Source organism: Mangrovimonas xylaniphaga (assembly GCF_001280435.1).
Classification (GTDB): Bacteria; Bacteroidota; Bacteroidia; order Flavobacteriales; family Flavobacteriaceae; genus Mangrovimonas_A; species Mangrovimonas_A xylaniphaga.
Map to the genome: position 1 here is coordinate 1,787,814 of NZ_LBIP01000013.1, position 115,343 is coordinate 1,903,156.

Here is a 115,343-nt window from a genome sequence, read left to right on the forward strand (position 1 = left end):
TAAGCAACACCCAAAATGGTTAATTGGTTATAGTGACATCACGGCCTTGCACAGCCAAATCCATAATTTGGGCTATGAAACCCTACATGCCTTGATGTGTGTGAGTTTGACTAAAGATTTAGCCGAGATACAGGACACCGTAGAGACTTTTAAAAAAGCCTTGTTTGGTGAGTCGTTATCTTATTCGCTAAATGGTTCTTCATACAATAGAACTGGAAGCGTTACAGCACCATTGGTAGGTGGCAACCTTACCATGCTGCATACCATGCTGGGTTCTGAGACTAGCCTTGATACTTCTGGGGATATCCTCTTTATTGAAGAAATAGGAGAGTATAAGTATCATATCGACCGCATGCTGCAAAGTTTAAAGCGTGCCGGCTATTTTGAAAACTGTAAAGGTGTGTTGGTAGGCGATATGAGCAACCTTAGAAAAAACACCACCCCTTGGGGCACTTCCATTGAGCAATTGATTTTGGATGCCCTGTCCGACTATGATTTTCCTATTGCCTTTAACATGCCTGCCGGCCATGAAAAGGACAACCGTGCCATGATATTGGGTAGAACTATTGAAATGACCGTTACTAAAGAGGGAACTACGGTGGTATTCATGGAATAATTATGGTTTTTTGTCGCCTTTGAAACAATTCAACTTCGGGACTTCTCGATACAATTGTTCTTCGTTGGCACTCAGAACAATTACTCGAAGTGACGTTTGGTACGGTGTCATTCCGACGAAGGAGGAATCGCTGTGGGAAGTATTAGATTCTTCATTACATTACACTTCATTCTGAAATCGAAGATTCGATGCGGTGAATGGCAAGGAGACTATGAAACACAAAATATTAACAGCATTGAATCTTAGATTTCGTTATCCAGAGGTGTAAATGCTCTTTTTGTCATTTTGTAGCTTTCTTTTTGTGTTTTTAACGGAGTAAAGATGGTTAAATAGAAAGAGCTTTTATGGTTGGATTCAATCGGTTTTATTTTTGGCTATAAACAAAAATGTAGTAACTGAAAAGTTGTTATTCTACAATCTATAGCCAATTCCATTTTAAAAATGCTATTATCTGAATCAAACGTCTTGGGTTTGGGTAAACCTTCATCATAGTAAAATCCAGAAACATATTCACTCGTCCTGAATTTGCAAAAAAATGTTTTTGATTATATCGTAGCTTAGGCCTAAGTTGAGGTTTATTCCACTAACTACACGTCCTGATTTCCTATAAGTCATTAAGGTGTAGCCTAGCCCTGTTTGTGGTCTAATTTTTTTTAGACTGTTTAATTCAGTGTATATTTTAGGTTGAATTACATAAAGTGTTTTAAAGCTAGATTCTCTAACGTTTCCATTAAATTTAAATATACTTGCATTGGTATGAAAGCCGATGTTTAAGTGGTTTGTTTTTATAAACCTGACTCTAAATCCAAAGTCCGCTATTCCAGAGTAATTGTCCTTTATAAAACTATTTTCCGTTAGTACTGGGAAATTTAATTCAAGGCTGTACTTTGATTCTTGGGAGTATAATTTAATCGAAATGAGTGTCAGTAGAGTAAATAATATCTTTTTCAAAGCAGGATATAAAATGGTTAAATCAAGTTGGGAATAAATACTTACAGTCCTTAAGAGACTTAAGGAGAATAGATTGATTTTGGGTCAAATATAATAGATTAATATTACAAATACGGATTGGTTTGGATGTTTTGTCATTCCGACGAAGGAGGAATCTTTTTGGCTTCATAAAGATTATTTATTGTGCTTCCCTCTATGCTGAAATCGAAGAGTTGACGGGGTGAATGACGAAGTTTGCTGCACTTAATACAAACTCGCACCAGAAAGGGTAAAAGGATTAGTAACTTCTTGCTTCAAATTATTCCGTGCGTCTTCTCGATACAATTGCTCTTCGTTAACACTCATAACAATTACTCGAAGTGACGATGGTGTTCTTGTTGGGGCTTTGTGTGAAATATAACCCTGAGGTCGGTTCGAGTGGAATGCTTGCAAAGCATCTTGTATCGAGAATAACCTCGTGTTGCAATCGTATTTTATTTTAATCCAAAAAAAACATCCCAAAAGCTAATGCTGCCTTTGGGATGTTTCGGAATATAGATATTGGGGCTTTTCTTATTCTGAAATGGTTTCAGAGGATTCGTTCATTAAGGTGTCATCTAACCACTTAAAGAACTCATGTTGCCAAACCATCGCGTTTTGTGGGTTCAATACCCAGTGGTTTTCTTCTGGCAAGTATAATAGTTTACTCTTCAATCCTAATATTTTAGCAGCTTGGAAAGCGCTTAAACCTTGCTCAATTGGCACACGGTAATCTTTTCCTCCTTGAATGATAAAGATAGGCGCATTCCATTTGGATACATGGTTGATAGGGTTGAATTCGTTATAGGCTTTTTGGGCCACTTTGTTGTCTAAGTCCCAGTAGTTGCCACCAAAGTCGTGGTTTACAAAAAACAACTCTTCGGTAGTACCAAACATGGTTCTAGTGTCAAATACACCATCGTGGGCAATAAAGGTTTTAAAACGGTTGTTGTGGATTCCTGCCAAGTAGAACACAGAATACCCACCGTAGCTGGCACCAATGGCACCCAAACGGTCGTTGTCTACATAAGGCTCTTCAGCAATGGCGTCGATTGCCGATAGGTAATCTCTCATTACCTGACCTCCCCAATCCTTACTGATGGCTTCGTTCCATTCTACACCGTGACCGGGCATTCCTCTTCTGTTAGGAGCTACCACAATATAGCCTTGAGAGGCCATTAATTGGAAATTCCAACGGTAAGAATAAAACTGCGATAATGGCGATTGTGGGCCACCTTGTGCATATAATAAGGTTGGGTATTTTTTAGAGGCGTCAAAATTTGGAGGCAAAATTACCCAAACCAACATTTGCTTGTTGTCTGTAGTGGTTACATAACGCTTTTCAACTTTTGGCAAATCGATGTTGCTGTAAAGCTCGTCGTTTACGTTGGTAAGTTGTTTGAAGGTTTGCTTTTTTAGGTTGTAGGCAAACACTTCGGTAGCGTGGTTCATGTCGCCACGGGTAACGATAAGGGTGTTGTCCAATTCAGCAACGATACCTCTAACGTCAAACTGCCCTTCGGAAATTTGGGTTACCACAGGGGCAATTCTTTTCTTTCCAGGATAGTTTACCTCAAATAATTGAATGGTACCATCTACAGGCGCTGTAAAGAATACTTTTTTACCGTCGTTGCTCCATTTAAAGCTGTTTACGGTACCGTCCCACTGTTGGGTTAGGTTTTGTTTTACACCGTTTTCAAGAACAATAATGTCGTTTTTGTCACTTTCGTAACCGTCGGTTTTCATTTGCAACCAAGACAAAGCACCTTTTGGGCTAAAGGTAGGATTGGTATCGTAACCCATGTTCCCTTCGGTGATGTTGGTCGTGGTTTTAGTATCTAGGTCGTACTTGTAAATATCGGTGTTGGTGCTGGTAGCATAGGCTTTACCTTTCAGCTTCTTGCTTACGTAGTAAATGCTCTTGCTGTCTGGAGACCACACGTAATCCTCGTCGCCACCAAATGGCATTTGTGGAGCGTAGTAAGGCTCGTTTGGCATGATGTCAATTGCTGTATCATCTTCAGCATTGATATCTTTATAGAATACATGATTGAAACTTCCATCTTGCCAAGTGTCCCAATGGCGGTTGTCCAAATCGGTAAACACGTAGGCATCTGCCTTGTCCAGGTTTTTATAAATGTCGGTCGCTTTGATATCTTCAATATGCACCGCTTTGTGGAATACTTTATAAGCTCCGTTTGGGGCAATATTTTTATCGGCTACGGTAATGGCTTCCTTTTCAATGGCTATTGCAGCTCCTCCTTCCACAGGAATTTGAAAGTAAGCGGTGTCAAAACCATTTTCGGCAATATTTGGGGTTTTTACACTGTAGATAATGTGGGAATTATCATTAGATAATCCTATAACGCTAATGCGCTTTACGGTCCACAACATTTCAGGATCCATAACTTGTTGAGCTTGGATGGTGTTGGCAGTAATCACTAAACTTAAGATTAAGATTAATTTCTTCATGTAGTTAATTTTTAAACAGCGCCAAATATATCAATTACTTCACGGTTACGGTATTAAAGTTTTTATAAAGTATCCCCATTTTTTTGAACAGGAAATGTTAAATTCCCCTAAGCTTCTAAATTTTTCAATGGCACAGCACAATACTTTAGGAAATAAGGGAGAGCAATTGGCAGTGGATTTTCTGCTGAACAAAGGCTATGCCATCATGGAGCGCAACTACAGGTTCGATAAGGCCGAAGTGGATATTATTGCCCAAAAGAATGGTGTTTTGGCCATTGTTGAAGTGAAAACACGCTCCACCGCCGATTTTGGAAACCCTGAAGAGTTTGTAAAACCAAAGCAGATTCAACGGTTGGTAAAGGCTGTAGACGTCTATGTCACAGAAAATGCATTGGACGTAGAAGTGCGTTTTGACATTGTGGCCATTGTTAAAAACGGCAAGGACTTTTCCATAGAACACTTGGAAGATGCCTTTTATTATTTCTAGGAAGGTCGTTCATCGAAACTTGTAGGAAAAATTCTTTTCATTAGTATTAATTTGCGTCATACATCGATTAAATTGTGATTTTGGTCATACGTTCCGTAATTTCATCATTGATTTAACCCCAAATCTATTTTATCGATGAAAAAAATTACATACACGCTTTCTGCGTTGCTATTACTGTTAAGTATGAGCTGCCAAGTGGAAAGTGTCAATGCCGATGATTTTGAAAGTGCCAGTAAAAAGCCTCAAACTTCAAGTGCTCCGGAGGCCGTTGTAAATCCCGAAGAAGTTTCCTTGGGTGATTTAGATACCGATAATCCTTGCGTAAGTGTTAATTTGATTGCAGGACAACATCATGTTGCCGGAGACGTTTCGGTTTACAATGACGGGGAGCATTTATTTGTTATTTTCAGTTCTAATGGTGAGTGGACGCTTGGAACTACGCATTTAAGCTTAGGAAATTGCGAGGATGATTGGGTGCCTTTAAACGGTGCCGGAAATCCCCAAATAGGGCAGTTTCCATTTACCGAGCCTATTTCCGCTACTGAGTACGAAGTGGTGTATGCCATTAGCTTGGAAAGTTTAGGAGATAACTATTGTTTTGCGGCACATGCGGAGGTTGAAGGACCTACTGGAGGTGAAACGGCTTGGGCAGAAGGAGCCCAGTTTGATGGCAATAGTTGGGCTATGTTTGTAGAGGCTTCTCTATTGGATTGCCCAGATACTGCTACAGAAGATCCTACCGATGGTGGTGAGGATGATGGAGAAGAAGAGGCTCCACTTCCGACCTAGGAAATGGTACTATTTGAATACTAAAAAACCTGCAGATGCAGGTTTTTTTATTTATAGAAATTCATCTCATCTATGTACTTCCAGACAGGGGCAGGCAGCATTGGCCTTACATTTTGACCTTCTTTGATCGCTTTTCTTATAAAAGTTGAGGAGAGTTCCATAATGGGAGCATTCACGCGATGGATTTTTGGGTGTCCATCAAACTGCGTGTGTAATTCTCCTTCAGACAATCGCGGGTACACGTAAAGGTTGTATTGTTCCAAGATGGTCTCGTAATTCTTCCACTTATGGAAACTCTTTAGGTTGTCCTCTCCCATAATCAAGGAAAAGTTGTGTTTTGGGTACTTTTCCTGAAGGTAGGTTAAGGTATTGACTGTGTAATTGGGTTGAGGCAGTCCAAATTCAATATCGCTGGGCTCCAGTTTAATGTAGTCTTCGGTAGCTTGGTACACCATTTCCAATCGCTGGTGGTTATCCAACAGGGTACTTTTCTTCTTAAAAGGATTATGTGGCGTGACCACAAACCATATTTTATCCAAATTGCTATTCTCAGCAAGATGGTTGGCAATTATAAGGTGCCCTATGTGGATAGGATTAAAGGTCCCAAAATAGAGTCCGATGTTCATGGCTTACTCCTTTATAAAATTGGACACCAAGTTGTAGGCTTCTTCCAAGGCAACGTCAAGGTCTTTGTTCACGACAATTTTATCGAAAAGCGGCGCGGTGGCCAATTCGGCAGAAGCTTTGGAAACTCGCATGTTGATTTTGTCCTCACTTTCAGTTTTACGTTTTTTAAGGCGAATTTTCAACTCGTCGATGCTTGGTGGCTTTACAAAAATGGCCAAGGTCTGTTCTGGGAATTTACGCTTGATACGCAAACCTCCAGACACGTCGATATCAAAAATAACGTGCTTGCCTTTGGCCCAAATGCGTTCTACTTCGCTCTTTAAAGTGCCATAGAAATTATCTCTGTAGACTTCTTCCCATTCCAGGAATTCGTCGTTTTTAATTTTTTGTTTGAAATCCTCGAAGGATAAAAAGTAGTAGTCTTTGCCGTCTACTTCTTCGCCTCTTGGAGCACGGGAAGTGGCCGAAATGGAAAATTCCAGACCTAATTCTTCTTGTTTTAGTAAATGTTTGACAATGGTGGTTTTACCTGAGCCGGAAGGCGCAGAAAATACAATTAATTTACCTTTGTTCATTACGGTATTATAATACGTTTAATAGTTGTTCTTTGATCTTTTCCAGTTCATCCTTCATTTGAACTACCAGTTTTTGCATTGGGGCATAGTTGGATTTGGAACCTATGGTATTGATTTCACGGCCCATTTCCTGACTGATGAACCCAAGTTTCTTACCGTTGGAATCGGCGGACTTTAGGGCTTTCAAAAAGTAGTCCAAATGATTTTGCAAGCGTACTTTTTCTTCGGTAATGTCAAACTTTTCAATATAATAAACCAATTCCTGCTCAAAGCGGTTTTCGTCTACTTTTTCTTTAATGTCGGCAATGCCTTTTTCCAATCTGGCACGCACCCCTTCAATACGCTCTGGATCCATTTCAATCACGGCTTCCAAAAGTCTGTGGATGTTTTCAACACGGTCTTCAAACTCTGTTTCCAAAGCCTTCCCCTCATCCAAGCGGTATTTCTGGATTTTCTCAATGCTCTCGTTGATGGTGGCTGCAATGCTTGCCCACTCATCTTCATCAATCTCATCGCGTTCTGTGGTTACCGAGTCTGGAAGGCGGATGGCCATTTTAAGTAGTTCGGTTTCATCTCCATCAACTACATCCTTAAGTTGCTTGATGTATTCCTTAACGACAGTTTTATTGATTTGTGACGAGGTTTCTTCCCCAGTGATTTCCATATACAATGAAAAATCGATCTTGCCACGCTCCAGTTGGGAAGCAATGAGCTTCCTAATATCCAGCTCCTTTTCCCTGTACACAGAAGGCATGCGGGTGTTGAGATCTAAATTTTTACTGTTTAGAGATTTTATTTCAATGGAAATCTTTTTGCTAGGAAGCTGTAGTACAGATTTTCCATAGCCTGTCATTGACTGTATCATGAACTTAGTTTATAAAGTTGTGCAAAGGTAAACAAAAAGCTAAAGTTAAGGATATTATAAAATAGCGCTATTTGTTATGCTTGCATAGTAAAATTAGCATAAATTTGTTTGAAACAAAAAAACAGCTATGTACAAGAAAGTTTTTGAGATAAGATGGAGCGATGTAGATGCCAATAGGCATTTGGCCAATTCGGCGTATGTGAATTTTATGAGCCATACCCGGGTGTCTTTTTTTGACGACCATGATTTTTCGTTGGCCGATCTCGCCAAATTCGATATCAGCCCGGTTATTTTTTATGAACATATCTACTATTTTAAGGAGGCTTTTATGGGAACACCTATTACCGTGTCCTTAGAAATAAAAGGGTTTAGTAATGATGGGATGTTCTTTAAGTTTGAACATGACCTTTACGACCATAAAGGGAATCACTTGGCCAATTGTGAATTGATGGGCGCTTGGATCAACTTAAAAACCAGAAAGCTTACCGGTTTGCCGGAAAATCTACTAGAGGAAATTATGTCACTCCCCAAAGCCGAGGACTTTAAAATATTGACCAAAGAAGATACCCGTAAACACGGGAAAATGCCAAAAAACCTTAGTTAGTTCTTAGGTTTTTTGGTTACCAAAAATACCCCTGTCATAATCAAGGCTGCGGCACTTAGTTTGATAACATTTAAGGTGTCGCTGCCCATGGCTACGGCAAATATGCCTGCTACCACGGGCTGCATGTACAAAAAGGTGCCTACGGTGGATGCTCTTAATTTGCTTAGGGAGAAAAGATTTAACAAATAGGTGCCAAAGGTTGCACCAATAACCACAAAGCCCACGGCAAAATAGGTGTAAGGAGTAAAGGAGTTAAGGTTGACACTTTTTAGTTCGCTAAACCCAAAGGGCACCACCCAAATAAGTCCAAACGTGAACAACCATTTAATAAAGGTGAGCGGATGGTATTTGTCTACCACTTTTTTTATGATGATGAGGTAGAAGCTATAGGATACGGCATTGATAAACACCAAAAAATTCCCGAGTAAGATATGGTCTCCCACTTGGGTAGACTTTCCATAAACCGAAAGTACAATGGCGCCCGTAAATCCAAGCAGTACCCCCAGGATTTTTAGGTTGGTAATCTTTTCTTTTAGCAACACCGCCGAAAAGATCAACACTACAATGGGCACCACGGTCATGATTACCGAGGCGTGTATGGGCGTGGTAAACTGTAATCCTTTAAAAAAGGTGAGCATGTTGAGGCCTATTCCAAAAATGGAAGCAAGGAAAAATGTTCTAAAATCTTTGGGAGCTATTTTTTCTTTAGGAGCAAAAATGCCAATGATCCAAAAAAGCCCTGTTGCTCCTAATACCCTTAGTAGAATGAACGCAAAAGGCTGAACGTGCCCATCGTCAATAACATCGTTGGCAAATGTAAAGTTAACTCCATAAAGCACCTGTACCACGCATGCCGCGATAAGTGCCCATACCCTACCGTTCATATGTAATTTGCTGAGTAAGTTTAGTTGCTGTGGATAGCTTGTTTGGCAGCTTCCACCACTTTTTTGCTATTGCCGATAAAGATGGCATCGTTGTAAATAATTACAGGACGGCTCAAAAAAGTATAATGCTCCAAAATGTAGTGTTTGAAATCCTTTTCAGTTAGGTTTTGGTCCTTGAGGCCCATTTCCTTGTACAATTGGGCACGCTTACTAAACAAGGCTTCAAAACTACCGGCCAAAGTCCCCATTTCATCCAATTGCGCCACCGTAATGGGTTCGGTCTTGATGTCCTGGAATATAAAGTCGGAGGGAAGGTCCAACTCTTTAATGATTCTTACGCAGGTGCTACAGGTTTTTAGATAGTAAATTTTTTTCATGGCCAAGCATTATAAAACCGAAAAGGAATCTTTTCATTTGGAGTGCAAAGTAAAATCATTTCAAAAGAAATTTACTTACTTTTAGTGAAAATTTAAGACATGGATTGGATTTTTGATGTCACTTACAAAAACAGAATTTTATTAAAAGGAATCTTGGAACAGTTGAGTTTGAAAGAACTTAATACCATTCCTTCAGGATTTAAGAACAATGTTATTTGGAACATAGCCCACACCATTGCTACCCAACAAATTTTGGTGTACCGCTTGTCTGGTTTGCCAACCTTGGTTCCGGATGAATTTATAGAGCAGTTTAAAAAAGGCACAAAACCAGAGCGTGAAGTGACACAAGAGGAAGTAGACAACATTAAGGATTTGTTATTTGCTACATTGGAACAAACAAAAACCGACTACGCCAACCAGATTTTTAATTTTTATAACGAATATACTACCAGTACAAACAGTACTTTAACCTGTGTGGAAGACGCCATTGGGTTTAATTGTTTTCACGAAGGCATACATTTAGGCTACATTTTAGCCCTTAAAAAATCAATTTAATTTATGGATTACTACGGTATTGCCACTATTTTAATAGTGCTTGCGGCCATTTTTGGCTATATCAATGTTAGGTTTTTAAAATTGCCAATTACTATTGGCTTGATGGTGATTACCATCGTGTTTACTTTGGTTGTTTTGGGAGTGTCGCATTTTGACGATACTTTGTTGGCACATGAAAAGGAGTTCATTTCGCAGATTGATTTTAAAACAGTGCTACTGGATGTTATGCTAAGTTTTCTGTTGTTTGCGGGAGCTTTGCATACCAATTTTTCCCAACTTAAAGTGCAACGAGGACCTGTATTATTGTTTGCAACTTTAGGGGTCTTGGTGTCTACATTTTTGGTGGGAACCTTAATGTACTTTCTATTGTTATTGATTGGTTTGGATGTGGCCTATATATACTGTTTGTTGTTTGGAGCCTTGATATCGCCTACGGATCCCATTGCTGTTTTAGGGATTTTGAAAAAGGCCAATGCGCCTAAAATATTGGAAACAAAGATTGTGGGAGAATCCTTGTTTAACGACGGTGTTGGAGTAGTCGTGTTCCTGACGATTTTTTCGGTGGCAGCTTTTCCAAATTCTGAGCTGGTAGCAACGGATATATTGAAACTATTTGCACAAGAAGTGCTTGGGGGAATCGCCTTGGGTTTGTTGTTGGGATGGGTGACTTATCGTTTGATGAAATCCATAGACAACTACGAAATAGAAGTCATCATCACCATTGCGGCCGTGATGGGAGGGACTTTATTGTCGCACAAACTTCATGTGTCGGCACCATTGGCTATTGTAGTGGCAGGTTTGATTGTTGGAAATGATACCGTACGAAATTCGGCCATGTCTGACGTTGTGGAACTTTACGTAGACAAGTTTTGGGAACTTATAGATGTCTTATTGAATACCATCCTTTTTGTGATGATAGGTATGGAAATGTTGGTTTTGAGTTTTGAAACTAGTTATGTTTTGGCCGGGTTGATTGCTGTTCCAATTGTTTTATTATGCCGTTACATCTCACTTTGGGTGCCTATAAAAGTTTATGCCCAAAGGTTAGGATTTGTGCCCTTTACCAATTTAATCATGACTTGGGGTGGTTTGCGCGGTGGTATTTCCATTGCCTTGGCTCTTAGCTTGAAACCAGAAATGCACCGAGATTTATTTTTGGTAATTACCTATATTATTGTGGTGTTTTCCATTATCGGGCAAGGCTTGACGGTAGAACCCATCATTAAAAGGTTTAGCCAAAAAATTAGTTGATACTTAGGTAGGCATTTGCTTCACTATAAGGAATTAAAAACTCGGTAATGCCCTGTGCGTAGGAGGCAATTTCATAGGTGTTGTAAAGGATAATAACACCATCTTCATTAAACCCAATGGATTCCGGAAGTTGGAAATCCTTTCCGAAGAAAAGGTCTTCCATGGCCTTATCCTTTGCCTTTTTGGCCTGCTCTTTTTTTAGGTTGGTTTCTACAAGTTTGCTAAACCCTGCCATATCTGAAATGAGATCTTGAGTAGTATATTGTTGTCCAGTATTGGGATTAAAATTTAAAAAATCGATACGGTCGTTACCATGAGCTCCCCCAGTATATAAATAGGTGTTTATGGAAATACATAAAATCTCTGGTGATTGGTATTGGATTTCTCCTTCAACCAAAGCTTCCCATCTGGCTTCGGTATCCTTAAACTCATCTTTAAAACCAGTATATTCCGAATTGAATTTTTCTATGGCATCTTTGACATCGCTAGGAGGGATACTATCATTAAAAGATAGTTGATTGGCGATATACGAATCGATGGTGGTGTTGATGTTTTTGGCTGCTTCGGAAGAACCTTTTGCTTTTGGATACAATACCTCGATTTTTGCTCCGGAAGGAAGTGAAAGAAATGAATCTTCAAATTTTAAAGACGCATCTTCGGCACAGTTGAAAAGAAATAGACTTAGGGCAAACAGGAACAGATATTTTTTCATAGGAAGGTTCAATTTTGGAAGTTAAAGGTATAACATCCATTTGAATACAGCGAATTATAGCCTAAATTTGTTTAAAACCATTTTATATGAAATTTAATACCAAAACCATACATGGTGGGCAGGAACATGACAAGGCTTATGGAGCTGTGATGCCCCCAATTTATCAAACATCCACTTACGCGCAATCCACTCCAGGTGGTCATAAAGGCTATGAATATTCGAGAAGCCAAAACCCAACACGCCATGCCTTGGAAAAAGCTTTGGCAAGTATTGAAAATGGGAACTATGGATTGGCGTTTGGTTCTGGTTTGGCAGCTATTGATGCAGTAATTAAACTATTGAATCCCGGAGATGAGGTGATTTCAACCAATGATTTGTACGGAGGCAGTTACCGTTTGTTTACCCAGATTTTTGAGCGTTTTGGGATTGTATTTCATTTTGTGGAAATGGAAAATGCAAAGAATATTGAGAGCTATATTAATACCAATACCAAGCTTATTTGGGTTGAAACACCAACTAACCCAATGATGAATATTATTGACGTTAAAGCGGTGGCTGAAATGGCTCAAAAGCATCAAATTTTATTGGCGGTGGACAATACGTTCGCGACGCCTTACTTGCAACAGCCTTTAGATATAGGAGCTGATATTGTAATGCATTCAGCAACTAAATATTTGGGAGGTCATAGTGATGTTGTGATGGGAGCCTTGATTGTAAAGGACAAAGACTTGGCAGAGAAACTTTATTTTATTCAGAATGCCAGTGGGGCTGTATGTGGCCCTCAGGATAGCTTTTTGGTGTTGAGAGGAATTAAAACCTTGCATATACGGATGCAAAGGCATTGTGAAAATGGACGAGCCGTAGCCGAATACTTGAAAGCACACCCTAAAATTGAAAATGTTTATTGGCCTGGCTTTGAATCGCATCCAAACCATGACATTGCTAAGGCGCAGATGAAAGATTTTGGGGGAATGGTATCCTTTACCACAAAGGGGAATAATTATAAGGAAGCGATTAAGATTGTTGAAAATTTAAAAATATTCACCTTAGCAGAATCTTTAGGAGGCGTAGAGTCTTTGGCTGGTCATCCTGCGAGTATGACACACGCCAGTATTCCAAAGGAAAAAAGAGAGCAAACAGGTATTGTAGATTCCTTGATTCGATTAAGCGTGGGGATTGAAGATATTGAGGATTTGATTGCTGATTTGAAGCAAGCCATAGGATAGTGGGAACATAAAATAAAAAAGCAGGTTTTCGGCCTGCTTTTTTATTAGCTGTATATCGTTTAATCGAGATAATAAATGTATCCAAAATTCAACCAGATCAACCAATCGTTATATTTGTTATAGCTCAATTTATGGTTAAAGCCATCAATCCAATCACTGAAATAGTATTGCCAACGTAGGTCTAGCATCAAATCGGATAGGATTCCTAGTTTGTATCGCACTCCCACACTAGTAACAACTGACCAAGTGTTGATATGGTCTGTGTTGATTGGGTATTCTCTCGCTAAAGGTGAAGCTCCAGGAGGTAGTGGTGGTAAGTAAACAGGATTTTCAAACCAATATGAATAGATGTTGCTAGGATCATTAATATTGCCATTGCCATGTGTAGTACTAGCTTGAGGTGACGCCGAAGTATAGTGGGCCCCCAAACTTACGAAAGGCGCAAATCTGTAACTAAATGCTTGAAACGAACGGATACTTCTTGGAAAATATTCCAGCTGCATTCCCACATCAAAATTTTCAGCAACACCATGATGATCTCTCAGACGTTGTGCGTTTTCACTTGTTTTACTAGGTCTTACCCATTGGCCATGGTGATCCAAAATGGTTTTGTTCCATGAAATTTCCGATCTTAGCTTGAAATGATCATTGAAATAGGTATCCGTGGAATAACAGTTACAGTCGGCTCTATACGCAAAATTGATATAGTGGATAAGCCCTATACCAATCCCGGAGTTACCGTAGTTGGTCTCCTCATCATTTCGACTTCCAAAATCTGAACGGAATTGTACCGGACCTATAATTGCCCCGATTTCGTGTGAAAAACCCAATTGAGAGAATCCATTATATGCGGTTGAAAAGAGAAATATAATGGATAATAGTTTGAAATTAAGCTTCATATGGTTTGGTTTGTCCTAGGGCAAATGTTGTTAACAAATATAGAAAAAGTGCATTAACAAACAAATAAAAGCATTTTAACAAGTAATTAAGTACAATTTTGAGGTTTAATTATGAGATTAACATTGAGTTAAATTTATTTTGAGAATATCAAATAAATAAGTTTAATTTTTTAAAGATTCCCTATCTTTGCGCCTCGAAAAGAACCTTTGATTTTTAATATTTAATATAATGAGAGAAAAAATAGATGCTTTTTTAGACCTGGTAAAAGAAAGAAACGGGCATGAACCTGAGTTTTTACAGGCGGTTGAGGAAGTTGCAGAGACTGTAATTCCTTACATTGCAGAGCAAGATATTTATCACGGGAAGAACATCCTGTTAAGAATGGTTGAGCCAGAACGTGTCATTACTTTTAGAGTTTGTTGGGTTGACGATGAAGGTGAAATCCAAGTGAACAGAGGGTATAGAATTCAGATGAATTCGGCCATCGGACCATATAAAGGAGGTTTGCGTTTCCACCCTTCGGTAAACATGAGCATCTTGAAGTTCTTGGCCTTTGAGCAAGTCTTCAAAAACAGTTTAACCACATTGCCTATGGGTGGTGGTAAAGGAGGAAGTGATTTTGATCCTAAAGGAAAAAGTGATAATGAAATCATGAGATTCTGTCATTCCTTTATGAGTGAGATGTTCCGTCATATTGGTCCTCAAACGGATGTTCCTGCAGGGGATATTGGTGTAGGAGCTAGAGAAATTGGTTTTCTATTCGGAATGTATAAAAAGCTAAGAAATGAATTTACCGGAGTATTGACTGGTAAAGGATTGTCATGGGGTGGATCTTTGATTCGTCCGGAAGCAACAGGTTACGGTAACGTATATTTTGCACAAAGTATGTTGCAAACAAAAGGAGACAGTTTTGAAGGAAAAACAGTCGTGGTTTCTGGATCTGGAAACGTGGCGCAATATGCTGCTGAAAAAGCAACTCAGTTAGGAGGTAAAGTGGTAACATTATCCGATTCTTCTGGATATATCTTGGATGAAGAAGGTATCGATGCCGATAAATTGGCTTACGTAATGGAGTTGAAAAATGTAAAAAGAGGGCGTATTAGTGAATATGTAAAAGCATATCCAAATGCTAAATTCTTTGAGGGCAAAACTCCTTGGGAAGTGGCCTGTGATATCGCTCTACCATGTGCGACTCAAAATGAGCTTAACGGAGACGATGCAAAAATCCTTTTGAAAAATGGTTGTATCTGTGTGAGTGAAGGAGCTAATATGCCATCTACCAAAGAAGCGATTACTGAGTTTCACAAAGCTAAAATCCTATTCGCTCCAGGTAAAGCTTCTAATGCTGGTGGTGTAGCGACTTCAGGTTTGGAAATGACTCAAAACTCTTTACGTTATAACTGGACAAGAGATGAGGTTGACAACAAACTAAAAGAGATCATGGCCAATATCCACGAGGCATGTATTGAATATGGAAAAGATGAAAATGGCTATATTGATTATGTAAAAGGTGCAAACATTGCCGGGTTTGTTAAGGTAGCAGATGCTATGTTGGCTCAAGGAGTGGTGTAACACATACTATCATCAGATAAATTTTAAAAAGCTTCCATTGAAAAATGGGGGCTTTTTATTTTTCTAATAGGGATAGTGCTTGTACAAGATTACGTTCCACAATTTCAAAAATCACAACATTTGGCTGTTCTTTTTCAATTAAATCTTTGTCTAAAGTATAACCTCTTGTATAAATGGTTTCTCCAAAACTTTCATTGAAAAAGGGAATCAATCCTACGGCAAAAGAATCGCGATGCATTAATAGTATATAAGGTACGTCAGGGTTTAAATAGCGTTGGAATGAAAATGATAATGAATCTGCTACCACCGAAGAATTTTGTTTTGTGAAAAATTGGGAGGTTTCGTTGGTGTGGATATTAATCATTTTTGTAATGTCTTCCTCATTTAAGGGATACGTTTTAGAAGAAAAATTTGATAATTGAGTTTTAGGGATTGGGAATGATTGATTAATCTTATCTGTAGCATAAGAATATCCAATATAAGCACCAAAATCATTCCAGTGTGTATTGGATTTGTAATATAGCTGTCTTTGGTTTTTACTTTGAAGAAGACTTTCGGAGGGGTCTATAATTTCAAAATCAATTTTTTTCTTCAAATATTCTTTAAGTTGCTCCAGTTTATTTGGGTTTTTATTGAGTTGAAATGGAAGGTGTTCAGGGTAAATATGACTTTTGTTTGGAGCGACAACCAAATAAAACTTTATGTTTTTTGAGTTTAAATAGGTGTTGATGTTATATATGTTGGCTGTAATGCTCTCCAATTCTTCCTTAGAAATCTTGTCATTTCCGAAGGTGTCATTTAATATGTTGTTGTGGTAATTTCCTAAGAAATACCATCCGTTATTGCCTTTTATCACACGATTGGGAATCGGGTTTTCATTTAGTAGATCAGATTTAAATGAAAGATATTTATTGGTTAGCCCAGTCTTTAATCCAAAACTATCTGAATAAAATTCTTTGAAGTCTTTAAGAGAGGATTTAATCGCTGGGAAATCTGTAGGATTTGTTATTACATAGCTCAAACCAGTAAACATTATTGCATTGGGAAGTATGAGCATTGCAATAAATACACAGTTAAAAATAAATGTTTTATTGGATTTTAGTTGTGCCATCAAAATCTAAAATAAATAAAGGGGTTGTAAGAGTCCGTAGCCACATAAAAACAACTGATAATGAACAAGGCTATTAGGCAAACAAATTTAACTGTATGAATGGATTCGTTTGATTTTGGAAAGATTCCAAGCGTTTTTAATCCTTTTTTGGTTGAATCAAAAAGCGGTGTTGAGAAAATAACGGCTAGTACTAATACAAATAAAACTTCTTTGGTCAGGTAGAAATTTAAAAAGTCAATGTTTGTTTCGTTTTTTAAACTAAATAGATTGCCTAAATAATTGATACTGTCTTGTATGGTATCACTTCTAAAGAAAACCCAGGAAAGGCCTACAACCAATAAAGTATAGAGATGAGAAATTACATTTGGGAGCTTTTGTAGCCTGTCTTTAAAGCCTATTCGTTCAATAATCATGAAGCCTCCGTGAATCAATCCCCAAACTATAAAAGTCCAATTGGCTCCATGCCATAATCCTGTCAGCAAAAAAACAATAAATAGGTTTAAATAGGTGAACATTTTCCCTTTTCTGTTACCGCCCAGTGAAATGTAGAGGTAATCCTTGAACCAACTTGAGAGGGTGATGTGCCATCTGCGCCAAAATTCCTGAATGGATTTTGAAATATAGGGGAAATTGAAGTTTTCTGGGAAATTAAAACCAAACATTTTTCCTAATCCTATAGCCATATCCGAGTATCCTGAAAAATCAAAATAGATTTGGAAACTATATGCCAAAATTCCTAACCAAGCAATAAGTGCTGACCTTTCATCGCTTGGCAAGTTAAATACACCATCGGCCAAAAATGCACAGTTGTTGGCAATAATCATTTTTTTAGCCAAACCAATAATAAAACGTTCCACTCCTGAAGCAAATAAATTTGAAGTGGTTTTTCTGTTGGTAAGTTCAGCCTGAATGTCCTTGTATCTCACAATTGGCCCCGCAATTAATTGGGGAAAAAAGCAGACATAGGTAGCGAAATTTATAAGATTTCTTTGAGCTTTTACCTGTCCTCTATAGACATCTATGGTATAGGACATTGTTTGAAAGGTGTAAAAGCTAATGCCTAAGGGTAGCGCAATATTTGAAAATGTGGAACCAAAATTAACTGGAACTTGCAGTGTGTTTAAGAGGTCGGCTAAATTTGAAAAAACAAAATTAGCATACTTGAAATATAGTAGTAATCCTAAATTAAAAACAAGGGACAGGAAAAGACCTGTTTTTCTCTGTCCATTATCAATAATTTGTCCGCTAATAAAATCTATTAGAGTAGATGCCAAAATTATGACAATAAGTTCCTTTTCACCCCATGTGTAAAAGAATAAGCTGGCGAGAAGAAGCAATAGGTTTTTTAACTTTTTTGGTACTAAGCGGTAAATAATAATTGTTAGCGGAAGAAAAAGGAATAAAAATATAGGGCTACTAAAAAGCATAGTGCTTGTTAAACAATTGAAAAGCCAAAATACAATAAATATTGCTATTTTTGGTTACTCTTTAGACTTCTAAATTTTTTTAATGAAACCTTATTTTTACGTATATATACTAGCCTGTTTGTTTTGTTTTAAAACTTCACTAGCCCAGGATTTTTCCACCTTGTGGCAGGGACATTTTTCTTATTTGGATATTAAGGATTTTTCTAAAGGTGAAGACCATATATATGTGGCTTCTGATAATGCCATATTTATATATGATATTAATTTCGGGACCATTGAAGAAATTACAACGGTAAATGGTTTGTCTGGAGAGTCGATTTCAACTATTCATTATAGTGAAGCCTTTGATGAGTTATTAATTGGTTATGAAAACGGATTGGTTGAAGTACTTTCAAACAATTTTACAGAGGTAACCACGGTTATTGACATTCTTAACAAGCCAACCATCCCAACTAATATAAAAAGGATTAATCATTTTAATGAGCATGATGGATATGTGTATATAGCAACTGATTTTGGTATTTCAGAATACGATTTAGAGAACTTAGAATTTGGAGACACTTTTTATGTGGGGATAGGTAGTTCTCACATAAAGGTTTATCAAACTACCATTAGTAATGGATTTATTTATGCCGCCTGTGGGGATAATAATGCAATAAAAATAGGTGATTTGTCAAATCCAAACCTAATTGATTATACACAGTGGGAGACATTGGGAACTGGGAGTTTTGTTGGGATTGAACAATTGGGTAATAACTTATATGCATTCAAATCTAACAAAATCGCTTATGAAATTTTAAATGGCAATTTGAACAGTATTTTTACATATCCACAAGTGCCTTTGGATATGAGAAGTGATGAAGACAATTTGGTGGTAACAACAAATTCTCAGGTATATCTTTATAGTGATGGCTTTGTGCAAACAGGGGTGGTAGACGCTCCTGCAGAATTGACGACCTCCTTTACTTCAGGTATTGTTGATTACCAAAATAATGTGTATGCTGGGACAAAAGGGATTTTATCAAGTGGAAAACCTGGCCATGGAGTTTTAAAAATGGCTGTTTCTGCTCCAGAAATCTATGATGAAATTCATCCTCAAGGGCCTTTGTTAAATAATATATTTTCAATTCAGACTCCAAGTAATGAAATTTGGACCGTTTTTGGAGGGTACTCATCCACCTATAACTTTAATGGAGGAAAGGCAAGAACAGGGGTTAGCCATTTTAAAAATGAACAATGGATCAATACGCCTTATGACACTATAGCCGCTGTTGTGAGTAATCCAAATTATCTTTCACATATAGCCGTTAATCCTATAAATCGTAAACAAGTTTATATATCATCTTATAGTGCTGGATTAATTGAAATAAACAATGACCAGGTAATACAGGTCTATAATCAAGATAATAGTACCATCACTCCTTTTGCGGGGAATTCGCATTTAACTCTTTCGGGTGCTTTTGAAAATGATGGTACCTTATGGTTGACAAATGGAAGGGTAGAGAGTCCTTTAAATAAATTTTCTGATGACCAGTGGACTTCCTTTGATTTTACTTCTATAATTGATGCTCCTCTGGAAAATATAGGATTTTCATCAACTATTGTGGATTCTCAGGGAAATGTTTTCTTCGGAAGTTATTATTATGGCGTGTTGGGATTCAATGAAAATGGAGGTAATAATTTTATGAATTTTGTGGCTTCTGAGGAAGAAAATATGCCTTCTACAATTGTACGATCCCTTGCCTTAGATAATAATAATCAGCTGTGGATAGGTACCGAAAGAGGTTTGCGGGTCATGTATAATCCGGGAAGTTTTGTTGCAGGCTCACAGGCCAATGTACATGAAATTGTAATTTTGCAGGATGGTTTGGCAGAAGAGCTTTTAGTAGAGCAAACAATAACTTCTATCCAAGTAGACGGCTCCAATAACAAATGGATTGGCACCTTGAATTCGGGGGTTTTTTACTTCTCTCCAGACGGCCAGGAAACTATTTATCATTTTACCAAAAGCAATTCTCCTCTACCTTCCAATGCCATTAATGACATTTCCATTGACAGTGAAAATGGTAGAGTTTATTTTGCAACAAGCAACGGTTTGGTTTCCTTTTTAGCGGGAGGTTCCAAAAGCGAGGAGGAGTTGGATGATGCTTTTGTTTATCCAAACCCAGTGAGACCGGAATATAACATTTTAGGGTTTGATGATCTTAACAATATTACTAAGGGTGTCAAAATAAAAGGGCTTACCGAAAATGTCAATATTAAAATTACCGATATAGAAGGGAATTTGGTAGCTGAAGCCCAATCAAGAGTAAACCAACGTACCTCAAGAGCGGGTTATAATTTTGCCATCGATGGGGGCACCGCGATTTGGAATGGTAAAAACCTTGCCAATAATGTGGTGGCTACTGGGGTGTATCTTATCATGATTTCCGATTTGGATTCTTTTGAAACTAAAGTGTTGAAGTTGCTTATTGTTAGATAAAATCTCTCAGTCATGCTCTCGAAAAACAATATAATTGTATTATCCAAGCTTAAATACCGGGACCACGATTTAATTGTGAAATGTTACACCTATAATCGAGGGACGGTGAGCTATATTTTAAGGGGTGTTCTTAAAAGTAAAAAGGGAAATTCTAAGGTAGCCTATTTTCAAATGTTGTCACAGTTGCAAATAGATGAAGATTACAAGCCAAATCATTCGCTTCAAATTATCAAAGATATTAAGGTAGAGCATCCATATGAGTCTTTGCATACAAATGTGTTGAAGGGTTCTATCGTAATGTTTCTGGCAGAAGTCCTGTCTACTGCCTTGAGAGAAGAGGAACCCAACGAGGCTCTATACGACTATTTGGAAAATTCCCTGTTGCTGTTGGATCATGAAACCCAATTTTCCAATTTCCATTTGTTGTTTTTGCTTCAGCTTACGAGGCATTTGGGCTTTTATCCGGACGTTTCAAATAGTTCCAAACCTTATTTTAATCTAAGTAACGGTCTGTTCGAAAGTCACAATGATGGTGTTTATTCTATATCTGATGAAAACTTGAGCATTTTAAAACAGTTATTGAATACAAATTTTGAAGGCCTTTCCAATGTAAAACTGAATTCAAAACAGCGTCAATCCTTCCTTAATATGCTGTTGTTATATTATGAGTTGCATTTGGGGGATTTCAGAAAACCGAAATCATTATCGGTGTTTAACCAAGTGTTCAGCTAATAAGTGTTTAAGGATTAGGTGAAAACAATTCATTGTTTGATAAATTTTTTGTTCAGAATCTGTCCGTTGGATAAGCTGATTTTGGCAATATAGGATGCTGTACTTAAACGAGATAAACTATAGGTCTCAGTATTACTGTTTCCTCTCAAATTATACATTTTCCTCCCCAACATATCCAAAATGTCAATTTGAATGATTTGTAATTGGTCATCGTTTAGTTTGAATTGAACTTCGTCATTTTGAAGCTCGAAAACTGATAATTGGCTAGGGTTTGCAAAGTAATCGTTTGTTGATAACGTATTAGCGGTGAATACAATTTCAAACCGACTATTAAAAGTACCGACTTCCGAAGTGAACGAATAATTGGCCTCAGAAAGATTATGCGTAATGTTGAGTAAATTATCCTTCAAATAAATAGTAGTTGACTCCATAAATGTGCCTTCCGTTTGAGCTATATTTATTGTGTATTGGGTTGATGATGGCGCCAGAGTTTGAAATCCTAAAGGAATCACTTCTTCTAAATTTAAACTTGTTGGGGATTTCCCTTGAATTGCAAAATTTTTATCCATCCCCTCAATTATGGAATACAAGGAGGTATATACATTGTGGGTTTGTCTGGGCGCATCATAGGACATGCCATCAAAACTGTCAGTTGCACCTTCAAGGTAACTAATCAAAATTTGACCAAAACTATTGTTGCTTGAGGTCAAATTCAACCAAAGTCTTTCATTTGGAGTGTTATTGGCGACTTTAAAAAACTGACTGTTGCCATTCGTGTCCTTAACCCTCATATCGTTGTTAAATATGATTTGAGTGCTATAAATTGGGCTAGTACCAGTTGTGGTAGCATCATTTTCCATGGTTACAAAAAATCCTTGGCATGAAGGAATGTATCTATCGTTATTTGTTCCAACTATTGGAGAAACACCGTCTCCGCCAGCTGTTTCCCCAGACAAATTAATGATGGCATAATCTGCCTGCGAAAAATTTTCATTTTCGTTACCATTTGCGCTGCTAGAAGGCGCTGTGTTTTGCGACCATAAATATATCGCGCCAGCTATTTTTCCTGTAAGGTGGTTTTCTTCAAAGAACTTTTCCACGCTAATGGCAGAAGGGTACGGATTGCCTATAAGATTCCAATTGTCATCGTTAAGTTCTGTGTCATTTCTATAAATATCTACTTCAATACTGCCATTGTTAAATGGGCCTTCAAAGGTATATTTGAATTGAAAGGGAGGAGTTCCTAGTGTGCTGTTGAATAGTCCGGCATTATGGGTGGAAGCATAACCTTTGCCAATTTCCATTAACTCTGAACCTGGAACCCATGTCCAATCGTTGCCATCGTCGTCAATACCATCTTGACCAGGCGAGGCGGTATTGTCATTGTTGGATTCCATAGTAGCATCCAAATAATTCTCGGCGGTAAATTTGTAACGTCTATTCACTGAAGATTCGGCTAGACCTGTTTGGATTTGTTCATTGGTAACAGGAGAGCTCCAATAGGTGTATTCATACCAATGGTTCATTGGGGCAGTAAATTTCTCCACGGTAATTTTTGAAGGGACATTCAAAACGTCTCCCTCAATAATTCCATCGTCATTGAGTTGGACAAAAGCACCTTGAGAAGCTACAATGATATTGCCATTTACCGTTAAATCATTTGTCACCTCTACATAGGTGTTGTTGGCAATGGTAAGCGTATATTCTGAATTTACAATTAGGCTACAGGCTTCGAAACTGGTTTGTCCGTTCAGATTAGTTCCTGTGTCATAATCTGCATTTATAATAACCGCTTTGTCTGAAGTAGGAGGAGAGGACCACAAGCTGCCGTCCCAAATAGCGGTAGTGGAAGGGATAGCAATGGCACTAGAGTTTTGGTAACAGGAAGTGCCGTTTTCCATGACTTGACAATAGTATTGGGCATCTTCAATTTCGGTAGTATCTAAAATGACAAGTGTATGAGAGGAAGTTCCAGAATAAATAGAATTATTAGAGAGTGGTGTCCAATTCGACTGGGATGAAGAATTGTAATACCATTGATAAGTCAGGTTATTAGTATCATCGATTTCGTTGTAGCCCTCGTTTGCTTCTACGGTTAGAGAAGTAGAAGTGCATCCTAAACTCGTGGCGTAAATGGTGTTCACGGTAGGAGGTATGCCAGTAGAAAAATCATAGTTTCCAATACCGGAATAATCTACATCGTTACAATCTTCCCAATTTGAAATGTTCCAATCTGAAGTACTAAAAGTGGTGTTGGGCAAGGATAATGAAGCAATGCGTTCAAAAGTAGCGCCACTTTCTCCAAGCCACAATCCGTAGGCCCAAGTTTGGTCCCCAAAAACACCAAAAGCATCTATTAAAGAACTGTCTTCATAAAGCCCAATAAAATCATGGCCAATATTGGTATTGTAGTCTTTATGGAAATTAATGCTCACCCCAACGGTAGTAATTTCCAATTCGGCCTAAGATCCATCGGCGCCATCGGCAGCACATTGGGTGTCCGTGGTTCCCATAACAATAGCAAAAGCGCTGTTTTGAAGGATTGTCCCAGTGTTTAAAGTAATAATATTGTAGCTGGAGGTGTTCCCATTGTTATAGACTCGTAAACTGTAATTTGTAGTTGAAAAATCAATGTTAGCATTGGTAGCATTGTATAATTCCACATAAGATAAACTTCCGGTTGGTGAATCCGTTACTTGACTAATGAACAGGTTATCCAAATTTGCCGAATTACTGGTGTCACATCCAGAGATTGATTGGTCAATAAGCGTAAATGTATTGCTGAAGATACAACCACTGGCCAATTCTACACTGATAGGACCACCTATGGTGACGTTCGACGGGATGCTAACCGTTAGTTCTTCAGAGGAGTTTGAAACTATGGAAAGAGATGTGCCATTAAGTGATGCAGTTGCTCCCAAAAGATTATTTGTGGAACTTATAGAGACCTCTGTTCCAATAGGACCTTCGGTAGGGGTAATTGTGCCACTTGTAGAAGGACAGGTTGCCGTGCCTTCAATCGTAAATGTATAAGGGTTTTTGTTGGGATCGGAATTTGTAATGGAAACAACGCAGCTTCTGGTCCCAGAATCTGTTGTGGGTTGAAAGGTAATGCTGAAGTCTGCATAGCTGCCAATGGAAATGGCGTAGGGCGTGGAGGCCGTTACATAGAAATCTGCCGTATCTCCAGAAAGGGAAATTGTGGAAACTTCAAGAACGTCACTGCCAGTTTCGTTTGCAATGCGAAAACTCTTGGTTTGACTCCCGGAATTGATGGTTTGTGATGCGAAAAGGGTATTGTTTAATCCAGAAGTTGTGGTGCTACCATTAGCAATGGTGGGATTGGCTCCAATCACGCCTCTCACAATAATATTTGGAGCGGGCGTATATCCTTCTCCTAATAAATTGATAACGCAATCTCCTTCGTTATTATCGTTGTTAATTATTTCCAAAGTACCATTTAAGAGGCCATCACTAAGAGGAGAAAACCTTATTGTAACAATCGTGCTTGAACTGGGATTGACCACAAGAGGCGTTGTAAAACTTGGAAGGGTTAAGGGATCAATAATTGAAAAATCCCCAGTGAGGTTTAAATTGGTTATTTCAAGATCGGCATTGCCAATATTTTCAATGGTGAAGTCAATATCAATATAGTCATTGTTACTTTCCGTACTTCCAAAGTTTATAGTGTAGCCGCAATTTTGCGGATTGGCATCGGCGTCCAAAAGTTTTAATTCAGGGCTAGGACTTCCACTAAAGGCTGTAATTGAAATGTTGTCTATGGCAAATTCATCTCTAGATTCTGAGCCCGAAATGTCATCACCACTCCATCGCAAATAATAAAAGGAACCATCTGCAACGGCCAAACCTGTAAGGGTGATGCTTTTTGGGGAAGTTATTAAAACATCGGTTGCTACTTGTGGAGAATTGTAATCTAGTGTTGTTTCATGGATATATGTTGTGTTATCATCGGAATGTGAGAAATTGAAGCTATTGCTTCGCTCTTGGTCATTAAAACAGAGAATGTCGTAAGTCAATTCCAAAGAATTAATAAGGTTCCCTGTGTTGTTTTGAATGCGCAGTGTTAGGTCTCCCGGAGTCCAATCGCTACCACCAGGTTGGATTCCTAATGCGATATCTCCATTATTACTAAAGGCATACCAACCTCCTGTTGATTCGCCATAAGTAGAAGTCCCTCCAGCATAATCTCCTGAATCTCCAGTATCTCCAAAGTTTAGATTTCCATCACTGTTTCCAGTATGGGACCAGGCATCGGAATCTAATTGTCCACTGTTGGGGTTTGGAGACCAGCCACTACCAGTAAAGGCATTGTTGTTTACATTGGTTAAAGTGTTGTCAAAATCAATAGTGTAAGGGACACCTGTTGAGTCGATTTCTAATTGTCCAAAACTATATGTTGCCACAAAGGCGATAGCAACAAAACTGAGGGTTGGTTGTTTTGTCATTACGGATTAATTATTGGTTGGTTAAAAAAGAAGACTTAAATATAAGTAAAATATCTAATATTCAGATAGTTAGTTTGTTTTCGCCAAATTGTTTAATTGTTGTTATTTTTGAAACATGCAAACACACAAAACGTATACGGTAGAGGAAGCTGTTAAAAAGTTGGAACATTACTGTGCCTATCAGGAGCGTTGCCATAAGGAAGTGGTTCAAAAATTACGAACAATGCATATGATTCCAGAGGCTATTGACCATATCGTCGTGCACTTGCTTGCGCATAAGTTTTTAAACGAAGAGCGCTTTGCCAAGAGTTTTGTGAGGGGAAAGTTCAGAATTAAGAAATGGGGAAGGAATCGGCTAAAGAATGAACTCAAGGCCAAGGAAATTTCTGCTTATAACATCAATGCTGCCTTAAAGGAAATTGACGATCAGGAATATTTGGAAGTGTTTTATAGCTTGGCAGAAAAGCAATGTGAAACTATCAGGGAAACCAATCCTTTTAAGAAAAAGAAAAAGCTAGCAGATTACCTATTGTATCGTGGATGGGAATCGCATTTGGTTTATGAAAAGGTGAATGAATTGATCCGATAAAAAAAGGCTGTTTATTAAACAGCCTTTTTTTATATATGATTTGTTACTTTAATTTACAGATTGAAGGAAGCTCCAAAGCTAATGGTAAATTGATTGTGTAATTTCTCTGCTGGTGATAAATGGCCAGTATCGTAAAAAGCGATAGGATAAGTAGCTTCGGTAAACACACCAAAACCTGATGTAAAGAAATAACGCGCTCCCAAATGTCCTCCAAAATTCTTGATGCTAAAATCCAATCCAGGGTATAAATCGAAATCTTCATGGATGTTGATGACATTCCCCAAATGTGCATTAAAACGTGCTTTAACATCAAAACGGTCAATAAAATCGGCATCAAGGAACTCTGGTACATCCAAAGCGTAAGTGGATGCAAATCCTAAAGAGATGTTTTCCCCAAGCCCGAAGTCGTAAGTGGCGTTGATTCCCGTAGCACGGTCTTGAAAATTGGCTCCAATCTGGAATTTTTTGTCGCCTTTTCCTTGAAAGGCTTGCGAGTAGGTTAAGGTGGCACATAACAAAAATGCCACAAATAGAATATTCTTCATGTTATTTGGTTTTTTGAGTGGACAAATATAGCACAACCAAAGTAGTTATGCGTTAAGATTTATTCTATTATGGGTCCTTGTAATGGCTTGTTCATTTTTCCAGTCTATCCATTTTTGTCCTTGTAAACGCCTCATGAAATTGTCCAAATATCGTAATACGAAGACATTATAAATGGCGATTCCCAAATTTTTTGGATGTCTCGGAATAGCTCTCAAACTCATGGAAAATCCAGGTGTTAGATATTTCATATAGTGCCAATAGCCTTCGGGCATATAGAGTACTTCACCATGTTCCAATTTAGTAGTGTAGCCTTCTACATTTTTTAGGGCAGGCCACTGATTGAAATCTGGATTCGAAAAATCGATGTCTTCCCTGGTAATTAAGGAATAGGGAATTTTATAGAGATGCTTGTTTTGGTTTTGGTCGAACAAAATGATTTGTTTGGTCCCTTCAAAATGGAAATGAAAAATATTGGCCAAATCAATATCATAGTGCATAAACGTATGCGAATTCTCACCTCCAAAAAATAACATTGGTAGCTTTTTCATAAGCTTAATACCAAAATCTGGAAAGGAAAAATCGCTTTGTAGTTCGGGTACTTCCTTGAGGATATTCCAAAGGAAAATGCGGTATTTGGTGGGTTCGCTTCTTAAAAGGTCGATGTATTCGGCCATTTTCATGGTGGCGTGAGGTTGGTTGAAACCATCTTCGTGATGTACTGGTCGATCATCATAAAGGGGAACCGTTTTGTCTCCCGAAACAGATTTCATATACTCCAACGACCATTTGGAATAAGCAGGCCAATCTTCAGTTAAAGATTCAATAACCACAGGTTTTTGCGGCTTGAAGTAGTTTGCAATAAAGTCCTCTTTGGTAATTGTTTTTACGCGAGGAATGTTATGAAGCTTCAATAGAAAAGTATGAATAGTTAACGTCTAAAGTTAAGAAAACGTTAGGACATGATATTCATACTTTTGCTATTGTTGAAAACTTGCTTTGATCCTTAATTGAAATGATAAGTTGCCCCGAACAGTACATTACCTTTAGGCATTGGTACTAAGTTAGTTTCGTAATATTCTTCATTGAAAATGTTGTTGGCGTAAAAAGACAAGTCCAATTGTTGAATACTCACCGTAAGTCCTACATCAAAGACAGTATAGGCTTGTCCAGAGGTGCGCTCGGCATATTTATAGGTCAAACTTGGTTGTACAATTTTAAAGAAATGACCACGGTAGGTTGCTGTTGCCTGATGCTTTAAAGAGTTGATAGAATATCTTGAATAGTCGATATCCAAATCTTTAATTTCATCTTCTATAAAGGTATAGCCAAGATCGATGTGTTGTGTGAGTCCAGACAGTTTAAAATGATAATTGAGGTTAGCTTCAAAACCTTTGGTGTTCAAATCTCTTATGTTTTCTGCTTGCCAAAGGTCGTCCTCATTTACTTTTACATAATCAATAAGTTTTTGGGAATCTCTGTTGAAGAATGCCACAGAAGCATTGATGGATTTTCCTAGGAATTTTACCCCTATTTCCTCTGCAATGGCCTCTTCAGGATCCAATTGGTCATTTCCTAAAGTTGTTGGGTCGCTGTAGTACAAATCGGTGTAGGTTGGGATGCGGTATGTATAACCAATATTTCCGTAAAGTTTTAATTGATCGGAAACCGAATATCCTACATCTACTCCGGGGAATGCATGGAATTTAAAATCTGAAAAATAGGTCACTGCCACTCCAGGAGTCACGTCGAATTTGTTGTTGAAAAATTTGAAACGGTGCTCCAAGAAGAAGTTGGTCATAAAACGGTCGCGTTTTCCTAAATTATTACTGGAAAGATAGGTTTGCGCCAAATCCATTCCAAATCCGGTTGTTCCAATATTGGAGTTGTAAGAACCGTGAAGTTCTGCTCCAATCTTGTTGGTTTGGTGTAGGTTTCTGTAACCTTCAGGATTGGTTCTTGTGTACAAATACATATCCTGATTTCTGCGCCAGTACAAACGAGGTTTCAGTGTTATGTTGTTATGGTTGTAAACAGACGACAATCCTACCAAACTTGCTTGGGTTTCTTCATATTGATTAACTGCTGAAGGAGAGGCATAAAATCCATTGGCTCCAAAATCGCGCTCTTGGAATGTAGCAATCAAATCGATGGGCATGTGGTTTTTATTAAAACTACTTTTCAAAAAGTAATTCTGATTGTCATAATCGGTGTTGTAGCGATAGCCTTCAGACGTATTTCTGGAATAGTGAATGATGTGTGAGGTATTGCTAAGCTCGCTACCCACAGTTACTGAGGCATTTTTCTGCCCGAAAGAACCAGCTTGTACCCCTAAATCTACTCGGTTGTCCATAGATTTTTTGGTAATGATATTGACTGCTCCCGTAAAGGCATTTTGGCCAAATACTCTTGCCGCAGGCCCTTTTATGATTTCAATACGTTCAATTACTTCTAGGGGCAAGGCCAAGTTCATACTATGGTGCCCCGTTTGGGCATCTTCCAATTTAATGCCATCAATTAACAATAGGGTCTGGTCAAAACTTCCTCCTCGAATGTAAAGATCGGCTTGTGAACCATAAGTTCCACGACGGCGAACATCCACCCCAGTTACTTGCTGTAATAAATCGGCCAGATTGGTGGCTGGGCTTTCTTTGATGTCCTTTGCGGTAATTACAGTAATGGTTCTTGAGTTTTCCTTAAAGGGAAGGTCAATACGCGTGGAGGTAATGATGACTTCGTCCAGGGAGTCCATTTTAACTGGTTCCACTTGGGCAATCCCCATTAAGGTTGATAATATAACTGCTGATGACAATAATTTGGTTTTCATGAATTGATGTAATTTAACTCTGCAAAAGTCGTAACTTTCCGGACGAGTAAACTAGTCCAGTTTTAAAACTATGAATAGTCCGGTTAATGACCTCTTAAAACAGCTGATTTTTTTTGAAAAATCAAGTTCAACAGCAGTTTATATTCAAATCGCACAACAAATTATCAATGCCATTCAACGGGGGTATCTTTCCAAAGGTACGGCATTGCCAGGAACGCGAAGTTTTAGCCAGCTTTTCAGTATCCATAGAAATACGGCAGTGGCAGTTTATGAGGAATTAGCCTCGCAGGGTTGGGTTGAGATTCTTCCCAATAAAGGAACTTTTGTATTGTTGCCAGAACAACGAACGGCTCCCATTAAGGCCTCGGTCCAGCAAATTGACCAGGTTTATAACTATTCAAAAACAACTGGGTTTCCATTTCAACAGTCGTTTCATTTGGCATCCACGGCTCAGGAAACCAATGCGAAATATACCATTAATGATGGACAACCTGATTTGAGACTGCATCCTGTGCATCAATTTTCAAGATGGTACAGTGCGGCCATGAAGCGAAAGTCTTTAATCTCGAAATGGAACCATACAAGTGAATTGTCTGCTTCGGTTTTTGAAACCCAATTGTGTAACTATTTAAATGCAACCAGGGGATTTCATATTCAACCAAACAATTTGTTGAGTACCCGAAGTACAGAAATGAGCCTGTACATTGTTTCTCAGTTGTTGATCAAGCAGAATGATGTGGTATTGGTTGGGCAGTTGAGTAATTATGCCTCGAACATGATTTTTCAGCAGGCCGGTGCTGCTATAAGGACTATTCCTGTGGACGAATATGGTTTGGATGTAGATTATATTAGAACCCATTTTATAAAACGAAATATTCGTTGTGTGTATGTGTGCGCTCATCGACACTATCCAACCACTAAAACTTTGAGTGCAGAGCGTCGTTTAAAGCTTTTGGAATTAGCCAAAGAATATCAGTTTGCTATTATCGAGGATGATTATGATTACGATTTCCAATTTGAAGGCTCTGCCATGTTACCTATGGCGAGCGCCGATGCCAATGGCTTGGTGATTTATTTGGGGAAATTGGGACAGTCATTGTTCCCTAGTTTTCAAACAGGGTTTGTTGTGGCTCCTGAGAACTTAATTTTAGAGGCAAAAAACTATTTGCAATTGTTGGATCGTCAAGGTGATTTAATTCAGGAGCAAATGCTTTCGGAATTGATTAGTGAAGGGGAAATGTACAGATTGATTAAAAAGAATGTCATTGTTTATAAACAACGGCGTGATTGTTTGTGTAGTCTGCTGAAGACTTATTTTAAGGATATCATTTCTTATGAAATTCCGGCTGGAGGGTTAGCGATTTGGTTACAGTTCAATTCCAAAATTTCTTTGGTAAAATTAGCCGAACAAGCTGAAAAGCATGATTTGTTTTTGCCAAAAACCATTTTGTATCAAGATGCGGAAACTTGTGCCATTAGGTTTGGCTTTGGGCATTTAAATGAGGAGGAAATTCAATTTGTTGTTGAACGTTTGAAAAGGGCGTTTGTTGAGGTGGCTTAATTATTTTTATTTTTTTACGGTTAAAAATTATTGAAAAACGATAAATTTTAATAAGTTTGTTTAAAAGAAGTTGTCCTATGAAGAAATTAATCCTTTTAAAATGGTTAGTGAGATACCTGTGGATTACAGGAGTTCTTGCTATGGGCGTAATGCTATTTTCCTATCTTCATTTCTTATTTACCGGTACACTTAATGCCGTTGTTAAGATTAATGGTGTTGAAGTGCAGGGAATGACAATTGAAAAGCACATTTTATTATTGTTAATCTATTTTTCTTTGGGCTTGGGGCTTAGAGCGGTTTTTCTGTTGGATGATGTACTTGACTATTTTAAAAACTTAAAACCGTTTAGTCACTCTGTGATCAAAAATTTCAATGAAATAGGAGTTCTCTTTGTTGTAAGTGCATTGATTACGGGTATACCCTGTTTTTTATTGTCGGGATATTTCGGAAATGGTATTGAACGGACTTTTTCAGTAACTCCAGGACCAATTATAATGCTTATATGTCTAGGGTTGTTTTTTATGGTTTTAAGTGAGTTGTTTAAAATAGCCAAAGCTGCTAAAGAGGAGAATGAATTAACAGTTTAGGGATGGGGATTATTGTGAATGTGGATGTGATGTTGGCCAAGCGTAAAATGAAAAGTAATGAGCTTGCAGAGGCTATTGGGATTACCACGGCTAATCTTTCTATTTTAAAAACAGGCAAAGCCAAAGCAATTCGGTTTTCGACTTTGGAAGCCATTTGCAGGGAACTCGATTGTCAACCAGGCGATATTTTGGAGTATGTGGAGGATTAAGTTTTTTAAGCAGAAACTTTTTCTAATTGTTTCCGTAATTCCTCTTTATCCATCCATTTGTAATCGTTGGGTGTAGTGGCATCTAATAAATCGATATCCAATAATTCAGATAGTTCAAAACCAATCCGGAAGGCTTCCTTGGGATTATATTCTTCGTAAAGTTCCCAATGTTTGTTGGTGTCGTACCAAAGATTCACTTCGTAAATTTTATGACCATTATCTAAGGGCTGATGAAAAACAGATACATATTCGTAACTCGTAATAGTTTTCCATTGGCCTAGTTTTACTGGACCAATCTCAAAGGTTGAACGAAATCTAGATTTTTTTAGGTCAATGTGTACACTTTTTTGGAAGCAGAATGAAGTGCCAAAAACACTTAAGTATACTGCAAATTTAAAAAGGAGGCCAATGTCCCTAATAGTTTTGTCGTTCCAAACAACCTTGAAGATGATAAGTATTATGATATAGGTGGCAGCGGTAAAAAATAAAGCGGCTATTGGGATTTGCCATTTAGGCCGAGGACTCTCGGAAATGATAAGTTGGTTGGTATTCATATGGCAAATATAGCAGTAACTTTATGTTGAGCAACTATCCTATTATTCGATATAAAAAGAAAAAGCCAAACAATACTGTTTGGCTTTTCTATATTTAAGTTTCTGAATCTTATTTTTCAACAAGAATGATTACTTTATTGTCTTTCATTTCAACAGTTCCAGAATCTATTTTTAAGGTCAACACCTTATCATCTGTATGTAAAGGGATGATTTCGGCAGGCAATTCCTTAAATCCAGGCTGACTTTTGGTGTGCGTATGGATTTTGATGGTACCTTGTTGCAACAACGAGATAATAGGCGCGTGGTTTTGCAACATCTGGAATTCACCATCAACTCCAGGCAACACTACTGAGTCCACTTCTGAACTGAACAATGTAGCTTCTGGCGATACTATTTCTAAATACATAGTTTAGTGTTTTATTAAGCTTCAGCAAGCATTTTTTCTCCAGCTTCGATAGCTTCCTCGATAGTTCCTTTAAGGTTGAACGCTGCTTCTGGTAAGTGATCCAATTCACCGTCCATAATCATGTTAAATCCTTTGATGGTTTCTTTAATATCTACCAATACTCCAGGAATTCCAGTAAACTGCTCTGCTACGTGGAAAGGCTGAGACAAGAAACGTTGTACACGTCTTGCACGAGATACAGCCAATTTATCTTCTTCAGACAATTCTTCCATACCAAGGATGGCGATAATGTCTTGTAATTCTTTATAACGTTGCAATAACTCTTTTACACGTTGTGCACAGTTGTAGTGCTCGTTTCCTAAAATGTCAGCAGTAAGAATTCTAGAAGTAGAATCTAAGGGGTCTACCGCAGGGTAAATACCAAGCTCAGCAATTTTACGAGACAATACCGTTGTAGCATCCAAGTGGGCAAACGTTGTTGCAGGTGCCGGGTCAGTTAAGTCATCCGCAGGTACGTAAACCGCCTGTACAGATGTAATAGATCCTTTTTTGGTTGAAGTAATACGCTCTTGCATCGCACCCATCTCAGTTGCCAATGTTGGTTGGTAACCTACCGCAGATGGCATACGTCCAAGAAGTGCAGATACCTCAGAACCAGCTTGTGTAAAACGGAAGATGTTATCTACGAAGAAAAGAACGTCTTTTCCTTGTCCGTCTCCAGCTCCATCACGGAAGTACTCAGCAATTGTTAAACCAGACAAAGCAACACGTGCACGTGCTCCAGGTGGCTCATTCATCTGTCCGAATACGAAAGTAGCTTTAGATTCTTTCATTTTAGACTTATCTACTTTAGATAAATCCCATCCACCATCTTCCATAGAGTGCATGAAGTCTTCACCGTAACGGATAATTCCAGACTCTAACATCTCTCTCAAAAGGTCATTTCCTTCACGAGTTCTTTCACCTACGCCAGCAAATACAGATAAACCACCGTGACCTTTTGCAATATTGTTAATCAACTCCTGAATCAATACTGTTTTACCTACACCGGCACCACCAAATAATCCAATTTTACCTCCTTTTGCGTAAGGCTCAATCAAGTCGATTACTTTAATACCTGTAAATAATACTTCAGTGGAAGTTGATAAATCTTCAAATTTTGGAGCCTCTCTGTGAATTGGCAAACCAGATGTTCCAGCTTTTGGCAAATCACCAAGACCGTCGATAGCATCTCCAATTACATTAAACAAACGTCCGTAAACATCATCTCCAATTGGCATTTGGATAGGAGCACCAGTAGCGATAACTTCTGTTCCTCTGCTCAAACCATCAGATGAATCCATCGCAATTGTTCTTACAGTATCTTCACCAATGTGAGACTGTACTTCTAGAACAAGAGTGGAACCATCAGGTCTCTTAATCTCTAACGAATCGTAAATTTTTGGAAGTTCTGAATCAGCACCGAATTCAACATCGATAACCGGTCCTACAATTTGTGCAACTTTACCTGTAACTTTTGACATTACTTATATGTTTAATGTTTAGATATTTTAATACTGAAAAACAAGGACTACGCATTGAAGCGGGCTCCCCGTTTTTTGCGCTGCAAAGATATATTTTTTTAATTTAATAATAAAGCCATTTTTTTTAGTTTTTCAGGATAAAAAAACGCCTACTTGATAGAGTTTGACAAGTAGGCGTTTTTTATGAATTTTCTTAGCTATTTTATTGAAGGGTAGGAGCGTAGTTTGTTGGGAAGTTTCCTATATCTACTAAATTTCCTGAGGCTTCAAAATTGGATCCGTAAGTTTGGTCGATGGCCTTAAGGAAGGCATTTGCTATTGCAGCGTAACCCCTTGAGGTAAGGTGTACACCATCCAAAGACATGGCTCCTCCCGTAACCAAATTGGCGCTTAAGGTAAAATCACCATCTGTTAAACCTCCGTTGGCCAATTGGTACAACATAGCGTTGGCATCAACCATTGCTAAACCAGCTGCAGAGGCGGCCGCTTGAATTGTTGCGTTAAAACTATTGGTGGCAGTGGCTATTTCGGTTTGCTCTGTTGGAATCAATACCCATTTATCTTCCAATGGTAAGGTGATCCCCTCTACTGAAAACTGTCCAGCTAAAGCTTGAGGTAATCCTTGCGCCATTAAAGCTCCTGCATAGGAGCTGTTCACTGTACCAATTACAGTACTGCTGGTCAACACAAATAAGTCATTTTCGTTGGCCTGTCTTGTCTGTCCGTAGGTTTGGCCTAATAAAGCCGCTACCAATGGAGCTGCTTCCTCAGGAAGTCCAAATTGGCCTATAAAGGCAGGGAAGGTTGGACTGGCCATTAAGGCTCCCGTAATGGTAGATGAAATATCTTCTAAACTTTCGTCCTTAATCACCACGGCACTTGCTTCTGTTTCAGAAAATACAATGGCTCTTTCAGGAGCTCCTATAGCTACGTAAACTTGGTTTAAAGCACCAAAAATAGCATTCAAGGTTGGAATTTGAGGTCCGAAATCAGGGTTGGAAGGATCCAAAGGATTGTAAGGAACCGTTGTAAAATGAGGAATTGTTGTGATGTCTGGAATGTTTGCAACCACCCCTTTAGCACCTCCTGATGTTAGAGTTGTTACAAGAGTAGAGATGGCATAATCAAAGGTTGGCTGGTCTGTTATAGGTGAAGACCCATCGGCACCACTTAAAGCATATCCTAAAACGTCATTGTTTCCTATCCACATAGTAAAGAAGGATGGGTTTTGAGCCATAGCCATTTCAATAACACTAGCATCTGGAGTGGCCCCCGTCATTCTTACAAAATAAGGATTGGCCAATCCTGCTGAAAGGTTGGCTATATTTCCATAACCTGGAGCCAAAAGATGAAAACTTTTCGCCCCTGGAACTCCCATATTGTTGAAAGGCCCGGTGGGATTGTTGGTAGCAATATCTGTAGTTACGGTTACTGTTCCAATCACCGATTCTAAAGGTACTGGCCCAGCTCCTCCAAAGACCAATCTTGGGGAGGCAATGCGGTTTCCTGCTAGGGCCAACCCTCCGTAATTGTCGTTCATTAATGGTTGAGTGAAAGTTCCGCCATCGGCTAAACTGAATTGTGAGGCCAAAATGTTAGGATAGGAATTTTCTTGAGAGGCTATAAATAGGGCTCCATCGGTATAACCAGAGGTTAATGAGTTTCCTAAAGAAACGTAATTTGAAAAATCAGCTTCTCCTGCGGTTAATTCAGGTAGGGGTTCTGTAGAAGGAGCTATTGTGTCGTCACTGTCGCAGGCCATGAATCCTAAGGAGATGGCGAGCAACCATATATATTTTGTATTCATATTAATGATGTTTGCTAATTGTTATAGGTTGTTGATTGTCCATGAAACGTAGTACATAGATCCTATGTATCCAGTACCAATGGCAGTAAAGTACTCATCGCCCAATAGGTTGGTGGCGCCAGCTTTAAAGCTAGATTTGATAGATGGTACTCTGTAGTTAACTTGGGCATCCAAGGTGTGGTATGCTGGGATAGCGCCGTCACCAAAGGTTGCTTGCCAGTAGTAATCGTCGCTCCATCTCCAAGCTATGTTAAATCCAAAGTTTTTGAACAAATCGGTATGCCCAAAAGAAGCCTTTACTTTATGTTCTGGCGTGTTAAAGTTGGTTCTGAAATCTGGATAGGCTGCTTGATCAAAATCTTGTTTTGTATAAGTATAGCTTCCTCCTAAATCGAAATCACCAAATATTTTTGTTGAAACCCCAAGGGAACCACCATAAGAATTTACATCAGCTTCTGAATTGGTGTATGCTTGGTAAACATTGTAATCTCCATTAGCAATGGCAGCAACAGAAAGTGTGTTGTCTCCAACTTCACCGTAAAGTGGTGCTATCACATTTTCACTAGAGATAAAGTCTTTGTACTTGTTGTAGTAAACGCTGAAGTCAATAATGTTTTTTTCAAACTTACCACGATACCCAACTTCAAAAGAAGTTACACGTTCTGGTTTTACCAGGTCTGGATTTCCTATTTCTAAAAGGGCAGGGTTCCCTGCTAGTGAAAAGGCTTGTACGGAAGATGCTGAATAGGAGTTGTTATAAGCGGCAGCTCCTGTTTGGGTAATACTAGAAGGTTGTCCTAATAATTGTCCCGAAGCGCTTACAGCATAATCTCTTGAATAACGGTCTAAGTTATCAGGGGCAGCACCAACTAAAACGGCGCGTCCCGCGTCCAATCCAATGAATAAATCCTGTGTAGTTGGGTTTCTGAATCCGGTTTGTACAGATGCACGGATGTTGTGGTCTTCATGCAAAGTTAAACCTGCCGATAATCTTGGCGACAAGAACCCATCAAAGAATTCTGATTTGTCATAACGAATAGAGCCTGTTAGCTTTAAGGACATATCATTGTTGAACTTTAAAAGTTTCTGCATTTGTGTATAGATTCCGAATTCGGAATAATCGATAGCTCCGTCGTAATCGGTATAGATGGTTCCAGAAGAATTAAGGCTGTACTTTCTGTAAGAACCTCCAACTTGAATTTCAACAACATCCCATAAATGTGTGAAGTTGTAGTTGGCATCGGCATGGTAATATTTGGAAGCATCCTGGAATTTAGACCCAGTGCTTAAGTTTGGATCGCTGATACTTCTGTTGAAAGCCGCTTGGAATTCAGGAGAACCTGGTTCATATCTTCCGGTGTCGGCCTGGGCACGGGCAATAGCATGGGCTTGTTCATTTGTTGCTCCAGCCAAAGTGGCCTGTACATAGGTTCCTGTATATTCTCCAAACCAAGTTTGGTCATCTTTCCAAGCTCTGTTGATATTGATTCCCGTGAAAACCATATCGTAAGAATCTCCGGCTTTATCAGAAACCACATACCCTCTAACAAAGAAGTTGTTGTTGCGAACTTCCAATTTGTGTTGTTGTTGGAAGAAGTTGTCAATAGTATATCTGTTGGTTCCTTGATAAATGGTAGAACCTGTTCCAATTTTACCAACATAGGCAATTTCAAAGTCATCGGCCATTGGTCTGAAGTACAATCCCCAGTCGGCTTTAATACTTTCCGCATTATAATCGGTTAAATCGCGTTCTTCATATCCTGTTCTACTTACGTCTACAGAAGGCACTAACGATTCGGCACCACTTGGAAGAATTCCCAAGCCAACCAATGCTAAGGCCACGTCTCTAATGTCTGTAGAAACTTCATCTCCATAAATATTGTATCCATCATATCCAACACTTGCTCTAGTGTCTCCTGTACCTGGTTTTCCTTGGTAGTTGTTCGCTACCCAGTCCGTTCCTTTTAACCAACCAAAATTTACTTTGGCTGCAAACTTATCACTGAATTTGTAAGCTGCTCTAATCCCAGCGTCTCTGTAAGTGTTATCTCCTGCAGCATCTTGCGAAGTAATTCCTTGCTTGTAGTACCCACTAATTCCATGGTGATCAAATGGATTTTTACTACGCATGAACAAAATACCATTGAAGGCGTTAGCTCCGTACAAAGCCGAAGCAGCACCAGGCAATAGTTCTACACTTTGGATATCGGTTTCATTCATCCCAACCAAATTCCCAATTGGGAAGTTAAGGGCCGGTGTAGAGTTGTCCATGCCGTCTACCAACTGCATGAAACGGGTATTGGCGAAGGTGGCAAAACCTCTTGTATTGATAGCCTTAAAGGTTAAACTGTTGGTGTTCACGTCTACTCCCTTTAAGTTTTCAAGTCCGTCGTAAAAATCTGCAGAAGCGGTGTTTTTGATTTCCTTTAAACCAAAACGTTCCACTGTAACTGGGGATTCAAAAATACGTTCAGGAGTTCTGGAGGCAGAAATAACAATTTCGTCCAGTTCTGTTCCTTCGGTTAAAATAATGTCTATGGTTTGAGGGTTGGTAGTAATTTCTTTAGTGACACTTTGAAATCCAACGCTACTTACTTGGATGCTAAATGGAGGTTGTTGATTGACAACAAAGGAATAATTTCCGTCAAAATCCGAAATGGTACCTTCGGAGGAACCAAGAGCTATAATGTTGGCTCCTGGAAGCGGTTGGCCGTTGTGGTCGGTAATTTTTCCTGATACGGTAGTTTGTGCAAACGAAAAGGCACAAAAAAGCAGCATAAGAATCTTAGGGAGTGTTTTCATTATTAAGAATTAGTTATTAGTGGCGCCAATATATATAAACTTTGAGAACTTACAATGAAGAATTATCAAAAAACTATGCATGCATAGTACTTTTTGATAAAAAAGACCTATTTGTAATGGGAAATAGATAAAAAAAGCCTCTAAAAATGCATAATTCATATTGCATTTTTAGAGGCTTTTGAGTTCTAGACCTTAGAGTTTGTACTATTCTACGGTCACCGATTTGGCTAAATTTCGTGGTTGATCCACATTTTTACCTAGCATTACGGCCATATGGTATGATAGTAATTGAAGCGGAATGGTGGTTAACAATGGTGATAAAGACTCTAAAGTTTCAGGAACTTCAATGACGTGATCAGCCAATTCCTTAACACTCTCGTCACCTTCCATAACGATTCCTATAATTTTTCCTTTTCTGGATTTAATTTCCTGAATGTTGCTTACCACTTTTTCGTAATGCCCCTTTTTGGTAGCGATTACAACTATTGGCATGTTTTCATCAATTAAGGCAATTGGACCGTGCTTCATTTCTGCCGCTGGGTAGCCCTCAGCATGGATATATGAAATCTCTTTTAGTTTAAGAGCACCTTCCAAAGCAACCGGGAAATTATAGCCTCTCCCTAGGTAAAGACAGTTTTTGGAGTCTTTATAGATATCGGCTATTTTCTTAACAGCTTCATCTGTTTCCAATGCCTTTTGAACTTTTTCGGGGATAAGTTCCAATTCAATTAAATGATGTCTGAAATCAGAACTTGAAATAGTGCCTTTGGCTCTTGCCAATCGGAGAGCTATTAAAGACAGTACAGTAATTTGAGTGGTAAATGCTTTTGTAGAAGCTACCCCAATTTCAGGCCCTGCATGGGTGTACGCTCCTGCATCGGTTTCTCGAGCAATAGAAGATCCTACAACATTACAAACACCAAATACAAAAGCACCTTTGGATTTTGCCAATTTGATGGCTGCCAAGGTGTCGGCAGTTTCACCTGATTGTGAAATAGCAATCACAATATCCTTCTCAGTAATGATAGGATTTCTATATCGGAATTCCGAAGCATATTCTACTTCAACAGGAATTCTGGCCAAATCTTCAAAAATGTACTCGGCAACTAAACCGGCATGCCATGAGGTTCCACAGGCTACAATGATAATTCTCTCTGCATTGAGGAATTTTTTCATGTTGTCCTCTACACCTGCCATTTTTATAATAGCTTGGTCTGTGAGCAAACGTCCTCTAAAAGTGTCCAAGATAGCACTTGGCTGCTCATAGATTTCCTTAAGCATGAAATGAGGGTAACCTCCTTTTTCAATTTGTTCAAGGTTTAGTTGCAGCTGTTGAACATAAGGATCTACTTTTGTATCGTCGTAAATTTTACGGATTTTGATATCCTTGTCACGACGAATAATTGCCATTTCCTCGTCTTCAAGGTATACCGCATTTTTAGTGTATTCCAAGAATGGAGACGCATCACTAGCAATAAAGAATTCGCCTTCACCAATACCAATGGCTAATGGGCTTCCCAATCTAGCAACAACAATTTCGTTAGGTTTAGTCTTATCAAAAACAGCAATGGCGTAAGCACCGATGACTTGGTTTAAGGCTACTTGAACCGCTTTACCAAGTTTTAGGTTTTCCTTTTGCATGACATCTTCAATCAGGTTTACTAATACTTCGGTATCAGTATCCGATTTGAATGTAAACCCTCTTTGGATCAATTCTTTTTTAAGGGATTCATAGTTTTCAATGATTCCGTTATGAATGATTACCAAATTCCCTGAGTTGGAAAGGTGGGGGTGTGAATTGACATCGTTTGGAACTCCATGGGTTGCCCAACGAGTGTGACCAATTCCTAAAGTTCCTTCCGTAGTAATTTCTTGTGCAATACGATCTTCCAAATCGGTAACTTTTCCTTTAGTTTTGGAAAGTTTGATATCGCAGTTATCAAAAAGTGCGATACCAGCACTGTCGTACCCTCTATATTCTAAACGTTTTAGTCCTTTTATGATAATGGGGTGGGCTTCACGATGCCCAATATACCCTACAATGCCACACATAATGTTTTAGTTTTCTGGTTCTGTATAAAAAATCTCCAAATATACCTTCTTGTCCTCATCTGCCGTGTTGTTTCCAAAAAGTACGGTTCCCCTTGGGGAAAGGACAGAACTTACAGGTACTTTTACGTCGTCTGCAGTAAGCATCTTTGCTTGATTGGTTGGTAGACCAGTACTGCTATTAACTTCTAGGTTTACGTTGGTTGAAACCACTAAACCTAATTTTACATTTGTAGAGTCGTTTTCTATAAGGCTTTTTACGTGTTCGGTAATTCTAAGTTTGTATTTGATTCCTTCACCATCAGCTTCATCATTCACGCGCTCCAATTTACCTAAGTGATTGGTTCTTGAATACAGAGGCGAAGTGGTGCTTGCAAGATCTCCTAAATAGTCAGCCAAATATCTTTCATTGTCAATATCGTAAAGATAAATGCGATCTGGCTCTTGACCATTCACTAGAGATTGATCTACGTGGAAAACAAGATTAGCTTCGTTAATTAGTCGTCTTCTTTTTGCAAACTTTCCTTCTTCGTCTGTTTGAGCAAAGAAGCTTTTAAAGTTTTCAAAAGTGTTGTCACTTTCTGTGTTTTCATCGGTGTCTTCACCGTCAAAAAGTTTGATGATTGCCATGGAACCTTGTCCTCCCTTTAGGTACAGTTTTTCATCTCCATTCAACTCATCTCCATCCAATAAAGGAAGGTTGAAATTATTTTCGAAGAAGTTAACACGATTTCCTGAAAACGTTAAGGTGTAGCTAGCTTCAATTCTATCTCCATCCTCAACACTTGGATCTTTGGTGTAATAAATGGTAATGTTTGCAGAAGTTGAAGACATGTTCAACATGGACATATGCCCTGATTCGCCAATTGCTTCAACCTTAAAGTAAATACCTCTAAAATAGTTGTTGAAATTGTTGGAGTTGCTCAAAACAGCGTCTCCTTCTTTAGCAATGATTTTTTCGTTCCAGTAGGTTGGATCCAATTTTACTCTAAGGGCCGGTGCTAAGCGCTCGGTTACTTCGTATTCAGGTTCCTCTCCTTCAGCTACTTCATCATCGGAAGGCTCTGTTAGGATAATCTGTGTTTCGCTAGGTTTGAAATTATCAAGAACAGATGGCTCTGTGTCACTTAAAAGTTCAACAATAGGTGTTCCTTCCAAGGAAGCAGGGTCTATAATTTCAGTAAGTGAAGTAGCGCCATTTGAATAGTAACGTTGACTTTCGTTAAATTCAGAATTTGGATCAAATCCTCTTAGGAAATAGTTGCTTTCATAGAGTGATAATTTGATATGTGCATCACCGAAAATAGAATCCAACTCATAAGTGTTGCCACCTTCATCTGCAGTTCCTGTTACGGAGCTGTAGAAAGGAATGGTCATGACAACAGAGTCAATTTGGGTGCCTTCCCCAAAACTTGGATCTGAAGTGGATTGTGCCAATTGGGTGACAAAACTTGCCGTTGTGCGTCCGTAAGTAGGGTCGTCATAGATTCCTAAAAGGTTGGACGGTAAATTATTGGATTGAACGGGACGGAATTGTGCGCCTTCACCTCCAAGTGCCCTGTTGTAAGTGATTACATCGTAAAGGCTTGTTTCTGAATTGAAATGGGAGTTGTTATCGCTGTTGATAAGGTCCGAATCCAGAGTGGAAAAATCTTCATTACAAGCAATGGTAGCCAAGGATAGTGCTGCCAGTACCGCAATGTTTTTTAGGGCAATTGTTTTCTTTTTCATGTAAGCGATTCTTATTTTAAGACTTCGGTAGTGTAAAATTCGGTATAAGGCTCCATAAATTCGTCTGGAGCATAGTACTCAAGTACCGGTTTACCGCAGGCTTTAAGATATTCGGTCAATTCGTCTGGAATAACAGCCGATCCTTTTATCAAGGCATCCGAGTGGTCTATAGCCACTTTCATGATGTTGGAATAATTAGGCGTTTCCAAGACTTTTACCAGATCTTCATCGATATTGTCGAATTTTACTTTGTTGATCATTTCTTTATCTAACGTACCTTCGAAGCTTTGATTGTATACCGAAGTTACAATTTTACTTTCGTTAAAAAGTGGTTCGTTCTTGTAAAATTCTTTTAAGTACAATGGAAGTAAAGAAGCCATCCATCCGTTAACATGGATAATATCTGGTGACCAATTGAGTTTTTTTACGGTTTCTATCACCCCTTTTGCGAAAAATATGGCGCGCTCGTCGTTGTCAGGAAACAGCTTTCCTTCCTCGTCTGTCAAGGTTGCTTTTCGCTTGAAATATTCTTCGTTGTCAATAAAATAAACCTGAATACGTTCTTTAGGGATGGAGGCCACTTTAATGATGAGTGGCATATCTAAATCGTTTATTACTAGATTGATACCGGAAAGACGGATTACTTCGTGCAATTGATGTCTTCTTTCATTAATGTTACCATATCTAGGCATAAATATTCGTATCTGGCCTCCTTGTTTGTTTACCATTTTTGGAGCTTCAAATGACATCGATGAGATCTCTGTTTCTGGTAAATATGGTACAACTTCGGAAGACACATACAATATTCGCTTATCTTTCATAAAATAGGTTCGATTTAGTAAATTAGAAATAAAAAACATGCAAAATTACAAAATTTTATGCAGATTGCCAGTAAAATATTAGTTTTGCACGCTGTTAATGTTTTGTTGTCACGTGAGAATTTATCATAAATCCAGTGAGTTAAAAAGCACTGTCGAGGAACTAAAAACCCAGAACCGTAGCATTGGAATGGTGCCTACCATGGGAGCTCTGCATCAAGGACATCTATCCTTAATCAAGCAGGCATTGGACGAAAATGACGCCGTTGTGGTGAGTATTTTCGTAAACCCTACCCAGTTCAATAATCCAGAAGATCTTGAGAAATATCCAAGAATGTTGGAGACCGATGTGGAGCTGTTAAAGCAGCTAAGCGACGATATTATGGTGTTCGCGCCTTCGGTGGAAGATATCTACGGAACCGATGTGGAGTCAACATCTTTCTCTTACGATGGCTTGGAGCATGAAATGGAAGGTCGTTTTAGGGACGGACATTTTGACGGTGTTGGAACCATTGTAAAACGTTTGTTTGAAATTGCTCAGCCTGACAATGCTTATTTCGGAGAAAAGGATTTTCAGCAGTTGATGATCATTAAGAAGCTTGTTGAGAAGTACGAGATTCCAGTAAATGTCGTTGGATGTCCTATTTACAGGGAAGATGATGGTTTGGCTATGAGCTCTAGAAACATCCGTTTGACACCGGCTCATAGAGAGGCTTCACCATTTATCTACAAAACGCTGCAAGCTGCCAAAGTTAAGTTTGGCACAGAAAGTGCTAAAGCAGTAACCGATTGGGTTGAAAGTGAGTTTGCTGCCAACGATTTGTTGGAATTGGAATATTTCATTATTGCAGACGAACAGACCCTGAAAACAATTACAGAAAAAACTAATTCAAATACATATCGCGGTTTTATAGCCGTATATGCGGGAGATGTTAGACTTATAGACAACATCGCCTTAAATTAATATTTTTGCCTCATGCAAATTCACGTAGTAAAATCTAAGATTCATAGAGTTAAATGTACAGGTGCAGATCTTAATTACATTGGTAGTATTACTATTGATGAAGATCTTATGGAAGCCGCAAACATTATCCAAGGAGAAAAAGTTCAAATTGTGAACAATGATAATGGTGAGCGATTGGAGACCTATGTAATTCCTGGACCTCGCAACAGTGGTGAAATCACCCTAAATGGGGCGGCAGCCCGCAAGGTAGCTGTTGGAGATACATTGATTTTGATTACCTATGCCATTATGGATATTGAAGAAGCTAAAACCTTCAAGCCAGCATTGGTGTTTCCAAACGAAGCCACTAACTTGTTAAACTAAATCCCGAGATTGAATTCTAAGCTTAAAACCATTCTTAAAGTAGCATTACCATTATTGTTGGGTGTTGTTTTAGTGTGGTATTCGCTGTCCAAAATTTCAATTGGGGAACTCATTTTACATTTCAAAAAGGCAAACTATTTTTGGGTTGCCTTAGGAATCCTATTTGGTTTTTTGAGCCATTTATCTCGAGCTTACCGTTGGAAGTTTTTATTGGAACCCTTGGGGTATTTCCCTAAAATGCCCAATAGGGTAATGGCTGTATTTGCAGGTTATTTGGTGAATTTTACCATTCCAAGGGCTGGGGAAGTTACTAGGGCAACCGTGTTAACCAATTACGAAGGCGTGCCTTTTGAAAAGGGATTCGGAACTATTGTCTCAGAACGAGTGGCCGATCTTTTGGTGCTGCTTTTAATTATACTCACAACCCTATTTTTGGAATTTGAATTCATTTATAATTTCTTCATTCAAAAATTTGATACCGTTAAGGTGCTTTCCGCTGGTGCCTTGTTGCTTGTTTTGGGAGTGGGGCTGATTATCTACTTTAAAAATGGGAAGTCGCAGTTTGCGGTCAAGGTGAGAACATTTGTAGTTGGTTTGATAGAAGGCGTGTTGAGTATTCTCAAAATGAAGAAAAAGTGGGCCTTTATAGGGCATACTTTGTTCATTTGGATCATGTATCTTTTAATGTTCTATGTGACTTCGTTGGGAATAGAGGAATTACAGCCCATTCCATTAGCTGCCATTTTGGTTGGATTTATTTCTGCAACTTTTAGTATCGCGGCTACAAATGGCGGGATTGGATCTTATCCCGAAGCGGTAGTTCTGGCCTTTATGCTCTTTGCTTTGCCAGAAGACCCTAGCAGGGCTTTTGGATGGATCATGTGGTCCACGCAAACACTCATGCTTACACTTTTGGGAGGAATATCTTTAATTTGCCTTCCAATCTATAATAGAACCAAATAATTTTATAAATTGCCGTAACAATATAAATGAAGGAAAATTATGCATAAGTTTTTCATGCTTTTGGTATTTGTTTTGGGCTATCAAACACTACTATCCCAGGTATTGTTCGAAACAATGGAATCATCCATTTTAGGGGAAAGTAGGGAATTGAAAATCCAATTGCCGTCCGATTACAATCCTGAAGACAAAACAGAGTATCCAATCATTATCGTTTTTGATGGGGATTATCTGTTTGAACCAGTTATTGGTAACGTAAATTACCAATCCTATTGGGGGGAAATGCCAAAATGTATTGTGGTGGGGATCAATCAGGCGTCAACTAGAGAAGTAGATTTCTTTTATGATGACGAAACTTATTTTCCAGCACATGAAGGTGCACGATTTTTTGAGTTTGTTGGGGTAGAGTTGATTCCTTATATCGAAAGTAGATACAAAGCTTCCAAATTTAGAATTGGCGTTGGACATAATTTAAGTGCTAATTTCGTGAACTATTATGTGTTCAAGGAATATCCTATTTTTAGGGCTTTTGTTGAGTTTAGTCCAGATTTGGCGCCAGAAATGGCCAGTCGTTTGGAGCAACGTTTGAATAATATTCCTATTGATACTTTCTTTTATTTGGCCACTGCTGAAAACGATTTAGGGAATTTGAACAAAAGTATTGTCAATTTAGACAAGACATTAAGCGCTATTGAAAACCCAAAGTTGCATTACCGTTTTGATAATTTTGATGATGCCAACCACTATTCTTTGGTAGGTTTGGCAATTCCAAAGGCCATGAACCAGATATTTTCTTTGTACAAACCCATCAATAAAAAGGAATATTCAGAGCAAATGCTTACTTATGAAGGCTCTCCTTATGACTATTTGATGAAGAAATATGATGATATCAAATTGTTTTATGGTTTTGAGAAAAAGGTTGTGGAAATCGATTTGAAGGCTACCGCTGCGGCTTCCAAGAAAAAGGACGATATGGAATCGTTAAAGAATGTTTCCAAACTGGCCAAAAAGGAATACCCAGATTCCATGATTAGTGCCTATTATCAGGGTATGTATTATGAGGAGTATGGCGACTTGAAAAAGGCTTTACAGTATTACCAATCTGGATTATTGTTGAACGAGTCCGAATACATCGACAAAGACATGCTTTTGGAGAAGGTTTACGACATCAAAGACCAGAATTAATACAAATAATTGCAGTTCATCGATTTTTTTTAGCAGGTTAACTATTTTTTTGGTATGTTTACTATCCTAATCCAAACCTACTAAACGATGAATAGAAATCTACTTTTTGTCTTAGCACTACTTACCTTTAGTGTTAGTTTTGCTCAGGTTACCCGAGAAAAGTTTGAATCTAGAAAGCTAAATACTACTCGTGAAATAAAAATCAAACTTCCAGCAGGTTACGATCCAAGTTCCCCTTTAAAACACCCGGTTATTGTGGTTTTTGATGGGGATTATCTTTTTGAAGCAGTTGCTGGGCAGGTTGCTTTTCAAACTTATTTCGATGAAATGCCCAAGTCTATCATCGTTGGAATCGAGCAAGGTAAGCAGAGATTTTACGATAGTTACCATGATGAAGTAACTGGAATGCCAATTGAATCTGGAGAGAGATTCTATAGATTCGTGTCAGAAGAATTGTTGCCATATATCGATAGTAAATACAACACTAGTAAGTTTAGAGTGGCTGTTGGTCACAATGTGATGGGGAATTTTATCAACTCATTCTTGTTGAGCTCAGATCCAATGTTTCATGCTTATGTGAATTTGAGTCCTGATTTTAAGGGAGAAATGAAGGAAAATGTGGTGAGCCGCTTGAAGTGGATTGACGAGGAAATTTTCTATTACATGGTTACCAGTGATCATGATTTAGCCTCATTAAAGGATAATATTCGTGAGGTCAATGCTAATCTTCAAGGAGCAAAAAACAATTCATTGACTTATTATTTTGACGAGTTCAAAGGAGATACACATTATATGTTGGTGACGGGAGGTATCTCTAAGGCTTTGGATAAAATATTCGAATTGTATAAGCCTTTGGATGAAAAGGAGCTTAAAGAAAAAGTGTTTCCTTATGAAGGGACTTTGGATGATTACATTGTAGATCGCTACAAAAGAATTGAAGAGCTTTTTGGAATTTATAAGCCTATTACCGAAGAAGAATTTGAAAAAATTGTGGCTGTAGCAGAGCAACGCGAGGATGTGGAATCATTGGAGAAAATTGGGAAATTAGCCGATAAGCAGGATCCTAATTCCTCTTTGGGAACTTATTATTTGGCATTGTATGCCGAAAAAATGGGGAAAACCAAAAAGGCGGTTAAGTTGTATGAAACGGCTTTACAGTTGAATGACATGGCGCATATAGACAAAGATTTTATCTTGTCAAAAGTGGAAGATTTAAAGTTTGTGGCAGAAGAAGTAGAGGAGGAAGGAGAAGATTAAAAGATAGAAACCAATACCAATCACTCAATTATGTACAGTCCCCAATACCTTGTGTTGGGGATTGTTTTTTTGCGGAGATTTATTCCTTATTTTAGCCTAAATTTCTAAAGATGGCCAAGGTAAAAACTACGTTTTATTGTCAGAATTGTGGAAGCCAGTATTCAAAATGGCAGGGGCAGTGTACTGCTTGTAAGGAGTGGAACACCATAGCAGAAGAGGTGCTTCAAACTCCTGAAAAGAGTGATTGGAAATCACCTGCTTCAGCTTCGGTAAAACGTGCGGCAAAACCTTTGCTTATTAATGAAATTGACGGTTCACAAGACGCTCGGATTGATGTTGTTGATTTGGAGTTTAATCGGGTATTGGGAGGTGGCTTGGTGCCTGGATCCTTAACGCTTTTGGGAGGGGAACCTGGAATCGGGAAAAGTACACTCCTACTTCAAATGGCCTTGCGATTGCCTTATAAAACACTTTATGTATCTGGAGAGGAAAGCCAAAAACAGATAAAAATGCGTGCTGAACGCATCAATCCAGTCGCCAGTAATTGCTATATTTTAACTGAAACCAAAACGCAAAATATCTTCAAACAGATCGAAGATTTGCAACCAGATGTTGTGGTGGTTGATTCCATTCAAACACTTCATAGTGATTATATAGAATCTTCTGCAGGAAGTATTTCCCAAATCAAGGAATGCACAACTGAGCTCATCAAATTTGCCAAAGAAACGGCTACTCCAGTGATTCTTGTTGGACATATTACCAAAGATGGTCACATTGCTGGCCCTAAAATTTTGGAGCATATGGTAGACACGGTGTTGCAGTTTGAAGGAGACAGAAACCATGTGTTTAGAATTTTGCGGGCCAATAAAAACCGTTTTGGATCCACTAACGAATTGGGGATTTATGAAATGCAGGGAGCAGGTCTAAGGGAAGTTAGTAATCCATCGGAAATTCTTATTTCTAGAAAGGATGATGAACTCTCTGGTAATGCCGTAGCAGCTACTTTGGAAGGTACGCGCCCCTTGATGATTGAAGTGCAGGCTTTGGTAAGTACGGCGGTTTATGGGACGCCACAGCGCAGTGCCACGGGGTTTAATGCCAAACGTCTCAATATGTTATTGGCGGTTTTGGAAAAGCGCGCCGGTTTTAGGTTGGGGGCCAAAGACGTCTTCTTAAATATTACGGGAGGCATCACCGTTGATGATCCTGCAATTGATCTTGCGGTGGTTGCAGCCATTTTGTCTTCAAACGAAGATGAAGCGCTCCCAAAAGACTATTGTTTTGCGGCCGAAGTTGGGCTTTCTGGTGAAATTAGACCGGTGCAACGTGTGGAACAACGCATTCTTGAAGCAGAGAAACTAGGGTTTTCAACGATTTTTGTGTCGAAATACAATAAAATTTCACTGAAAAAAACGGCCATTAAAATTCAGTTACTTTCCAAAATCGAAGACTTGGTAGGCTTTATTGTGTAAGTGACATTTTCAAGGTGACCATTTTCCTCCAAATAGCACGGCTATTTCTCTAAAAATCATTAATTTCGCAGGTCCAAAAGAATTAATGATAATATGAGTACGAAATTCCCTGAATATAAAGGTCTTGACTTACCTAAAGTAGCCGATGAAATGTTGGCCTACTGGAAAGAACATTCCATTTTTGAAAAAAGTGTCACGTCTCGAGACAACGCAAAACCTTTTGTGTTTTTTGAAGGGCCTCCGTCGGCAAATGGTCTTCCTGGAGTGCACCACGTTTTGGCACGTGCCATCAAGGATATCTTTCCTCGCTACAAAACCATGAAAGGGTTTCAGGTAAAAAGAAAGGCTGGATGGGATACTCATGGACTTCCAATTGAGTTAGGTGTTGAAAAGGAATTGGGAATTACCAAAGAGGATATTGGAAAAACTATTTCAGTAGAAGATTATAATGCAGCTTGTCGTAAGGCGGTGATGCGTTACACGGATGTGTGGAACGACCTTACCGAAAAAATGGGGTACTGGGTAGATATGGATGACCCTTACATCACTTACGAACCAAAATACATGGAAAGTGTATGGTGGTTGTTGAAAGAAATCTATAATAAGAATTTACTATACAAGGGCTACACGATTCAGCCGTATTCTCCAAAGGCAGGGACTGGTTTGAGTTCCCATGAGCTGAACCAGCCAGGGACCTATCAGGATGTAACGGACACCACAATCGTAGCCCAATTTAAAGCTAAAGCAGAATCATTACCTGAGTTTTTGCAAAACGAAGGAGATATTCACTTCTTGGCTTGGACGACTACACCTTGGACTTTGCCAAGTAACACGGCTTTAACCGTTGGGCCAAAAATTGACTATGTGTTGATTGAAACGTTTAATCAATACACTTTTGAGTCTATCAAAGTGGTGCTTGGAAAACCGTTGGTTGGAAAACAGTTCGCAGGGAAGTACATAGTTGCCGAATCTCAAGCAGATATTGATAGTTATTCAAAAGAAAATAAAAAGATTCCTTATCGTGTGATTAAGGAATTCAAGGGAGCAGATTTAGTAGGGATTACCTATGAGCAGTTATTACCTTACGCATTGCCACATAACAATCCTGAGAATGCCTTTAGAGTGATTTTGGGAGATTTCGTGACGACTGAAGATGGTACCGGAATTGTACATACTGCGCCAACTTTTGGTGCCGATGATGCCATGGTAGCCAAACAAGCGACTCCAGAAGTGCCGCCAATGTTGGTAATGGACGAGCAAGGGAATTTGGTGCCGTTGGTGGACTTGCAAGGGAAGTTCAGACCAGAAATGGGTGAGCATACAGGGAAATATGTGAAGAACGAATATTATGCCGATGGTGAAGCGCCTGAGCGTTCGGTAGATGTTGAGATCGCCATCCGTTTAAAAGAAGAGAACAAAGCCTTCAAGGTTGAAAAATACAAGCACAGTTACCCTAATTGTTGGAGAACCGATAAGCCAATCTTGTACTATCCATTGGATTCTTGGTTTATCAAGGTGACCGATGTGAAGGAGCGCATGTTTGAATTGAACGAAACCATCAACTGGAAGCCTAAAGCTACAGGAACAGGACGTTTCGGAAATTGGTTGGCAAATGCTAATGACTGGAACCTGTCACGTTCTCGCTATTGGGGAATTCCATTGCCAATTTGGAGAACTGAAGATGGCAAGGAAGAAATTTGTATTGGGTCCGTAGAAGAATTAAAAGCCGAAATGCAACGTGCTATTGATGCAGGCGTTTTGGCGGAAGATATTTTCAAGGATTTTGAAGTAGGTAACAACGACGATGCTAACTATGCAAAATTAGATTTACATAAAAACATTGTGGACCAAATCACTTTGGTATCGGCTTCTGGAAAGCCAATGAAGCGTGAAAGCGATTTGATAGATGTTTGGTTTGATTCTGGATCTATGCCATATGCACAGTGGCACTATCCTTTTGAAAACAAAGAGAAAATTGATGCCCATACCTCTTTCCCTGCCGATTTTATCGCGGAAGGAGTAGACCAAACACGTGGATGGTTCTATACACTTCATGCCATTGCAACTATGGTATTTGATTCGGTAGCTTATAAGAATGTTGTGTCCAACGGGCTTGTGCTGGATAAAAACGGACAGAAAATGTCCAAGCGTTTAGGGAATGCCGTGGATCCATTTGAAACCTTGGCCAATTATGGGGCAGACGCCACGCGTTGGTACATGATTTCCAATGCCAATCCATGGGACAATTTGAAATTTGACATTGAAGGCGTAGAAGAGGTAAAACGTAAATTCTTCGGAACACTTTACAATACCTATTCTTTCTTCACTTTATATACCAATTTGGATAACTTCACCTATAGTGAGGCGGATATTCCTTTGGAAGAAAGACCAGAGATTGATCGTTGGATCTTATCTGAATTACACACATTGATTCAAAAGGTTGATGAGTATTATGCCGAATATGAGCCAACAAAAGCGGCCAGAGCAATTTCAGACTTTACACAGGATTACTTGAGTAACTGGTATGTGCGTTTAAGTAGAAGACGTTTCTGGAAAGGCGATTACCAATCCGATAAGATTTCTGCTTACCAAACCTTGTACACCTGTATGGTAACCTTGGCGAAACTTGGAGCGCCGATTGCGCCATTCTACATGGATAAAATTTACCAGGACTTAACAAAAGTGACACAAAAAGAAAACTTTGAAAGTGTACATTTGGCGGAGTTCCCTGTAAGTGATCCAGCTTTTATAGATAAGGAATTGGAGCGTAAAATGGAGAGTGCACAAACTATTTCATCTTTGGTCTTGTCATTACGTGCCAAGGAAAAGATAAAAGTGCGTCAACCGTTGCAAAAGATTATGGTTCCTGTAAACAGCGAGCAACAAAAAACTGAGATTTTGGCGGTTGCAGATTTGATTACTTCGGAAGTAAATGTAAAGGAAATCGAAGTTTTGGAAGATGCTTCTGAGATTTTGGTGAAGCAGATCAAGCCTAATTTCAAGGTTTTAGGTCCTCGTTTTGGAAAAGATATGAAATCCATCGCTCAGATAATCAGTGGATTTACGTCTGAGGATATAAAAAATATGGAGCAAACAGGGGAGGTAAATGTTGAAATTAATGGAAAAAGTATTACATTAGAACGTTCTGATGTGGAAATTACCTCACAAGACATCGAAGGTTGGCTTGTAGCAAATGAAGGTGCTTTAACAGTTGCACTGGATGTTACAATCAATGAGGAATTGAAAAAAGAGGGTATCGCCAGAGAGTTGGTAAACAGAATACAAAACCTAAGAAAGGATTCAGGATTTGAGCTTACCGACAGGATTGCGGTCCACTTGCAAAAGGATGAACAGATTAGTAATGCGGTAAAACAAAATATTGACTATATAAAAACAGAGACGTTAACAGATCAATTGGAAATTTTAGACATTGTAACCGATGGGATTGAGATAGCCTTTGATGATGTAAATACCAAACTGTTTATTGAAAAATTATAAGATTATGGCAGTAGAAACTAACAACAGGTATTCCGATAAGGATTTGGCAGAGTTTAAAGTATTGATTCTAGATAAAATTGAAAAGGCCGAACATGATTTAGCGCTTTTGAAAAGTGCGTACATGAACGACCTTAATAATGGAACCGATGATACTTCGCCGACATTTAAGGCTTTTGAAGAAGGTAGCGAAACCATGAGTAAGGAAGCGAACTCTCAATTGGCCATCAGACAGGAGAAATTTATCCGGGACTTAAAAAATGCCCTTATTAGAGTTGAGAACAAAACTTATGGTATTTGCCGCGTAACGGGCAAGTTGATCAGTAAGGAGCGCCTCAAGTTAGTGCCGCACGCTACATTAAGTATTGAGGCAAAAAACATGCAGCAATAACTAAACTTATATTTTTAGAATAGCGCCCTGTATATACAGGGCGTTTGTTTTTATGTCTTCTTTCTAGGATGTTCAAAATTGATTAAGTGTTCACAATCAATTTATAAATCCTATTTTTGTGTTTCATCAATTCTAATCCATGTCATTAAAAAAAGCATTCCTCTTAATTATTTTAATCTTGCTTGCCGATCAAATAAGCAAACTATACATTAAAACCCATTTTGAACTTAGGGATCGTATAGAGGTATTTGAATGGTTTCATATTGCATTTGTAGAAAATGACGGGATGGCTTGGGGAACTAAAATCAGTGATTTTGCTTCGTTTATTTCAGATAAAACAGCTAAGTTGAGTCTAACACTGTTTAGAATTGTGGCTGTTTTTGGTATTGGCTATTGGTTGGTGTCTTCCATCCAAAAGAAAGCTTCCAAAACCCTAATTTGGGCAGTAGCCTTGATTTTTGCAGGTGCCTTGGGCAATATCATCGATTCGGTTTTTTATGGCGTCATCTTTAGCGATAGCATCAATAAGGTGGCCACTTTTCTGCCTGTTGAAGGTGGTTACGCCAGTTTGTTTCATGGCAACGTTGTGGATATGCTCCATTTTCCTATTTATAGTGGAATCTATCCAGAATGGTTTCCTTTTGTGGGAGGAAAGAGCTTTTCTTTTTTTGAGCCTGTGTTTAATATTGCCGATATGGCCATTAGTACGGGAATAGGCATTCTCATTGTCTTCAACAAAAAGGCGTTCCCGAAGTCTTCAGATGAATTGGAAATTTTGGATGTAGAAAAAGAAGTAGAAAAGGAAAAGGACACTACTCAGCTAGAAAACGTGTAGATGATTTTTGGTGTAACGCAATAGTCTAAACGAATGTCTGCTTCATGCATGTCGTCGAATGAAGGTTCTGCTTCAAAAAATGACAGTCCAATTTTTAGTGCATCAGGTGTGCAGTTGGCCAAAAACCGATCGTAAAACCCTTTTCCATAGCCAATTCTTTGTCCGTTATCGTCAAAAGCCAATAAAGGGATAAATACCACGTCTAGCTTGTCATTGGCAATTTCAATGCCGTCCTGAGGTTCAGGAATGCCGTATGAGTTCACTTTTATTACAGTGTTGTCTGTCAATAAAAAGTTGGTCATAGTACCCGACTTGAAATCGCTTTTTGAAATAACAATGTTTTTATCTTTTCCAGAGAGAATGTTCAGGATGAATTCGGTTTGGATTTCTTTCTTCGATGCAATGCTCAAAAAAAGATGATAGAAAGAATAGTTCCAAATATCCATCTTCAATAACTGATTGGCAATTTCTATGCTCAATTGGTCAATATCGTCCTCCGAAAGCGCCTCTCGCTTCGATTTATATAGGGTTCTTAATTCTTGCTTGGTCATTTTTTAATTTGGTACTAATATGGAATAGGGCGTCACCCTGATAGACGATAGGCAATTCATTCACATTAATAACATAGCCTGAATAAATGGCTTTTACGAAATGGTTGAATTTACCATAGGGATCTGTAATGTTACCAATGATATCGCCTTTGGTCACTTTTGTGTTCAAGGCGATGGAAGGTTTGAACATTCCAGAATAGTTGGCGCGCTGCCAACTGCTGTCCAAAATGGTGACGGTTTGTGTTTTTGGCTTGGATACCTTGAATTTTGTAGATAACATCCCTAAATGGTGTAGCACGCGTTTTACGCCATTAACCCCAGTATTGGTAATATTGATATCTATATGGGTAGATTTCCCGCCTTCAAACAACAAAATAGGTTTGCCTAGTTTGCTACATGTATTTCTGAAGGACTTTTTGATGTTTTTGGTATACAATATAAATGGTGCTCCAAAGGCATTGGCCAACTCGTCCAATTGAGGATTGTTTTTGGTAATGCGTATTTGAGGTGCATTAAACCTTCCAGCTCCACCTGTATGAAAATCCATGATGAAATCTACATCAGGAATTACTTCGCTAACCAATTTGTAAGCTACACGACTAGCTAAAGAGCCTTTTTTGGTGCCAGGGAAAACTCGGTTTAAATCCCTGCCATCAGGGAATTCACGTTTCAGGGTAATAAACCCAAAAACATTAATAATAGGAATGCAAATAATGGTTCCGCATTTAGGTTTGTTAATGCCTTTGGCGATAATCTGCCTAATGATTTCCACACCATTCACTTCATCTCCATGGATGCCAGCCGTAAAAAGAACAACCGGCCCCGGCTTTTTGGAGCGTTCAATGATAACGGGCACATCGATGCTGGAAGTGGTATGCAGATTGGCCACCCCAAAATTCAATTCACAACGCTCACCCGCTTTAATGTCTTTGCCAAGTATGGAAATGATTGCTTTTTGGGTGTAGGTCATCTATCGGTTCCTTTCTATATAAGTTATGATGGCGCGGGCAATATTTTTTCCAGTAGCTTCTTCAATGCCTTCCAGTCCTGGGGTAGAGTTCACCTCCAATAATAGAGGTCCTCTGGCCGACTGAAGCATGTCAACACCGCAAACAGGGAGTTTCAATGCTTTTGAGGCTTGCATAGCCAACTTAAGTTCGGCATCATTAAGTTTGATGATTTGGGCGGTGCCTCCTCTGTGTAAATTAGAGCGGAATTCACCTTCTTTCCCTTGGCGTTTCATGGCGCCAACTACCTGTCCATCTACAACCAAAGCTCTAATATCAGCACCTTTGGCTTCCTTGATAAATTCTTGAACAATCACCCTAGCTTGTAATCCATTGAAAGCTTCCAAAACAGATTCAGCTGCGCTTTTGGTTTCCGCCAAAACAACACCTAAACCTTGAGTGCCTTCAAGTAGTTTAATGATTACAGGAGTTCCACCGACGTGTTCAATAACTTCTTCAACATCTCTGGAATAGTTTGTGAATACCGTCTTTGGCATGCCGATTCCGGCTTTGCTCAAGCGCTGTAAACTGCGCAGTTTGTCCCGTGAGCGTTGAATAGCGTCTGAGGTTACAATGGTGAACACGTTCATCATTTCAAATTGACGTACCACAGCGCAACCGTAAAAGGTAACAGAGGCGCCAATCCTTGGGATAATAGCATCTACATAATCCAAATAGCGGTCTTTGTAAAAGATGGTAGGTTTTTCTTTTTCAATAATGATGTCGCATTTTAGGGGGTCGATCACTTCAACCTGATGCCCTCTTTTTCGGCCCTCTTCAATAAGCCGTTGGGTAGAATATAAATAAGAATTTCTAGATAGAATTACTATGTTCATGCGCGTTTACTGGCGTTAAAAGATACGTTCTTCTGGTCTACATCAACGAGAAATTTTTTGCTTAAAAACTGTCTGCCAATAAGAACTGGAAATTTCATGTCGTCTCTGGTGCTTAAAGTTAAGTTAATCTTATAGGTTTTACCAAAAAATATGACATCGGTTTTAATTTTAAATCTGTTTTCCTTGAAACCGTTGCTACTCTTTACATTGGTTCTTGAATAGGAATTAAAGCTCACCTCGACACCGCTAAAGTTTGGATGGCCGTCACTGTGAAATGTACAGATTAGGCTGTTGTTTTTTTCGATGATTTTTGAGCAATGTATGGCAGAAGTATAGGCGCCAGTGTCTACCTTAACATCAACTTCAAATAGTTGTAGTTCAGGGAAATCAATCTTGTCTATGCGGCCAATGGTTTGTGTTTTCATTGCTGAATATAAATGTACGAAGTTAGTGAATTACTGATTTCAAAATTAGCTTTGCCAAGATAATTTTTAGGGCAATTAACATTTTGGCTGCCGATTGAAAACCATGAAAATAGTTACCTTTGAATGATGAGCCAAACTTCACTTGAAATTCAGTTGCAAACCTTGCCCAATCAGCCGGGAGTCTACCAATATTACGACGCTGAGGGGAAGATTTTATATGTTGGGAAAGCAAAGAACCTTAAAAAGAGAGTCAGTTCTTATTTTACGAAACAGCATGATTATGGGAAGACCCGAGTACTGGTGAAAAAGATTGCTAGTATCAAACATATTGTGGTAGATACGGAGACCGATGCTTTGCTGTTGGAAAATAACCTGATTAAAAAGTACCAGCCCAAATACAATGTGATGCTCAAGGATGATAAATCTTATCCTTGGATTTGTATCAAGAAGGAGCGTTTTCCAAGAGTGTTTTCAACTCGCAGGGTGATAAAGGATGGTTCAGAATATTTTGGGCCTTATACCAGCATGAAAACAGTATCTACTTTGTTGGAATTAATTAGAGGATTATTTCAATTAAGAACCTGTAATTACGATTTAGCTGAAGAAAAAATTGAAGCCGACAAATACAAGGTGTGTTTAGAATACCATTTGGGAAATTGCAAAGGGCCATGTGAAGGGTATGAAACCGAAGAAGAATACCATGCCAATATCGCTTCGATTAAAGAGATTTTAAAAGGGAATTTTAAGGACTCGCTGTCTCATTTTAAAAAGCAAATGCAGGCTTTGGCGCAAGATATGAAGTTTGAAGAGGCACAGAAAATAAAGGAAAAGATTGAAGTGCTGGAGAACTATCAGGCAAAATCTACGGTTGTCAACCCAAAAATCAGTAATGTAGATGTGTTCTCTATAGTGAGCGATGAAGGCTATGGGTATGTCAATTTTCTTCAATTGTCATACGGTTCCATCATTAGGTCCCATACTTTGGAAATCAAAAAGAAATTGGAAGAAACCGACAAGGAACTTTTGGAGTTGGCCGTAACTGAGCTTCGGCAACGCTTCAATTCCAATTCCAAAGAAATCTATGTTCCTTTTAAAATTGATATTGGCGAAACTATAAAAGTAACGGTTCCCAAGTTGGGAGATAAAAAACATATTTTGGATCTCTCCATCAGAAATGCCAAGTATTACCGAATGGAGCGTTTCAAACAAGTTAAAATCACAGATCCCGATAGACATGCCAACCGCATCATGGCACAAATGAAGGCCGATTTGAGATTGCATGAGGAGCCGCGGCATATTGAGTGTTTTGATAACTCCAATATTCAAGGGACCAACCCTGTGGCTGCTTGTGTGGTGTTTAAAAACGGCAAGCCAAGTAAAAAGGATTATCGCCATTTCAATATAAAAACGGTAGAAGGTCCAGATGATTTTGCTTCTATGGAAGAGGTGGTTCACAGGCGTTATAAAAGGCTTTTGGACGAAGGGCAGCCACTCCCTCAATTGATCATTATTGATGGAGGAAAAGGACAATTGTCTTCGGCGCTTAATAGTTTGGAAATCTTAGGTTTACGTGGAAAAATTGCAATCATCGGAATTGCGAAGCGTTTGGAAGAATTATTTTACCCAGAAGATCCAATTCCCTTATATTTAGATAAAAAAAGCGAAACCCTAAAAGTCATTCAACAATTACGAAACGAAGCGCACCGCTTTGGGATAGAGCATCATAGAAATAGAAGAAGTAAAAATGCCCTTAATACGGAGTTGGAAACCATTCCAGGTATTGGGGAGAAAACCATAGTGGAGTTGATGACCCACTTTAAATCGGTAAAACGGATTTCCCAAGCTTCTCTAGAGGATCTCACTTCGGTAGTTGGACCTTCCAAGGCACAGAAAATAAAGGCCTATTATGTAAACAAATGAAACACTTTCTAGCCATCATTGCCATTTTCCTATTGTTTGCGGGAGTTGGGTTTGCTCAAGAAACCCCTGCAAGGGATTCTTTGAAAATAGGTTTGGTGTTGAGTGGTGGTGGGGCTAAGGGATTTGCCCATATTGGTGTGCTGAAAGTATTGGATAGTATTGGGCTGAAAGTAGATTATATAGCAGGTTCCAGTATGGGAGCCATTGTAGGATCCTTGTATGCTTCGGGGTATTCGGCAAAGCAGTTGGATTCCATTTTTGGAAGTGTCAATTTTGATGAGGTGATTACCGATTATTTGCCAAGGGAATCCAAAACTTTCTATGAGAGGGACAATTCAGAGAAATATGCCGTGACCTTACCGTTTAATAAATTCAAGTTGAAGTTGCCCTCGGCTATTTCCTCAGGGCAAAATGTCTATAATTTATTGACTTATTTAACGCTTCCTGTGAGCGATGTCAAGGAATTTGATAAGTTGCCAATTCCATTTTTTTGTACAGCTACCAATGTGGAAACAGGAAAGGCTGTCTATTTGGAACGAGGTAATTTGGCGCAGTCGGTTACGGCCAGTGGTGCATTTCCGTCCTTGTTTCAACCGGTAATTATAAATGATCAGTTGTTAATAGATGGGGGAGTGACCAATAACTACCCTATTGATGAGTTGAAGGCTAAAGGTATGGATGTGATAATAGGGGTGGATGTTCAGGATGATTTGGCAACTAGGGAGGAACTGACTTCTGCGCCTGATATTTTACTGCAGATTAATAATTACAGGACCATTAATGACATGGTTTGGAAATCGGAGAAAACCGATATTTATATTAAACCAGATATCAAGGATTTTTCGGTGATCTCGTTTAGTGAAGGGCAGCGAATTGTGAAAAATGGAGAGAGTGCGGCAAGGGAGCAACTTGGCCCTCTTGTTGAACTGGCCAAAAAAGTAGGGGCTTCAAATAGATCTACTACCAAGTCCTTGAAAAGTCCAGATAGTATCAGGATTAATTCCATCAAGATTAAAGGGTATCAAAAGTACACTAGAGCTTATGTTTTGGGGAAATTGAAGCTTAAAAGTAACACCACCGTGAATTATACCGATTTTAGTAGAGGTGTGAATAATTTGATGGCAACCAATAATTTCGACACTTTTGAGTACCGGTTTCAGAAATCAAACGGTATAGAAGGCTATGATTTGTTGGCTACTATTAAGGAAAATGAAACTACAACTTTTTTCCGTTTGGGATTGCATTATGATGAACTATATAAAAGTGCCGCCATAGTGAATCTTACTCGAAAACGCGCTCTTTTTGATAATGATGTGCTGTCTTTTGATGTGGTTCTAGGCGATAATATTCGCTATAACTTGGACTATTTTATTGATAGAGGGTTTTATTGGAGTGTGGGATTGCGGACACGATTCAATCAATTTGATAGAGATGTCAATTCACAATTAATATTTCGGGCTTTTGAGGAAGAAGTCAGTAATGTCAATAAGGTTGATGTGGACCTTCGGGATTTTAGTTCGCAATTTTATGTGCAGACGCTGTTCCGAAAGGATTTTGCCTTGATTGCTGGGGCGGAGCATAAGCACCTAAGGATAACTTCTCAAACCTTGGTGAATCAGTTTAGTACTAATAGTGACGATGATTATTTGTTTGAAAACACAGATTATTTAAGTGTTTATGGTAATATTAAATTGGATACCTATAGCAGTCGCTATTTTCCTAAAAAAGGTTTCTACTTTAATGGTGATATCCATTGGTATTTCTATGCTTCCAGTTTTAATGAGAATTTTGAACCCTTTTCCATTGCCAAGGCGGATATTGGTTATGCCTTTAAGATTGCGAATGGCCTATCCATGACTATTTTGGAGCAGGGAGGATTCAAAATAGGAGAGAACACAACTAACTCGATGGATTTCGGATTGGGCGGCTATGCCAATAATTTCATAAATAATTTCGTTTCCTTTTATGGCTACGATTTTATGTCAATTACTGGGAATAGCTTTGTGAAAAGTACATTTACCTTGGATTATGAGTTTTTTAAAAAGAATCATTTCCTTCTTGCCGCCAACATTGGCAATGTAGAAGATAATATTTTTGAAACAGGCGAATGGTTAACTGCTCCAGATTATACAGGCTTTGCTGTGGGGTATTCTTATGAGACCTTTTTAGGGCCTATTGAAGCCAAATATACGTGGTCGCCAGATACCAAAAGGGACTATTGGTTCTTCAATCTAGGGTTCTGGTTTTAGTGGTATAAAATTTGACTTAATGCTCTGACATTGTAAGCTCTTCATGATTTATTAAAAATCTACAAAAATTTTACGATATTTGCAGAAGACCGTGTGGTTTTAAGAGAAAACTATAAGGTTGCAAAACGCTCCTGATAAATATTAAACAAGAATTTTAAGTGACACATTTTTGGACAGGTTTATTGGCGCATCTTCATTTTCTTATCAAGAGAAATCCTGAGTAAGTAGGCGTTTTGTGCCTTCTGCGCAAGCGGCAATGCTGCTTGTTACTTTTTACTTTCAACTTAAAAAATTATTAACAATGCCTTTTTATCATAAACTAGGGAAAATACCCCCAAAACGTCATATACAGTTCCGAAAGCCAGATGGAAGTTTGTATAGCGAGCAGCTTTTTGGGACTATAGGTTTTGATGGGATGTCCACCAACTCCTATCATGAGCAACGACCAACTCAGGTCAAAGCTATTCAAAATCAATATAGCGTCGCTCCAAAAATTGCTAGAGAAAACAATATGCAATCATATCGTTTTAGAGGGTTTCAAGTGAAGCCGGAAAACGATTATTTGGAAAGCAGAAAAACAGTTTTGACCAATAGTGATTGTAGTATTATTTTGGCGGCTCCAAAACAATCCACAACCGATTATTTCTATAAGAATACCGATGCCGACGAATTGATTTTCATTCATAAGGGAACAGGGAAATTACGCACCCATCTTGGGAATCTTGACTTTAAATACGGAGACTATCTGTTGGTGCCAAGAGGCATTATCTATAAAATAGATTTTGATACAGAAGAAAACCGCTTGTTCATTGTTGAGTCTCGTCGTCCTATTTACACACCTAAACGTTACCGTAACTGGTTTGGGCAATTGTTGGAGCATTCGCCTTTCTGTGAACGTGATATCAGGCGTCCTGAAGAATTGGAAACCTATAATGAATCGGGAGATTTTTTAATTAAGGTTAAAAAGCAGGATGATATGTTTGATATGGTGTATGCCTCACATCCTTTTGATGTGGTTGGTTATGATGGCTATTGCTATCCGTACGCTTTTTCAATCCACGATTTTGAACCTATAACCGGACGTATCCACCAACCGCCACCAGTACACCAAACTTTCGAGACTGATGCTTTTGTGGTGTGCAGTTTTGTGCCGCGTTTGTATGATTATCATCCAGAAAGCATTCCTGCGCCATACAACCATAGCAATATTGATAGCGATGAGGTGTTGTACTATGTCGATGGTGATTTTATGAGTAGAAATGATATTGCTGCAGGGCATATTTCATTGCACCCCGCTGGGATTCCGCATGGACCGCACCCAGGAGCAACAGAACGCAGTATCGGAAAGGAAAAAACAGATGAATTGGCGGTAATGGTTGATACCTTTAGGCCATTAAAAGTTACTGAAGAAGCATTAAAAATAGCAGACGAAGATTATTTTAAATCTTGGTTGGAACACTAAAAAAATTAAAGATTATGAGTAAAGAAATTAAGTCGGTTGAATACGGACTGGAAAAAATATTTGAGGGGGCAGAAGACTTTTTGCCTTTGTTAGGAACGGATTATGTGGAGTTGTATGTAGGTAATGCTAAACAAGCGGCTCACTTTTATAAAACTGCTTTCGGATTTCAATCGTATGCCTACAAAGGTTTGGAAACTGGCTCAAGAGATGAGGTGAGCTATGTGCTACTTCAGGATAAAATTAGATTGGTTTTAACCACGCCTTTGAACAGTAAATCACCAATCAACGAGCATATTGTAAAGCATGGAGATGGAGTGAAAGTTGTGGCGCTTTGGGTGGAAGATGCAAGAAGTGCCTATGAGGAAACTACCAAAAGAGGTGCCAAATCCTATATGGAGCCAACCGTTGAAAAGGACGAATTCGGTGAAGTAGTAAGAGCTGGTATTTATACCTATGGAGAAACGGTTCACATGTTTGTGGAGCGTAAAAACTACAATGGACAGTTCATGCCTGGGTTTGTAAAATGGGAATCGGATTATAATCCAACGCCAACAGGTTTAAAATTCATAGACCACATGGTAGGAAATGTAGGTTGGGGAGAGATGAACACTTGGGTGAAGTGGTATGAAGACGTGATGGGCTTTGTGAACTTCCTGTCGTTTGACGACAAACAAATCCATACGGAATATTCAGCCTTGATGAGTAAGGTAATGAGTAACGGTAACGGTCGCATCAAATTCCCAATCAATGAGCCGGCAGAAGGAAAGAAACGTTCTCAAATTGAAGAATATCTTGATTTTTATGAAGGATCAGGAGTGCAGCACATTGCGGTAGCTACAGATGACATTATCAAAACGGTGACTGATTTGCGTTCTAGAGGTGTGGAATTCTTATCAACACCACCGGAAGAATATTACAGCGCAGTTCCTGGAAGGTTGGAAGAGTTCAGTCATGAGCTTCGTGAGGATATTGAAACCTTAAAAGGCTTGGGAATCATGATCGATGCAGATGAAGAAGGATATCTATTACAGATTTTTACCAAACCGGTTGAAGATAGACCAACCTTGTTTTTCGAAATTATCCAAAGAATGGGGGCTCGCGGATTTGGAGCTGGGAATTTTAAAGCCCTTTTTGAATCCATCGAAAGAGAGCAAGAAAAGAGAGGTACATTATAACAAATTTTTAACGTTCCACGTTTTAAAAAACTCCATAAGGCAACTATGGAGTTTTTTGTTTTTTATACATTTGGAACAGTAATTGTTTGTCAGCTTTTTAAACAGCCTCATGATTTGTCAAAAGTTAGGAGGACAAGATACTTTTAACATGAAATTTAATCTTTTTTTTCTCAGTTTTCTTTTCTTTGCGCAAATTGCTTCGGCTCAGGACAAAACGGCTTTTGGCGGAGGCGAATGGTTCAAGTTTAAGATGAGTTACAGTGGCTTTTTAAAGGCCGGTAACGCAACACTTGAGGTGCATGAAAAAATGCTGGATGGTAAAGAAGTATATCATGTAGTAGGTAAAGGATGGACTACAGGAGCCATAGGTTGGTTTTTTAAAGTAGACGACCATTACGAAAGTTATTTCGATAGGGAAACTGGTGCGCCGTATAAGTTCATAAGGAAGATTGACGAAGGTGGACATACCAAGGATATTGAAATCAAGTTTGATCACAATGAAAGCAAAGCTCATGTCAAAAACTATAAAAACGGCGGGAGACAAGTGTTTGCTACAGAAAAGGATGTTCAGGACATGGTGTCGGCGTTTTATTATTTGCGCAACAATTACGATACCGATAAGATAAAGGTTGGAGATGTAGTGAAACTGAACATGTTTTTTGATGAAGAAAACTATGTGTTCAAGCTCAAGTTTTTGGGAAGAGAAACTATCGAGACAGATTTTGGAAAAGTAAAGACACTTAAATTCAGGCCGTACGTAATGGCAGGAAGGGTGTTTAAAGAACAAGAAAGTTTAACGTTATGGGTGAGTGCAGACGAAAACAAGATCCCATTAAAAATTAAAGCAGATTTGGCAGTGGGATCGTTACGGGCAGAACTGGAATCCTTCAGAGGCTTGAAACACTCCTTCCAAATTCAATTTGACTAACTAACATATGGCCAACCCAAATAAATTTGATAATGTCATTGAGGAACTAGAACAAAAGTTCCAATCCATCAAACAAAATACCGAAGACCATTTAAAAGGGCTGCTTTACAGTAAGCCCATTACATATTGGGATTATATCCAAACCGATGCCCTTTTGGGGCTCCAAATCCAGCGCACGCAATTGCCAGATGAAATGGTGTTTATTGCCTATCACCAAATCAATGAACTTTTGTTCAAAATGATTTTGTGGGAAATTGAGCAGGTAGCCGAATGTAAAGAGTTAAAAGCCGATTTCTTTGCAGAAAAGGTAATGCGCGTTAGTCGCTATTTTGATATGTTGACCACTTCTTTCAATATCATGCGAGAAGGTATGGAAGTGGAGCAATACATGAAGTTCCGACATACATTGACTCCTGCCAGTGGTTTCCAAAGTGCGCAGTACCGTATGATAGAATTTGCTTCAACAGAGTTGATCAATTTGATCGATTATAGGTTCCGTGCCACCATAGACAGAAATACACCATATACCCATGCTTTTGAGCATTTGTATTGGCAAGCGGCGGGAAAGGATTACAAAACAGGGAAAAAGTCGACGCTTTTAGTTAATTTTGAAAAGCGCTATAAGGATGATTTCTTGAGATTTATGGAGAGTTACAATACCAAAAACCTTTGGACTAGATTTAAAGAGCTGCCAATGGAAGCTCAAAAGGATGAAAATCTCGTGCAGGCCATGAGGCATTACGACTATACAGTCAATATCACATGGGTAATGGCGCATTACAATACCGCAAGGCATTATATTGAAAGTGGTCTTGGAGACGGAGAAGCAACAGGAGGAAGTGACTGGAAGAAATATATGCACCCCAAATATCAAAGGCGTATATTTTTTCCGGAATTATGGTCGCAGGAGGAGTTGGATAACTGGGGAGAGAATATTTAAAATTGATATAATTTAATGCAAACAAGATTATTAACAGCACTATTTGTGTGTGTGACATTTTTATCATGTAAGGATGATAAAAAGGTGAAAGAAGAGAAAATTGAGCCGTTACAAACTTTTGTTGAACCTGCAGAAATTCACGAGTTCGGATTCAATCTTAACGAGTTTATTGTAAAGCGCGATACCATTAAAAATGGGGATAGTTTTGGAGCTATCATGGAGCGTAATAGAATTGGATATCCTCTTATTTACAATATTGTAGAGAGCGCCAAGGATAGCTTCGATATTGCAAGAAGACTTCAGGTAGGGAAGCCTTATACCTTGTTGTGTTCCAAAGATTCCCTAGAGTTGCCACAGTGTTTTATTTACCAACCTAATCAGGAGGAATATGTGGTAATTAATTTCAAAGATTCTATTCATGCCTATACCAATAGAAAACCTATCAAGTATGTGGAAAAGGAAGCTACAGGAATTATAGATAGTAATATTTCCGAAACTCTGGAATCCCAAGGCTTGAGTCCACGATTGGCCTATAAAATGGCAGATGAAATTTACGCTTGGACTATCGATTTTAGACGTTTGCAAAAAGGAGATCGTTTCAAGGTGATTTATACGGATAAATATATAGATGACAGTATTTATGTAGGGGTAGATCAAATTAAAGCGGCTTATTTTGAGCATAATAATGAGCCTTTTTATGCATTCCAATTTAAAACCGATACCGTTAAGGGTATCGTAGATTACTTCAACGATGAGGCTAAAAACTTGCGACGTGCCTTCTTGAAAGCGCCGGTTCAGTTTGGAAGAATCTCTTCTAGATATAATCTTAACCGCCGAATTGCTTATTATGGTTATAAAGTAAAACCTCACAAAGGAACGGACTTTGCGGCATCCATTGGGACGCCTATTATGGCAACTGCCAATGGTACCGTAACCGAGTCTACAAGACGTGGTGGTAATGGAAAATATGTGAAGATTAGGCATAACGCCACTTACGAAACGCAGTATCTTCATATGAAGGCCCAAAACGTTAAGAAAGGGCAATTTGTAAAACAAGGAGATATTATTGGTTGGGTAGGTATGACAGGTAATACTGGAGGCCCTCACGTTTGTTACCGTTTCTGGAAAAACGGCAGGCAAGTGGATCCTTTAAGGGAAAAATTACCAGAGGCCAAACCTATCTCGGATAGTTTGAAAACAAGATACATGGAATATATTACGCCAATTAGAGCTCGTTTGGATGCCATTCAATTTGAAGGGCTTCAGGAGGATGAAGAATTGTTGGCGGAAGAAACATTAATTACACAAGTAAAATAAAAATGGCATTAAAAGCAATAAACCCTACGACTACAGAGGCATGGAAGCAGCTGAAAGAGCATTTCGAAACCGTTAAAGATGCTCATATGAAAGATTGGTTTGCTCAAGATTCAGAAAGGGCAAATAATATGACCATTTCATGGGACGACTTTTATGTGGACTTCTCGAAGAATAGAATTACAGGAGAAACCCTTGAGCTTTTGCTAAAATTGGCAGAAGAAGTAGATCTTAAAGATGCGATTTCCAAATATTTTGGAGGTGATGTTATTAACGAAACGGAAGGTAGAGCGGTTTTACATACCGCTTTAAGAGCTCCAAAAACTGCTGAGGTTTTGGTGGATGGTGAAAACGTAATGACCGAAATTTATGAGGTAAAGGAAAAGATGAAGGCTTTTACCAATCAAGTCGTTTCGGGAGAGTTAAAGGGGTACACAGGGAAAGCGTTTACCGATATCGTAAACATAGGAATTGGTGGATCTGATTTGGGACCAGCTATGGTTGTGGATTCGCTTACCTATTATAAAAATCACCTAAAGACGCATTTTGTAAGTAATGTTGATGGGGATCATGTGAATGAAGTTATCAAGCACTTAGATCCAGAAACAACCTTGTTTGTGGTAGTGTCCAAAACCTTTACTACTCAGGAAACTTTGTCTAACGCAAGCACCATCAGAAACTGGTTCCTGATCAATGCGCCAGAAGAAGCCGTTGCTCAACATTTTGTGGCGGTATCTACCAATATAGAGCGTGTAAAGGCTTTCGGAATTGATGAAAACAATATTTTCCCAATGTGGAATTGGGTAGGTGGTCGTTTCTCTCTATGGAGTGCTGTAGGTTTGTCTATCAGTCTTTCTGTTGGTTTTGAGAATTTCGACAAGCTGTTGTTGGGAGCTCACAAGATGGACGAGCATTTTAGAACTACCAGTTTTGATAAAAATATCCCCGTGGTTTCTGCACTGTTGAGTGTGTGGTATAATAATTTCTTCGGTGTTGAAACCGAGGCGGTTATTCCTTATTCTCAATATTTAAATCAGTTTGCTACCTATTTACAGCAAGGGATTATGGAAAGTAACGGAAAAAGTATCGACCGAAGCGGGAATCCAGTAAACTACCAAACAGGAACAATCATTTGGGGAGAACCGGGGACTAATTCGCAACATGCTTTCTTTCAATTAATCCACCAAGGGACAAAATTAATTCCAGCTGAATTTATTGGGTTTGCCCAAGCATTGCACGGTGATAAGGATCATCAGGATAAATTGATGTCCAACTTTTTGGCACAAACAGAAGCCTTGTTGAATGGTAAGACAGAGCAACAGGTGAAAGAGGAAGGTGCTACAGGAAGTTTGGTGCCGTTTAAGGTGTTTGAAGGCAACAAGCCTACAACATCTATACTAATTGAGAAATTAACCCCAGAAAGCCTTGGGAAATTGATTGCGATGTATGAGCATAAAATTTTTGTTCAGGGGGTTGTTTGGAATATTTTCAGCTACGATCAATTTGGTGTGGAGTTAGGAAAGCAACTTGCCAATACTATTTTGGAAGACATCAATGCTACAGGAAATGTTAATAGCCACGATGCTTCCACACAAAACCTTTTGGAGTTTTATAAAAAACTTTCTTAACAAATGTTAAAAAACTTTTAACAGCTTTCATGTTTAATTGTTGATGGTTTGATATTAATCGTTAACTTTCAGGTGCTTAATTGCTAATGTTAAGGTAATATTTGATTATTCTTAATAAGTAATTTTGCCAAGACTAATTCAAATTTCAACAATTAAACATGAAAAACATTTACCAGTTACTATGTGCAGCTGCTGTATTTTTATGTAGTTCGGCGCTGTTCTCACAAAGCACTATCAAAGGTAAAATCATCGGTTCAGACTTCAGCGAACCATTACCAGGTGCAAACATCATTGAAAAGGGGACATCAAACGGGACAACCACCGATTTTGATGGAAATTTCACAATTACTACACAAGCAAGTTCGGGAGAATTGGTGATTACCTACGTAGGGTATACCACCCAGACCATTACCTTTAGTGGTGATCAGGACTTTGGAGTCATCACTTTGGAGTCTAGCGAGGTTGGGTTGCAGGAAGTCCAAATCATTGCTTCTGTGGCCGTAGATAGGAAAACGCCGGTAGCAGTGTCTACGGTAAAGGCAGAAGAAATCGAATTGAAATTGGGTACCCAGGAATTTCCTGAAGTTCTAAAATCAACACCAGGGGTGTATGCTACTAAATCTGGAGGAGGTTTCGGAGATGGTCGTATCAATTTGAGGGGGTTTGAATCCGATAACGTAGCGGTTCTAATTAACGGTATACCGGTAAACGATATGGAAAATGGTCGGGTATATTGGAGTAACTGGGCAGGTCTGTCTGATGTCACAAGTTCAATGCAGGTGCAACGTGGTTTGGGAGCTTCCAAAGTAGCGGTGCCTTCAGTTGGGGGAACAATTAATATTCTTTCAAAAACGACCGATGTGGAAGCTGGGGGGAATATTTCTACCCAGGTTGCCAATGATGGGTACTTTAAGGTTGGAGCCACCTATTCAACAGGATTGATGGATAATGGTTTTGCAGCTACCATTTCAGCAGCAAAAACAGACGGAGATGGATATGTAGACGGTACGGAATTCAATGCTTTTTCATATTTTATTAACTTGTCAAAGGAGATAGGGGATGATCATAAATTGTCCTTTACAGCTTTTGGGGCAAAGCAACGCCACGGACAACGTCAAAATAGACAGTTAATTTCTACCTATCGAGCAAGTGAAAGTGGTAAGCGTTTTAATGCTGATTGGGGGTATAAAAACGGACAGGTAACGCATCAGGAAGATAATTTTTATCATAAACCACAGTTGTCTTTAAACCACTATTGGAATATTTCAGATGCTACCACTTTATCAACGGCTTTATATGCTTCCTTTGGATCTGGAGGTGGAGGAGGTTTCACTGGCACTAACAAGTTTGGCTTAGGCGAAGGAGGCGTGAGTGATTACAGGTATGGTTTGTATGGACCAATCAACTTTGATAAAGTTGTTGAGGAAAATGAAGAGTTAGGAGCGTTTGGTTCGGAGACGATTCTTAGGGCCTCACGTAACGACCATATTTGGTATGGAATATTGTCTACCTTGAAAACAGATTTGACTGATAATTTAGTATTGTTGGGAGGATTGGATTTGAGAAATTATAAAGGCATCCACTTTACCGAATTGACAGACTTGTTAGGAGGACAACATTTTGCTGATGACAGTGATGAAAACAACCCTAATGGCACCTACCAAGTTGGTGATAAGATTTTATACTACAATGATGGACTTGTAGGTTGGCAAGGGCTATTTGGCCAATTGGAATATTCTCAGGATAGATTAGCTGCATTTGTATCATTAGCAGCATCCAATACTTCTTATAAACGTATAGATTACTTCAATTATTTGGATAGTGATCCACTTCAGGAAACAGACCGTTATAATTTCCTAGGGTATAGTGCCAAGGGAGGGGCTAACTTCAATTTAACAGATAACCATAACGTTTTTGCTAATATTGGCTATTTTGAAAAAGCGCCAGGTTTTGATGCTGTTTTCTTGAATTTTGATAACGAGCATATCAATGATGGGGCTGAGAATCAAAAGATTTTTAGTGTGGAATTTGGCTATGGTTTTAGAAGTGATAAACTCTCAGCTAATATAAACCTTTATAGAACCGCTTGGAGGGACAGAACAGAAACTTATAATTTTCAACAACCAGATGGTACAAATTCAACAGCCAATATTTTGGGGGTAAATGCCATTCATCAAGGGTTGGAGATTGATTTTGTGTATAAGCCATTTGAAAATTTAAGAGTGACTGGTATGGCCTCATTTGGCGATTGGAGATGGGAAGATAATGTAGAAAATGTTCAAATTTTCGATGATGAGCAAGAATTGGTTGATACTGTTGATTTGTTTATCAAAGATTTGCACGTTGGGGATGCGGCCCAAACTACTTTCGCATTAGGACTTAATTATGAAATTATGAATGGTACCAATCTAATGGTAGATTATAACTATTATGATCGTCTATATGCCGATTTTGATCCAAGTGACAGAGGCTCAGCAGGTGCGCCCGATGCATGGGAAGTGCCAGCTTATGGTTTGTTTGATATGGCCTTGTCTCATAAATTTGACTTTGGGCCTTTTGATATGCGTTTGATAGGAAGAATGAACAATGTATTCAATACTGAATATATTTCGGATGCCTTGGATGGAACTGGGTCTATTTCTTCCACAGCATTGGTATATTATGGCTACGGTAGAACCTTTAGTGTGGGAGCTAAGCTTAACTTTTAAAAAAAGATTGACATGAAAAGAATAGTTTATTTATTATTTGTATTGATAGGAGCCACGTTTATAGGCTGTGATCCTATGGGAGACATTTATAATGATTTAGATGATCAGAATAGTTCTGCTGTAGTAGGTACAGATGAGTATACATTAACAGAAGATGATTACGAGGCTTTAGATTTGACGTATGGAAGTTTCGATTCTGAAGACGATGCTCGTGAGATGATTCCAGGATTGTTGGCCGATATGTACCCTTATTGGGGGGCTGGTTCTCAAGTATTGGTGTCGTATAATTTATATGTAGGGGATGCTGAAGGTTTAAGTGATTTTACAGGTGCAGATGTCTATCAATTGACCACGGCGGATTATGCAGCTTCAGGCAGTGATGCTTTTGGGTACTATCCAAATGTTGATGCTACAGAAGAGATTATCTCGGTCTTGGATGCTCAAATTTCATCTCCTTCCGAAGGGCAAATTGTGTTGGCGCAATACAGACAGTATTTGGAAATCCCGGAAGTAGGCTTTGCTAATTTATATGAATATGGTTTTAACGGTACTCTAGATGGATTTGAGAGTGTTAATGTGCTTGGTGATCAAGTGTGGGAAGCGGCCTCTTTTGGAGGTGTGGAATATGCCTATATGAGTGGATACGATAGTGGAAGTATTGTTAATGAAGATTGGTTGATTTCTCCTGAATTGGATTTGTCGGGTGAGTCCGATGTTAGAGTTCAAATTAACCAAGCAATCAATTACGCTAGTGACTTAGCGCTATTGGGGGTCTGGGTGTCATCAGACTATACGACGGGAGGAGATGTTTCATCTGCTACTTGGGAATTGATTGATTTTGCAAATGCTCCTGCGGGAAATAATTGGAGTTTCGTGTTGTCTGAAGATTATGATTTGTCTGCTTATGATGGGGAGACCATCCACATTGCTTTTAAATATGAATCTACTACCGAAGAGGCTGCTTCTTGGGAAATAGATGAGTTATTCGTGAAATCACTGGGTGTTTCAGGGGATTACGATTCCAAGGGAGAGTATTTTGTGTATTCTGAAGGTGCTTGGGAAGTAATGGAGGATGTCTATTATCTAAGTTCCGAAGATTATAACTCTATGGGAGAAGGGGCTGGTCAACCAGGACAATATGATAACTTTAGTAGTTCAACTCCAGCGGATAGCTATTTGCCTACTTTCTTGAGCATCAAATATCCCTATGCACAAGAAGAAGATCAAATTTTTGTAATCTATAAGTACTATTCAAGTTCGGCAGGAGCGGTTCAAATAAGAGGAAATTCATATACTGTGATTGAAGGGGAATGGACGCCTCATGCATCTACGGTGGAAACCACTCTTCAGTTTGGACATGATGGGACGGAATGGGTGCCAGATAACACGATTCAATACACTTTAACAAGGGATGATTACGACTATATAGTATCACAATTAGAAAACGAACCGGGTTATGAAGCGGCTACCTCAAGTATGGACAATTATGGAAACTTGGACAGAAGGCCAAGTCAGGCGGCTTATTGGAGTGATGCTGATACTCAAAATAGCGCGGGTATTACGGATATGATTGCAAATGCAATGGGGGTTTTATTGGATCATATTGATCCTGCTGCCGAAGAGGAGCAAAAGTACCTTTTAACTTATGATATATATAATGGAACCAATACTACCGAAAGTATAGCGATGATTAAAGTTGGTGGTGCCTGGGTTAGAAATGACTAAAAGAAACCACGATTTTTGAATTAAAAAAGCCATCAACACGTTGATGGCTTTTTCTTTTATATATAAACAATTAATTCCAAGTAATGGTTTCCATGATATGCTTAATGTCGTTTTTTAAATACACGGCAGCAGGATAAATGGAATCGTAATTTGGTTTTGCGTAAAAGTACAAAGAACCCGTTAGGAAGTGATTTACGCTGTCTGTAACGTAGAATTGCGATTGGCTGGCGGCATTGCCTCCAACTTCGTAAAACATCCCGAAAACGTTATGTAATTTGTTCTCGTAAGGTTGTTCGATAATCTCATCAGCTTTCACAACATGTTTTTGGGTAAGGTTTTGGGCATCCTTAATCAGGGACTCCAAATTCTCCTTAGTAACCTGTTTATAGGTTAGGTAAATGGTCCCTTTCATTTCTGGATACTGAATGTCCAAACCAAAAGTGTTTTTGGATTTATCTACCTTAATATTGTCAATGTCTTCAGCTATTTCGTTTTGTTCAAATGAGAAAGGCAATGCAGTCTGTACCGTATGGTAATTTGCTTGGGGATAATCTAAACGTAAAAAAGCCTTTGGTTTTGGAATCGGGTCTTCTGCGCATGATAGACAAAGTCCTGCCAAAATAACTGCTACTAATCTCTTCATTTTAATATGATATTATCCTAAAAAGGAACTTTTAGGCGTCTAAAATAGTAAACTTTACTTGCTTAATGCGTTTTTTATCTAAAGCCTCTATGGTAAAAACGTAGTTTTTGAAATTTATTTTACTGTTGCGCTTAGGGAACAGCCCAGAAATTTCAAGAACAAATCCGGCGATCGTTTCGGCTTCGCCTTTATGGTCTTCAAAAATAGATTCGTCATCTATCTTGATGATTTTGTAAAAGTCCTTTAAAGGGGTTTTGCCTTCAAAGGAATAGTTCTTGTCGTCAATAATGGTATATGACAAATCATCGTCGTCATACTCGTCGCTAATGTCTCCAACAATCTCCTCGATAACATCTTCCAAAGAAATAACGCCTGATGTCCCACCATACTCATCAACCACAATGGCTAAGTGCACTTTTTTGCTTTGGAATTCCAACATTAAATCGTCCAATTTTTTGTTTTCAGGAACAAAAAACGGCTCTCTGAGCAACGTTGTCCAGTCAAACTGTTTTTTGTCTATGTGTGGTAGTAAATCTTTTACATATAGAATCCCGATAACGGAGTCGATACTATCTTTGTAGACAGGGATTCTGGAGTAACCATTTTTTGTGATTTGTTCAATGACTTCACTATACTTTTGATCGGTTTGCAAAGCGAAAATGTCCATTCTAGGTTTCATCACCTGTTTGGTATCGGTATTTCCAAAGGAAACGATTCCCTGTAAAATTTTGTGCTCTTCGCGAGTGGTGTCTTGTTCACTTGTGAGTTCCAAAGCCTGTGACAATTGATCGACACTTAAATTGGATTTTTGCTTGCCCAATTTGTTGTGGATGGCAATGGTGATGTAACGCATTGGCAAAGTGATGGGGGTGAAAATAACATCCAAAACTTGGAGCGGAATGCTCATAAAAGTGGAGAACTTTACCCTGTTTCTGCTAGCGTATATTTTAGGGATGATTTCTCCAAACAATAAAATAAGGAATGTAATCACAACTACTTCCAAGAAAAATTTCATCCAATAGCTTTCAATGGAAGCAAATAGGTGTTCGCCCAAAAATGCAAACAAGATTACAATGCCCACGTTTATAAAATTGTTGGCAACCAAAATGGTGGCCAATAACTTTTTGGGGCGTTCCAAAAGGGTGGAAATAATTTTAAAAGTATTGGGTTTTTCTTCTAGACCGTTATCGATGTCTGATCGGGTCAATGAAAAGAAGGCAACTTCTGCCCCAGAAATAAGGGCGGAACATATTAATAAAACAACAAGCAGTACAATTCCAGAAATTAAGGGAACGTTGATGGAAATTAAAGGTAATATGAAACTCGGGGGTTCAGGGTCCAATTCAAAAGAGATTAGTTAAACAAATTAAAATGGAAGATCATCATTGTCATCCATTGTATCTGGAGCCATTGGCTGTGCTTGTGGCATTTGCGGCTGCTGGCTTGATCCCGAATTCTGGGATTCGCCTTTTGTGGTTAGAAATGTAAAGTCGGTACAGTGTATTTCCGTAGAGTAGCGGTCCATGCCTTTTTCATCTTGCCATTTTCTGGTCTTGATGCGGCCTTCCACATAAATACGGTCACCTTTGGTTAGGTATTTTTCGCAAATCTCTGCGGCTTTGTTTCTTACCACAATATTGTGCCACTCGGTATTGGTGATGCGTTCGTTGGTTTGTCTGTTGGTGTATGTCTCATTGGTTGCCAAAGGGAAGCGGCCCACACAATTGCCTCCTTCAAAATAATGTAGTTTTACTTCATCTCCCAAATGCCCAATAAGCATCACTTTATTTAAGGTTCCAGACATATAATTTGTGTGTTTGTATTAGCAAAATTAACCATTTTTCAATGACTTTCTTAAAAGTAAGAAAAATTTGTGAGTCTTTATAACGGGAATCGAAATTCATCCAAAAAGTTGCCAATCAGTATTGGTGCGGGGAACTCTTTCAGCTTAGAAATTGGTAGGCCCTTTTCGGGTAATTGGTCTATTTCAACAATCCAAAACTTGGTGTGTAAATGTTGGTGAGATAGTTTGTGAACAATCGTGTCCTTATTATATAAGGAGAATTCAAAATCCAAATCCTGGAAATAATCCATTATTGTTGGATGGATTTTAAAGTTTGAGGATGTTAAAGGCTGCTCGGTTTCTATAAGGGGGAATTGATAAAGGTTTTGCCAAATCCCTTTTCCTGTACGTTTTTTAAAAATGGTTTCTCCTTTAGAAGATATCAAGACCAAAAAGTTGAAATGCTTTTTGCTGACCTTTACTTTCTTCAGCTTTACAGGGAGTTCGGTTACCGTTTTGGTTTGAAGTGCCACACAGCTTTCCTGCAAGACGCATTGGCCACAATCTGGATTGTTGGGCTTGCATTGCATGGCTCCAAATTCCATGATGGCCTGATTATATTCGGAGGGATTGTGGCTGTCAAGTAGCGAGGTTGCCAATTCTTTAAATTCCTTGATGCCTTTTGTACTATTAATAGGAGTGTGAATGCCAAAGTGTCTAGCAAGTACTCTATATACATTTCCGTCTACCACAGCAGCGGGTTCGTCAAAGCAAATGGAGGCGATGGCGCTGGCGGTATAATCGCCTATACCTTTTAATTGTAGCAGCCCTTTATAGTTGTTTGGGAATATACCTTGCAAGTCATTGGCAATATATTTAGCTGTAAAATGAAGATTCCTAGCTCTAGAGTAATACCCTAGACCTTGCCATAGTTTTAAAACGTCCTGTTCGTTGGCGTTGGCAAGCTCGAATACGGTGGGAAATTCCTTAACGAAAGCTTCATAATAGGGTAATCCTTGTTTGATTTGGGTTTGTTGTAAAATAATTTCGGAGAGCCAAATGTGATATGGGTTTTTTGTTTTTCGCCATGGAAGACTTCGTTTATTTATTGAGTACCAGTGAGTTAATTTCTCCTTAAAATTCATTTCAAATTTTTAATTTTTGCGAAAATAATCCTTTATAAGCTTAAATTTTAATTAATTAGGTTTGAAATATTGAAATTAAAATTCCTATATTTGCATCCCTTAATAATTAATAATAACCCTAAAATTAAATACGATGACAAAAGCTGATATAGTAGCGAAGATTTCCGACAAATTAGGAATGGAAAAAGGCGACGTGCAAGCAACAGTAGAAACTTTCATGGAAGAAGTAAAGGCTTCTTTAGAGAATGGAGACAATGTATATTTAAGAGGTTTTGGAAGTTTCATCATCAAAACTAGAGCAGAAAAAACAGGAAGAAATATTTCTAAAAATACAACTATCAAAATTCCTGCTCACAATATCCCAGCGTTCAAACCTGCAAAAGTATTTGTAGAAGGCGTAAAAACAAACGTAGAAGTTAACTAACTTTTTAACCTAAATATTAATTTTTAAAATACAATTTTATGCCAAGTGGTAAAAAGAGAAAGAGACACAAGGTAGCAACGCACAAGCGTAAAAAAAGAAGACGCGCTAACCGTCACAAAAAGAAATAAAATGAAAAAGTAGTTTTTTAACTACTTTTTCATTTTTTAATGTAACGTTCTTTGATATTTAGTTCATGCCCATTTTGCTAGTACTTTGGCTTGCATGGACTTAACGGAAAATACTTTCTGTGTCAAAAATTAAAAGTATAATCCATCTGCCTCCAAAGCTTTTTGGGGTGGATATAAATTTACAGTATGGATAAAGAATTGATTATTAGATCAGGTTCCGATATTGTTGATTTTGCCTTATTAAAAGATGGAAAACTTATTGAATTACATAAAGATGAAGAAGACAACAACTTTTCGGTTGGCGATGTGTTTATAGCCAAAATTAGAAAAGCTGTTCCGGGCCTAAATGCCGCATTCGTGAATGTGGGTTATGAAAAAGATGCCTTTTTGCACTATCATGATTTGGGTCCAAAACTTCCTTCGCTTTTAAAATTCGTAAAACGTGTAAGCACAGGAAAAAACACCGATTTTTTACTCAAAAACTTTCAGTTTGAAAAGGATATCGATAAGGATGGCAGCATTTCAAATGTATTAAAAGCCAACCAATCCATCTTGGTTCAAATTGTAAAGGAGCCTATTTCCACCAAGGGTCCCCGCATCAGTTCAGAATTGTCTATTGCAGGGCGCTATTTGGTGTTGGTCCCGTTTTCAGATCGCATTTCAATTTCTCAAAAAATTGAATCCAAAGAGGAAAAAGACCGTTTGAAACGCTTGGTAAAAAGCATTACGCCAAAAGGATTTGGAGTAATTGTACGTACCGTAGCCGAAGACAAAAAGGTTGCCGAATTGGACAAGGACCTGCAAAACTTGCTCAACAGGTGGACGGCCATGTGTAAAAAATTAAACAGAGCACATCATCCAAGCAAAGTGCTGGGAGAAATGAACAAAGCATCCTCTATATTAAGGGATATTTTTAACGATTCATTTTCTAGCATTATCGTAGATGATGAAGCTATGTACGGTCAAATTAAAGATTATGTGCAAGAAATTGCACCTAACAAAGAGTCTATTGTAAAGTTGTATAAAAATGGCGTGCCAATTTTTGAAAAGTATGGTATCGAGCGTCAAATAAAAACATCTTTCGGACGCACAGTATCTATGGCCAAGGGCGCCTATTTGGTAATTGAACACACCGAAGCCCTTCACGTTATAGATGTTAACAGTGGTAATCGCTCCAACAAAGAAAAAAATCAAGAGGACACTGCTTTAGAAGTCAATTTAATATCAGCATCAGAAATAGCCCGACAACTGCGCTTGCGCGATATGGGTGGGATCATCGTAGTGGATTTCATTGACATGGGGAAAGCAGAGAACCGTAAAAAACTTTATAATCATCTTCGCGACGAAATGCAGGATGATAAAGCAAAACATAAAATATTGCCTCCTAGTAAGTTTGGGCTGGTACAAATTACCAGACAACGTGTACGCCCAGAGCGCAATATTGAAACCAAGGAAGAAAATCCTAATGGTACTGGAGAAGAAATAGAAGCACCAATTAAAATTGTGCAGAAGATTACCCAAGACATGGAACGTATTTTCAAAAAAGACTACAAAAAGGTGACCCTAAACACACATCCTTTTATAGCAGCCTTTTTAACCAAAGGTTTTCCTTCAATACGTTCTAAATGGTTTTTAGAACATAAAAAATGGGTAAAAGTATTACCCAGAGATGCTTACACGTATCTTGAATATCATTTTTATGATAAAAATGGTAAGGAAATCAAATAATATCAAAAAATTAACCCCTTTCAAACAGTTTTGGAAGGGGTTTTTTGTTTATAGAAGGAATGTTTCTCTTTTACTTTATAATCAATTGTTTTGTAAAACTTCCTTTTGAAGTATCAATTTTTAAGAAGTATAGGCTTTTTTCCAAAATTGATAAATCTATAGTTTGGTGTCCTTGGTTTAATGAACCTTGTTTTAAGGTTTGTCCGGTAACACTTAAAACGCTGTAAGTGGCGGCTTCGTTTACTTTTACATAGAATACACCGGAACTAGGATTAGGGTATATTTCTATATTTTTAAGTTCTATGGCTTCATTAGAAAGCGTTCCAGAACAGCTTAGGCTGTAATTAGTTTGAGGATCTTTAATTGTCCAGTTGGCATTGCTATAGTCTACATTGTCTACTTCTACACAAGTTAAATCTGGGTTGTTGGTAATATCAATAGTTGTGTTTAATGAAGAGCGCCCTGCAGCTATATTAATACCAAATTGAAGATTTAAGCTCGTTAAATTATTGGTGTTACATGAAAATGAAGTTAGAGCAGAGTTAGCACTCATGTCTAAACTTGTTAGCGAGTTGTTATTACAGTTCAAGATTTCCAAGGCTTCAAAAGCTTCTATACCTGTTAAATCTTCAATTTCTTTTGAAGATACGTCAAGGTTTGTGATGGTGTTAATATTGGTTAATAACACATAGTCATCTAGTACAGAGTCGTAACCTAAATCTATTAAAGCTTGTTCAAAATTATCATCTGGCACATAAACTTGGCAGGCTTCCTCGCTGTAAATGGTTTGCTCATCTTTTACAGTCCAGTTGGTAGTGCTATAAGCTGCATCATCTACTTCTACACAGAATAAATCTGGATTGTTTGAAATGTTTATGTAGGGTATGCCACCATTAATAACAAAGGCTTCATTATTACCGTTTTTTAGGTTTAAGTTAGTTAATGAGTTGTTTTGTACCCATAAAAAATATAATTGAGGTTTGCTGCTTACATCTAAACTTGTTAACTCATTATGAGAACAGATTATTAACTCTAATTGATTATTGTTGCTTAAATCTAAGTTTGTTAGGGCATTAAAAGAACACCTTAGTTCGGTTAATAATGGATTATTGCTAAGGTCCAAACTTGTTAAATTAGTCTCATTACAGTTTAGACTAGTTAATGCTGTGTGGAGGCTTACATCAATGCTAGTTAAATTATTATATGAACAGCTTAATGATGTTAAAGCTGTGTTGGCATTTATGTCCAAACTTGTTAAGTTATTCAAACTACAGTTTAAAATAGTTAATGCTGTGAGTGGGCTTACATCAATGGTAGTTAGGTCATTCTCTCCACAATTTAATTCAGTTAAACCTATATTTGCACTAAAATTTAAGTTTGCCAAATTATTTTTAGAGCAGTTTAAACTTACCAAAGCGATATTATTACTTATATCTAAATTTGTTAATGCATTCCGAGAGCAATTCAGTTCTTCCAATGCTATATTGGCACTTATGTCTAAGTTGGTTAATAAGTATACCCCGTAGGACTCATTAAAACTACAGTCCAATTTTTTGAGTTCTGTATTGTTGCTAAAATCCAAACTTGGTAATTTATTCTTGGAGCAATTCAATTCTTCCAAGGCAATAAAATCTTCAATACCAGTTAAATCTTGAATACCTCTTGACGATACATCCAAACTTGTTATGGCGCCAATGGCGCTAGTGTTTACCTGGCCGTCGATAATATCATCATAACCTAAGGATATCAAGGCTTGCTCAAATTTAGGATCGGGTATTGTAGTTGTTTGTGCTTTAAGAGAAAGTGTGCCTAACAGGGCTAGGCTAAAAAGTAGGTTTTTTGTCATGGTTGAAATTTTAAAAAAGCGAATGTATAAAAAGGAGTTAACTTTTATACAGAGTAATCTTTCAATTATTACTAATTAACTTTCATTTAAACAAAGGCGGTATGGGTGCAAAAAAAATAGCCTGAGAACTTGCTCAGACTATTTTTGTTTAAGTACTGCTATATTGGGTAACTAGGTTGCAGGATTTGGCATTGCTGTATGCACGTCATTGATAGCTTTTAAAAGATCATCATTTAAGGTTACATGAATACTTCCGATATTTTCTTCAAGTTGTTCTAGGCTGGTAGCGCCTATAATATTACTGGTTACAAAAGGTTGTTGGGTTACAAAAGCCAAAGACATTTGTGCCAATGTCATATTGTTATCTTCAGCAATTTCTAGGTAGCGTTTGGTGGCTTCGGTACATTGTTCGCTGCTATATCTAGAGAATCTAGGGAATAGTTTTAATCTAGCATTGTCTGCTGCCGTGCCTTTGATATACTTTCCAGACAAGACTCCAAAAGCCATTGGTGAATAGGCCAATAAGCCAATATTTTCCCGCATGGAGATTTCTGCCAAATCGCCTTCAAAAGTTCTGTTTAAAAGAGAGTAGGCATTTTGAATGGTTTTCATTCTTGGTAAGCTGTTCTTTTTGGATTCTTCCAAAAAGCGCATGGTTCCCCAAGCCTTTTCATTGCTTAAACCAATATGCCGAATTTTTCCAGCTTTAATTTGAAGATCCAATTTATGAAGCACTTCCTTAAAGTTGTCTTCCCATGCATCATTGGGATTGTGTTTGTAATCACGAGTTCCAAAGGTGTTCGTCTCACGTTCCGGCCAGTGAATTTGATACAGGTCTATATAATCCGTTTGAAGACGTTTTAATTCATTATTTACGGCTTCTTCAATGGAATCCCCTTGAAGTCCCGTAGTTCTAATATGAGCCGTATAATCACTAGGGCGGCCTACAATTTTACTGGCAATAATCACTTTGTCGCGATTTCCCCGTTCCTTTAACCAATTGCCTATAATCTTACTTGTGGACCCTTGGGTTTCAGGGCTCGCAGGTACTGGATACATTTCGGCAGTGTCAAAGAAATTGATGCCTTTATCCAAAGCCATGTCCATTTGGGCAAAACCTTCTTCTTGGGTGTTTTGGTTGCCCCAAGTCATGGTGCCTAAACAAATTTTACTAACTTTTATATCGGTATGTGGTAATGTGGTGTATATCATTGTATGTTGCTGTTTTGTATTCGAAAAAAAGAAGGTTAAAGATAAAAAAAACCTTTCCGCGCTAAGCATGGAAAGGTTTTAAAAGTATGTTAATGTTATTGGTTTAGATATCCTCCAACAGTTTCGATATTTCGTCCAATTTAGGTGTTAGAATCACTTCTATACGTCTGTTTTTAGCTCTCCCTTCTGCAGAATCATTGGAAGCTATTGGTGCAAATTCTCCACGGCCGGCAGCCGTCAAGTTTTCAGGATTGATGGAAGGGTTTTCTCTTAAAATGTTTACAATGGCTGTGGCACGTTTGGTTGACAAATCCCAGTTTCCGCTTAACTGACCATTACCTTGGTAGGGAACATCATCTGTATGGCCTTCAATTAAAATAGCAATATCTGGATTTTCCGCCAAAACGCTACCCAACTGCTGAACGGCTTCTTTACCATTGGCACCTACGGCCCAGCTTCCAGATTGGAATAACAATTTATTCTCCATAGAAATGTAAACTTTTCCACCACGTTGCTCAACGGTTAATCCTTTGCCTTCAAAGTTGGTCAAGGCTTTGGAAATGGCATCCTTAAGTTGCCCCATGGCTGCATCTTTGGAAGCAATCACACGCTCCAATTCTGCCACACGTTGTGAGCGGGCTTCTAATTCTTGCTTTAGTTTCTCCAAACGGGCATTTTCATTGGCCAAAGCTTGTTCTTTGGCTTCCAATTGCGCTAAAAGCTCGCGGTTTTTCTGTGCGTTCTTTGCAATTTCCGAAGAACTGTTTTTCTCAAGGGCGTCGTAAGACGACTTCAAGTTGGATAAGTTGGCCTTGGTAGCTTCGTAGTCACTTTTTAAGGCGTCACGCTGTGCCACAGCAGCATCATATTCTTTTTGTAATCTGTCAAGATCGTTTTTGGTCTTGTTCAAGTTTTCCGAAAGGCTGCTGTTTTGGTCAGCCAAATCGCGATTCTCCTTTTTCAATTCGGCATATTTGTCTTCCAAATCGGTGTAGATCTTTTTGGAAACACAGGAAGTGGCCAACATAAGTGAAAGGGCAACAACTGAAATTTTTTTAAGCATACGGGATAAATTTTTAAATGTTGTTTAGTAATAAAATTTGGTTTAAGCTTCTATTTCCAATAAAATTGGACAGTGGTCGCTATGAACTGCTTCTGACAGGATAACGCTTCTTTTTATTTTTTCTTGTAAAGGCTCGGTTACCATGCTGTAGTCCAAACGCCAGCCTTTATTATTGGCTCTGGAATTGGCTCTATAGCTCCACCAAGTGTATTCTTGTTTTTCGGGGTGCAAATGTCTGAAGGCATCTATAAATCCGCTATCGATAAACTGTCCCAACCATTCGCGTTCTTCTGGTAAAAACCCGGAAACTCCCTTCATTTTAGGGTTGTGGATATCGATTTCTTCATGACAAATATTGTAATCGCCACATACAATTAGGTTTGGGTGGGTTTCACGCAAGTTGTCTAAATACTCATGAATCATGTTCATATATTCAAATTTGTGGGCTAATCTATCGTCATTGGTTCCTGAAGGCAAATACATGCTCATTACAGAAACCCCATTAAAGTCAGCTCTCAGGTTGCGACCTTCAAAATCCATAGACTCAATTCCCGTGCCATATTCAACATGGTCGGGTTCAATTTTACTTAAAATGGCAACGCCACTATAGCCTTTTTTTTGCGCACTGAACCAGTAGTTGTGAGTATAGCCCGCTTCGGCAAAAAGATCGAGGTCCAATTGACTTTCCATAGCCTTTATTTCTTGAAGGCAGATAACATCGGGATTTGCACTTTTGAGCCAGTCCATAAATCCTTTGTTAATAGCTGCCCTGATGCCATTGACATTGTAAGAAATGATTTTCATATATGATTGTAAATTAAATAGAATGCTGCCATTTGTTCTGTTTTGTACAGATGCGATTTAAGAAACGGCAAATTTCAGCTAAAATAAATAATACAGTACTTTTACGCCATTATTTTATGGAGCTTTTAACGATAAAATAATTTTTATCTTATGAAGTTTTAGTATCAGATGAAATACTACGGTCTTAAAGGTGATATGTAAGACCAAAGTTTGACATCTCCTGAAAAGGAAGTTTAAATCCCGTAATGAGAATACCGCTAAGTGTAATATGTTTGTTCCTGTCGTTTTGTGCATTTGCACAGGAACTTCCGTCACATTACAGGACTAAAAAACTGGCGGTTCGCGATACTGTTCAAATTGATACGGTGAGTATTAATTCCAGTAGGTTTTTGGTGAAAACCAAACTGAACATTCCTGTAGATTCGTCCTTTTATTCCATAGATTTTTCAAAAGCCTTATTGGTGTTTAAAAAGCCAATTGAAACGGATACTATTGTTGTAGACTATTTGCGGTTCCCTGATTTTATGACACGGCGTTATTTTCAGTTGGATGACAAAATCATCGTTGAAGATACCAAAGATATGCAGCGTCTGTACAAACTGCAGCAGTCTACTGTGGAGAAAACATTTACGCCTTTTGAAGGATTGTCTACTTCAGGAAGTATTTCTCGTGGTGTGACTATTGGAAACAACCAGAATTCTGTGTTGAATAGTGAATTGGATTTGCAGATTTCTGGAAAATTGAGTGATAAAGTGTCGCTTAGGGCTTCCATTCAAGATGCCAATATTCCTCTGCAGGAAAGTGGCTATTCCCAACGTTTGGATGAATTTGATCAGGTGTTTATTGAACTGATGAGCGACCGATGGAACATCAGGGCGGGAGATATCGATTTAGGTACGACCAATACCTATTTTGGGAATTTTAGTAAGCGGGTGCAAGGGCTTTTGGTAAATGCTAATTTGGAACATCCTAACTCCAAAACCAATCTATTTGCGTCGGGAGCTTTGGTGAGAGGGCAGTTTACCACGAGTAAATTTACGGCAGAAGAAGGAAATCAAGGACCTTATAAATTGCGTGGCCCCAATAATGAGTTGTTTGTGTTGATCGTGTCTGGAAGTGAAACAGTGTATGTGAATGGAGTACCTGTGGAGCGAGGCGAAAACAAGGATTATATCATAGATTACAATGCGGGAGAGATTATTTTCAATTCTACCTATCCTATTACTTCGGAAATGCGTATCACGGTCGATTATCAATTTAGTGACCGCAATTATTCCAGATTTATAGTGTTTGGAGGTGGTGCTCACGAAACCGAAAAGCTCAAAATAGGAGCTTCTGTCTATTCCGAAGTGGATGCAAAAAATCAACCGTTGCAGCAAAACTTGTCCGATGATCAAAAGGAAATTTTATCCAACGCAGGAGACGATAATTCATTGATGGTGGCACCTTCCGCCATTCCTGAAACCTATAGCGAGAACAGAATTCTCTACAGGAAGGAGATTGTTGATGGAGAAGAAATTTATGTATTTTCAAGTAATCCTGATGATGAGTTGTACAGCGTGAAGTTTACTTTGGTTGGCGACAATCAGGGCAATTATATTTTGGTGAGCAGCGATGCTATCTCTAATATTTATGAATACGTTGCACCGATAAATGGTGTGCCACAAGGAAATTATGAGCCTGTTGTAAAGCTGATAGCGCCTACCAAATTGCAATTGGCGGTGGTAAATGCTTCCTATCAGCCTACGGATAAAACCGATATTTATTTTGAAGTAGCTGGGAGTAAAAATGATGAAAACCTATTTTCTACTTTGGACGATGGTAATAATGATGGTTTTGCAGCGAAGTTGAAAGTGAAACAGGCTTTGGTGAAAACAGATAGTTTGTGGAACCTAAATGTATTTGTGGACGGGGATATCATCCAAAAGAATTTTAAGACCATTCAGCGGTTGTACTACGCTGAATTTAATAGAGACTGGAATTTAGAAGATCCTTTGGGCAATCAAAGTCTATTGACTGCCGGGGCGGAATTGTTGCACTCTAAAAAAGGGACGGCCAATTATAGGTTTGAACATCTCAACTTCTATGAAAACTTTAATGGCAATAAGCATAATGTTTTTGCCAACTTGTATTTGAATAGGTGGAGTATTTATTCAAATTCTAGCTTTTTGGATAATAGGAGTAGTTTGACGACTTCTACGTTTTTAAGAAGTTTTAACCGATTTACCTATAGTTTTAAAAAGCAATGGGTGGGAGCTAAATTCGCCATAGAAGATAATGAGCAACGTGAACGTGCTACGGATGAGCTTACTAATTTGAGTCAGCGTTTTACAGCTTATGAAGTTTTTACTGGGGTTGGGGACAGTACAGGAGTGTTTGTGGAGTTGGGCTATAAACATCGTGTCAATGATAGTTTAAGGGAAAACAGAATTACTAAGGTGAGCCATTCCAATACATACTATTTGAAATCCAAACTCATACAAAATAGCAATACCAACCTTGGGGTGTATGTAAATTACAGGAATTTAAAATCGGTCGATGCTGAGGTTGAAGATGAACAATCTTTAAATTCAAGGGTGGTGTTCAATCAAAAGCTGTTTAACCAAATCGTGCTTTGGAATACCATTTATGAAACCAACTCGGGGACTTTGCCTCAACAAGACTTTACCTATGTAGAAGTGGAGCCTGGCCAGGGAAGTTACAAGTGGATTGATTATAACGACAATGGGGTGCAGGAACTCAACGAATTTGAAATAGCCCAGTTTCAGGATGAAGGTGAATTCATCAGGGTGTTGTTGCCAAACCAAGTATTTGTAAAGACTCATCAAAACAGATTGAGCCAGACCTTGACCTTAAATCCTGCGCAATGGTCTGTTGAGGAGAAGGGAACAAAGAAGTTTCTGTCTCATTTCTACAATCAGACTTCCTTTTTAATAGATGGAAAAAACAGAAGGGAGGGCGGTGAGTTCAATTTGAATCCATTTGTAACGGAAGAGGATGATCTTTTGGCCTTGAGCCAAAGTATCCGGAATGTATTGTTTTTTAATCGTGGCAAGCAGCGTTATACAACTTCATACACTTTTTTGAATAACCGAAATAGGACGGTGCTGTCTATTGGATTTCAGGAGAATAAATTGAAAAGCCATCAGCTCAACTTTAACCATAAGTTTGCCAAGAGTTGGTTGTTTAATTTTCAGAATAGTGTGGGGACCAATGAAAGTTTAAGTGAAAATTATTCTAGTAGAAATTATGAGATTGAGGAGGTACGGTGTCATCCAAAACTATCCTATTTATTTAATGAAAATGCTCGATTTGATGTATTTTATCAATACACGACCAAAGAAAATGCTATTGGTGGAATGGAAACGTTGGCGCAAAACAATTACGGGCTGTCATTTACTTATAACAAGGCCCAAAAGGTATCTTTAACTGGAGAGTTGAATATGTTCCAAAATACTTTTGAAGGAAATCTGAATACACCAGTGTCATATCAAATTTTGGAAGGTTTGCAGCCAGGGAAGAACTTTACTTGGACGCTTTTGGCTCAAAAGAAGCTGACCAAATTTTTAGATCTTAATCTTAACTATTTTGGACGTAAAACTGAAACCTCTAAAACCATCCATACAGGGACGGTTCAATTGAAAGCGTATTTTTAATAAAAAAATCCCAACCATTCGGTTGGGATTTTTTTATTCTATAATGGAGGTGAAATTTACATTTTCATCAACCAATTTTTAACATCAACCTCCTGTTTGATGAGATCTCTTAATTCCTCAATTTTCACACGCTTTTGCTCCATTGTATCTCTGTGACGGATGGTAACCGTTTGGTCTTCCAAGGTGTCGTGGTCTACAGTAATACAAAATGGTGTTCCTAAGGCGTCCTGTCTTCTGTAACGTCTTCCAACGGCATCCTTTTCATCGTATACCACATTGAAATCCCATTTCAAGTCTTCAACAATTTGTCTTGCAACTTCTGGTAAACCGTCTTTCTTCACCAATGGCAAAATAGCTGCTTTCGTAGGTGCTAAAACCGCAGGTAATTTCAATACTGTTCTAGTAGTATTGTTCTCTAACTCTTCTTCTTCTAAAGCATTTGAGAACACGGCCAAGAACATACGGTCCAAACCTATGGAGGTTTCCAATACGTAAGGTGTGTAGCTGGCGTTTTCTTCAGGATCGAAATATTGAAGTTTTTTACCAGAAAACTCTTCGTGCTGTTTCAAGTCGAAATCTGTACGGGAATGGATCCCTTCCAATTCCTTAAATCCGAATGGGAACTTGAATTCTATATCGGTAGCAGCATCGGCATAATGCGCTAATTTCTCGTGGTCATGGTAACGGTAGTTGTCAGCTCCAAGGCCTAAGGACAAATGCCATTTCAAACGAACTTCTTTCCAGTGGTCGAACCATTCTTTTTGAGTGCCCGGTTTGATGAAAAATTGCATTTCCATTTGTTCAAACTCACGCATTCTGAAGATGAACTGTCTTGCTACAATTTCATTTCTAAACGCTTTTCCAGTCTGCGCAATTCCGAAAGGAATCTTCATGCGGCCCGTTTTTTGAACGTTTAGGAAGTTAACGAAAATCCCTTGAGCTGTTTCTGGACGCAAATACAAATCCATCGCGTTTTCTGCCGAAGCACCAAGCTTGGTCCCGAACATAAGGTTGAATTGCTTCACATCGGTCCAGTTTTTGGAACCTGTTAGTGGATCTGCAATTTCCAGTTCTTCAATCAGGGCTTTAACATCTGCCAAATCTTCGTTTTCCAAAGATTTTGCCATGCGTGACAAGATGCTGTTGATTTTCTCTTGGTATCCTAAAACTCTAGCGTTGGTAGAGACAAATTCTTCTTTGTTGAAAGCTTCTCCAAAACGTTTTGCAGCCTTGGCCACTTCCTTGTCGATTTTAGCCTCTATTTTAGCGCAATAGTCTTCAATTAAAACATCGGCTCTGTATCGTTTTTTAGAATCTTTATTGTCTATCAATGGGTCGTTAAAGGCATCGACGTGCCCAGACGCTTTCCAGGTTGTAGGGTGCATAAAAATTGCGGCATCAATACCTACAATGTTTTCATGCATCTGTACCATGGCTTTCCACCAATAGTCGCGTATATTTTTCTTTAGTTCAGCACCATTTTGTGCGTAGTCGTAAACAGCACTCAATCCGTCATATATTTCACTGCTTTGAAATATATATCCGTACTCCTTTGCGTGCGATATTACTTTTTTAAATTGATCGTCTTGATTTGCCATGCTGCAAAAATAAAAAACCGCTCTGATTATGGGAGCGGTTTTTTAAAATATATTTAAGGATTATTGTAACGTAACTTGCGTGGCTCCCAGTTTTCTGTCTTTGTGAAAGACATTCACAAAATAGGTGCCTTTTGAAAGTGGTTTTTCATTATTGTTAGGTTCAATATCGACGGTAATGTCCATAACGTCACCGTGATAGTTGACGGTTTTTTTGGTACTGTAAATTAATGAGGAATCCCCAAAGAAGGTTGAGCCTTTATCGGCTAACACATTGTTTTGAGGGTTTACAATTTGAATGTACAGTTCCTTTTCGCCTTCTTCGGCCAGTGCATTTTCAGCTAGAGTGAAGTTTACTTCTATCCGGTCGGCCTTTGTAGCTTTTTGAGTCTCTTTGTTTCTTCCCAAAAAGCTTTTGTAGGCTTTGGCTTCAAAAGAGTTGGCGGTTAGCAGGGAACCTTTTTTAATGTGGTCACTCAAAATTTTATTTTCCTTCTTCAGGCTGTTGTTGGTACTGCGCTCTTTCTTTAGCTCATTATAGGCTAGCAGCTTTTCACGCTGCAGTAACAAATTGGCATCCTTAAGAGAATCGATGGCCCTGAACAGGTGATCGTTTCTGGTTTTTAACAGGGTAACCTGGTGTTTGAATTTAGAGATGACAGATAGGTCGCTGCGAAGGACTCGAAGAGAATCTAAGGTAAGTTCTGCATTTCTTTTAGCCTCTTTTACTTGAGAGGACATTAAATTATTGGATCCTATAATGTCGTCGTATCTCAAGATCATTTGAGATAGTTCGTTTTCCATTAAGTGTTTTTCACTCTCTAAAAATTGCTCGTTAGCTCTAATGGATTGGTGACTTGTAAAACTGTAAACAGTTAAAACAGCTAAAGCAATAATTAATGAACCAATAATTAATCTGTAGTTAAAAAATTGAGGGTTAACTATCATTATTAATTCGCTATTTATCGCTTCCAAAATATAGTTTAATGTTAAGATTATATTATTTTTATCGATGAAGTGATGAAAAATTTGTTAAACTTATTCTTTCCGAAGGTTTGTATGGGTTGTAATGACCATTTGGGTGATAATGAAGCCTGTATTTGTTTGGAATGCCGGCATCAGTTACCTCTTACAAATTTTCATTTCGATGGAGATGAGCGTGTTAAAAATGTGCTCTATGGAAGAGTGCCTTTGCAACAAGCAACTTCTTTACTGCATTTCTCCAAAAAAGGGATTGTTCAGCAAATATTACACAACTTAAAATATCGCGGTCAAGAGGAGGTTGGGACGTTTTTAGGAAAATGGCTAGGAGAGGAACTTAAAAGTTTGGAGGCCTATCAAAATATAGACTTGGTTGTGCCTGTCCCCATTCATAAGGCTAAGATGCGAAAGCGGGGCTTTAACCAAGTGCACAAATTTGGTCAAGAAATAGCAACTGCTTTACAAATACCTTTCAATACAGAAGTTCTACAGAAACAAGCACCCACCAATACACAAGTATTCAAGGACAGATTGAGACGCTTGGAGACCGATACTTCTACGTTTAAAATTGCAGGAAAGCACAAATTAACCGGAAAACACTTGTTGTTGGTAGACGATATTATAACCACCGGTGCTACTGTGGAAGCCTGTGCCCAAGTATTGTTGAATATTGAAGGGGTGTCTTTGAGTTTGGCTACTATGGCCATAACCGATTAGCTAAACACTTTGAGGCTTCCTGTAATCGACAATTTTCAAGAGAGCATACCGTTTGTATACCAAATAAGTTGTTAATTTGCGTAAAAATTAAGCCTTAGGATGTTACAAAAGTGTTTTAAAACGTTAGTGGTATTTACTGTAATTCTTAGTATTGTGGGGTGTGCCAATAGAGGAACGCCAACAGGAGGAGAAAAAGATGTGGATCCACCAAAAATTGTAAAGTCCGTTCCAGAAAATTTTTCTACAAATTTTAAGGCTTCCGAGATTAGAATTTACTTCGATGAGTACATCAAGGTGAAAAACATGCAAAAGCAGTTGATCATTTCACCACCTATGGAGTACCAACCGGATATCACGCCTTTGGGTTCTGCCAGTAAGTATATCAAGATTAAAATAAAGGATACACTTCAGCCCAATACTACCTATGCTTTCAATTTTGGGCAAAGTATTGTGGATAATAATGAAGAGAATCCTTACCCATATTACAAATATGTGTTTTCTACAGGAACCTATATCGATTCGCTGTCGGTTAAAGGTTTGATTTTGGATGCTGAAAATAAAGAGCCAGATACATTTGTGTCTGTGATGCTTTATGAAATGGACTCTACATATACGGATTCTGTAGTCTATAAAAAGAAACCTAAGTATGTCACCAATACACTTGATAGTTTAACCACTTTTAGTTTGGAAAATCTTAAGGAAGGGGAGTATATGATGGTAGCCCTTAATGATAAAAATGGGAACTTTACCTTTGAACCTAAGGTTGATAAAATTGGATTTCATAGAGGAGTTGTAAAGGTGCCAAACGATACTATTTATACGTTAAAGTTATTTTCTGAGGAATTGGATTTTAGAGCGATAAAACCAAAGCAGATTGCTGGTGAAAAAATAGCGTTTGGTTACGAGGGGAATGCCAAAAACATGAAAATAGATCTATTGGAGGAAACACCTTCTGATTATGAAACCAGAATCACCAAAGATGCCAAAGCTGATACCTTGTATTATTGGTACAAACCAAAAATGGAAATGGATTCGGCGCGATTTGTGGTTAGAAATTACAAGTATACAGATACCCTGATTCATAAATATAGAGAGTTGGAAAGAGACAGCCTGGAGGTGAAGCCTCTGAAGTCTGGAACGATATCTTTTAACGAGGATTTTGCCATTGAAGGCACTACGCCTTTTGTGAATATTGATGAACAAAAGATTAAAATTATCGATAAGGATACTTTGGAGGTGGCTTACAAAACAGAATTCGACACCTTAAAAAATATCTATACGTTTAAGTTTGATAAAACAGAATCTAATAGTTACAACATTGAAATGTTACCAGAGGCCTTGACAGGATTTTTTGGTCATGTTAATGATACCCTAAATTTCAATGTCAAGACCAAAAATTATACCGATTATTCCAACATGCGTGTGACTTTGCAGAATGCCAAGTTTCCGGTGATTGTTCAGTTAACCACTGAAAAGGGCGAGGTGAAATATGAGCAATTCGCTACAGAAAATAGAGTGTTTGACTTTAGGTTTATTGAACCGGTGAATTACTATTTAAGAGTGATTTTTGATACCAATGGCAACCAAAAATGGGATACGGGAAGTTATTTGCAAAAACGTCAACCAGAACGCATTAGTTACTATCCAGAATTGATCAAGGATGCTAGAGCCAATTGGGATCCAATTATCGAGTTTCCGCTATTGGATTAAAAACGTATCTCTATCGTTTAAAAACTTCAGTTTGTTTCTGTAAAAGTTCAGGTGGTTACGCTCTAAAGTAATGATGCCAACATATTCCTTATTTGGTCTAATTGGAGAAATATTGTTGCCCAAAATGTCATAGGCTGTAGAATGGCCACAATACTCATTGTCCTTTTCGTCAACACCAACCCTGTTCACACCCACAGTGTAGCACATATTTTCAATAGCTCTGGCCTTTAATAAAGTGTCCCAAGCCACGATACGGGGTTTGGGCCAATTCGCAACGTAAAGCAGGAGTTCGTAATCCTCTTTGTTGCGGCTCCAAACAGGAAAGCGCAGGTCGTAGCAAATTAAAGGGCAAATTTTCCAACCGTGATAGTCTACAATTAGTTTTTCCATTCCAGATGCATAGACTTTGTCTTCTCCTGCCAAGGAAAAGGTATGACGTTTATCGTAATGTTCAATTGTTCCATCTGGGTGAACAAACAATAGTCGGTTGTAGATTTTGGAATTGTCTTCAATAATCAGACTTCCCACAATGGCGGCATCCTTTGCCGAAGCCAGTTTCTTCATCCAATCTACAGATTTGCCATCCATGGTTTCAGCCTGTTCCTTAGCATTCATGGTAAATCCGGTGGTGAACATTTCCGGTAGTAAAATGAGGTCTACCTTTTGGCTAATGCCTTCAATGGCTTCTTTAAACTGTTTGCGGTTCTGCTTAGGATTTTCCCAAGCGAGTTCCTGTTGAATAAAAGCTACTTTAAGTTGGTCCTGCATACAGTAAATGTAATAATTCTGCCCAAAAAACAATGCGAGGTTTTTATTGTTTTTTCAGTTAAAATAAATGTGAATGTTATTATTTTTTGTAAGCGAGTTCTTGCGTTAAAGGTTTGATAAAGAGCTCTTGGTTTTCAAAAGGGTTTCTTAAATTTGCGCCTCTTAAAAACTTACTTATGAAATATTTCAAGATACTTTTGCTCTTTATCACGCTTCAGGTAACTGCCCAACAAGGGGGGATGTGGATTCCGTCACTTTTGGAAGGAATGAACGAAGCCGAAATGGAGTCTTTAGGAAGTAAACTGACCGCCCAGGATATTTACGATGTCAACAATTCCAGTTTAAAGGATGCCGTGGTGCATTTCAATGGCGGGTGTACTGCTGAGGTGATTTCTCCAAAGGGATTGATTTTGACCAATCACCATTGCGGATATGGACAAATTCAAGCACACTCTTCTTTGGAAAATGATTATTTGAAGAATGGATTTTGGGCCATGAGTTTGGAAGAAGAATTGCCAAACAGTGATCTTTATGTAGAATTCATTGTGAGAATTGATGATGTGACCGAGCAGGTTTTGAAAGGAACCAATGCTGAAATGTCTGCCAAGGAATTACAGTCTTTAACAGATTCTAATAGCAGCAAAGTGCTCAAAGAAGTGAAGAAAGAAGGTTGGCAGAGAGCAAAAATCAAGTCTTTTTATAAAGGAAACCAGTACTTTTTGTTTGTAACAGAGCGCTTCGAAGACGTACGTTTGGTGGGAACACCTCCAAACAGTATTGGAAAGTTTGGTAGCGATACCGACAATTGGGTGTGGCCTCGCCATACTGGTGATTTTTCTATGTTCAGAATTTATGCCGATCAAAATAACCGCCCAGCAAAATACGCAGCAGACAATGTGCCTTACACGCCTAAACACTATTTACCGGTGTCCTTGGACGGGGTTTCCGAAGATGATTTTACTATGGTGTTTGGATTTCCTGGACGCACCAATGAGTATTTACCAGCAGTTGCGGTTGAGCAGATTGTAAAAAAAGTGAACCCGAGTAATATTGCTATTAGGGAAGCAGCTCTAAAGGTGATTGATGGGTATATGAAACAGAATGACGAAATACGAATTCAATATGCTTCAAAGCAAGCTAGAATTGCCAACTATTGGAAAAAATGGATTGGTGAAAATCTAGGCTTGGAAAAAAGCAATGCTGTAGCCATTAAACGGAATATGGAAGCTGAGTTTACAAGTCTTTTAAAAGAGAAGGGCCTTGTTGAACAGTATGGAAATGTTTTGCCACAGTTGGAACAATTATATGCGCAGATTGAAGCTGTTAATGTAAAGCGAGGGAATTTCAATGAGATTTTTAAGCGTAATAATGAGCTTATGGACATCATGTTCAGATTGGACCAAATGGAGCGCGCTGCAGCGAAAGGTGAGGAAGCTTTTGATCGTTCAAGAGATATCGTTGTAGATAAGTTGATCAGTATTTATAAGGATTTTAATGCAGATGTAGATCAAGGTGTTTTTGAAGCCATCATGCCTTTGTATACACAGAATGTGGATGCATCCATTTATAAAAATACAAATTTTACCGATTTAAAATCGGCTATGAAAGTTTTGGAGGGCGATGCTAAGGAGGTTATTAAAAAACTGAATAAGGATAAGGCCTATAAATATGCGAAACCTTTTATTGAGGAATATTACAGTTCGTTAGATCCCGATTTTAATGCCTTGAATGCTGAAATCAATAAATATCAAAAGCTCTATATGAAGGCCTTGATGGAGGTGATGCCTGATGAACGTTATTTTCCAGATGCCAATAGTACGCTTCGTGTAACTTATGGAAAGGTGAAAGGATACGAGCCTAAGGATGCCGTGTATTATGATCCTATCACCTATTTGGATGGTGTGATGGAAAAATATGTGCCGGGTGATTATGAGTTTGAGGTTCCAGAAAGATTGCGAGAATTGTATACTGCAAAAGACTATGGTAATTATGCCGATGCCAATGGGAAATTACCGGTTTGTTTTATCGGGACGAACCATACCACAGGAGGAAACTCAGGAAGTCCAGCCTTGGATGCCCATGGCAACTTGATAGGCTTGAATTTTGATCGTGTATGGGAGGGAACCATGAGTGACATTTATTACAGTCCTGAAATTTGTAGAAACATTATGGTGGATGTGCGCTACATTTTATTTGTGATTGATAAATATGCGGGAGCCTCGCATTTAATTGAGGAAATGACTTTGGTCCACCCCAAGCAAGAGCAAAATTTGAATTAAAATTCTATAACCCTTCTTTTGTTCAAAAGGAGGGTTATTTTAATATTTCTGTTTGATTTGAACCGAATACAGAGAAAATAAATTCTTTAATTGTCGGTTCAAGTATTCGATATATTTCTTTCTTTTCCTCAGGGATATCTTCTTCTGAAATCATCATAAAATGAAGAATAGGCTTAGGGACATCTAGGACTTCGCAAATTTTATCTAAGGTTTCGGGATTAGGTTCGTAAACATCATTAATCATCTGGGATAAAGCAGTTGTGCTTTTTCCAATTTTATGGGCAACTTCTTTTTGAGTTAGTCCTTTCTTTTTTATTAATTTACCAATTATTTCTCCGAGTTTCATCTTGTTTTAATCGTCAAAAAAGCCTGTAATAATCTTTATTAAAATAGCAATTAGTTGAACGATTCGTTTTTCAGTTTTAGCTTTTTTTAATTCAGATTTTACTTCTTCTAGTAGTTTTTTGGTTTCCTGAGTAGTATTTTGGGAAGCTAAGGCTTCTTCAATTTTTTCTAAAATATTGTTTTTCATAATAGCTGTTATTTAAAATTAATGCAAAAGGCTGAACTGCCTTAAATTCAAAATTTTGAATAACAGTATTCTCGTGATAGTCGTCGAGATTTTTAAATAGGAAGCTTATGATTTTTCTTAAAAAGAATCTGTGGTTTCTATTAGTTGAGGATAAAAGGAATTGGATTTTCTTTATCCAACTGGAAATCTTCTTGATTAATTTTTGATAAGAGAGAATTTTTAAATGTTGTATTATATAATCTCCTATAAACTCTTTTATTTCTAAGTTTTCTTCGTTTTCGTAGAATTTGAAGAGATCGTTAATGCTCTTTTTCTTGAGTTTGTTCAAAAGAGAATTATACTTGGATCCTAGGGCCTTCTTTTGGAGGAATCTATTTGAATGTAATAACTTATATTCTCCAAGGCTTTTGAGAAATTCTAGTTCCGATAGAAATTCATTAGTTGAATAAGAATTAATATTGATTTTGGCAAAACTATCTCTAACAGTATTTTGAAAAACAATCAGAGGTGAGGGTGAGATTGAAATGCTTTGAGCTAAAGTTTTGACGGCATCACTCAATTCGCTTGAAGAAATAAAAAATGATTTTAATTCCTCTTCATAAGTTTTGATTGAATCAATATTTTGTTTTAATTCTTTCATTATTCGAATTTAAGTAAAACTTAAATAAAAACAAAATTAATTTTCATATTTAATGGCGAAGGGTATCTACCAATCATTTCTCCCTGTAGTGATATAGACCAAAACATCATTGATGCACTGGTCCAGGTTGGTCTTGATTTCATGTGCCCAAAACCTGAAAACGGTAAAACCCATGTCTTCCAATGCTTGGTTTACTTGATAGTCTCGTTGCATATTGCGTTCTATTTTGGGAATCCAAAACTTACGGTTGCTTTTTATCTGATCTTTTCGTTCGTCCCAATTGTAGCCATGCCAAAATTCCCCATCAATAAAAATGGCAAGATTATACTTTTTAATGGACACATCGGGTTTGCCTGGTAGGCTTTTGCTATCCACTCTGTATCGAACATTTTTTTGCCAAAGCGCTTTCCTGAAACGCAGCTCAGGGTTGGTGTTTTTACCACGAATACGGCTCATGATCTTGGAGCGTTTTTTAGTGGTGTAAAACCCTGCTTCCTCACTAAAACGAGGCACTTTAATATTGTCTTCTGAATATGCCATGACGTTTAAGGAATATAATGATTTTTTGGGAGATATTATTAGTTGAAACTTCAGCAGAAAACAAAAAAAATCCCAAACCGTGAGGCTTGGGATTTCTATTAATAAGAATTTGAATTCTATTAGTATCTGTAGTATTCTGGTTTGAAAGGACCTTCAACTTGTACACCGATATAATCGGCTTGGTCTTGTTTCAACTCAGTAAGTTCCACGCCAATTTTGGCAAGGTGCAATTTGGCTACTTTCTCATCCAAATGCTTTGGCAACATGTATACTTTGTTTTCGTAAGCATCTTTGTTGGTCCAAAGTTCAATTTGTGCCAAAGTTTGGTTGGTAAACGAGTTACTCATGACAAAACTTGGGTGTCCAGTCGCACAACCAAGGTTTACCAAACGTCCTTCTGCTAAAAGGATAATATCATTTCCGTTGATAGTGTATTTGTCAACCTGAGGCTTGATTTCAACTTTTGTTGCTCCATGATTTGTTTTCAACCAAGCAACATCAATTTCGTTGTCAAAATGCCCAATGTTACATACGATGGTTTTATCTTTCATAGCTTCAAAGTGCTCACCACGAACGATGTCTTTGTTTCCAGTTGTGGTAATTACGATATCAGCTTTTCCAACAACAGTTTCCAAACGTTTTACTTCGTATCCATCCATAGCTGCCTGTAAAGCACAAATAGGATCAATTTCAGTCACGGTTACAATACTTCCGGCACCTCTAAAAGAAGCGGCAGTCCCTTTACCTACGTCTCCATAACCACAAACTACAACACGTTTTCCGGCTAACATCACATCGGTAGCACGACGAATAGCGTCAACAGCACTTTCGCGACATCCGTATTTGTTGTCGAATTTAGATTTGGTTACAGAATCATTCACGTTGATAGCAGGCATTGGCAACGTTCCGGCTTTCATACGCTCGTACAATCTGTGAACACCAGTAGTCGTTTCTTCACTTAAACCGTTGATGCCTTCAACCAAATGTGGGTAACGGTCCAATACCATATTGGTAAGGTCTCCACCGTCATCCAAAATCATGTTAAGCGGTTGGCGGTCTTCACCAAAAAATAAAGTTTGCTCAATACACCAATCAAACTCCTCTTCGGTCATGTTTTTCCAAGCATAAACAGCCGTTCCCGCAGCGGCAATAGCAGCAGCAGCTTGATCTTGGGTAGAAAAAATGTTGCAAGAACTCCAGGTAACTTCTGCTCCAAGAGCTTGAAGGGTTTCAATCAAAACAGCCGTTTGAATGGTCATGTGCAAACATCCAGCAATACGAGCACCTTTAAGCGGTTGAGACTCTTTGTATTCCTCACGTAAGCTCATCAATCCAGGCATTTCTGCTTCTGCCAATTCAATCTCTTTGCGTCCCCAGTCAGCCAATGACAGGTCTTTTACCTTAAATGGCTCGTAAGCCACAGTTTTTGTATCCATGTTTTATGTTTTTCTAGTGTTATAAGATGACACCTTTGGCAATACTCCCTAAAATGGTTAAATTCGCTTACCCAAAGTGGCATTGCTTTTTAAGCGGTGCAAAGATAACCAATAACTTTCAGAAAAGTAAATGCCTCTATATAAAACCCTTAATCCTAGTGCACAAACTTCTGTTAAAATCTGGAAGATAACAGAGTCCTATCAGGAATTGTTTCAGCCTGTTACCCTAAAACCAGAAAGTTTACAGCGTGTGCAAAACATGAAAAGTGAATTGCATCAGCGAGGGTTTTTAAGTGTACGCCATTTACTAGCTGAGTTTGGCTATACCGATGAGGATTTGTTTTATGACGAAAATGGTAAGCCCCATTTAAAAGATGGCAAGCATATTTCTATAACGCATTCTTTTACCTTTTCTGCCGTGGTGGTAAGTGATGATGTGGTTGGGATTGACATTGAAAAACAACGGGAAAAAATAGGGGTGATAGCTCATAAGTTTATGGATTATGAGTTTAAGTATTTGAAGAATACCGAGGCTGATTATATCAATAAGCTTACAGTGATTTGGTGTGTTAAGGAGTCTTTGTATAAGCTTTTTGCTACCCCTGGATTGAGTTTTTTGCAGCATACTTTGGTGATTCCGTTTATGATGAATGATGGCGAAACCACGGCTTGGATTGATTATAAAAACAAAAAGAGTCGCTATCACGTGGCGTTTTTGGAGTTTGAAGGATTTACCTGTGCCTATACACTTCCGTAACTGATGATTTATAAGGATATTTTAATAAGAAGCGCCGCAGGCGAACGATTGTTGGCAGTGTTGTTGGACCCAGATAAACTCCAAATGGATAGGGTTGTCAATTTGATGGAGAAGATTAATAAATCTATCGCCACCCATATTTTTGTTGGCGGAAGTGAAGTTGATGAGCATGTCACGCCAATTTTGGTGGCGGAAATAAAGAAGTATACTCTTTTGCCAGTAATCATTTTTCCTGGAGATGTATGCCAAATTTCAGAACAGGCAGATGCCCTTTTGTTTTTGTCCTTAATTTCAGGAAGAAACCCCGAATACCTTATTGGGAAACAAGTGCAGGCGGTTCAAAAGTTGAGAGAGGCCAATTTGGAAATCATCCCTACAGGCTATTTGCTTATTGAAAATGGGAAAGAAACAGCGGTCCAGCGCGTGACGCATACTTTGCCAATGTCAAAAGATAATGTTCAGAATATTGTAGATACGGCCAAAGCAGGGGAACTGCTGGGGATGAAACTAATCTATTTGGAAGCAGGTAGTGGAGCGATGCATCCAATTGGTGCCGATATTATCAAGAAAGTAAAAGAGGATTTAAGGATTCCTTTGATTGTTGGAGGAGGCATCAGAAATATGGATGCCTTAGGTCAAGCCTATAATGCAGGTGCCGATATGGTAGTGATTGGAACAGCTTTCGAACAAGATGAAACCTTTTTTGACAGGCTTCAGCAAAAAGAAACCATTTTAGAAACACCAAAACCGTTGAACGGATTTGGTTGAACAAAAACATAACTCTAAATAAATCCTATTAGGGAATTTAAACACCATGAAAATTTCAGTAGAACTAACATTGACACCGCTTCAAGATAACTACGAACCGGCTATTATTCACTTTATAAAAAAACTGCGAGCTTCAGGGCTTACCGTTCTGGAAAATCCTTTGAGCACTCAAGTGTATGGCGATTATGATGAGGTAATGCGCCTGTTGACAACTGAAATCAAGGAAGCTTTTGAGTTGATAGAAAGAGGATTGTTGTACATGAAAATTGTGAAATCCGATCGTCACGACTATGAACCACATTTTTGATTTTTTCATAGATCCCTATCGTGGTACTCCTGCATTGTTTATTGTGTTGGAGGCCATTGCCTTTGTCTTTGGAATTTTAAGTGTTTACTATGCCCAGAAGGAAAATATCTTGGTGTATCCAACGGGTTTGGTGGCAACGGTAATTACAGTTTACCTATTGTACAAGGCTGGGTATTTGGGAGACATGATGATGAATTTTTACTATTCGGTCATGAGTATTTACGGATGGTGGAACTGGGCCAGAAAAAAAGAAGACAAGCATGTGGTGGCTATTTCCAGAACCAATACCAAAGAAAAATTAATAGGAGTTGGTATGTTTTTGTTGACAATGTTGGTAACTTATTTGGTCTACACGGCTTATGGTTACCAATTGGAAATTCCTAACTATATAGACATTTTTACTTCTGGTATTTTTTTCACGGCTATGTGGTACATGGCTATCAAGAAACTAGAGAATTGGACCCTTTGGATTTTCGCCGATCTAATTACCGTACCATTGTATGCCTATAGAGGTTTGGGGATGTTATCTTTACAGTACCTCATTTTTACATTTTTAGCAATTCAAGGATATCGCCAATGGAAGCGCAGCTTAGACAACAAGATTCAAACTGCATAAAAGTGGTACTTTTTGGGCCTGAATCTACAGGGAAGACGGTGTTGGCACAACGCTTGGCAAAGCATTACGATACGCTTTGGGTCCCTGAATTTTCAAGAAGTTATGCTGAAGGAAAAATGAAAAAGGGAGAACAACTCACTGAAGAGGATGTGCTCCCCATTGCTATTGGCCAAATAAAACTAGAAAATGAACTGACGTCAAAGGTTGAAAAACTATTGATTTGTGATACCGATTTATTGGAGACAAAAGTTTATAGTTCAGTGTATTACGATGGTTTTTGTCCTGAAGTTTTGAATAAAATAGTTGGAAAGAATCAGTATAATCTTTATTTTTTGACTAATATTGATGTACCGTGGGAAGCGGATGACATTCGTGACAGACCTAATGAAAGGGAGCACATGTTTCAAGCTTTTGAAACGGCTTTAAGAACACATAACAAACCGTATGTTTTACTTAAGGGTTCTGAAGAGGAACGCTTTAACGTTGCGGTGAAGCATATTGATAATCTATTAAAACAGACTTGATGAAATTTTCTGAAGCAGATTTAGAACAGATAGAAAAAAAGGGACTCACCCCTAAAAAAGTAAAACAACAGATTAAAATTTTTAAAAACGGACTTCCGTTTACCCATCTTATTGCGGCGGCCACTATTGGAAAAGGCATTACTAAGCTTACTGCAGAAGAAGAGGCGGCCTATATAAAGGTTTTTGAAGATAAAAAGAATGAAAGTGAGCTATTAAAGTTTGTACCTGCTTCCGGAGCTGCTACTAGAATGTTCAAGTTTTTATTTCAGTTTCAGCAGGATTATGATCCTGAAACTGAAAGTTTGAATTCCTATATCAACAATACCGATGCAAAGGATCTTTCCCTGTTTTTTCTCGGGCTTAAAAAGTTCCCGTTTTATGATGAGGTTATGGCAAAGCTTTTGGAAACTTATCCCGATTACAACAAAAAGTCGAGAGACGAAAAGGCTTGGTTGTTTGTAAAGGCTATGTTGGATGAGGATATGTTGGACTACGGAAACTATCCAAAGGGATTGTTGCCATTTCATGAGTATAAAAACAAGGTGATTTCAACAGCTTTTGAAGAGCATTTGTTTGAAACCGCACTGTATTCGTCTGATAATTGTAAGGCAAAATTACACTTCACCATTTCAGAAAAATATAAAGACAAGTTCAAAAGTGAGTTTGAGAGAATTCAACAAAAGGTAGAAACTAAAACAGGGGTGAAGTTTGAAATTTCCTTTTCATATCAAAAAGAATCTACAGATACCATTGCCGTAACCCCAAAAAACAAATTGTTTAGGGAAGAGGATGGCTCTTTGTTGTTCAGACCTTCAGGGCATGGTGCGCTTATTGAAAACCTAAACGATCTGGATGCCGATGTCATTTTTATGAAGAATATAGACAATGTGGTGGTTTATAAATACAAGGAAGAGGTAGCTAAGTACAAAAAAGTACTGGCTGGAATTTTAATGGAGCTTCAGGAGCAGGCCTTTGCTTACCTAAGAAAGTTGGATGAAGACAATCTGGAAGAGAAGGACCTTAAGGAAATTGCCAAATTCTTGAGCAAGAAAATGGATGTCAAGATTTCTCCAGAATTCAAAAAATATAAGTCAAAATATCAAATAGAGTACCTTCAGGAAAAACTCAATCGCCCTATCCGTATTTGCGGAATGGTAAAAAATGAAGGAGAGCCTGGAGGAGGTCCTTTTTGGGTGAAGAATGAAGACGGGGTAATTTCACTTCAAATTGTGGAATCTGCTCAAATCAATATGAAGGACAAAGCCCAAAAATCTATTTTAACGAAATCGACACATTTCAATCCAGTGGATATTGTGTGCAGTGTTAAGGATTATAAGGGTGAAAAATTCAATTTGACCAAATATGTAGATCCTTCGGCGGCGTTTATTACGGAAAAGACCAAAAATGGGAGAAACCTTAAAGCATTGGAGCTTCCAGGGCTTTGGAATGGAAGTATGGCCAATTGGAACACCGTGTTTGTGGAGGTGCCATTAATTACCTTTAATCCTGTAAAAACGGTGAATGATTTGTTGAAAGCTCCGCACCAAGTTCTTAATGGACATTAATCAGGATGCACTTATTTCAGAACTGACCTTTAAGGCGGTTCGTAGTTCAGGATCGGGAGGGCAACACGTTAATAAAGTAGCTACTAAAGTGGAGCTATTTTTTGATGTGATGGCCTCCAAGGTTTTGGAGGAAGATGAAAAACAGCGTGTGCTTGAAGCGCTTGCCAATAGGGTGAACAAAGGGCAGGTTTTGGTATTGTATAGTGACGACAGCCGGAGTCAATTCAAAAACAAAAACCTCGTCATCCAGAAGTTTTTGAACTTGATTGAGGAGGCTTTAGAGGTGCAAAAGGAACGTGTGCCGACCAAAATTCCAAAAGGCGTCAAGAAAAAGCGACTTCAGGACAAACGGAAACAGTCTGAAAAAAAGAGTTTTAGGAAACCGCCTAGCTTGAATTGAAAATATCTTTGTTTAGGTAGGTTAATTCTCTATTCTTCCCTAAATTTGCAGCGTTCTCAAAAAGGGGTGCCTAATATCGGCTGAGATCATACCCATTGAACCTAGAACAGGTAATGCTGTTTAGGAATGAAGCGTTAAAAATGTCTGCAGGCATTTAGTACCGGTTAACCATTAGTAAGGTATTAAGTTTTAACGTATGGTAATAGAAGCATTTGCTTCAAAATCTATTGTAAAACAACAAAAGAATAATGACCTCTTTTTATTCGATTATGATTTTTTAATCGATATGAAAAAACTATTTCTTTTTTTAACACTTTTGGTGCTATCAGTCACCGGAAAAGCACAACAACAACAACAAACAAAAGATTCTACCGAAGTTGAAAAACTGGACGAAGTTCTGGTAAAGGCAGTTAGGGTAGAAGCTACATCTCCAATCACACACTCTAATGTTACCAAGGAGCAGCTTGAAAAGCGCAATTTAGGTCAGGACATTCCTGTGCTCTTAAACTATTTGCCGTCGGTGGTAACGTCTACCGATGCAGGAGCCGGAATTGGATATACCTATATTCGTGTTCGGGGTATTAATGCCCAATCTACAAACGTGACCATTAACGGAATTCCTTATAACGATGCGGAATCTATGGGAACGTTTTGGGTGAATTTAGGTGATTTTGCCTCTTCAGTAGAAAGTTTGCAGTTACAGCGTGGCGTGGGAACTTCCACCAATGGTTCTGGGGCTTTTGGAGCTAGTATTAACGTGCTGACCGATGCCGTTTCGAAAGAAGCGAGTGCTGAAATTTCCAATTCCTTTGGAAGTTATAACACACGCAAACATACAGTGAAGTTCAGCACTGGATTGATGAACGATCACTTTGAGTTTGCAGGGCGTTTGTCGAAGATTAAATCGGATGGATATATAGATAGAGCTTCTTCCGATTTGCAATCTTATTTTTTGCAAGGGTCTTATGTAGATGAGAATACCTTGATTAAAGCTTTGGCTTTTGGAGGAAAGGAGAAAACCTATCAGTCTTGGAATGGTTTGGAGGATTTGGACCTATTGGAAAATGACAGAACTTTTAATACGGCAGGAATGTATTTTGACGCCGATGGAAACATGCATTTTTACGACAATGAGGTAGATGATTACAAACAAGACCATTACCAACTGCATTGGAACCAGCGTTACAATAACCATTGGTCTACCAACCTAGGTTTGAATTATACCTATGGTCGCGGGTTCTTTGAACAATATAAGGAAGATGAAGATTTTGCCGATTATGATTTAGCAGAAATTCAAATTGGAGGCGAAACCATCAATACCACAGATTTGATTCGTCGTCGTTGGTTGGATAATGATTTTTATGTGGTAAATGCTAATGTCAACTATAAAAATGAGGCCCTAAATATGACTTTGGGAACGTCTTATAGTTTTTACGATGGTGACCATTTTGGGGAAATTATTTGGGCACAGTATGCAAGTGACAGTGAGATAGGAGACCATTATTACGATGGTAATGGTAAAAAGGGAGATTTTAGTGTGTTTGCTAAGGCTACCTATAGGTTTAATGAGAAGTTGAGCCTTTATGGCGATGTTCAGGTTCGAAATGTAGATTACACAACATCGGGCTTGACATCTGATAGAGTTCCTTTTAATGTGGATGAAAATTATACGTTTTTCAATCCAAAAGCGGGAGTGACCTATAAGATGAATGACAACAATAACTTGTATTTCTCTTATGCTAGAGCCAATAGAGAACCTAACAGAGACGATTTTGAAAACAATGCCACTGTAAAACCTGAGCAGCTTAACGATTTTGAATTGGGATGGAGACACGACGCACAAAAATTGCGATTGAATGTGAATGCCTACTACATGTTGTACAACGAACAATTGGTGTTAACGGGTAATTTGGATGATGTAGGAAACCCAATCAGAACCAATAGTGGCGATAGTTATCGTTTAGGATTGGAAGTGGAAGCAGCGGTGGCTTTGTCTAAAAAGTTTTCCATTCAGCCTAACTTTACTTTGAGTTCCAATAAGAACAAGGAAACCTTTGCTTCCATAGATGGAGAATTGGTCAACTTAGGAAAAACAAACATCTCTTACTCCCCAGAGTTTATTGCGGCCAATGCTTTGGTATTTCAACCAATGTCCAACCTGCAAATGTCTGTATTGAGCAAATATGTTGGGGAGCAGTACATGGGCAATACCGATGCTGAGAATTCAAAATTGAACAGCTATTTTGTAAACGATTTCAACATCACTTACGAGCTAAAAACGAAATCAATCTTTAAATCTATTTTGTTTACGGGATTGGTGAACAATATTTTCAATGAAAAGTATGTGTCTAATGGGTATTACTACACTTATGATGATACTTGGTCCGATCCAAACCAAGTAACGACCATTGAAGGTGCGGGGTATTATCCACAGGCTACCACTAACTTTTTGTTGGGAATGACCTTGAAATTCTAAAAACATTATTTTTTAAAACTAAAAAGCCAAAACGATAATTAAGTTTTGGCTTTTTTTATTTCGAAAGGATATTTTTTTAATTGTAAACGTACAGCATGTTGCCACTTTGTTCTACCACATACATCCTCAGGCCACAGGGCAATTCGGAGTTATAAAGTGGTTGTCCTGTAATTAAGCTATAGGTGTTGGAATCGGTACAGCCACAAACGCCTTCAATGCCATCAATACTTAAAGTTGAACAATTGCTTACAGCATGGTTAGGGTCGGCGGCATCAAAAGCCATAAATCCAAAACCTGTATTGACCACAAAAAAGCCTCCAACACCACCTTGGTTGCCCACATAAACAGGATTGCTTGGAAATTGCAATTGGCTGTACTGTGGTAAGTTCATATTCAAGGACGCATTCACACCAACATTGGGCAGGAAATTGCATTCGTTTTGGTCGTCGTTACCACCACAGGCTACCAATAAAGGCAGTAGGGTTAAAAAGGTCATTAGTTTTTTCATAGCTATAAAATAGAAGTGCAAATTACGATAAAATTAAGGCTTTCTGTAGGCCTTGCATATGAGCTCTTTAAAAATTTAACGAATAATTATAAAGTACCCCCTACTTTGAACTCCCATTTTTTTAGTTACCTTTAGACCTAGTTAACATTTAAAAAAATTGTGTAAATTTGTATGTAATCTCGTGCTAGCGGGATTTTTTTTATGCTGAACGAACTTCGGCTACAGTTTACAATTTAAATAATGAAGTTATGAGTAAAGTATCTTATTACACTGCGGAAGGACTGAAGAAATTAAGAGATGAGTTAAGACAACTTAAGGATATAGAACGCCCAAAAGCCTCTCAAGCCATTGCTGAAGCAAGGGACAAAGGGGATTTGAGTGAAAATGCCGAATATGATGCCGCTAAAGAGGCGCAAGGTTTATTGGAAATGAAAATTTCCAAATTAGAGGATATTTTGGCTGGAGCTCGTTTGATTGATGAATCGCAATTGGACACTTCTAAGGTATTGGTGCTTTCAAAAGTGAAAATCAAAAACCAAACCAATGGTATGGAAATGACCTATACCTTGGTTGCTGATGGAGAAGCCGATTTGGCCTCTGGTAAAATCTCTGTAAACTCTCCAATTGGTAAAGGGTTATTAGGGAAATCTGTTGGAGAAGTTGCAGACATTCAGGTGCCAAATGGTGTTATGAAATTTGATATTCTAGAAATTTCAAGATCATAGGCGGTCTCGATAGACCAGTTTAAAATTTAAGTAAAAGATTCCCGTTCTGCGGGAATCTTTTTATCTTTAAATCTAATTCTGAATCACCATGGCATCAATATTTACAAAAATTATTAACGGAGAGATTCCTTGTTATAAAGTTGCTGAAACTGATGAGTTTTTGGCATTTTTGGACATCAACCCTAATGCAAAGGGACATACTTTATGTATTCCAAAAAAGGAAGTTGATAAGATTTTCGATTTGGACGAAGATACCTATATGGGTTTAATGGCGTTTTCAAGGCGAGTAGCCATTGCATTGGAAAAGGCGGTTCCTTGTAAACGCGTGGGTGTCTCGGTGATTGGTTTGGAAGTGCCTCATGTGCATGTGCACTTAATTCCGTTGAATAGAATGGATGATGCCCGTTTTCTTTCCAAAGAAACCTTGCAGCCTGAAGAATTTGAAGCAATTGCCAAGGCTATTGCCTCACATTTATAGTTGATTAATTTTCAAAAACGCCAAACACGTATAGGATAATAGCCAAAATGAGCAAAAGATCTAGGGCAATAAGTATCCATGATAATTTGGTGAGTTTCAAAGACCTTGGTTTGGCCGGAGTGGCGCGCTGTTGGTAAGCGAATACCTGCTCTATTTCATGGGTCCATTGTACGGGATAGATTTCGGTATTGCAGGTATGGCAATAGAGCGTATGACTGGTGTCTTTGGTGACGGCTTTGTAAAAGGCGTTTTCCACCAACTTTTGCTTAAAGGTTAAGTGTAGGCCTTTTTTGGAATAGCACTCGGGGCAATTGTTGTTAAGATCAACTTCTTTTAGGGTAAAAAATGATGCGCTCATAAACTCAAATTTACGAAAGAATTTTTAAACTTATCTGCATGGTCGTACCCTTACCGATTTCGGAGTGTAGGACCTTTATTTTGCCGTTATGGTAATCTTCTACAATGCGTTTGGCTAAAGATAGCCCAAGTCCCCAACCACGCTTTTTGCTGGTGTAGCCGGGTTCAAAAATTTGATGGAACTGTTGTTTGGAAATTCCTTTTCCCGAATCCGTAATATTTACTTTTACATATTTGCTGTCATGTTCTATGGCTACACTTAATTTGCCTTTGCCCTTCATGGCGTCGATGGCATTCTTTACCAAGTTCTCAATGGTCCAGCTGTAAAGTTGCGAGTTGAGATTTACAAATATTTCATCATTAGGAACGGAGATGTCAAAATCAATCAGTTTTGAAGAACGGGATTTTAAATAGGCATAACTATCTATGGTTTCCTTCACAATATCGGTTTTGGTAAGGGTGGGCATAGAGCCTATTTTACTGAAACGCTCAGTTATGGTTTGAAGGCGTTGTACGTCTTTTTCCATTTCCAAAATATAATCTGGATCGACGTTTTCCGACCTTAAAATTTCTATCCATCCTACAAGTGAAGAAAGTGGGGTGCCTATTTGGTGGGCCGTTTCTTTGGCCATTCCGGTCCAAAGTTTGTTTTGTTCGGCATTTTTATTGCTTCGGTAGAAAAAATATACCACGGCGCCAAACAAAAAGATGATAAGCAAGAGGGCTAGTGGATAATATTTTAGTTTATTCAACAATGGTGAATTTCCGTAGTATAGAGTTGAAAGTACCTTGTCCTTGTATCGAATTTCAATGGGTTGGTTTTCGCTTTTAAATTTTTCAATTAGCGATTGGATGTATAGTGAATCCTCAGCCTTAGTTTCATCAATGTTGTTATAGGTGATACCTTCCAAGCTTACCAAAATCATGGGGGTTGTGGTATTACTTTTAAGGATTTCCAATGGTAATTCACCTACATTGGATTTTAAATCGGTAACCTTGCTGACTTCTTCCTGTGCCAATGACCAATTTTCCATCTTGGTGCGTTCTTCTGCCTTAAAGTTTTGAAAGAAAATATACGTATTCCAAAGGATAAGGGAAATAGTCACAAAAGATACTACGATGATGGTCCAACGTAAAATGTTTCTATTGGTAGATAAGGCCATTCTAAAATTTTTGTAATTCTAAATATAATGGAATTCTGTTAATAATATTGTGCTTAAGGTTTTCAAATCATTTTTATTACTTTGGTAATATGGTTACATTTGCCTCAAATCAATTATGCCAATGATCTCATTTGACCCAAAGGACATGCCTACTGCAAAAGTACATGGGTATTTGTTAAGTGCCGTGGCACCAAGGCCTATTGCATTTGCGAGTACTATTGACGAGGAAGGCAATCCTAATTTATCGCCTTTCAGTTTTTTTAATGTGTTTAGTGCCAATCCGCCAATATTGATTTTTTCACCGGCGCGAAGAGTTAGGGACAATACGAATAAGCATACCTTAGAGAATGCAGAAGCTGTAAAGGAAGTGGTTATTAATGTGGTGAATTTTGATTTGGTACAACAGGCTTCCTTGAGCAGTACCGAGTATGGTAAAGGTGTCAATGAGTTTGAGAAAGCTGGTTTGACCATGTTGAAATCTGATATGGTAAAACCTTTTAGAGTAGCCGAATCGCCTGTGCAATTTGAATGCAAGGTGAATGACATTGTGAAGTTGGGAACTGAGGGAGGTGCCGGAAACTTGATAATCTGTGAAGTCGTGAAGTTCCATATTTCTGAAGAAGTATTGGACGACGATCAGCGTATTGATCAAGAGAAACTGGATTTGGTGGCTAGAGCAGGTGGAAGTTATTACAGCAGGGCCAGAAATGGTTTTTTTGAAATTCCGAAGCCATTGCAAACTTTAGGACTTGGTGTGGATGCCCTTCCGGAAGAAGTCAGAAATAGCATGATCTTGACAGGGAATGATTTGGGAATGTTGGGGAATGTAGAGCAATTGCCTTCTGAAGAGGATATTGCAGCTTTTTTAGAGGATATTAGTGAGCGTTACCCCAATGTAACGAGCATGACACATCGGGAAAAACACAAATTAGCGCAAAACTATTTGAGTTTTGGGGATGTGGCAAGTGCTTGGAAAGTACTGCTATCATAACGGTAGTTTAGATAAGATTTAGAAATTACAAATAAGAATAAATAGTAAGAAGAATGGAAATTCAGGGAAAAATTAAAATGATTGGGACAACCCAAAGTTTCGGAAGCAGCGGGTTTAGAAAAAGAGAGATTGTTATTACTACAGACGAACAATATCCACAACACATTATGGTGGAATTTGTACAGGATAAAACCGACTTATTAAATTCTTACCAAGTAGGGCAGCCCGTAAAAATCAGCATCAACCTTAGAGGTAGAGAATGGGTGAATCCACAAGGTGAAACTAAATATTTCAACTCTATTCAAGGATGGCGTATCGAAGCGGTACAAGCTGAAGCTTCAGGAGGTATGCCTCCAATGCCACCTGCAGATGCTTTTGAACCAGCAGGGAACTTGAATGAAGATGAGCATGACGATCTTCCTTTCTAGGAATTGTCTAAGAATTTTAGATGCAATACAGAAACCCTACTTTTAAAAAGTGGGGTTTTTTGTATGTAGAAAACAGTAGCTGCTTTAAATTCCTGAAAGCTCAAAAAAAGAATGTAATTTTAAGAGCAAGCCATAAAAAAAGCCCTGGGAAACCCAGGACTTTAGTATTGTGGTTTTAGGTGCGGCCTAAATAAAAAGTAATTATCAAAATGCAATGAATAATAAGTAATTTATTATGCAGGCCATTTCAAAATTGATAAAAATTATTGGTTTTTGAAAGGAAAGTTGTGTGAATATTCACGAAAACGTTGTAGTAGATGGTAAGTATTCTTACAAATGAATTAAATTTTCCAGACGTTAGGGAAACCTCACCAGAAGGGCTTTTGGCCATTGGGGGTGATTTATCTGTAGAGCGTTTGTTGTTGGCCTATCGGAATGGTATTTTTCCGTGGTTTGATGACGACGATCCCATTCTATGGTGGTCGCCAGACCCACGATTTGTACTCTTTCCTGAGCGTTTAAAAGTCTCTAAAAGTATGAAGCAGGTGCTTCGGAATACAGATTTTGTGGTGACGGTGAATAAAGCCTTTACTGAAGTTATTTCCTCTTGCTCCAAAATCAAGAGACATGGACAACCTAGTAGCTGGATTACCCAAGATATGATTGCCGGTTACACGGCCTTACATGAATTGGGCTATGCGAAATCAGTTGAGGTGTGGCGGGGTAATGAACTGGGAGGGGGGCTTTTTGGGGTTGATTTGGGTAATGGGGGGTTTTGTGGTGAGAGTATGTTTTCCAAAGTTAGCAATGCCAGTAAAGCTGGCTTCATCTCCTATATTCAAAACACCAATTATAGGTTGATAGATTGCCAAGTGTATACCAACCATCTGGAAAGTTTAGGTGCTGAGGATATGCCAAGGGAGGAATTTGTGAAATATCTGTAAGCATATGAATGAAAATCTTCTTTAGAAGTAAGGAAAGCATTTCATTCCTTTCAAACCTCATTATACCTAAAACATTTGGTCTCATGATCGTTTACCATACCTGTGGCTTGCATATGGGCATATACAACAGTAGAACCCACAAACTTAAAGCCTCTTTTCTTTAAATCTTTACTTATGGTATCACTCAATGGGGTAGTGGCAGGAGCCGTTTTATAGTGATCTATTTTGTTGGTGAGGGGTTGGCCATCTACAAATCCCCAAATGTACTTGCTAAAGCTTCCAAATTCATCCTGAACTTTCATAAAGGCCTGGGCATTGGTAATGGTGGCTTTTACTTTCAATCTATTTCTAATGATGCCGGCATCTTGAAGCAGTGCTTCTACCTTATCATCATTGTACTGTGAAATGGTTTTGTAATCAAAATTATCAAAGGCATTTCTAAAGTTTTCACGCTTTCTAAGGATGGTTATCCAGCTTAACCCGGCCTGAAAGGTCTCCAATATCAAAAACTCAAAAAGCTTGGCATCATCATACACCGGAACGCCCCATTCTTCGTCATGATAGGTCTCATAAAGTGGGTCTCCCAGACACCATCCACATCTGTGTTTTTCCATAGTGATTTTGTTGAAAAATGAGCTGTTTAATGTAACAACAGTTACCTAAAAATAGGCATTTTAGCCTTAATTTTGTCAAAAAATTTTAGAGTATGAATATATCACAAATTAACAGAGTAGACGAGATTGTCAAAGCGAGCTTGACACATAGTATGAACTATGAACAATATCGTGAAAAGGTCAAGGACTTGGTAGCTCAACAAGCTACATCAGGAGAGGATCAATCGGAAGACCGTGTTAATTTTACAGTACTCAACGACCGCCGTATGAAGCGGTGGGACAAGACCATAAAAATGCCCCAAGATATTCAAGAAGCTGTGGCGAAATTCCAAACTAAGGTAACTTGGCTGGTAATCACCGAAAGTTGGTGTGGGGATGCTGCACACGTAGTGCCTGCCATTAATAAAGTAGCCGAACTTAATGATAACATTTCTCTAAAGTTGGTCTTTAGAGATGAGAATGAAGCCTTAATGGATGAATTTTTAACCAATGGTGGCCGTTCCATTCCAAAATTGATCATGGTGGAAGATGCTACTGGTGAAGTGGTCAGTACCTTTGGGCCAAGACCCGAAGCTGCCACACAATTGGTGGAAGCTTATAAGGCGGAACATGGCGCATTGACTCCTGAATTTAAGGAAGAGCTGCAGGTTTGGTACAATACCGACAAAGGACAGTCTGTTATTAGTGATTTGGTACGGTTATTGCTGTAAGTATAGCAAGAGACCACTTAGGATATAGGTTGGATGTGTAACATAACCGTAATTGAATTTTTGATGATGATGACAATAGTAATAACAACTGCAATACTCCTAATACTTGTTTTGGGTTTAGGAATTTATAAAACAAGAAAACAATTGGTGCCTCAAAGAGTACCTGTAAAACATAACGACAATAATAATAGGTTTTAATTAGATTGGTTAATATGTGTGAAAAAGCCTCGCAGTGATGTGGGGCTTATTTTTTGTAGTTATAGGTACTATTGCCTTAAGTCTTTTAAAGAGGTGTTTTTGGTTCTTAAGAGTGCATAATTTTCATGAAACAATCCTTTAATTTTCTCAGTAAATAATTCAGCACCTTTACTTGACAGGTGTTCCTTGTCTTTCCAATATTCAACGGCATTGTCGTTGTTGAAGAAATCTGTGAGATCGAAATAAGGAATGTTTCTAGTGTCCAAAACTTGACTTAATGCTTTATTGTCATTCTTGCACTTATCGGAAAATTTTGGAGAGGTAAAAATAATGAGGTGTTTGTTATTGGCTTTGCAAAATGTATTTAATTCATCTATATAATCTTTGTAGATTTTGTTTAATTTAAATTCATATTTGCAATTAAGAACTGTGTCATTTTTTTGAAGAATATTCTGGAAAATCTCTCTTTGGGTTTCGCTTACATGAATTGGGTCATAGCCAAAATAGCTTCTATAATCGTAATTTGGTTTGAAATAGTTTTTTAAAATGGCAATCACAGATCCATTGTAACTCAAACTCCAATAATATTTTTGAAGAATGTTATTTTGTTTTAAATTGTCTATTTCTGTTTTTACGATATTATTTCTGTTATATTTTAATAATAATGCTTTTATATCATTTCCTAGGTAGGCTTCATTAAAGGCGTTTTCAGGGTCAATATGTAATAACAATGTTTGTTCTTTTTTGTTTTGTAAAAGCTTTATGAGCGTTCCTGAATAGGCTAATTTTTGACCGTCAATTCCCATATTAAAGCCCTTGTTGGATATTTTTTTTGGATCAATGTTGTGGTTGGCTCTTGAGCTTCCAAAAACAATAAAGTCGAAATCATCCTTTTGAAGAAGGTATTGATTTAGTTTTCCAACCTTTTGACCTGTATAAACCTTATCACTAATTTTATTAAGAGTAACAAATATTAATTTGTCAATCAAGAAAGAAATGACAAGGGTCATAAGAAATGTTTTGGCGATATATGTAACGTTTGCAGGATTCATTATCACTAGAATTGAAAATAAATAAAATTGTTGGAAGTAGAATAAAATAGGTTAATCAGGGTAATGATGATAGTGGAGATGATTGAAATTTTTACGGCGCTAAATTGAGATCCAAAGCTTTCTAAATGAATCTGTTTTTTAAATAAGAATAAGTCAAAAAGAAATCCTATGGTTAGCATAATTAGGGCATTTGTAACCAAATTACTGTTGCCAATAAAAGGCGCTGAGAAATCAAAGTGCACAATCTTTGAAATAGCCATAAACGCAGTACCTAAATCTTGAGCCCTAAAAAAAATCCAAGACAACAGAACAATTGAAAAAGTGCTGAAATATCCCAAAAAGTCTAAGCTATTGGGCAGTTTTAATTTCTTATTGGATTTTATCAACTTCTCAATACTTAAGGCCAAACCATGAATACCTCCCCATATAATAAAATTCCAGGAGCTTCCATGCCAGAGGCCTCCCAAAAGCATGGTTAACATGAGGTTGCGATAGGTGATTTTTATGCCTTTTCTATTGCCGCCTAAGGAAATGTACAGATAGTCCCGTAACCAATAGGAAAGCGACATGTGCCATTTTCTCCAAAATTCGGTGATGGATTTGGAGAAATAGGGGAGATTGAAGTTCTGGTTAAACT

101 protein-coding genes and 1 pseudogene (2 of these 102 cut by a window edge) are annotated in these 115,343 nt (G+C 38.4%); 53 read left to right on the forward strand and 49 right to left on the reverse strand.

Going from position 1 to position 115,343, the window contains the following annotated elements:
* Positions 1 to 616, forward strand: partial view of a S66 peptidase family protein gene (locus ZA06_RS07860; protein ID WP_082331962.1) — the 3' portion only. 401 nt of this gene lie to the left of the window's left edge; 616 of the gene's 1,017 nt are visible here — the last part of the coding sequence; its start codon lies beyond the left edge, outside the window; it ends in the stop codon at positions 614 to 616.
* Between the two features lie 1,503 nt (positions 617 to 2,119).
* On the opposite strand, the gene ZA06_RS07870 is transcribed toward ZA06_RS07860, so the two are convergent.
* Positions 2,120 to 4,057: a S9 family peptidase gene (locus ZA06_RS07870; protein WP_053976818.1), complete on the reverse strand. Its 1,938-nt coding sequence runs from the start codon at positions 4,055 to 4,057 to the stop codon at positions 2,120 to 2,122.
* 127 nt (positions 4,058 to 4,184) lie between these two features.
* On the opposite strand from ZA06_RS07870, the gene ZA06_RS07875 reads away from it, so the two are divergent.
* On the forward strand, positions 4,185 to 4,544 hold the full coding sequence (locus ZA06_RS07875) for a YraN family protein (protein ID WP_053977102.1): 360 nt from the start codon (positions 4,185 to 4,187) through the stop codon (positions 4,542 to 4,544).
* 135 nt (positions 4,545 to 4,679) lie between these two features.
* Positions 4,680 to 5,333, forward strand: coding sequence for a hypothetical protein (locus ZA06_RS07880; RefSeq protein WP_053976819.1), 654 nt, complete (start codon positions 4,680 to 4,682; stop codon positions 5,331 to 5,333).
* A gap of 47 nt (positions 5,334 to 5,380) precedes the next feature.
* Here ZA06_RS07880 and nadD read toward each other — a convergent pair whose 3' ends face one another.
* Genes nadD through ZA06_RS07895 form a run of 3 tightly spaced genes read right to left on the reverse strand, consistent with a single transcriptional unit; the run spans position 5,381 to position 7,400 of the window.
* A complete protein-coding gene (gene nadD / locus ZA06_RS07885; RefSeq protein WP_053976820.1) occupies positions 5,381 to 5,959 on the reverse strand; it encodes a nicotinate (nicotinamide) nucleotide adenylyltransferase in 579 nt (192 codons plus the stop codon).
* A 3-nt stretch (positions 5,960 to 5,962) separates the two neighbouring features.
* Entirely contained in the window at positions 5,963 to 6,535 is a 573-nt protein-coding gene (gene gmk / locus ZA06_RS07890) for a guanylate kinase (RefSeq protein ID WP_053976821.1), read from the reverse strand.
* 7 nt (positions 6,536 to 6,542) lie between these two features.
* A complete protein-coding gene (locus ZA06_RS07895; RefSeq protein ID WP_053976822.1) occupies positions 6,543 to 7,400 on the reverse strand; it encodes a YicC/YloC family endoribonuclease in 858 nt (285 codons plus the stop codon).
* 127 nt (positions 7,401 to 7,527) lie between these two features.
* Between ZA06_RS07895 and ZA06_RS07900 the strand changes: the two genes are divergently transcribed.
* On the forward strand, positions 7,528 to 8,004 hold the full coding sequence (locus ZA06_RS07900) for an acyl-CoA thioesterase (protein ID WP_053976823.1): 477 nt from the start codon (positions 7,528 to 7,530) through the stop codon (positions 8,002 to 8,004).
* Here ZA06_RS07900 and ZA06_RS07905 read toward each other — a convergent pair.
* Together ZA06_RS07905 and ZA06_RS07910 are read right to left on the reverse strand one after the other, a co-directional pair.
* Complete coding sequence (locus ZA06_RS07905; protein WP_053976824.1) at positions 8,001 to 8,888, reverse strand: DMT family transporter; 888 nt, start codon at positions 8,886 to 8,888, stop codon at positions 8,001 to 8,003. The two genes, ZA06_RS07900 and ZA06_RS07905, sit on opposite strands and share 4 nt — an antisense overlap.
* 20 nt (positions 8,889 to 8,908) lie before the next feature.
* A complete protein-coding gene (locus tag ZA06_RS07910; RefSeq protein ID WP_053976825.1) occupies positions 8,909 to 9,265 on the reverse strand; it encodes an arsenate reductase family protein in 357 nt (118 codons plus the stop codon).
* Between the two features lie 99 nt (positions 9,266 to 9,364).
* Between ZA06_RS07910 and ZA06_RS07915 the strand changes: the two genes are divergently transcribed.
* On the forward strand, positions 9,365 to 9,820 hold the full coding sequence (locus tag ZA06_RS07915; RefSeq protein WP_053976826.1) for a DinB family protein: 456 nt from the start codon (positions 9,365 to 9,367) through the stop codon (positions 9,818 to 9,820).
* Between the two features lie 3 nt (positions 9,821 to 9,823).
* Positions 9,824 to 11,071: a cation:proton antiporter gene (locus ZA06_RS07920; protein ID WP_053976827.1), complete on the forward strand. Its 1,248-nt coding sequence runs from the start codon at positions 9,824 to 9,826 to the stop codon at positions 11,069 to 11,071.
* Here ZA06_RS07920 and ZA06_RS07925 read toward each other — a convergent pair.
* Positions 11,064 to 11,783 (reverse strand): DUF3298 and DUF4163 domain-containing protein, encoded by a 720-nt coding sequence (locus ZA06_RS07925; protein ID WP_053976828.1) that lies wholly within the window; start codon positions 11,781 to 11,783, stop codon positions 11,064 to 11,066. The two genes, ZA06_RS07920 and ZA06_RS07925, sit on opposite strands and share 8 nt — an antisense overlap.
* 86 nt (positions 11,784 to 11,869) lie before the next feature.
* Here ZA06_RS07925 and ZA06_RS07930 point away from each other — a divergent pair, with 86 nt between their 5' ends.
* Entirely contained in the window at positions 11,870 to 13,009 is a 1,140-nt protein-coding gene (locus tag ZA06_RS07930; protein WP_053976829.1) for a cystathionine gamma-synthase, read from the forward strand.
* 59 nt (positions 13,010 to 13,068) lie between these two features.
* On the opposite strand, the gene ZA06_RS07935 is transcribed toward ZA06_RS07930, so the two are convergent.
* Positions 13,069 to 13,908, reverse strand: coding sequence for a THC0290_0291 family protein (locus tag ZA06_RS07935; RefSeq protein WP_053976830.1), 840 nt, complete (start codon positions 13,906 to 13,908; stop codon positions 13,069 to 13,071).
* A 229-nt stretch (positions 13,909 to 14,137) separates the two neighbouring features.
* On the opposite strand from ZA06_RS07935, the gene gdhA reads away from it, so the two are divergent.
* Entirely contained in the window at positions 14,138 to 15,481 is a 1,344-nt protein-coding gene (gene gdhA / locus ZA06_RS07940; RefSeq protein ID WP_053976831.1) for an NADP-specific glutamate dehydrogenase, read from the forward strand.
* 55 nt (positions 15,482 to 15,536) lie between these two features.
* Here gdhA and ZA06_RS07945 read toward each other — a convergent pair whose 3' ends face one another.
* On the reverse strand, positions 15,537 to 16,592 hold the full coding sequence (locus ZA06_RS07945) for an alginate O-acetyltransferase AlgX-related protein (protein WP_053976832.1): 1,056 nt from the start codon (positions 16,590 to 16,592) through the stop codon (positions 15,537 to 15,539).
* On the reverse strand, positions 16,592 to 17,626 hold the full coding sequence (locus ZA06_RS07950; RefSeq protein WP_240472224.1) for an MBOAT family O-acyltransferase: 1,035 nt from the start codon (positions 17,624 to 17,626) through the stop codon (positions 16,592 to 16,594). Before ZA06_RS07950 ends, ZA06_RS07945 begins: the two co-directional genes overlap by 1 nt.
* Positions 17,627 to 18,101: 475 nt before the next feature.
* Here ZA06_RS07950 and porZ point away from each other — a divergent pair, with 475 nt between their 5' ends.
* Positions 18,102 to 20,501, forward strand: a complete 2,400-nt coding sequence (porZ, locus tag ZA06_RS07955) for a type IX secretion system anionic LPS delivery protein PorZ (RefSeq protein WP_053976834.1) — start codon at positions 18,102 to 18,104, stop codon at positions 20,499 to 20,501.
* 12 nt (positions 20,502 to 20,513) lie between these two features.
* Positions 20,514 to 21,233 (forward strand): DNA repair protein RecO, encoded by a 720-nt coding sequence (recO, locus tag ZA06_RS07960; protein ID WP_053976835.1) that lies wholly within the window; start codon positions 20,514 to 20,516, stop codon positions 21,231 to 21,233.
* 29 nt (positions 21,234 to 21,262) lie between these two features.
* Here the strand turns inward: recO and ZA06_RS07965 are convergent, their stop codons facing one another.
* Together ZA06_RS07965 and ZA06_RS07970 are read right to left on the reverse strand one after the other, a co-directional pair.
* Positions 21,263 to 23,689, reverse strand: coding sequence for a T9SS type A sorting domain-containing protein (locus ZA06_RS07965; RefSeq protein ID WP_053976836.1), 2,427 nt, complete (start codon positions 23,687 to 23,689; stop codon positions 21,263 to 21,265).
* Between the two features lie 6 nt (positions 23,690 to 23,695).
* Positions 23,696 to 25,699 (reverse strand): choice-of-anchor D domain-containing protein, encoded by a 2,004-nt coding sequence (locus ZA06_RS07970; protein WP_053976837.1) that lies wholly within the window; start codon positions 25,697 to 25,699, stop codon positions 23,696 to 23,698.
* A 115-nt stretch (positions 25,700 to 25,814) separates the two neighbouring features.
* Here ZA06_RS07970 and ZA06_RS07975 point away from each other — a divergent pair, with 115 nt between their 5' ends.
* Positions 25,815 to 26,288: a regulatory protein RecX gene (locus tag ZA06_RS07975; RefSeq protein WP_053976838.1), complete on the forward strand. Its 474-nt coding sequence runs from the start codon at positions 25,815 to 25,817 to the stop codon at positions 26,286 to 26,288.
* 53 nt (positions 26,289 to 26,341) lie between these two features.
* Here the strand turns inward: ZA06_RS07975 and ZA06_RS07980 are convergent, their stop codons facing one another.
* From ZA06_RS07980 to ZA06_RS07990, 3 genes are all read right to left on the reverse strand, one after another.
* On the reverse strand, positions 26,342 to 26,833 hold the full coding sequence (locus ZA06_RS07980) for a DUF6646 family protein (protein WP_053976839.1): 492 nt from the start codon (positions 26,831 to 26,833) through the stop codon (positions 26,342 to 26,344).
* Positions 26,834 to 26,878: 45 nt separating this feature from the next.
* A complete protein-coding gene (locus ZA06_RS07985) occupies positions 26,879 to 27,745 on the reverse strand; it encodes a cupin-like domain-containing protein (protein ID WP_053976840.1) in 867 nt (288 codons plus the stop codon).
* A gap of 92 nt (positions 27,746 to 27,837) precedes the next feature.
* Positions 27,838 to 29,658: a TonB-dependent receptor plug domain-containing protein gene (locus tag ZA06_RS07990; protein WP_053976841.1), complete on the reverse strand. Its 1,821-nt coding sequence runs from the start codon at positions 29,656 to 29,658 to the stop codon at positions 27,838 to 27,840.
* A 70-nt stretch (positions 29,659 to 29,728) separates the two neighbouring features.
* On the opposite strand from ZA06_RS07990, the gene ZA06_RS07995 reads away from it, so the two are divergent.
* The 3 genes from ZA06_RS07995 to ZA06_RS08005 all read left to right on the forward strand — a co-directional run bounded on the left by ZA06_RS07995 (position 29,729) and on the right by ZA06_RS08005 (position 32,015).
* Positions 29,729 to 31,219 (forward strand): aminotransferase-like domain-containing protein, encoded by a 1,491-nt coding sequence (locus tag ZA06_RS07995; RefSeq protein WP_053976842.1) that lies wholly within the window; start codon positions 29,729 to 29,731, stop codon positions 31,217 to 31,219.
* Positions 31,220 to 31,296: 77 nt separating this feature from the next.
* Entirely contained in the window at positions 31,297 to 31,806 is a 510-nt protein-coding gene (locus tag ZA06_RS08000) for a DUF2975 domain-containing protein (RefSeq protein WP_053976843.1), read from the forward strand.
* Between the two features lie 2 nt (positions 31,807 to 31,808).
* Complete coding sequence (locus ZA06_RS08005) at positions 31,809 to 32,015, forward strand: helix-turn-helix domain-containing protein (RefSeq protein ID WP_053976844.1); 207 nt, start codon at positions 31,809 to 31,811, stop codon at positions 32,013 to 32,015.
* A gap of 5 nt (positions 32,016 to 32,020) precedes the next feature.
* Here ZA06_RS08005 and ZA06_RS08010 read toward each other — a convergent pair whose 3' ends face one another.
* The 8 genes from ZA06_RS08010 to ZA06_RS08045 all read right to left on the reverse strand — a co-directional run bounded on the left by ZA06_RS08010 (position 32,021) and on the right by ZA06_RS08045 (position 43,708).
* A complete protein-coding gene (locus ZA06_RS08010; protein ID WP_053976845.1) occupies positions 32,021 to 32,569 on the reverse strand; it encodes a hypothetical protein in 549 nt (182 codons plus the stop codon).
* Between the two features lie 109 nt (positions 32,570 to 32,678).
* Entirely contained in the window at positions 32,679 to 32,975 is a 297-nt protein-coding gene (locus ZA06_RS08015) for a F0F1 ATP synthase subunit epsilon (RefSeq protein WP_053976846.1), read from the reverse strand.
* A gap of 14 nt (positions 32,976 to 32,989) precedes the next feature.
* On the reverse strand, positions 32,990 to 34,498 hold the full coding sequence (gene atpD, locus ZA06_RS08020) for a F0F1 ATP synthase subunit beta (protein WP_053976847.1): 1,509 nt from the start codon (positions 34,496 to 34,498) through the stop codon (positions 32,990 to 32,992).
* A 202-nt stretch (positions 34,499 to 34,700) separates the two neighbouring features.
* Positions 34,701 to 36,305 carry an SGNH/GDSL hydrolase family protein gene (locus tag ZA06_RS08025; RefSeq protein ID WP_053976848.1) on the reverse strand — a complete coding sequence of 535 codons (1,605 nt, stop codon included), beginning with the start codon at positions 36,303 to 36,305 and terminating at the stop codon, positions 34,701 to 34,703.
* 21 nt (positions 36,306 to 36,326) lie between these two features.
* A complete protein-coding gene (locus ZA06_RS08030) occupies positions 36,327 to 39,107 on the reverse strand; it encodes a TonB-dependent receptor (RefSeq protein WP_053976849.1) in 2,781 nt (926 codons plus the stop codon).
* Positions 39,108 to 39,311: 204 nt separating this feature from the next.
* The gene (gene glmS, locus ZA06_RS08035; RefSeq protein WP_053976850.1) at positions 39,312 to 41,159 is read right to left on the reverse strand and encodes a glutamine--fructose-6-phosphate transaminase (isomerizing); all 1,848 of its coding nucleotides are present in this window, start codon (positions 41,157 to 41,159) and stop codon (positions 39,312 to 39,314) included.
* Between the two features lie 6 nt (positions 41,160 to 41,165).
* Positions 41,166 to 42,887, reverse strand: a complete 1,722-nt coding sequence (locus tag ZA06_RS08040) for a DUF4270 domain-containing protein (RefSeq protein ID WP_053976851.1) — start codon at positions 42,885 to 42,887, stop codon at positions 41,166 to 41,168.
* 11 nt (positions 42,888 to 42,898) lie between these two features.
* Positions 42,899 to 43,708, reverse strand: a complete 810-nt coding sequence (locus ZA06_RS08045; RefSeq protein WP_053976852.1) for a glycogen/starch synthase — start codon at positions 43,706 to 43,708, stop codon at positions 42,899 to 42,901.
* 112 nt (positions 43,709 to 43,820) lie between these two features.
* Between ZA06_RS08045 and panC the strand changes: the two genes are divergently transcribed.
* From panC to ZA06_RS08090, 9 genes are all read left to right on the forward strand, one after another.
* Positions 43,821 to 44,669 (forward strand): pantoate--beta-alanine ligase, encoded by an 849-nt coding sequence (gene panC / locus ZA06_RS08050; RefSeq protein ID WP_053977103.1) that lies wholly within the window; start codon positions 43,821 to 43,823, stop codon positions 44,667 to 44,669.
* Positions 44,670 to 44,681: 12 nt separating this feature from the next.
* Positions 44,682 to 45,032 carry an aspartate 1-decarboxylase gene (panD, locus tag ZA06_RS08055; RefSeq protein ID WP_053976853.1) on the forward strand — a complete coding sequence of 117 codons (351 nt, stop codon included), beginning with the start codon at positions 44,682 to 44,684 and terminating at the stop codon, positions 45,030 to 45,032.
* A 9-nt stretch (positions 45,033 to 45,041) separates the two neighbouring features.
* A complete protein-coding gene (locus tag ZA06_RS08060; RefSeq protein WP_053976854.1) occupies positions 45,042 to 45,995 on the forward strand; it encodes a lysylphosphatidylglycerol synthase transmembrane domain-containing protein in 954 nt (317 codons plus the stop codon).
* A 39-nt stretch (positions 45,996 to 46,034) separates the two neighbouring features.
* Positions 46,035 to 47,177: an alpha/beta hydrolase gene (locus ZA06_RS08065; protein WP_053976855.1), complete on the forward strand. Its 1,143-nt coding sequence runs from the start codon at positions 46,035 to 46,037 to the stop codon at positions 47,175 to 47,177.
* Between the two features lie 87 nt (positions 47,178 to 47,264).
* Positions 47,265 to 48,434: an alpha/beta hydrolase-fold protein gene (locus ZA06_RS08070; RefSeq protein WP_053976856.1), complete on the forward strand. Its 1,170-nt coding sequence runs from the start codon at positions 47,265 to 47,267 to the stop codon at positions 48,432 to 48,434.
* Positions 48,435 to 48,544: 110 nt separating this feature from the next.
* Positions 48,545 to 49,906, forward strand: a complete 1,362-nt coding sequence (gene radA, locus ZA06_RS08075; RefSeq protein WP_053976857.1) for a DNA repair protein RadA — start codon at positions 48,545 to 48,547, stop codon at positions 49,904 to 49,906.
* Positions 49,907 to 49,999: 93 nt separating this feature from the next.
* The gene (ileS, locus tag ZA06_RS08080; protein ID WP_053976858.1) at positions 50,000 to 53,404 is read left to right on the forward strand and encodes an isoleucine--tRNA ligase; all 3,405 of its coding nucleotides are present in this window, start codon (positions 50,000 to 50,002) and stop codon (positions 53,402 to 53,404) included.
* Between the two features lie 4 nt (positions 53,405 to 53,408).
* Entirely contained in the window at positions 53,409 to 53,792 is a 384-nt protein-coding gene (locus ZA06_RS08085) for a TraR/DksA family transcriptional regulator (RefSeq protein ID WP_053977104.1), read from the forward strand.
* 139 nt (positions 53,793 to 53,931) lie between these two features.
* Entirely contained in the window at positions 53,932 to 54,627 is a 696-nt protein-coding gene (locus ZA06_RS08090; protein ID WP_053976859.1) for a lipoprotein signal peptidase, read from the forward strand.
* On the opposite strand, the gene ZA06_RS08095 is transcribed toward ZA06_RS08090, so the two are convergent.
* Genes ZA06_RS08095 through ZA06_RS08110 form a run of 4 tightly spaced genes read right to left on the reverse strand, consistent with a single transcriptional unit; the run spans position 54,609 to position 57,446 of the window.
* Positions 54,609 to 55,178, reverse strand: coding sequence for a 5-formyltetrahydrofolate cyclo-ligase (locus tag ZA06_RS08095; RefSeq protein WP_053976860.1), 570 nt, complete (start codon positions 55,176 to 55,178; stop codon positions 54,609 to 54,611). The two genes, ZA06_RS08090 and ZA06_RS08095, sit on opposite strands and share 19 nt — an antisense overlap.
* Positions 55,147 to 56,148, reverse strand: coding sequence for a succinylglutamate desuccinylase/aspartoacylase family protein (locus tag ZA06_RS08100; protein ID WP_053976861.1), 1,002 nt, complete (start codon positions 56,146 to 56,148; stop codon positions 55,147 to 55,149). Before ZA06_RS08100 ends, ZA06_RS08095 begins: the two co-directional genes overlap by 32 nt.
* Positions 56,149 to 57,021, reverse strand: a complete 873-nt coding sequence (gene rimK / locus ZA06_RS08105) for a 30S ribosomal protein S6--L-glutamate ligase (protein WP_053976862.1) — start codon at positions 57,019 to 57,021, stop codon at positions 56,149 to 56,151.
* On the reverse strand, positions 57,018 to 57,446 hold the full coding sequence (locus tag ZA06_RS08110; RefSeq protein ID WP_053976863.1) for an ATP-dependent zinc protease family protein: 429 nt from the start codon (positions 57,444 to 57,446) through the stop codon (positions 57,018 to 57,020). The genes rimK and ZA06_RS08110 overlap by 4 nt, the downstream gene beginning before the upstream one ends.
* Positions 57,447 to 57,572: 126 nt before the next feature.
* Between ZA06_RS08110 and uvrC the strand changes: the two genes are divergently transcribed.
* From uvrC to ZA06_RS08160, 10 genes are all read left to right on the forward strand, one after another.
* The gene (uvrC, locus tag ZA06_RS08115; protein WP_053976864.1) at positions 57,573 to 59,366 is read left to right on the forward strand and encodes an excinuclease ABC subunit UvrC; all 1,794 of its coding nucleotides are present in this window, start codon (positions 57,573 to 57,575) and stop codon (positions 59,364 to 59,366) included.
* Entirely contained in the window at positions 59,363 to 61,615 is a 2,253-nt protein-coding gene (locus ZA06_RS08120; protein WP_053976865.1) for a patatin-like phospholipase family protein, read from the forward strand. The genes uvrC and ZA06_RS08120 overlap by 4 nt, the downstream gene beginning before the upstream one ends.
* Before the next feature lie 301 nt (positions 61,616 to 61,916).
* Positions 61,917 to 63,077: a homogentisate 1,2-dioxygenase gene (locus ZA06_RS08125; RefSeq protein ID WP_053976866.1), complete on the forward strand. Its 1,161-nt coding sequence runs from the start codon at positions 61,917 to 61,919 to the stop codon at positions 63,075 to 63,077.
* Positions 63,078 to 63,091: 14 nt separating this feature from the next.
* A complete protein-coding gene (gene hppD, locus ZA06_RS08130; RefSeq protein WP_053976867.1) occupies positions 63,092 to 64,252 on the forward strand; it encodes a 4-hydroxyphenylpyruvate dioxygenase in 1,161 nt (386 codons plus the stop codon).
* Between the two features lie 148 nt (positions 64,253 to 64,400).
* A complete protein-coding gene (locus ZA06_RS08135) occupies positions 64,401 to 65,180 on the forward strand; it encodes a DUF3108 domain-containing protein (RefSeq protein ID WP_053977105.1) in 780 nt (259 codons plus the stop codon).
* Positions 65,181 to 65,187: 7 nt separating this feature from the next.
* Positions 65,188 to 66,120 (forward strand): tryptophan 2,3-dioxygenase family protein, encoded by a 933-nt coding sequence (locus ZA06_RS08140; RefSeq protein WP_053976868.1) that lies wholly within the window; start codon positions 65,188 to 65,190, stop codon positions 66,118 to 66,120.
* A 15-nt stretch (positions 66,121 to 66,135) separates the two neighbouring features.
* A complete protein-coding gene (locus tag ZA06_RS08145; RefSeq protein WP_053976869.1) occupies positions 66,136 to 67,437 on the forward strand; it encodes a peptidoglycan DD-metalloendopeptidase family protein in 1,302 nt (433 codons plus the stop codon).
* Between the two features lie 2 nt (positions 67,438 to 67,439).
* Positions 67,440 to 69,062 carry a glucose-6-phosphate isomerase gene (pgi, locus tag ZA06_RS08150; protein ID WP_053976870.1) on the forward strand — a complete coding sequence of 541 codons (1,623 nt, stop codon included), beginning with the start codon at positions 67,440 to 67,442 and terminating at the stop codon, positions 69,060 to 69,062.
* A gap of 158 nt (positions 69,063 to 69,220) precedes the next feature.
* Complete coding sequence (locus ZA06_RS08155) at positions 69,221 to 71,770, forward strand: TonB-dependent receptor (RefSeq protein ID WP_053976871.1); 2,550 nt, start codon at positions 69,221 to 69,223, stop codon at positions 71,768 to 71,770.
* A gap of 12 nt (positions 71,771 to 71,782) precedes the next feature.
* Positions 71,783 to 73,495 (forward strand): choice-of-anchor J domain-containing protein, encoded by a 1,713-nt coding sequence (locus ZA06_RS08160; protein ID WP_053976872.1) that lies wholly within the window; start codon positions 71,783 to 71,785, stop codon positions 73,493 to 73,495.
* Between the two features lie 70 nt (positions 73,496 to 73,565).
* Here ZA06_RS08160 and gldD read toward each other — a convergent pair whose 3' ends face one another.
* The 4 genes from gldD to mutY all read right to left on the reverse strand — a co-directional run bounded on the left by gldD (position 73,566) and on the right by mutY (position 77,066).
* Positions 73,566 to 74,138, reverse strand: a complete 573-nt coding sequence (gene gldD / locus ZA06_RS08165; protein ID WP_053976873.1) for a gliding motility lipoprotein GldD — start codon at positions 74,136 to 74,138, stop codon at positions 73,566 to 73,568.
* A gap of 31 nt (positions 74,139 to 74,169) precedes the next feature.
* A complete protein-coding gene (locus ZA06_RS08170; protein ID WP_053976874.1) occupies positions 74,170 to 75,480 on the reverse strand; it encodes a gliding motility-associated protein GldE in 1,311 nt (436 codons plus the stop codon).
* A gap of 24 nt (positions 75,481 to 75,504) precedes the next feature.
* Positions 75,505 to 75,942, reverse strand: coding sequence for a single-stranded DNA-binding protein (locus ZA06_RS08175; RefSeq protein WP_053976875.1), 438 nt, complete (start codon positions 75,940 to 75,942; stop codon positions 75,505 to 75,507).
* A 77-nt stretch (positions 75,943 to 76,019) separates the two neighbouring features.
* The gene (mutY, locus tag ZA06_RS08180) at positions 76,020 to 77,066 is read right to left on the reverse strand and encodes an A/G-specific adenine glycosylase (RefSeq protein ID WP_053976876.1); all 1,047 of its coding nucleotides are present in this window, start codon (positions 77,064 to 77,066) and stop codon (positions 76,020 to 76,022) included.
* Positions 77,067 to 77,199: 133 nt separating this feature from the next.
* Here mutY and ZA06_RS08185 point away from each other — a divergent pair, with 133 nt between their 5' ends.
* Positions 77,200 to 77,490, forward strand: a complete 291-nt coding sequence (locus ZA06_RS08185; RefSeq protein WP_053976877.1) for an HU family DNA-binding protein — start codon at positions 77,200 to 77,202, stop codon at positions 77,488 to 77,490.
* Between the two features lie 314 nt (positions 77,491 to 77,804).
* Complete coding sequence (locus ZA06_RS08190) at positions 77,805 to 79,346, forward strand: Rne/Rng family ribonuclease (protein ID WP_053976878.1); 1,542 nt, start codon at positions 77,805 to 77,807, stop codon at positions 79,344 to 79,346.
* Between the two features lie 70 nt (positions 79,347 to 79,416).
* On the opposite strand, the gene ZA06_RS08195 is transcribed toward ZA06_RS08190, so the two are convergent.
* The 4 genes from ZA06_RS08195 to ZA06_RS08210 all read right to left on the reverse strand — a co-directional run bounded on the left by ZA06_RS08195 (position 79,417) and on the right by ZA06_RS08210 (position 84,271).
* Complete coding sequence (locus ZA06_RS08195; RefSeq protein ID WP_053976879.1) at positions 79,417 to 81,192, reverse strand: T9SS type A sorting domain-containing protein; 1,776 nt, start codon at positions 81,190 to 81,192, stop codon at positions 79,417 to 79,419.
* A gap of 171 nt (positions 81,193 to 81,363) precedes the next feature.
* Positions 81,364 to 82,404, reverse strand: coding sequence for an aldo/keto reductase (locus ZA06_RS08200; RefSeq protein WP_053976880.1), 1,041 nt, complete (start codon positions 82,402 to 82,404; stop codon positions 81,364 to 81,366).
* 103 nt (positions 82,405 to 82,507) lie between these two features.
* Complete coding sequence (locus ZA06_RS08205; RefSeq protein ID WP_053976881.1) at positions 82,508 to 83,467, reverse strand: OmpA/MotB family protein; 960 nt, start codon at positions 83,465 to 83,467, stop codon at positions 82,508 to 82,510.
* A 42-nt stretch (positions 83,468 to 83,509) separates the two neighbouring features.
* The gene (locus ZA06_RS08210) at positions 83,510 to 84,271 is read right to left on the reverse strand and encodes an exodeoxyribonuclease III (RefSeq protein WP_053976882.1); all 762 of its coding nucleotides are present in this window, start codon (positions 84,269 to 84,271) and stop codon (positions 83,510 to 83,512) included.
* A gap of 245 nt (positions 84,272 to 84,516) precedes the next feature.
* Between ZA06_RS08210 and ZA06_RS08215 the strand changes: the two genes are divergently transcribed.
* Positions 84,517 to 87,927, forward strand: a complete 3,411-nt coding sequence (locus ZA06_RS08215) for a hypothetical protein (protein WP_053976883.1) — start codon at positions 84,517 to 84,519, stop codon at positions 87,925 to 87,927.
* A 56-nt stretch (positions 87,928 to 87,983) separates the two neighbouring features.
* Here the strand turns inward: ZA06_RS08215 and ZA06_RS08220 are convergent, their stop codons facing one another.
* Entirely contained in the window at positions 87,984 to 89,525 is a 1,542-nt protein-coding gene (locus ZA06_RS08220; protein ID WP_053976884.1) for a glycine--tRNA ligase, read from the reverse strand.
* A gap of 60 nt (positions 89,526 to 89,585) precedes the next feature.
* Positions 89,586 to 90,470: a hypothetical protein gene (locus ZA06_RS08225; RefSeq protein WP_053976885.1), complete on the reverse strand. Its 885-nt coding sequence runs from the start codon at positions 90,468 to 90,470 to the stop codon at positions 89,586 to 89,588.
* A 72-nt stretch (positions 90,471 to 90,542) separates the two neighbouring features.
* Between ZA06_RS08225 and ZA06_RS08230 the strand changes: the two genes are divergently transcribed.
* Positions 90,543 to 91,220 carry a ComF family protein gene (locus ZA06_RS08230; RefSeq protein WP_053976886.1) on the forward strand — a complete coding sequence of 226 codons (678 nt, stop codon included), beginning with the start codon at positions 90,543 to 90,545 and terminating at the stop codon, positions 91,218 to 91,220.
* A 99-nt stretch (positions 91,221 to 91,319) separates the two neighbouring features.
* A complete protein-coding gene (locus ZA06_RS08235) occupies positions 91,320 to 92,930 on the forward strand; it encodes an Ig-like domain-containing protein (RefSeq protein ID WP_053976887.1) in 1,611 nt (536 codons plus the stop codon).
* On the opposite strand, the gene ZA06_RS08240 is transcribed toward ZA06_RS08235, so the two are convergent.
* The gene (locus tag ZA06_RS08240; protein WP_053976888.1) at positions 92,919 to 93,698 is read right to left on the reverse strand and encodes an amidohydrolase; all 780 of its coding nucleotides are present in this window, start codon (positions 93,696 to 93,698) and stop codon (positions 92,919 to 92,921) included. The two genes, ZA06_RS08235 and ZA06_RS08240, sit on opposite strands and share 12 nt — an antisense overlap.
* 176 nt (positions 93,699 to 93,874) lie before the next feature.
* On the opposite strand from ZA06_RS08240, the gene ZA06_RS08245 reads away from it, so the two are divergent.
* A complete protein-coding gene (locus ZA06_RS08245) occupies positions 93,875 to 95,977 on the forward strand; it encodes a S46 family peptidase (RefSeq protein WP_053976889.1) in 2,103 nt (700 codons plus the stop codon).
* 34 nt (positions 95,978 to 96,011) lie between these two features.
* On the opposite strand, the gene ZA06_RS08250 is transcribed toward ZA06_RS08245, so the two are convergent.
* The 5 genes from ZA06_RS08250 to ahcY form a co-directional block, all read right to left on the reverse strand.
* A complete protein-coding gene (locus ZA06_RS08250; RefSeq protein ID WP_053976890.1) occupies positions 96,012 to 96,323 on the reverse strand; it encodes a helix-turn-helix domain-containing protein in 312 nt (103 codons plus the stop codon).
* A 6-nt stretch (positions 96,324 to 96,329) separates the two neighbouring features.
* The gene (locus tag ZA06_RS08255; protein WP_053976891.1) at positions 96,330 to 96,509 is read right to left on the reverse strand and encodes a hypothetical protein; all 180 of its coding nucleotides are present in this window, start codon (positions 96,507 to 96,509) and stop codon (positions 96,330 to 96,332) included.
* A complete protein-coding gene (locus ZA06_RS08260; protein ID WP_053976892.1) occupies positions 96,481 to 97,149 on the reverse strand; it encodes a hypothetical protein in 669 nt (222 codons plus the stop codon). The genes ZA06_RS08255 and ZA06_RS08260 overlap by 29 nt, the downstream gene beginning before the upstream one ends.
* A 66-nt stretch (positions 97,150 to 97,215) precedes the next feature.
* Positions 97,216 to 97,689, reverse strand: a complete 474-nt coding sequence (locus tag ZA06_RS08265) for a very short patch repair endonuclease (protein WP_053976893.1) — start codon at positions 97,687 to 97,689, stop codon at positions 97,216 to 97,218.
* Between the two features lie 119 nt (positions 97,690 to 97,808).
* Positions 97,809 to 99,125, reverse strand: coding sequence for an adenosylhomocysteinase (gene ahcY / locus ZA06_RS08270; protein WP_053976894.1), 1,317 nt, complete (start codon positions 99,123 to 99,125; stop codon positions 97,809 to 97,811).
* Positions 99,126 to 99,255: 130 nt separating this feature from the next.
* Here ahcY and ZA06_RS08275 point away from each other — a divergent pair, with 130 nt between their 5' ends.
* The 8 genes and pseudogenes from ZA06_RS08275 (at position 99,256) to ZA06_RS08310 (ending at position 106,538) form a co-directional block, all read left to right on the forward strand.
* A complete protein-coding gene (locus ZA06_RS08275; RefSeq protein ID WP_053976895.1) occupies positions 99,256 to 99,882 on the forward strand; it encodes a 4'-phosphopantetheinyl transferase family protein in 627 nt (208 codons plus the stop codon).
* A gap of 3 nt (positions 99,883 to 99,885) precedes the next feature.
* Positions 99,886 to 100,650 carry a geranylgeranylglyceryl/heptaprenylglyceryl phosphate synthase gene (locus ZA06_RS08280; RefSeq protein WP_053976896.1) on the forward strand — a complete coding sequence of 255 codons (765 nt, stop codon included), beginning with the start codon at positions 99,886 to 99,888 and terminating at the stop codon, positions 100,648 to 100,650.
* A 46-nt stretch (positions 100,651 to 100,696) separates the two neighbouring features.
* Positions 100,697 to 100,957, forward strand: a complete 261-nt coding sequence (locus ZA06_RS08285) for a thiamine-binding protein (protein WP_053976897.1) — start codon at positions 100,697 to 100,699, stop codon at positions 100,955 to 100,957.
* Positions 100,941 to 101,573, forward strand: a complete 633-nt coding sequence (pnuC, locus tag ZA06_RS08290; RefSeq protein ID WP_053976898.1) for a nicotinamide riboside transporter PnuC — start codon at positions 100,941 to 100,943, stop codon at positions 101,571 to 101,573. Before ZA06_RS08285 ends, pnuC begins: the two co-directional genes overlap by 17 nt.
* Before the next feature lie 11 nt (positions 101,574 to 101,584).
* Positions 101,585 to 102,097, forward strand: a pseudogene (locus ZA06_RS08295) (AAA family ATPase); the annotation flags it as partial.
* On the forward strand, positions 102,097 to 103,662 hold the full coding sequence (locus tag ZA06_RS08300; RefSeq protein WP_053976900.1) for a DUF4301 family protein: 1,566 nt from the start codon (positions 102,097 to 102,099) through the stop codon (positions 103,660 to 103,662). The pseudogene ZA06_RS08295 and the gene ZA06_RS08300, both read left to right, overlap by 1 nt.
* A complete protein-coding gene (gene arfB / locus ZA06_RS08305) occupies positions 103,652 to 104,062 on the forward strand; it encodes an alternative ribosome rescue aminoacyl-tRNA hydrolase ArfB (protein ID WP_053976901.1) in 411 nt (136 codons plus the stop codon). Before ZA06_RS08300 ends, arfB begins: the two co-directional genes overlap by 11 nt.
* A gap of 286 nt (positions 104,063 to 104,348) precedes the next feature.
* Positions 104,349 to 106,538 carry a TonB-dependent receptor gene (locus ZA06_RS08310; RefSeq protein WP_053977106.1) on the forward strand — a complete coding sequence of 730 codons (2,190 nt, stop codon included), beginning with the start codon at positions 104,349 to 104,351 and terminating at the stop codon, positions 106,536 to 106,538.
* A gap of 76 nt (positions 106,539 to 106,614) precedes the next feature.
* Here ZA06_RS08310 and ZA06_RS08315 read toward each other — a convergent pair whose 3' ends face one another.
* Positions 106,615 to 107,046 carry a hypothetical protein gene (locus ZA06_RS08315; protein ID WP_053976902.1) on the reverse strand — a complete coding sequence of 144 codons (432 nt, stop codon included), beginning with the start codon at positions 107,044 to 107,046 and terminating at the stop codon, positions 106,615 to 106,617.
* A gap of 248 nt (positions 107,047 to 107,294) precedes the next feature.
* Here ZA06_RS08315 and greA point away from each other — a divergent pair, with 248 nt between their 5' ends.
* Together greA and ZA06_RS08325 are read left to right on the forward strand one after the other, a co-directional pair.
* The gene (greA, locus tag ZA06_RS08320; protein ID WP_053976903.1) at positions 107,295 to 107,771 is read left to right on the forward strand and encodes a transcription elongation factor GreA; all 477 of its coding nucleotides are present in this window, start codon (positions 107,295 to 107,297) and stop codon (positions 107,769 to 107,771) included.
* A gap of 88 nt (positions 107,772 to 107,859) precedes the next feature.
* Positions 107,860 to 108,249 (forward strand): HIT family protein, encoded by a 390-nt coding sequence (locus ZA06_RS08325; RefSeq protein ID WP_053976904.1) that lies wholly within the window; start codon positions 107,860 to 107,862, stop codon positions 108,247 to 108,249.
* A gap of 4 nt (positions 108,250 to 108,253) precedes the next feature.
* Here ZA06_RS08325 and ZA06_RS08330 read toward each other — a convergent pair whose 3' ends face one another.
* Positions 108,254 to 108,607 carry a hypothetical protein gene (locus ZA06_RS08330; RefSeq protein WP_053976905.1) on the reverse strand — a complete coding sequence of 118 codons (354 nt, stop codon included), beginning with the start codon at positions 108,605 to 108,607 and terminating at the stop codon, positions 108,254 to 108,256.
* Positions 108,608 to 108,617: 10 nt separating this feature from the next.
* Positions 108,618 to 109,769 carry a sensor histidine kinase gene (locus tag ZA06_RS08335; RefSeq protein ID WP_053976906.1) on the reverse strand — a complete coding sequence of 384 codons (1,152 nt, stop codon included), beginning with the start codon at positions 109,767 to 109,769 and terminating at the stop codon, positions 108,618 to 108,620.
* Positions 109,770 to 109,890: 121 nt separating this feature from the next.
* Between ZA06_RS08335 and ZA06_RS08340 the strand changes: the two genes are divergently transcribed.
* From ZA06_RS08340 to aat, 3 genes are all read left to right on the forward strand, one after another.
* Positions 109,891 to 110,760 carry a flavin reductase family protein gene (locus tag ZA06_RS08340; protein ID WP_053977107.1) on the forward strand — a complete coding sequence of 290 codons (870 nt, stop codon included), beginning with the start codon at positions 109,891 to 109,893 and terminating at the stop codon, positions 110,758 to 110,760.
* A 53-nt stretch (positions 110,761 to 110,813) separates the two neighbouring features.
* Complete coding sequence (locus ZA06_RS08345) at positions 110,814 to 111,188, forward strand: DUF3127 domain-containing protein (protein ID WP_053976907.1); 375 nt, start codon at positions 110,814 to 110,816, stop codon at positions 111,186 to 111,188.
* A gap of 317 nt (positions 111,189 to 111,505) precedes the next feature.
* A complete protein-coding gene (aat, locus tag ZA06_RS08350; RefSeq protein ID WP_053976908.1) occupies positions 111,506 to 112,132 on the forward strand; it encodes a leucyl/phenylalanyl-tRNA--protein transferase in 627 nt (208 codons plus the stop codon).
* 50 nt (positions 112,133 to 112,182) lie between these two features.
* Here the strand turns inward: aat and ZA06_RS08355 are convergent, their stop codons facing one another.
* Positions 112,183 to 112,746 (reverse strand): DNA-3-methyladenine glycosylase I, encoded by a 564-nt coding sequence (locus tag ZA06_RS08355; protein ID WP_053976909.1) that lies wholly within the window; start codon positions 112,744 to 112,746, stop codon positions 112,183 to 112,185.
* Between the two features lie 92 nt (positions 112,747 to 112,838).
* Between ZA06_RS08355 and ZA06_RS08360 the strand changes: the two genes are divergently transcribed.
* Positions 112,839 to 113,456: a thioredoxin family protein gene (locus ZA06_RS08360; RefSeq protein ID WP_053976910.1), complete on the forward strand. Its 618-nt coding sequence runs from the start codon at positions 112,839 to 112,841 to the stop codon at positions 113,454 to 113,456.
* A gap of 266 nt (positions 113,457 to 113,722) precedes the next feature.
* On the opposite strand, the gene ZA06_RS08365 is transcribed toward ZA06_RS08360, so the two are convergent.
* Both ZA06_RS08365 and ZA06_RS08370 read right to left on the reverse strand, forming a co-directional pair.
* Positions 113,723 to 114,664 (reverse strand): hypothetical protein, encoded by a 942-nt coding sequence (locus ZA06_RS08365; protein ID WP_157503155.1) that lies wholly within the window; start codon positions 114,662 to 114,664, stop codon positions 113,723 to 113,725.
* A 47-nt stretch (positions 114,665 to 114,711) separates the two neighbouring features.
* Positions 114,712 to 115,343, reverse strand: partial view of an MBOAT family O-acyltransferase gene (locus ZA06_RS08370; protein ID WP_240472225.1) — the 3' portion only. It continues 724 nt past the right edge of the window; the window shows 632 of its 1,356 coding nt (coding positions 725-1,356); its start codon lies beyond the right edge, outside the window — the gene reads right to left on this strand; the stop codon is at positions 114,712 to 114,714.

What these genes read in the sequence shown, in the direction of transcription:
- ZA06_RS07990 (WP_053976841.1), bottom strand. Translation starts at nt 29,658, where the DNA reads ATGAAAACCAAATTATTGTCATCAGCAGTTATATTATCAACCTTAATG.
- ZA06_RS07905 (WP_053976824.1), bottom strand. Translation starts at nt 8,888, where the DNA reads ATGAACGGTAGGGTATGGGCACTTATCGCGGCATGCGTGGTACAGGTG.
- ZA06_RS07935 (WP_053976830.1), bottom strand. Translation starts at nt 13,908, where the DNA reads ATGAAGCTTAATTTCAAACTATTATCCATTATATTTCTCTTTTCAACC.
- ZA06_RS08260 (WP_053976892.1), bottom strand. Translation starts at nt 97,149, where the DNA reads ATGAAAGAATTAAAACAAAATATTGATTCAATCAAAACTTATGAAGAG.
- ZA06_RS08245 (WP_053976889.1), top strand. Translation starts at nt 93,875, where the DNA reads ATGAAATATTTCAAGATACTTTTGCTCTTTATCACGCTTCAGGTAACT.
- recO (WP_053976835.1), top strand. Translation starts at nt 20,514, where the DNA reads ATGCTCTCGAAAAACAATATAATTGTATTATCCAAGCTTAAATACCGG.
- ZA06_RS08120 (WP_053976865.1), top strand. Translation starts at nt 59,363, where the DNA reads ATGAAACACTTTCTAGCCATCATTGCCATTTTCCTATTGTTTGCGGGA.
- panD (WP_053976853.1), top strand. Translation starts at nt 44,682, where the DNA reads ATGCAAATTCACGTAGTAAAATCTAAGATTCATAGAGTTAAATGTACA.
- ZA06_RS08045 (WP_053976852.1), bottom strand. Translation starts at nt 43,708, where the DNA reads ATGAAAGATAAGCGAATATTGTATGTGTCTTCCGAAGTTGTACCATAT.
- ZA06_RS07925 (WP_053976828.1), bottom strand. Translation starts at nt 11,783, where the DNA reads ATGAAAAAATATCTGTTCCTGTTTGCCCTAAGTCTATTTCTTTTCAAC.
- ZA06_RS08340 (WP_053977107.1), top strand. Translation starts at nt 109,891, where the DNA reads ATGATCTCATTTGACCCAAAGGACATGCCTACTGCAAAAGTACATGGG.
- ZA06_RS08145 (WP_053976869.1), top strand. Translation starts at nt 66,136, where the DNA reads ATGCAAACAAGATTATTAACAGCACTATTTGTGTGTGTGACATTTTTA.
- arfB (WP_053976901.1), top strand. Translation starts at nt 103,652, where the DNA reads ATGGACATTAATCAGGATGCACTTATTTCAGAACTGACCTTTAAGGCG.
- ZA06_RS08010 (WP_053976845.1), bottom strand. Translation starts at nt 32,569, where the DNA reads ATGAATACCAACCAACTTATCATTTCCGAGAGTCCTCGGCCTAAATGG.
- ZA06_RS08040 (WP_053976851.1), bottom strand. Translation starts at nt 42,887, where the DNA reads ATGAAAAAGAAAACAATTGCCCTAAAAAACATTGCGGTACTGGCAGCA.
- hppD (WP_053976867.1), top strand. Translation starts at nt 63,092, where the DNA reads ATGAGTAAAGAAATTAAGTCGGTTGAATACGGACTGGAAAAAATATTT.
- ZA06_RS08240 (WP_053976888.1), bottom strand. Translation starts at nt 93,698, where the DNA reads ATGCAGGACCAACTTAAAGTAGCTTTTATTCAACAGGAACTCGCTTGG.
- ZA06_RS08365 (WP_157503155.1), bottom strand. Translation starts at nt 114,664, where the DNA reads ATGACCCTTGTCATTTCTTTCTTGATTGACAAATTAATATTTGTTACT.
- rimK (WP_053976862.1), bottom strand. Translation starts at nt 57,021, where the DNA reads ATGAACATAGTAATTCTATCTAGAAATTCTTATTTATATTCTACCCAA.
- ZA06_RS07945 (WP_053976832.1), bottom strand. Translation starts at nt 16,592, where the DNA reads ATGGCACAACTAAAATCCAATAAAACATTTATTTTTAACTGTGTATTT.
- ZA06_RS08310 (WP_053977106.1), top strand. Translation starts at nt 104,349, where the DNA reads ATGAAAAAACTATTTCTTTTTTTAACACTTTTGGTGCTATCAGTCACC.
- ZA06_RS08190 (WP_053976878.1), top strand. Translation starts at nt 77,805, where the DNA reads ATGGATAAAGAATTGATTATTAGATCAGGTTCCGATATTGTTGATTTT.
- ZA06_RS08160 (WP_053976872.1), top strand. Translation starts at nt 71,783, where the DNA reads ATGAAAAGAATAGTTTATTTATTATTTGTATTGATAGGAGCCACGTTT.
- ZA06_RS08230 (WP_053976886.1), top strand. Translation starts at nt 90,543, where the DNA reads ATGAAAAATTTGTTAAACTTATTCTTTCCGAAGGTTTGTATGGGTTGT.
- ZA06_RS07920 (WP_053976827.1), top strand. Translation starts at nt 9,824, where the DNA reads ATGGATTACTACGGTATTGCCACTATTTTAATAGTGCTTGCGGCCATT.
- ZA06_RS08200 (WP_053976880.1), bottom strand. Translation starts at nt 82,404, where the DNA reads ATGATATACACCACATTACCACATACCGATATAAAAGTTAGTAAAATT.
- ZA06_RS08250 (WP_053976890.1), bottom strand. Translation starts at nt 96,323, where the DNA reads ATGAAACTCGGAGAAATAATTGGTAAATTAATAAAAAAGAAAGGACTA.
- gmk (WP_053976821.1), bottom strand. Translation starts at nt 6,535, where the DNA reads ATGAACAAAGGTAAATTAATTGTATTTTCTGCGCCTTCCGGCTCAGGT.
- gldD (WP_053976873.1), bottom strand. Translation starts at nt 74,138, where the DNA reads ATGAAGAGATTAGTAGCAGTTATTTTGGCAGGACTTTGTCTATCATGC.
- ZA06_RS08110 (WP_053976863.1), bottom strand. Translation starts at nt 57,446, where the DNA reads ATGAAAACACAAACCATTGGCCGCATAGACAAGATTGATTTCCCTGAA.
- ZA06_RS08030 (WP_053976849.1), bottom strand. Translation starts at nt 39,107, where the DNA reads ATGAAAACACTCCCTAAGATTCTTATGCTGCTTTTTTGTGCCTTTTCG.
- aat (WP_053976908.1), top strand. Translation starts at nt 111,506, where the DNA reads ATGGTAAGTATTCTTACAAATGAATTAAATTTTCCAGACGTTAGGGAA.
- atpD (WP_053976847.1), bottom strand. Translation starts at nt 34,498, where the DNA reads ATGTCAAAAGTTACAGGTAAAGTTGCACAAATTGTAGGACCGGTTATC.
- ZA06_RS08065 (WP_053976855.1), top strand. Translation starts at nt 46,035, where the DNA reads ATGCATAAGTTTTTCATGCTTTTGGTATTTGTTTTGGGCTATCAAACA.
- ZA06_RS08210 (WP_053976882.1), bottom strand. Translation starts at nt 84,271, where the DNA reads ATGAAAATCATTTCTTACAATGTCAATGGCATCAGGGCAGCTATTAAC.
- ZA06_RS08285 (WP_053976897.1), top strand. Translation starts at nt 100,697, where the DNA reads ATGAAAATTTCAGTAGAACTAACATTGACACCGCTTCAAGATAACTAC.
- ZA06_RS08255 (WP_053976891.1), bottom strand. Translation starts at nt 96,509, where the DNA reads ATGAAAAACAATATTTTAGAAAAAATTGAAGAAGCCTTAGCTTCCCAA.
- ZA06_RS08345 (WP_053976907.1), top strand. Translation starts at nt 110,814, where the DNA reads ATGGAAATTCAGGGAAAAATTAAAATGATTGGGACAACCCAAAGTTTC.
- ZA06_RS07900 (WP_053976823.1), top strand. Translation starts at nt 7,528, where the DNA reads ATGTACAAGAAAGTTTTTGAGATAAGATGGAGCGATGTAGATGCCAAT.
- ZA06_RS08335 (WP_053976906.1), bottom strand. Translation starts at nt 109,769, where the DNA reads ATGGCCTTATCTACCAATAGAAACATTTTACGTTGGACCATCATCGTA.
- ZA06_RS07995 (WP_053976842.1), top strand. Translation starts at nt 29,729, where the DNA reads ATGAATAGTCCGGTTAATGACCTCTTAAAACAGCTGATTTTTTTTGAA.
- ZA06_RS08125 (WP_053976866.1), top strand. Translation starts at nt 61,917, where the DNA reads ATGCCTTTTTATCATAAACTAGGGAAAATACCCCCAAAACGTCATATA.
- ZA06_RS08095 (WP_053976860.1), bottom strand. Translation starts at nt 55,178, where the DNA reads ATGACCAAGCAAGAATTAAGAACCCTATATAAATCGAAGCGAGAGGCG.
- ZA06_RS08000 (WP_053976843.1), top strand. Translation starts at nt 31,297, where the DNA reads ATGAAGAAATTAATCCTTTTAAAATGGTTAGTGAGATACCTGTGGATT.
- ahcY (WP_053976894.1), bottom strand. Translation starts at nt 99,125, where the DNA reads ATGGATACAAAAACTGTGGCTTACGAGCCATTTAAGGTAAAAGACCTG.
- ZA06_RS08355 (WP_053976909.1), bottom strand. Translation starts at nt 112,746, where the DNA reads ATGGAAAAACACAGATGTGGATGGTGTCTGGGAGACCCACTTTATGAG.
- gdhA (WP_053976831.1), top strand. Translation starts at nt 14,138, where the DNA reads ATGAGAGAAAAAATAGATGCTTTTTTAGACCTGGTAAAAGAAAGAAAC.
- ZA06_RS07875 (WP_053977102.1), top strand. Translation starts at nt 4,185, where the DNA reads ATGGCACAGCACAATACTTTAGGAAATAAGGGAGAGCAATTGGCAGTG.
- ZA06_RS08100 (WP_053976861.1), bottom strand. Translation starts at nt 56,148, where the DNA reads ATGACCTACACCCAAAAAGCAATCATTTCCATACTTGGCAAAGACATT.
- ZA06_RS08175 (WP_053976875.1), bottom strand. Translation starts at nt 75,942, where the DNA reads ATGTCTGGAACCTTAAATAAAGTGATGCTTATTGGGCATTTGGGAGAT.
- pgi (WP_053976870.1), top strand. Translation starts at nt 67,440, where the DNA reads ATGGCATTAAAAGCAATAAACCCTACGACTACAGAGGCATGGAAGCAG.
- ZA06_RS08215 (WP_053976883.1), top strand. Translation starts at nt 84,517, where the DNA reads ATGAGAATACCGCTAAGTGTAATATGTTTGTTCCTGTCGTTTTGTGCA.
- ZA06_RS08090 (WP_053976859.1), top strand. Translation starts at nt 53,932, where the DNA reads ATGTCATTAAAAAAAGCATTCCTCTTAATTATTTTAATCTTGCTTGCC.
- ZA06_RS08265 (WP_053976893.1), bottom strand. Translation starts at nt 97,689, where the DNA reads ATGGCATATTCAGAAGACAATATTAAAGTGCCTCGTTTTAGTGAGGAA.
- porZ (WP_053976834.1), top strand. Translation starts at nt 18,102, where the DNA reads ATGAAACCTTATTTTTACGTATATATACTAGCCTGTTTGTTTTGTTTT.
- ZA06_RS07895 (WP_053976822.1), bottom strand. Translation starts at nt 7,400, where the DNA reads ATGATACAGTCAATGACAGGCTATGGAAAATCTGTACTACAGCTTCCT.
- ZA06_RS08195 (WP_053976879.1), bottom strand. Translation starts at nt 81,192, where the DNA reads ATGACAAAAAACCTACTTTTTAGCCTAGCCCTGTTAGGCACACTTTCT.
- ZA06_RS08360 (WP_053976910.1), top strand. Translation starts at nt 112,839, where the DNA reads ATGAATATATCACAAATTAACAGAGTAGACGAGATTGTCAAAGCGAGC.
- ZA06_RS08185 (WP_053976877.1), top strand. Translation starts at nt 77,200, where the DNA reads ATGACAAAAGCTGATATAGTAGCGAAGATTTCCGACAAATTAGGAATG.
- pnuC (WP_053976898.1), top strand. Translation starts at nt 100,941, where the DNA reads ATGAACCACATTTTTGATTTTTTCATAGATCCCTATCGTGGTACTCCT.
- ZA06_RS08225 (WP_053976885.1), bottom strand. Translation starts at nt 90,470, where the DNA reads ATGATAGTTAACCCTCAATTTTTTAACTACAGATTAATTATTGGTTCA.
- ZA06_RS08220 (WP_053976884.1), bottom strand. Translation starts at nt 89,525, where the DNA reads ATGGCAAATCAAGACGATCAATTTAAAAAAGTAATATCGCACGCAAAG.
- greA (WP_053976903.1), top strand. Translation starts at nt 107,295, where the DNA reads ATGAGTAAAGTATCTTATTACACTGCGGAAGGACTGAAGAAATTAAGA.
- nadD (WP_053976820.1), bottom strand. Translation starts at nt 5,959, where the DNA reads ATGAACATCGGACTCTATTTTGGGACCTTTAATCCTATCCACATAGGG.
- ileS (WP_053976858.1), top strand. Translation starts at nt 50,000, where the DNA reads ATGAGTACGAAATTCCCTGAATATAAAGGTCTTGACTTACCTAAAGTA.
- ZA06_RS08280 (WP_053976896.1), top strand. Translation starts at nt 99,886, where the DNA reads ATGATTTATAAGGATATTTTAATAAGAAGCGCCGCAGGCGAACGATTG.
- ZA06_RS08300 (WP_053976900.1), top strand. Translation starts at nt 102,097, where the DNA reads ATGAAATTTTCTGAAGCAGATTTAGAACAGATAGAAAAAAAGGGACTC.
- ZA06_RS07970 (WP_053976837.1), bottom strand. Translation starts at nt 25,699, where the DNA reads ATGACAAAACAACCAACCCTCAGTTTTGTTGCTATCGCCTTTGTGGCA.
- ZA06_RS08330 (WP_053976905.1), bottom strand. Translation starts at nt 108,607, where the DNA reads ATGAGCGCATCATTTTTTACCCTAAAAGAAGTTGATCTTAACAACAAT.
- ZA06_RS08275 (WP_053976895.1), top strand. Translation starts at nt 99,256, where the DNA reads ATGCCTCTATATAAAACCCTTAATCCTAGTGCACAAACTTCTGTTAAA.
- ZA06_RS08005 (WP_053976844.1), top strand. Translation starts at nt 31,809, where the DNA reads ATGGGGATTATTGTGAATGTGGATGTGATGTTGGCCAAGCGTAAAATG.
- ZA06_RS08135 (WP_053977105.1), top strand. Translation starts at nt 64,401, where the DNA reads ATGAAATTTAATCTTTTTTTTCTCAGTTTTCTTTTCTTTGCGCAAATT.
- ZA06_RS07975 (WP_053976838.1), top strand. Translation starts at nt 25,815, where the DNA reads ATGCAAACACACAAAACGTATACGGTAGAGGAAGCTGTTAAAAAGTTG.
- ZA06_RS08140 (WP_053976868.1), top strand. Translation starts at nt 65,188, where the DNA reads ATGGCCAACCCAAATAAATTTGATAATGTCATTGAGGAACTAGAACAA.
- ZA06_RS08155 (WP_053976871.1), top strand. Translation starts at nt 69,221, where the DNA reads ATGAAAAACATTTACCAGTTACTATGTGCAGCTGCTGTATTTTTATGT.
- ZA06_RS07930 (WP_053976829.1), top strand. Translation starts at nt 11,870, where the DNA reads ATGAAATTTAATACCAAAACCATACATGGTGGGCAGGAACATGACAAG.
- ZA06_RS07950 (WP_240472224.1), bottom strand. Translation starts at nt 17,626, where the DNA reads ATGTCCTATACCATAGATGTCTATAGAGGACAGGTAAAAGCTCAAAGA.
- ZA06_RS07980 (WP_053976839.1), bottom strand. Translation starts at nt 26,833, where the DNA reads ATGAAGAATATTCTATTTGTGGCATTTTTGTTATGTGCCACCTTAACC.
- ZA06_RS07915 (WP_053976826.1), top strand. Translation starts at nt 9,365, where the DNA reads ATGGATTGGATTTTTGATGTCACTTACAAAAACAGAATTTTATTAAAA.
- ZA06_RS08025 (WP_053976848.1), bottom strand. Translation starts at nt 36,305, where the DNA reads ATGAATACAAAATATATATGGTTGCTCGCCATCTCCTTAGGATTCATG.
- ZA06_RS08015 (WP_053976846.1), bottom strand. Translation starts at nt 32,975, where the DNA reads ATGTATTTAGAAATAGTATCGCCAGAAGCTACATTGTTCAGTTCAGAA.
- mutY (WP_053976876.1), bottom strand. Translation starts at nt 77,066, where the DNA reads ATGAATTTTAAGGAGAAATTAACTCACTGGTACTCAATAAATAAACGA.
- ZA06_RS07880 (WP_053976819.1), top strand. Translation starts at nt 4,680, where the DNA reads ATGAAAAAAATTACATACACGCTTTCTGCGTTGCTATTACTGTTAAGT.
- ZA06_RS08325 (WP_053976904.1), top strand. Translation starts at nt 107,860, where the DNA reads ATGGCATCAATATTTACAAAAATTATTAACGGAGAGATTCCTTGTTAT.
- radA (WP_053976857.1), top strand. Translation starts at nt 48,545, where the DNA reads ATGGCCAAGGTAAAAACTACGTTTTATTGTCAGAATTGTGGAAGCCAG.
- ZA06_RS07910 (WP_053976825.1), bottom strand. Translation starts at nt 9,265, where the DNA reads ATGAAAAAAATTTACTATCTAAAAACCTGTAGCACCTGCGTAAGAATC.
- ZA06_RS07870 (WP_053976818.1), bottom strand. Translation starts at nt 4,057, where the DNA reads ATGAAGAAATTAATCTTAATCTTAAGTTTAGTGATTACTGCCAACACC.
- ZA06_RS08235 (WP_053976887.1), top strand. Translation starts at nt 91,320, where the DNA reads ATGTTACAAAAGTGTTTTAAAACGTTAGTGGTATTTACTGTAATTCTT.
- glmS (WP_053976850.1), bottom strand. Translation starts at nt 41,159, where the DNA reads ATGTGTGGCATTGTAGGGTATATTGGGCATCGTGAAGCCCACCCCATT.
- ZA06_RS08070 (WP_053976856.1), top strand. Translation starts at nt 47,265, where the DNA reads ATGAATAGAAATCTACTTTTTGTCTTAGCACTACTTACCTTTAGTGTT.
- ZA06_RS08205 (WP_053976881.1), bottom strand. Translation starts at nt 83,467, where the DNA reads ATGCTTAAAAAAATTTCAGTTGTTGCCCTTTCACTTATGTTGGCCACT.
- ZA06_RS08085 (WP_053977104.1), top strand. Translation starts at nt 53,409, where the DNA reads ATGGCAGTAGAAACTAACAACAGGTATTCCGATAAGGATTTGGCAGAG.
- ZA06_RS08315 (WP_053976902.1), bottom strand. Translation starts at nt 107,046, where the DNA reads ATGAAAAAACTAATGACCTTTTTAACCCTACTGCCTTTATTGGTAGCC.
- uvrC (WP_053976864.1), top strand. Translation starts at nt 57,573, where the DNA reads ATGAGCCAAACTTCACTTGAAATTCAGTTGCAAACCTTGCCCAATCAG.